Raw genomic sequence first — 115,343 nt, 5'->3', positions numbered from 1 at the left:
ATCCTGTCGAAGACGAAATTGCGCTACCTGATTCTCCAGTAGAAGCGATTGTACAAGAGTCGTCACAGCCAGAAACAGTCACAGCCAGCAAAGAGAACAAAGTCGATGATAATGTCGAGATTGCTATCAAGCCGGTGACTGAGAAGAATGAGTATCAAGATAGCGCGTGGATCATCCAATTAATGGCATTGAAAAATGCAGACAACGCTAAGAACGTTGTGAAGGATCTGCAAAAGCGTGGTTATCAAGCTCATACCAAGCAAGAAAAAACATTTACGCGAGTAATAATTGGCCCAGATATCTCTAAATCCAAACTTGAGCGTCAAATTAAGGAATTAGAAAAAATTACTGGTTCAAAAGGCCAATTGCTCAAATTTAAACCGTTAAATCCATAAGAAAACGTTTGCGTCGGCATTTTTTCTGTTAAAATGCGCGCCAACTTAAGATGAAGAATTCATGAATTGGTTAGATTTTGTCATTTTAGGGGTGATCGGCTTTTCAGCTTTGATCAGTTTAGTTCGTGGTTTTGCTAAGGAAGCATTGTCACTCGTTATTTGGTTTGGTGCGTTTTTTATCGCCAGCCAGTATTACGCCAAATTGGCGGTTTACTTTACAAATATCGAAGATGACATGTTTCGAAATGGCGCCGCGATAGCAGCACTGTTTGTTTCGACTCTGGTTGTCGGCGCGTTAATCAATTACGTGATTGGACAGCTAGTACAGAAAACAGGCTTGTCTGGTACAGATAGAATCCTGGGTATCGTCTTTGGCGGTTTACGTGGTGTTCTGATTGTGTCAGCTGTGCTGTTTTTTATGGATGCGTTTACTGCATTCCCAAGTTCTGAGTGGTGGAAGAACTCGCAGTTGGTTCCTGAATTCAGTCGAATCATTGCACCGTTCTTCGAGCATTTACAAGCAACATCAAGTTTCTTATCTGGCGCGCTTTAGCGCCAGTTAATGTCGAAAATCGAGGATTAGGACATGTGTGGTATTGTTGGAATCGTGGGTTCAACACCTGTAAACCAGTCAATTTATGACGCTTTAACGGTATTGCAGCATCGTGGCCAAGATGCCGCTGGTATTTGTACCATAGAAAGCAATCGTTTTCGTCTGCGTAAGGCGAACGGTTTAGTTAAAGATGTTTTCGAAGCTAAACACATGCAACGCCTCCAAGGTGATGTTGGTATCGGTCACGTTCGTTACCCAACAGCAGGTAGCTCTAGCGCTTCTGAAGCTCAACCTTTCTACGTAAACTCGCCATTTGGCATTACCCTAGCTCACAACGGCAACCTAACGAACGCAAACGAAGTTCGTGAGAAGCTGTTTGAAAAAGACCGTCGTCACGTAAACACAACATCAGATTCTGAAGTACTGCTAAATGTACTGGCTCACGAGATCGATACTGTGAAAGGTAACGTAACGTCTGATGATGTGTTCCGCGCAGTGGCTAATGTACACCGCACCATTCGTGGCGCTTACGCAGTAACAGCAATGATCATCGGCCACGGTATGATTGCTTTCCGCGATCCAAACGGTATCCGCCCACTGTGTCTTGGTAAGCGTGAAGTTAATGGTCGTACTGAGTACATGGTTGCTTCTGAGTCGGTAGCGCTTGATGCGGTTGGTTTCGATTTTGTGCGCGACGTTGCACCGGGCGAGGCTATCTACGCTACGTTTGAAGGTGAGCTGTTTACCAAGCAGTGTGCTGACAATCCAAAACTGAACCCTTGTATTTTCGAATTCGTTTACTTTGCACGCCCAGATTCTTTCATCGACAAGATCTCGGTCTACAGCGCACGTGTTGAGATGGGTGAAGCACTAGGCCGTCGTATCAAAGACGAGTACTCAGACCTTGATATCGACGTGGTTATCCCAATCCCTGAAACATCGAATGACATTGCTCTACGCATTGCTCAGGCGATCGATAAGCCATACCGCCAAGGCTTCGTGAAGAACCGTTACGTTGGTCGTACTTTCATCATGCCGGGTCAACAACAACGTAAGAAGTCTGTTCGTCGTAAACTTAATGCGATTCGCTCTGAGTTCAAAGGCAAGAACGTACTTCTAGTAGATGACTCTATTGTTCGTGGTACAACATCTGAACAGATCATTGAGATGGCTCGAGATTCAGGTGCTAATAAAGTTTACATGGTTTCAGCTGCACCAGAAGTACGTTTCCCGAATGTTTACGGCATCGATATGCCAAGTGCAAACGAGTTGATTGCGCACGGTCGTGACAATCAAACTATCTGTGACCAAATCGGTGCAGACGCGCTTATCTTCCAAAAACTGGATGATTTGATTGAAGCGGTAGGTCAAGGCAACCAAGACATTACTCAGTTTGATACTTCAGTATTCAACGGTGAGTACGTTACAGGTGACATCGACCAGAAGTACCTAGATTTCCTAGATGCATTGCGTAACGATGATTCAAAGATTCAGCGTGAGATTCAGCAGGATTTAGCAAACCTCGAACTACACAACGAAGGTGCGTAAGCTTTATTCACAGTTGTGTAGGTGAATTTATCGCTTTCTCAGCAAAACAAATACTAAAAACCAGAGCATCGGCTCTGGTTTTTTTATGGGGTAAGCAGAATGTCGTGCTTAGTGAATGTGGTACGCGATCACAAAATCGATAAATAGGCGCACTTTTTCTGGTAGGTGATCTTTGTGGTTATAGAGCATATAAATGTCTCTCGGGTTAGCACTCCAATCATCTAACACTCGTACTAAACTGCCATCTTCAATGTACTCACGGATCATAACATCTGGCATTAGAGTGATGCCTAAGCCTTCTGAACATGCCTGTCTTACCACGTTTAACGCGTTAGCATTAAAGCGGCCTTTCTCAGTGTTCACAACGCTCTCATCGTTAGAGTTGCTTAGCTGCCATTTAATTAAAGGGTAGCCTTTGAGAAGTGAGTGGTTAGCCAACTCTTCCGCGTGGGTAGGGGCTGGGTTTTTCGCTAAATAATCAGGACTTGCTACAAGTATGTCCTTAACTTCGCTGATCTTACGAGCAATAAGACTAGAGTCTCGCTGCGGGCCAACACGGAAAATAACGTCCCATTCGGTCGGGTCGAGTTGGTCAGCTTGGTTGTTCATCATCAGCTCAATGTTGATATCTGGGTATTGACTCATGAAGTCGCTGAACATCGGCATCATCATTCGCTTGGTCAGGTTTGATGGTGCAGAAATACGGATTTTACCTGATGCGCCCTTGCAGACATCAGTCAGTTCTTCGGCAGTCGATGCCAAACGTTGTAGTAATGGTGAGCACTCATTGAAAAAACGCTCGCCAGCCTCTGTCAATGAAAGTTTACGCGCATGTCTGTTGAGAAGCCTCAGGTTTAGAGAGTCTTCCAAAGCTTGAATACGTCGTGTGATCGTCGCAACCGGAATCATAGTCTTGCGTGATGTTGCGGTGTAGCTCCCATTTTCGACGACTAATCGAAACAGGTTTAAATCATCTAATTTCATAAATCCAGACACATTTGTTTACAAACTCACTTAATTTATACGTAACACTGAGAACAAAGTTTGCGTCACGTCAACTTGTTGCACTATTTACAAGTATTCCAATCCCTGATGGCAATTACCAGTAAAGTTGGTAAATTTGTGTATTCACCATTTTATTACTAAGTTTGATAAAGAGTTCTTAGAACAGATAACAATAATAAATCGACTTTGTTTTGTGAGGTTAATGAGTATGTATAAAACTCACAGTCAGCCCGTTACGACCTCGGCACAGGAAGCGCTCAACCAAAAATGCATTATGTTGGTTGATGATGACCCCATTTTTCGCCGCATAACTTCAGCATACTTGGATGCTGTCGGTTACCGTGTGGTTGAAGCTGAAAACGGCTTAGACGCACTTCAAAAATTACGCGACGCAGCACCCGATCTCATCGTGTGTGATCTCTCTATGCCGATACTCGATGGTATCGAGCTCGTAGAAGAGTTAAGTCTCGAATACCCATCACTGCCTATGATTGTGGTTTCCGCAACTGATGAAATGTCAGATGTTGCTAAAGCACTGCGCTTTGGTATTAAAGATTTCTTGCCCAAGCCGCTGGAAGATCCAAACCACTTGGGCAGTGCCATAGAAAATACCCTGAAAGACTCCTTTGATAATATGAATAATCAAAGGGATTTTTCGAGCCAATGGTTCAGTGTCGATGATGGCGGTGAGATACCCGAAGATCAAGAACTGCATTGGCACCTGAATTATTTACAGAATAACCCGAGCGCTGCGCGAGATTTGCTGCATGCGTTGTTACCGGATAAAGACACCAGCCAAGGCACTTGGCGCAGCAGCTATCGTCTGTTGCAGTCAACAGAGATGATGCCCTTGGTGTTTGATTATGCTTGGTTAATGAATGGGCAGTTTGCGTTTTATCTTGTGGATTCTTCATCGTCATCTGAGGGTGGGGCGGCCACCACTTTGTTAGTGAGAGCTCTGTTCCACGATTACGTTAGAAATCTGCAAAGTTTCAGTGCCGATCTAAAAGATATGGCGGAGATTTTGGAGAAGGGCATTCAATGTTCACAGTGTGCGACCCCGGTGAATGCACTGTTTGGTGTCGCTAACCTAGCTGAAGGCACGATTTCGATTTTGCCAGCAGGATTGGATGGGCAGTGGTCAAACGGCCTTATCAATCAACATATTGCCGCAGGGCAGAGGTTGGGCGACAACTGCAAGAAGAATTTCATTACCGATAGGTTGCCGATAGAGACAGGTTGTCAGCTCTCTTTGAGCCTTTTAGGTTCAGCCAGTTTTAGCCTCGATTTGCATCAAGGCGGTGGAGATTAACCCTACAGTTGCTTGGTATTTGTAGGTGTTTTATTAAGGTATAGTTGCAAAATTGTGTGGCTATACCTTTTTTGTTGAGTGTCATTTAGCAAAAATTATCTGGGTCTAGCGTTAATTTTGTAAGAAAGAAGTAATCATGGCAGATAATCAAGATTTTAAAGACCCGTTTAATGTATTCTACTTTTTAGGATTTTTATTAACGTTTGCAGCGATTCCGCTACTACCAGCAACCCTAACGCTTTACCGCGTTTTCAATGGTTACGCGACATTTTAAAGACTTCTGGAGGTCACAATTAGCATCAAAGTTCTTAGCCTGAACCTCGCTGGTGGCCTCTGCATCATCCTCGCTTTTCTAGGCATCGTTTTACCTCTACTGCCAACAACACCTTTTTTGCTGCTAGCAAGTGCTTGTTTTATGCGAAGTAGCCCGCGTCTACATCGTTGGATGCATCAACACCCAACACTTGGCCCTCTACTCACCAACTGGTATGAACATGGTGCGGTAACTAAACGCGTTAAAAGTCGTGGTGTGTTATTTATTCTTCTTAGCTTTTCACTCTCTATCTACTTTGCACCTATTGTATGGGTAAAAGTGTTCTTAATTGTTGTACTTGCTATTCTTCTCACATGGTTTATTCGCCTTCCGACCCATGAGTTAGTTGCTGACAGCAAAGAAAATCACTAACATTAAGCCAGTGTGCCTGCTGACTTATAGCGGGCGTTTATTTTTTCAGCATCAGAGTTATGACTCTGATTGCAATGAAAACCAACCAAGCCTTTCTCAAGCAAAATTAGTAACGACGATGGCGTTGATTGATGTTGGGAAAGCGGCCTAATGAAGTGCATCACTATTATGAACACAGAAAAAATCGCTCTGATCAAATCAAGCATCAAAAGCATTCCTGATTACCCAAAAGCGGGCATTCTATTTCGTGACGTAACCAGCCTTATGGAAGACCCGGCTGCGTACAAAGCGACGATCGAACTGCTAGTGGATACCTACAAAGATATGGGCTTCACTAAAGTAGTTGGTACGGAAGCACGCGGTTTCCTATTTGGTGCGCCTTTAGCGCTCGAGCTGGGTGTTGGTTTTGTTCCTGTTCGTAAGCCAGGCAAGCTACCACGCCAAACTGTGGCACAGTCGTATGAGCTTGAGTACGGTACAGATACGCTTGAGATCCACACTGACGCGATCTCTGAAGGCGATAAAGTGTTGATGGTCGATGACCTATTGGCAACAGGTGGTACTATTGAAGCAACAACTAAACTGATTCGTCAGCTTGGTGGTGTTGTAGACCACGCAGCCTTTGTTATTAATCTTCCTGAAATTGGCGGTGACAAGCGCTTAGAAGGTCTAGGCCTTGAAGTGTTCAGCATCTGCGAATTTGACGGTCATTAATCCTTTCGGAATTATTCATGAGCTATCTAGCGTTAGCGCGAAAATGGCGACCAACGAAGTTTAAAGAAGTCGTTGGTCAAGCCCATGTTTTAACAGCTTTAGAGAATGCACTTAGCCAAAACAGGTTGCACCATGCATATCTGTTTAGCGGTACTCGAGGTGTCGGTAAAACGACCATCGGCCGCTTGTTTGCTAAGGGGCTAAACTGTGAAACAGGCATTACCTCTACACCTTGTGGTGAGTGTGCAACCTGTAAAGAGATCGACGAAGGTCGCTTTGTTGATCTCCTAGAAATCGATGCGGCGTCTCGAACCAAAGTTGAAGACACACGTGAGCTATTGGACAACGTTCAATACAAGCCTGCTCGTGGTCGCTTTAAGGTTTACCTTATCGATGAAGTTCACATGCTTTCTAGGCACAGTTTTAATGCCCTTCTAAAAACCTTAGAAGAGCCGCCTGAGTACGTGAAATTCTTATTGGCAACAACGGATCCTCAGAAGCTGCCTGTGACAATTTTGTCTCGCTGCCTGCAGTTCCATTTGAAGCCTATCAGCGTTGATAACATCCACGAGCAGCTTGATCACATTCTTGAAGAAGAGAAGGTGACGACTGAGTCTCGCGCTCTGGGAATGATAGCGCACGCTGCTGATGGTAGTATGCGTGATGCGTTGAGCTTAACCGATCAGGCAATTGCATTGGGTAACGGCAATGTAGCAACTGACATTGTTTCCCATATGCTGGGTACGCTAGATACTGATCAAGCGATTCACCTGCTTGAGGCTATCAGCAGTAAGCAGCCACAAACTGCAATGGCGTGTATCCAAGCACTAGCTGAGAACGGTGTCGAATGGGATGGCCTATTGAATCAGTTGGCGACTCAACTGCATCGATTGGCTATGTATCAGGCTCTACCAGCTTCGTTAGATAAAGCTCAGCCAGATGCTGAAAAGATAGAACTCCTTGCACAAGCACTCAGCCCGCAAGACGTGCAGCTCTATTATCAGATCGTGCTTAAAGGGCGCGAAGACCTGCCTCTTTCACCAACGGCTCGAGTTGGTATTGAGATGGTTGTTCTGAGAATGTTGGCATTCCGCCCCGCTGCAGAGATATCGTCAAGCGCTATCTCGACTGAGCCTGCGGAGTCGAAAGCGACAAGTGCTTCCAAAGTAGCACCAACACAAGCTACGCAACCTGCTAACCCGGCGCAGCCTATGAATCAGGCTCAGCCAATGGCTACACCTCAACAACAGGCGCCAACAGGGCAGCCAATGCCAAGCTCTATGCCACCGCAAGGTTACGGCCAACCGAGCGCACCACAATACTCAGAGCCTCAAGGGTATCCTGACTCTGGTTATATGGGTGGCCCACAGGATATGCCTCCGGCGTATGATGATCATGGGCAGTATGGCGCTCCTGCTGCGCCAATGAGCCAGCAACCTGCAACACCTGCTCCAAGCCAACTTGTAGCACAAAGTCAGCTTGCGCCGGCTTCTGAGCGTCCTGCATCACCTGTTAGCGGGTTACGTCATCAGTTACGTTCTCAACGTAAAGGTGCAACACCAGACGCAAGAGGCAGTGCACCAAAAAAGGCTAAAGCGACACCAGCTAAAACTTCAGTTCTCGACCGAGTTGCTCAGCAACACGGTGGTTCTGAGCGGGTGTCGCCAACTTCTCTCCCTGCAGCATCGACACAAAATGTAACCGATGATAATGAACCTTATCGTTGGAAACCGTCTAAACCTGTAGTAAAAGAGGTCTCAAAAGAGCTAACACCTACTCAGATAAGACGCGCGTTAGAGCACGTTAAAACACCTGAGATGACTGAAAAGCTGTTGCATGAGTCGATCGCTCAAGATGAATGGTCGGCAACCATACAAAAGCTTGAAACGGCGAAACTTGTCGAGCAGTTGGCACTGAATTCCGTGTTCAGTAAAAACGGCACGTCAATTAGTCTGATGCTACGACCAACACAAGCACACTTGAATACCGACAAAGCGCAGAGTGAATTACTGCAATCACTGAATACTGTACTAGGTGAAGAGTGCCATTTAAGTGTTGAGATCGGCGAATCAGGCGAAACGCCACTAGAATTACGTGAGAGGCTGTATCAAGGTAAGTTGAAAGATGCTTTCACCAGCCTTGAGAATGATGCCAATGTCCAGTTCATTGAAAAGCGCTTTGCTGCTGAGCTGGACAGAGACAGTGTTCGTCCAATTTAGTCACCGCGAATGTGGTCATAGGCAATATGTCCTTCGTCACATTAACAGTATCGTAGGGTTGAATCAGAACGGTTCAACCCCCATTAAGTCAGTTATTGCTTAATGTATTTTATAACCAATTAGACCAGAGAGATTATCATGTTTGGTAAAGGTGGTATGGGCAACCTAATGAAGCAAGCCCAGCAAATGCAAGATCGCATGCAAAAGCTTCAAGAAGAAATCGCAAATATGGAAGTAACCGGTGAATCTGGTGCTGGCCTAGTAAAAGTAACGATCACTGGTAGCCACAGTGTGCGTCGCGTTGATATCGATGAAAGCCTAATGGAAGACGATAAAGAGATGCTTGAAGATCTTATCGCTGCGGCATTCAACGATGCAGCTCGTCGTGTTGAAGAGACTCAAAAAGAGAAAATGGCTGGCGTAACTGGTGGTATGCAACTTCCACCAGGTATGAAGATGCCTTTCTAATTCGTTTTTCTCAATGATGCGCTAAGTGCATCGTGAATTAAAAACTGAAATGGTTAAATAATGCGTACCAGTCATATGCTGGAGCATTTGATGGAGGCCTTACGTTGTCTACCTGGGGTTGGCCCCAAGTCGGCGCAGCGTATGGCCTTTCATTTGTTACAGCGCGATAGAAAAGGCGGCCTGCAATTGGCTGAGGCGCTTGGTCAAGCGATGACGGAAATTGGCCACTGTAGTGAGTGTCGTACTTTTACAGAAGAAGATGTTTGTCATATTTGTACCAACCCCAAACGTCAGGAAAATGGTCAAATATGTGTGGTTGAAAGCCCTGCAGACATCGCAGCAATTGAGGCGACAGGTCAGTACTCTGGCCGTTACTTCGTTTTGATGGGACACCTATCACCGCTTGATGGCATTGGCCCTAGCGATATCGGCCTCGATGTTTTGGATTACCGTTTACGCCGTGGCGATATTGCAGAAGTGATTCTTGCAACCAACCCAACGGTGGAAGGCGAAGCAACAGCTCACTATATTGCTGAGTTGTGTAGCGCTCATGAAGTGAACGCTAGCCGAATAGCTCATGGTGTTCCCGTTGGTGGCGAGCTAGAGCTGGTGGATGGCACCACGCTGTCTCACTCACTATTGGGTCGACACAAAATCTAATCTAAGCCGCTTACTCTCTTATCTAGAAAGTCAGCGGCTTTTTTGTTCATGAGCTAACAATTTTATTGAGACAGAGGCTATGTGATGGCTTCGAGTTCAGTGATATTGTCGAGCGCTTCTTGGTTTGTTTTGCCACAAATGATTGGACACGCTTTAAATTGGTGACACACTTTTGGGCGTTCCGGCTGTCCGAATAGTTTGCATAGATTCTGTTCATTGAGCTGAATACAGCGAACGCCAGCAGGCTTGCCATTTGGCATACCAGGAATAGCAGATGTAATACTTGGTGCAATACAGCAGGCACCACAACCTAGACGACATTCCATCAATTTATACTCAGTCAAAACAGGGGGCGCGATAGTAGCAAAAATTATCGCTTGTGGCAGCTTTTGTCTGTGATTAATCCCTGAACACTTTTTATCCTTGAACTTTTTGTGGGCTAGCGGTATAACACGCACCCCAGTAAAAGAGTAAGAAGTCCTATTATGACCAGTCCATTTTGGCAAGAAAAATCACTAGAACAGATGACCGAGCAAGAGTGGGAATCGCTTTGTGATGGTTGCGGCAAATGTTGCCTGCACAAATTAATGGATGAAGATAGCGACGAAGTGTACTACACCAACGTGGCATGTAGCTGGTTAAACAGTAAGACGTGTTCTTGTAAGGATTACCCAAATCGTTTTAGCTCAGGTGAAGAGTGTTTGAAGTTAACTCGTGACAAGATTGATGAGTTTCACTGGCTTCCTGACACATGCGCTTATCGACTATTGTCAGAAGAGAAGCCACTGCCAGAATGGCACCCACTGATCACTGGCTCTAAATCTGCAATGCACGCTGCGGGTGAAAGTGTACGCAATAAAGTAGTGTATGAGATTGATGTTGTTGATTGGGAAGACCACATCATCAACCACCCAAATCGCGCTTAGTGTCGATTAATCGCGAATAAAAGAATGAAAAAAAGGCTCACATCTCTGTGAGCCTTTTGCTTAGTTAGGAGGGTCCAAGCAAGTGGACATCGTCATGGCTAAGGTCAATTAAGTGGTAGTTCTGCAACCACTTGATTGAACGCACTACGAGCTTTCTGTGCCTGTTCGGACAACTCAAGTTTCTTCGCTTGTGCTGCGGTTAAGTTGCTTTCTGCAAGTTCCAATGCTTGCTGCAACTCTTCCGGTAATTCATGCGTTTCCATCTGAGAGCCTTGTTCAAGAACATATGCTCGAATCTCTTTCTTCACATCTGCCAGCGCTTTGTAAGCAGAGCGTTCTAGCTCGGCCGCGTCTTGAGCAGCATCTTTTACTTTCTCAAACTGAGCCAGTGCCATACCTTCAGCGGACCATGGGTCCATGTCTGGCAGTTCTTCGATGTTGATTGTTGGCTCGATGTAGTCATCTTGATGGCGTAGGTCGAGACTGGTCGCACGAACAGCAGAAACCATCAACATAACCGAAATTCCTAGTAGCGGTAGGCCACCCACGATAGCTGCAGTTTGAAGTGTGCTTAAACCGCCCAAGAACATCAAAATCGTTGGCAGAAATGACAGTGTAAATGCCCAGAACATGCGGTTCCAACGCATAGGCTCTTCTGTCACGTTGTTTTGTACTACCGACGCCAAGATGTATGAGATAGAGTCAAAAGTCGTTGCCGTGAAGATAATACACAACAGCGTAAATACCGCGATAACCAGTGTGCTCATTGGTAGTTGGTCAAGCATCGAGAAGATCGCTTTGGTTGCGCCATGCTCGTTGAGTACAGCCACTACATCTAAGTCTCCAGACAGTTGCAATGACAGGCCGTAGTTACCCAAAATCATGAAGAATAGGAAACAACCCAAAGATCCAAAGAAGATCGAACCTGTCACCATCTGTTTAATTGTGCGACCACGGGAGATACGTGCAACGAACAAACCCATACTCGGTGCGAATACTAGCCACCATGCCCAGTAGAAGATGGTCCAATCTTGCGGGAAATGAGTATTTTCAAATGTACCGTAGCCCCCAAAAGGTTCAGCCCAAGTTGCCATTACAAAGAAATTAGAGAGTAAGCGACCAATTGAATCTAGGCCGGTTTCCAACATAAAGATGGTTGGACCTGCAACAAGCACAAATGCAAGTAGACCCATCGCACCCCAGAAGTTGATGTTGCTGAGGATCTTGATGCCTTTCTCTAGGCCCGCGTAGGAGGAGTAGGCAAAAATCGCGGTACAGATCAGCAATACGCCCGCTTGAGTTAGGGTGTTCTTTGGCAAACCGAATAGGTGATTTAAACCTTCGGTGATAAGAGGAGCCGCTAGACCAAGCGTGGTTGCCGCGCCGCCTAAGAGGCCAAAGATAAATAGAACATCAACGATTTTACCTGGTGTGCCTTTACTGCGGTGTTCGCCAAGAACCGGCATCAATGCACTTGAGATCTTTAGAACCGGCTGTTTACGCACATAGAAGAAGTAAGCGATCGGCAAAGCTGGGATCAAATAGATAGACCATGCGATTGGTCCCCAGTGGAATAGCCCATAGGTCGCCGCCCAGCGAACTGCTTCTTCGCTGCCAGGCTCAAGTTGGAATGGTGGTGATTGGTAGTAGTAGGCCCATTCGATACAGCCCCAGTAAAGAATACTGGCACCGATGCCGCCACAAAATAGCATGGCAGCCCAAGAAGCAGTGGCAAACTCTGGCTCTTCATCGGCTTCACCCAGCTTGATCTGGCCCATGTCACTGAATACGACATAAACCATGAAAGCACAGGCCGCTAAGCCAAGTGTTAGATAGAGGAAACCGAGTTTGTCGGTCATGAAGGTTTTCGCGATCGCAATCCATTCTGCCCCTTGCGCAGGGAACATGATCAGCGGAAACACAATCGTGAGTAGCAGTGCAATGGCACCGAAAAAGGTGGGCTTATCAATAAGCGCAAAGGAGTTTTTCACGAGCTTTATTCCATAATAATGAGACCAGAATTATGGTGTGAAGTCGTTTTTTAGAACAAATCAGGAATGTTGTCGTAACGATAAATCTGTAAAGTGATGCCAGTAAAGAGTGGTTCGGTGACTCGCTAGACTAAGGCAAGCAGTATGCCGCCAATGGTTACCGCTGCGGACAGATATTGCCCCGCCGAGTATGAGCCATCTTCCTCTTCTTCAATTTTGTCTGGATGATCCATTCCGAGTGCGCCATGGGCAAAAGATTCAACCTTATCACCAACGGTTTCGTTTTCAGCTTCGATTTTCTTGGCTTCTTTATCTATCTGTTGCAGGGCGACTAGTAGCGCTTTTCCTTCATCAGACAGCTTAACGGTATTTTTCTCAACCTTAAGTGGCGCAGGCTCTGAAGGTACAGGCGCACCTTTTGTCGGCTGAATCTTCGCCGGGCTATAAGTTTGAGTCGCATTGTTGGTAACAGGCGTCATAACACTCTCCGTAGTTGCACCTTAAATAGAGTATCGGCCGAGCAGTGAAAAACTTGTGTAATTAATCACCGAGGTGATGTTTTGCTACTCTATTTAGGCTTGCCTAATTAATAAGCAATAGTTGTGCCGATACTCAATCAGGTTGAACTACGTGGTTGTGTTATTCGTGGGCTATTTGCACTCTAAGCCTTTGCCTCGATGCGACAGTTTCTTGTACGCTTTCATACGATTTTCTTGTTTAACGTAGCGTGTTGGTGGAGACAGAACTTGCAGTTGGTAGTCTTCGCTAGAATCACTCAATGATTCGACAGGAGTGATGACCACTACATTCAGATCGGCATTGCGACGTAAAATAGAGGCGGCAGTTCCTAAGCCTTGTTCTGTATGAAATTTGCCCGCGACGTGAATGACTTGTTTATCTGGATTTTCATCTAGGTATTTCACAATCGAATCTGCCATGGTTTCATCCCAGGTCACTTGAGCGGCAAATTGTTTTTCTGTTTGTTCAGGTGTGCCGTGGTGCATGGAAGCCATGAATTTTTCTTTATAAGGGCTGTCACTAGTATTGACGTCGTCTGCTATCCATTGGCGCTCTTCAGGAGTCAATTTTTCTAGGTAATCAATTCCGTTACGGCCGATACACTGCACAACTGGCTTTGGTGCATTGGCGGCGATGATGTCGATACCTTGTGACTTCGCAAGCTCCACGAGTGGGCGGTAGTCACTTTGATAATTTGGCCATGCAGCCGCGTCTGACATAAGAACTTGTTCGCCGACCTCTCCCGCAAGATAGTCGTCGATAACACTCTGGTGCTGCCGTGTGAACTGTTCCATGGATAGGGCAACGTCTTTGCTGTCAGCTAAACGTGCCTTAAGAAAGTCGGTCTGGAATCTATGTACAGCAGAGTGTGTATGCCATTCACCAATGAGAACCACATCGGCATCAATCAATGCACTCGGGAGTTGGTTAAGCGCAATCGGCTCCCCTTTGGCAGAAGCGAATTGGTAGTCGTAATAGGTAGTAACTGGGGATAAAACGGCTTTGTTGTCGCCTTGAGCCTGCTGAGAAGGCTGATTTGCACAAGCAGTGAGAAGGGCGGTTAGGCCAATAAGAAAAATACGTTGCATTGAATAACTCCTTGAAGAGTAAGCATACTAAATGAGGCTCACAGAGAATTCAATGCAAACGATAATTAATATCAACTAGCTCTGTTTACGATAAACTCTTAGCATGAAATCTGCCTCGCACTGGTAGCTATCGCTTTGCATCAACTCTTGCTTAAATGATTCTGTTGCCTTCCAAGCGAAAGGGGTCATTTGAAGCAGGTCAAAGGCATCCGAACCTGAAAGCTCCATCATGTAGTTTAGGTGCTGTTGGCTCTCTAGGGTAAATCCTTCGATGGTTTCTGGTGTTTCGTCATGCAGTCGCACGCCATTATAGATCGCATCACGCAGTTGATACAGGTGGCGGCCAGCAGGCGTCACTGTAATTACCACACCTTGTTCTTTCAATGTTCGTTGTAACTCTTCTGCCTTACAAGGCGCATAGATGCGTAGAACGGAGTCTAAGCTGTTGTTAGCGAAAGGTAGTCTATGGCTCGATGCCACTGAAAAGTTAACCGCTGGGTAGCGTTTAGCCGCATAACGGATAGCAACCTTAGAGATGTCTAAGCCGTAAATGCTCGGCTCACGCTGCGCGAGCTTAAGAGCGATTTCATTGGTGTAGTAGCCTTCACCACAGCCAATATCCAATAGATTCGGCTTTTCCACTGGTAATACATTTTCACACAGAGCAACCACAGCTTGGCGCATTGGGTTGTAGTGGTCACCTTCTAAGAATCGGCGACGAGCTTGCATCATCTCTTTATTGTCACCTGGATCTTTTGAGCGCTTGTGGTGGGCTGGCATCAAGTTGACGTAACCCTCTTTGGCAAGATCAAATTGGTGGTTGTTCTCACACTTGAAAGTTCGATCAAATTGAGTGAGAGATTGGTGACATAAAGGGCACTGGTAGTTCATGACGCTCTCGTGCAGCTAGTAAAGTGGGCAGCGAGTTTATCAAAAATGTCGCACTAGGCGAAATAAAAAGAGCCACGCAATGCGGCTCTTGATGGGGTTAATGGAAGAAGTCGACCTGTTGTTTTAGGTCTTGAGCTTGCTGTTGGAGCGCGGTAGCACTTTGCGATGTTTGTGCGCTGGTTTGGCGACTCTCTCTGTTTAGTTCGCTGATTGAGTGCGCATTAGCTGCTATCTCTTGGGTAACGTGTGCTTGCTCTTCAGAAGTCGCAGCAATGGCATCAGCTTGAGAAGCGATGGAATGGATCTGGTCAGCAATCGACTCCAAGGCCGTACCCGCTTCCTGCGCTTTGTCTAAGACAGAGTTAGCACTTGTTTGGCTCTCATTCATCATGCGTACAGCGTTGTCCGTTGAACTCTTAAGAACCGTAATAATGTCTACAACGTCTTTAACTGACGTTTGTGTACGATGTGCTAGCGTTCTCACTTCATCAGCAACCACAGCAAAACCTCGACCTTGCTCGCCAGCACGCGCAGCTTCAATTGCAGCGTTAAGTGCTAGTAGGTTCGTTTGCTCGGCGATCTCATCAATCATCTTAGTGACGGTTTGAATGCTTTCGCTGTCTGTATTTACTTTTTCAATTGCCGCCGCTGATTGGTCAAGTTGATCGTTAAGCTGAGCAACATCAATGCAGACGTTCTCAACAATTTCTAAGCCTGATTGACCATCGGTATTCGCAGAACGTACGTTTTCAGCGATGTTTTCGACTTGCTGAGCAACAGATTGCGCCGATGATGCCATCTCTTCAATAGCTGTCACAACTTGCTCAACTTGTTCTTGTTGGCGCTCAGACTGAGTGAGGTTGAGTGACGCATCACTCGCCACACTGCTAGAGTTACTCTCAACTTTATCGCTCGCACCACGGATCTCACCGACTAGATTGTTGAGCTGGTGAGCCATGTTAGATAGCCCATTACTCAGGTTAACTATCTCGTTATTGGTATTTCCAGCTGTGCGTGGGATATCAATACTTACTTCACCTTTAGCAAGGCGATTCATGTATTGATTCAAGGTCGTCAGTGGGTTGAGTGTGCGGCTCAAAAACACAGTTAGAATCAAGAAGGTGATAGAACCAACAATCAAGGATACGATAGCGATCAGTTTAAGCAGTTCTTGACTGCCTTTGGTTACTTCGCTGATGAAAGTGCCTCCAAGCAGCTTCCAGTTCCAGCCAGCGACCTCCGTGTAAACAAGATACTTTTCACCTATGTTGCCTTGGTACTCAAATGGGTACTTGATGAGGCCACTCGGTTGTTCAAATAGCTGGTAAAACGGTTTGTTACCTTCATAATCCTTCACATCAATAATCGAAGGATCACTTTCAGTATGCTTCGGATGTAATAGGTAGTGGCCTAAATGATCTGGGTTGTTATCAAGCACGATGGTATAGCCAGTATCACCCCAGTTCACGGTTTTCAAAGCGGCAAACAAATCTTGAGTTGCACGCTCTACGGCAAGACCGATGAAAGAGATGCCCATCACTTCACCTTGAGCACCCTTGATTGGTGCGTAATAGGTAATGTAGCGCTGACCATAGAGCTTGATCTGTGCATAGTAAGGCTGACCACTAATCAGTTTTTGATAACCTGGGTGGCTCTGGTCAAGTGTTGTGCCGATCACACGCTCACCTTGCGGATTTTTCAGCGAGGTCGCAACACGAATGAACTTATCACCAAGTGGCGCAAATAGCGTGGCAACGGCTCCTGTGTCACGAGTAAAGCTATCAACGAGTTTGGTGTCGCCGATTAAGCTTTCGCTGTACTGTGTAATGTTTGGTACCTGATGACCTTGGAAGTCGACCGTATAGTTTTCTATGTATACGCCTGCTAGGTAGCCGTTACGAAAAGTAGATTCTAGAACCTCGGCTGTGTGAAGGTAAGCATTGAATTGGCCTTCGATGGTCTTAGCCATAGATTCAATTTTAGATTGGTGCTCTTTGAGAGTACTTTCTAACAGCACATTTGAGGCATTTTGATAAACCAGTGCAGCAATACTGGAAAACGCGATGACTAGACACAGTGTTGTGACTAGCTTTAATTGAAGCCCAACACTTTGATTCTTGTATTTATTCCACATGACGTGCCTTTATTGTTCATTTTGTAAATATATATTTCGCATGCTAGCTATTTATAAAGCCAATTAATTTGATATTTATTAATTTAACTATCAAAAAAATAAACAAAGCGAGCGAGTTGCTCATGATTTGACCGGGTGTGTGAGGAATAAATTACAAAAAAAGGCCAGAGATTCCGGCCTTGAATAGATTGTTGAATCGAGCGGCTTATTGGACAGAGATACCCTGTCAGCTCAAATACTTAACTGGTGAGTTATTTTGCTGCGATAGTTGTGATCAGCTGGTGGCTTTCGCCTGGTTGCAGCTCTTTACCTTGTTCGATGCTTGGAGCGTGAAGGGTTGATTCAACACATAACATGGTTAGGTAGCCATCATCTTGCATGTCACCCATACCTGCAGCGCCTTCTGCCCATGGATTCCATAGAACTGCACTGTTGTGGCCTTGGTTTTCAACAGTCAGTGTGCGCGCAAGTTTCGTATCAGCGACTGAAATAACGGCTTCTGGCTGCGTGTAAACACGGTCGATAGTATCAGTGAGTACAAGCTCATCACCGCCTTGGCACACTTTGCCATCTTGTAGGCTATCAATGTACTCAGGGCCCATGCCTGTCGTTTTAGCTTGGTGAATATCGCCCACATTAAGGTATGTGTGCAGTGCACCAGAACACTTCCAAGGTTGAGAGTCAGTATTTGTCACCTCTAGCGTTACTTTCAACTCATCACCGATTTCGACGTTAAGACGAGCGTCAAAGCGGTGCGGCCATACTGCAAGCGTGTTGTCATTAGTGCTTAAACCTAGGCTTACGATAACACCGACTTCACTTTCACGGTGCTCAATGAGTTGCCACTCGCTGTTGCGCGCGAAACCGTGTGCAGGTGCAGCAATACGGCCAAACCATGGCCAACATACTGGGATGCCGCCACGTAGGGCTGTTATACCGTCAAACTTTGCTTGTTGGCTCATCCAAATTAGGTCTTGTTGGCCCTTTGGTTGGTAAGAAACCACGTGTGCACCAAACAGAGAGATCGCAGCGTTCGCTTTCTCGTGAATAACACGAACCAGTTTTATGTCTTCGTGTTCAACAATCGTTACGTTGTCTGAAAGCACGGCTACAGCAGGGAGAGTTGATAAATCCATTACATAATCCTTCTTAAGGGAAATTGAATTCAAATTCGAGGTGAGCGGACTCGGGGAACGAGTAGGGGAGCTCTCGTATTTGAATTGAATCTCATACCTAACAAATATGCCGCTTGTTAAACATCATCTCTGACAAGGGCTTTGGTGATTCATAAATCGCAGGTACAAAAAAGGCGACTCTAGAGCCGCCTTTTCTTTTCAGTCTTTTCTCAAAGACAGTCTAGCTAAACGCTATCTAAGTAGTAATTACTTAGAGATGTGTGCGATTAGGTCTAGAACTTTGTTTGAGTAACCGATTTCGTTGTCGTACCAAGATACAACTTTAACGAATTTGTCAGTTAGAGCAACACCAGCTTTAGCATCGAATACTGAAGTGTTAACTTCGCCGATGAAGTCTTGAGAAACAACTTGGTCTTCAGTGTAACCTAGAACGCCAGCCATTTCGCCTTCAGAAGCTTCTTTCATTGCAGCACAGATTGCTTCGTAAGATGCAGCTTCTTTTAGGTTAACAGTTAGGTCAACTACAGAAACGTTAGCAGTTGGTACACGGAAAGCCATACCAGTTAGAAGGCCGTTTAGTTCTGGAAGAACAACGCCTACAGCTTTAGCAGCACCAGTTGAAGATGGGATGATGTTTTGAGAAGCACCACGACCACCGCGCCAGTCTTTAGCAGAAGGACCATCTACAGTTTTTTGAGTTGCTGTAGTAGCGTGAACTGTAGTCATTAGACCAGACTCGATGCCCCATTTGTCGTTAAGAACTTTAGCGATTGGAGCAAGACAGTTAGTAGTACAAGAAGCGTTAGAAACGATGTCTTGACCAGCGTAAGTGTCTTGGTTAACGCCCATAACGAACATTGGAGTTGCGTCTTTAGAAGGACCAGTTAGAACAACTTTCTTCGCACCAGCAGTGATGTGCTGACGAGCAGTTTCGTCAGTTAGGAAGATACCAGTTGCTTCAGCTACAACGTCAACACCGATTTCGTCCCACTTAAGGTCAGTTGGGTTACGCTCAGCAGTTACGCGAACTGTTTTACCGTTAACGATTAGGTTACCGTCTTTAACTTCAACAGTACCGTTGAAACGACCGTGAGTTGAATCGTACTTAAGCATGTATGCCATGTACTCTACGTCGATAAGGTCGTTAATACCTACTACTTCGATGTCAGCGCGCTCAACAGATGCACGAAATACGAAACGACCGATACGGCCAAAACCGTTAATACCTACTTTGATAGTCATTGTAGTTGCTCCACAACTTAATTTCTGATTAAAGATAACTGGTAGTAAAATTACAGAATCCAGTTTAAATCTGCAATAGATAATCCGACTTAACTTGTTTAATGTCAAAAAAAAGCGACGCTTTTCTTAACAATTGGGTGTAAGTGGTTGAAATTTGACCATTGCTAGTGGTTCTGTACCCCTCCAGTTGGGTAAAATACCTCTAAATGACGATTCACTTATGAGTGTATATGTACAATGTATCTCGGTGAGAAAGTATGTGCTACAAATCCCGCTAGATGCAAGTATTTATGGAAAAAAGTAAATATAATAAAAGAGAATGTGGAGAGATATTAACGTGAATCAAAGGGGAGAAAATATGACGAAGCCCGATGAATACTGGCGTGAGCGCCTGACTGATGAAGAATATCAGGTGTGTCGTCTACGTGGAACAGAGCCTCCTTTTACCGGCAAGCTGTTACACAATCATAAGACAGGGGTTTACAGCTGTACCTGTTGTGAAGCCCCACTGTTTGTGTCTGAGAATAAATACGACTCCGGCTGTGGTTGGCCAAGTTTCGATGCCCCTATAAATGATAAGGCAATCCGTTATTTAGAAGATCTAAGTCACGGTATGAAACGTATAGAGATCCGTTGTGCGGCCTGTGATAGCCACCTAGGTCACGTTTTTCCGGATGGTCCTAAAACCACTGGGGAGCGTTTTTGTGTAAATTCTGTGTCGTTAATTTTCAACAAAAATGACAAAACTACAGAATAAGTGACATCTATTGTCAAAACCTTTCATATGACGTGGTGTCGTTACAAAGTAAGTTGACGAATTGCGAGTCGCTTCTCTCAAAGGCATAAAAAAACAGCTACCGAAAAGGGTAGCTGTTTTTTTTGTGCGTCTGGTTTGCGTTGTTGAACTGTGTAGTTATCGTTTAGATACAAGCGATGGTTGGTACCTTCCATCTTCAATGGCTTCAACGATGTAGTCAGCGTCATCCTCTAGCTTGTCATAAACATCACTTGGGAAGTGGTACAGCACTTTCAGTTCAGGCTCCGATGCAATCGGCACATTAAACTCTTTGGCGACCATCGCCCACAGATAAGCCTTTTCCATGTTACCTAGGCTGTGATTAATACTCGCTAGGGATTTGAAGATCTCGGTATTGACGGTTGAGCCGTTTGAAAGCATGAGTGCATTATTGAGTAGCTTAACGGTTTTCTTGTGATCACGCGTGGTATAGAAGGTAGCTAATGCGTATTGCATTTCCGCTGTGTTGAGTGCATCACTGCCTTCTAGCTGTAAGAAGCTACGACGCGCATCAATATTGCCGGTTTGCGACCATAAAAAGTAGAGGGTTTCTGGCTTATTGGAACCCAAAAGCTCTTTTACGATTCGTTCTTCTTCTTCGATGCTGTGCATCAGTGCTGAGAAGCGGCGCTGCTTGAGTAAGGTCTGATCGATGGTTTCTATTTGAGAAGCCAGCTCAAGACACTTCTTGTACTCGGCGATTAAGCCATATTCTACGATCTTGTTGTGCTCGGTAGGCTGCTTCAATACGTCGAAGCGGTGCCAGATGAGATCGGTACGTGCAACTCGGCATTGGCCATCATTCATATTGAGGTCAGCACAACGCAGTTCTGAGTGAGCTTCACAGAGCTGTTCTGTATTTTTGTTTCCCTCAAAGCACCCAGTTAGGGCCAAAGGGGCAGCGGCGAGTAGCCATTTAAAAATTCTCATATACCTTCACTTGTGATCGAATACACTTATTTCCAGTGCTCCGCTTGACTCCATTCCACGACAGGTTATTTTCTGGTGAAAATTGTTAATACTAAGGCTTTATCATGGATGCAGAACAACTTCTTAACGCAATGACCCCAGAGGTCTATGAGCGCCTAACGTATGCAGTAGAGACGGGAAAATGGCCCGAGGGTACTGCATTGACGCAAGAGCAGCGTGACTCTTGTATGCAAGCTGTCATGCTTTACCAGTCAAAGCATAATGTTGAAGCACAGCATATGACAGTTGCCGCGGGTGGTGACATTAGCTTTAAGTCGAAAGCTGAACTTAAGAAACAATTTACTTCAGATCAAGAAGATATTGTTAGAGTAAATCCTAATCACTAAGTCATACTTGTGACAATATCACATAGTTTAAGATTTAAAGTGAAAAGGGGTGGCATTGAGCCGCCCCTTTTTATTGCCTTCGCTTTGATTTTCAGCGTGTTGTCTATCCGAGTATATCTTCGGTTATAGACTCATTTCACCACGCAATACTTGCTGCATTTTTTCTTTTACTTGTTCGTAGCTTAGGTCTTGGCTAAGTAAAAAGTGCAGTTTTGCCAGTGCCGCTTCAGGGGTCATATCGTAACCACTCACTACACCGGCATCGGCAAGAGCACAGCCTGTCGCGTAACCGCCCATGTTCACTTTACCAGCAAGACATTGAGTCAGGTTAACCACGATGACGCCACGCTCTGAGGCATCTTTTAGATGTTGCAGCAGTTCTGGGTTTTGTGGCGCATTGCCCACACCAAATGTCAGCAAGATCATCGCATTTACTGGCTGAAGCAGGGTGTTTCGAATCACTTCGTGAGAAATACCTGGGTACATTGTGATCACACCAATTGGTTGAGGTGTAATGTTGTGTACCTTGAATTCGCCCTCAGGCTTCTGATCAACCACTACATTGTTGCTTAGTTGGATATTGATACCCGCTTCAAGTAGTGGATTTAGGTTTGGTGAGGTAAATGCGTTGAAACCATCAGCGTGTGATTTGGTACTACGGTTACCACGCATCAATTTGTTATTGAAGAACAGTGTGACTTCGTTGATCGGGTAGTTGGCCGCAATGTGCAGCGCATTCAGCAGGTTTGCTTGACCATCTGAGCGCAGCTCTGCAAGAGGGATCTGTGAGCCTGTCACAATCACTGGTTTGCCAAGGTTCTCTAGCATGAAAGAGAGTGCCGAGGCCGTGTAAGCCATGGTGTCTGTGCCGTGCAAAATAACAAAGCCGTCGTACTTATCGTAGTTAGCGCGGATGTCATCAGCAATGGTCTGCCAATCTAGCGGCGTCATGTCTGAAGAGTCCATCAGCGGAGAGTATTCATGAATCGTATACTCAGGCATCTCTGGGCGGTGGAACTCAGGCATGCTTGCTAGCTGCTTGTCCATAAAACCCGCCACTGGAACATAGCCGTGGTCATGCGATTTCTGCATACCGATGGTGCCGCCAGTGTACGCAATGTAGATATGTTTTCTTTCCATAGCGATTGTTACTTTTTGTTTATAGGGAACAGGGACGCGATTATAGCGGATAATCTGCCAATAAAAAGAGGCACCCCACACAGAGGTACCTCTTAATAGAAGAGCGAGGAGAGGCGCTTATTGCACTTGGCAATTCAAGCAGAATGCGTAGCGGCCTTGAGGGTCATTAAAGTTACTTAAAAGTTGGCTATCTTGCGCCAATTGTTGAGTAACTGGCTGTAAACCACTTGGGATAAGACTCTGAATATCAAGTCCTAAAGACACCTGAACTTGGTTCATGAATTCTTGAATAAATTGCTCGGTTGCTGAAAGCGGCTCTTCAACCCAGTAAACGTTGTACTCTTCAAGCTCTGCCAGCGTTGCAGCAGCAGCGATAGCGTCGTCAAAGTCACCGATTTCATCAATCAGTCCGTACTGTAGAGCATCTTGCCCTGTCCATACTCGACCTTGAGCTACTTTATCGACACTCTCTACATCCATACCGCGACTAGAGCCAACCAGACCGATAAAGCGTTTGTAGCCGTGCTCGATACCCATTTGGAATGCATCTTTAGCGCCGTCGGTTAGGCCTGTTGTTACGCCCAAGCCAGAAAACGGCGATGTACCGACACCATCAGTGTAAACACCAATGTCATTCAAGCCTTTTTCAAAGGTCGTGATCACGCTAAAGATACCGATAGAACCGGTAAGAGTCGTTGGCTGTGCCATGATCTTATCTGCACTCATCGAGATCCAGTAACCACCAGAAGCCGCTAGGCTAGACATCGATACCACAACCGGCTTGCCTACTTCTTTCAGAGCAACGATTTCATTGCGAATTACTTCAGACGCGAATGCACTGCCGCCCGGGCTGTCGACACGTAGAACGACAGCTTTAACTTGGTCGTCATTACGAGCTTGGCGAAGTAGAGCTGCGGTAGTGTCACCACCGACCGTACCGCGAGGTTGCTTACCATCCATGATCGCACCGCTTGCAATCACAACAGCAATATCATCCGTTGAAGTTGGCAGATCTGGTAGCATGGTTGCTCGGTAGTCGTAGTAACTCAGCGCGTTGTAGCTGTCTTTGCCATCGCTACCAAAGGTGTCAGCAAGTTCTAAACGAACCTCTTGTCGTGTCGATAGTTGGTCAACTAGGCCGAGCTTCTTAGCAAGCTGAGCGATGTCACCGTCTACAGATTCAAGCTCAGATAGGAAGGTTTCCATGCTTGGGTTTAGGGTTGCAGACTCGATCTGACGATTATTTGAAACATCATCAACATAAGCTCCCCAGAGCTGACCTAACCAACGAGACGCCGATTGTTTCGCTTCTTGCGACATGTCGTTGCGTATAAATGGCTCGATCGCTGACTTATACGTACCTACGCGGAATACATGCGTGTTTACGTCTAGCTTTTCTAGCAGTGTTTTGTAGTAAAGCGAGTAAGCGCTGTAGCCTTTGAGGAGAACGCCGCCATCTGGAGACATGAAGATCTTATTGGCGTAACTAGCCAGGTAGTATTGGCTTTGGTTGTAAAAATCGCCAATGGCGTAGATTGGCTTGCCCGTTGCCTTGAACTCGTTCAGCGCTTTTGCAATATAGCGAAGCTTAGTGAGATTGGTTTCTGGTAATTCCCCCAGTGCTAACACGATGCCGGTGATGTTCTCGTCATCTTTCGCGTAACGAATGGTATCAACGATATCAAAAAGCACGTTTTCCTTTGGTAAGTCCTTACCTAACAACGAGCCGGTGACTGAATCCATTGGATTGATGTAACGGCTCTGCTCGACAATTGGGCCTGATAGGTTAAGCACTAATGCCGATTGCTGTGGAACCGTAGGCTGTGTGTTGTCCGTTTGGAAATACACAAAGTAGATGAGGGCAATACTCAATAAAAAGAACAGATTGATCACTGCAACACGCACGAAGGTGATCAGTTTCCATATCCCTTTAAAGATCATACCGATAAATTTGGCTATTTTTTTCATTATTTCTCCACGGCGAGAACACCACACTTAAACAAGCAGTAGTACTATTTATCTCAATAATATTAACTGTTTAGTATCCTACGTTAATTCAAAGTTCCAAACTAGATGAACTATTTGTTAATCGATAGATATTCTCATTAAGTGTAGTCAGCTTATGCTCTTTTGAACGATTAATGCGCCCTGCATTATGATCGGTGTTACAAAAATGTAAACGGTTGTTTGAAATTTTGGTTTGTGCACTATACTGTGGTCAGACCACAAGGATAAATAACAGAAGTGATGTCTGCCATGTACCCACATTTATTAGAACCTCTAGATCTTGGATTTACTCAGTTACGAAATCGTGTATTGATGGGATCAATGCATACAGGCCTTGAAGAAAATAAAGAAGGGCTGCACAAGTTGGCTGCGTTTTACGAAGAGCGAGCGCGAGGCGGCGTCGGTCTTATTGTAACGGGCGGCTTTTCTCCAAACTTGCGTGGCAGACTGCATCCCTTCAGTGCTGAATTCAGCAAAGTAAAACATGCGAAGGCACACCAAGTCGTCACGCAAGCCGTACACAAACACGGCGGTAAAATTGCACTGCAACTTTTGCATGCCGGCCGTTACGCAATGCACCCATTCGCTCAAAGTGCTTCTGGAATCAAGGCGCCTATTGCTAAGTTTGCACCGAGTGAAATGAGCCCTCGTCAAATCAAGAAGACGATTAATGCCTTTGCTAACAGCGCTGAGCTCGCTCAAGTAGCGGGCTACGATGGCATTGAAATCATGGGCTCTGAAGGCTACTTGATTAACCAATTTATCTGTAAGCGCACTAATATGCGTTATGACGAATGGGGTGGCTCTTACGAAAAACGTATGCGTTTCCCGCTTGAAGTTGTGAAATCGATTCGTGAAGCCGTTGGTAAAGATTTCATTATTATCTTCCGTCTATCGATGCTGGACTTAGTTGAGCAGGGCAGTACCTTTGAAGACGTCGTACTTTTAGCTCAAAAGCTTGAAGAAGCGGGCGTAACCATCATTAACACTGGTATCGGCTGGCACGAAGCTCGTGTTCCAACAATCGCAACTCAAGTACCTCGAGGCGCTTTCTCTTGGGTAACGGAAAAAGTGAAGCCTTATGTCTCTATCCCAGTAGTGACATGTAACCGCATCAACACGCCTGAAGAAGCTGAACGTATTTTAAGTTCTGGGCAAGCGGATATGGTGTCGATGGCGCGACCATTCTTGGCGGACCCAGATTTTGTAAATAAAGCCGCTCAAGACCAAGCGCAGTTCATTAATACCTGTATCGGCTGTAACCAAGCGTGTTTGGACAATGTGTTTAAGGGCAAACGAGCAAGTTGCTTGGTGAATCCAAGAGCCTGTTACGAGACAGAAATTGTCGTTCAACCAGCAGAAGCGAGTAAATCTATTGCCGTTGTAGGTGCTGGCCCGGCTGGTTTGGCGTGTGCGACGACATTAGCACAGCGCGGTCACAAAGTTGACTTGATAGAGAAGAATGACCGTATCGGTGGTCAATTCAGGTTAGCGATGCAGATCCCAGGCAAAGAAGAGTTCAGAGAGACGATTCGTTACTTTGCCAACCAAGTTGATGCGTCTGGCGTGAACCTTAAACTCGATACTGAAGCGACTTTTGAGATGCTCCTTAAGTACGATGAAGTCGTCATGGCGGCAGGTGTTGAGCCGAGAAAGCTGAACTTAGAAGGTATTGACCAAGAGAAAGTGATCGACTACCAAACCTTGATTCGCGATAAGACACCAGTAGGCGAAAAGGTCGCGATCGTTGGTGCTGGTGGTATTGGTGTCGATGTCGCCACTATGCTGACTGAACCTGCCTCACATAGCTTGGATGACTGGCTGCACGAGTGGGGCATTGATAAGAACATGGAGCACCCTGGTGGCTTGTTCCCATACCCAGATGCAATGAGTGATAAAACCGTTTGGGTTATGCAGCGTAAAGCGGGCAGAGTGGGTAAAGGTCCGGGTAAGACCACCGGTTGGATTCATAAGCGTACCCTTGAGAAGCGTGGTGTAAACCTAATGGGTGGCGTAAGTTACGAGAAAATTGACGACCAAGGTCTGCATATTACTGTTAACAAAGAGCCGAAAGTGTTGGATGCGGACTCAGTCGTGATCTGTGCGGGCCAAGTGTCTGTGAGACCGTTTGAAGATATGTGGCAAGAGTTTGGCGGTAAGCTACACGTAATCGGTGGTGCAGACTACGCGGGTGAGCTGGATGCAGTTCGAGCGATTCGTCAGGGGGTAGAGCTAGCTACCAAGCTTTAAAGCTATATCCGAGCACAAATAGTGTGAAAACTCACCTAAGCCCTTAGAGAATCTCTGAGGGCTTTTTTGTTACAGATGTTGCGACTTATTATCGTTTGTAATCTATGCTACAGTTCAAAGATACAAATAAGAAAATAGTAAGGACTTCAAATGGATGCTTTGGATCTATTGCTCAATAGACGCTCTATCGCCAAGCTATCTGAGCCAGCCCCTGAAGGTGTTGCCCTAGAGAACATTATTAAAGCAGGATTGCGTGCCCCTGACCATGCTGCTTTAACCCCTTGGCGCTTTGTGATCGCACAAGGTGAAGGGCTACAGAAACTCTCTGATATTCTGGCTCGTGCAGCAGAAGCGGATAACAGTGAAGATGCTGTTGTAGAGAAGGTGAAAAAAGCGCCTTTTCGTGCACCTATGGTGATTACCGTTATCGCAAAAGTGACTGAGCACGAAAAAGTACCGGCGTTAGAGCAGCACCTGTCTGCAGGTTGTGCCGCTCAAGCAATGCAAATGGCCGCTGTCGCGCAGGGTTTCCAAGGCTTCTGGCGTTCAGGTAAATGGATGTTCCACCCTGAGGTACATCAAGCATTTGGGCTTGAAGGCGAAGATGAAATTGTCGGCTTCTTGTACCTAGGGACACCAGGCTGTACGCCAATGAAAGTGCCAGAGCGCAACCTATCTCAGTTTGTTGAGTTCCTATAACCACTCACTTACTGTATAAACAAACAGTTTATCTTGATTTATTAGAGCCACATTAGATAATGTGGCTCTAATTGTTTGTCGTCTCTGGAAAATCATGTCTCGCTTAATCATTGCTGAAAAACCTAGCTTAGGTCGTGCTATTGCCGCTGCTTTGCCTAACCCACAAAAAAAAGGGGAAGGCTTCATCCAGTGCGGAAATGGCGATGTGGTGACGTGGTGTATTGGCCACCTTTTAGAGCAGGTTGAGCCTGATGCTTATGAAGAGCGATATAAGAAATGGAACTTAGTCGACCTACCTATCGTGCCTGAACAGTGGCAACTCAGGCCAAGAAAGAGCTCCAGCAAACAGCTAACTGTAATCCGTAAACTACTCAAGGATGCCAAGCAGATCGTGCATGCAGGAGACCCTGATAGAGAAGGGCAACTGTTAGTGGATGAGGTTATCGACTACTGTAAAGTTTCCAAAACTCGCAAAGAGTCGATTCAGCGACTACTAATCAGCGACCTAAACTTACCGGCGGTAAAGCGTGCGCTAGGACAGATGCGCAGCAACAAAGAGTTTATCCCTCTGTCTGTGTCTGCTTTGGCGCGCTCAAGAGCTGACTGGCTCTATGGTATGAATATGACTCGTGCCTATACCTTGCTCGGACAAAAGGCGGGATACCAAGGCGTGTTGTCGGTCGGACGAGTACAGACACCGGTGCTTGGATTGGTCGTGAGACGCGATGAAGAGATTGAAAACTTTATCCCCAAAGACTATTTCACACTGCATGCTTTGATTCCTTATCAAAGTGGTAGTGATAGCTTCGATATTCGGGCTCGCTGGAAGCCGAGCGAAGCGTGCAAACCTTGGCAGGACGAAGAAGGGCGAGTTCTTAATCGCAAACTGGTGGAGAACGTCGCCAGTCGCATTCAGAATCAACCCGCTAAAGTGGTGGAGTCAGAGCAGAAGCAGACCAAACAAGCGGCTCCGCTTCCATACTCGCTCTCTGCGTTACAAATCGATGCTGCGAAACGTTTTGGCATGAGCGCACAACAAGTGTTGGATACCTGTCAGTCTCTGTATGAAAAACATAAGCTAATCACGTATCCGCGTTCAGATAGCCGTTACTTGCCAAAAGATCACTACTCACAAAGGCAGTCTGTTGTTGATGCTATCGCCAATAATGCCAAAGAGCTTGAGCAAGGTGCTCAGGGGGCTGATTTGTCACTGCGTTCTAAAGCTTGGAATGACAGTAAGGTTGATGCGCACCACGCGATTATTCCAACCCCAAAAAAGTCTTCAGTGAACGGCCTTTCTGGTAATGAAATGAAGATCTACCAGCAGATTGCTCGACAATATTTAATGCAGTTCTACCCACACGCCGTCTATGCAGAGGCTAAGCTGGTATTTGATATCGCTGGAGGCGTATTTATTGCTAAAGGCCGACAGCTGCTGTCCCCAGGCTGGAAAGTTCTGATGGGCAAAACGGACTCGGCTGATAAGAGTGATGGTGCTGATACGGTACCGCCTTTGCCTGAAGGAACCGTATTGACTTGTCGCGAGGGCGTGATTGGGGATAAGAAAACAGAGCCACCAAAACACTTTACTGAAGCAACGCTTCTACAGGCGATGACAGGTATTGCACGTTTTGTTGCTAATAAAGAACTGAAATCGATTTTGAAAGAGACCGATGGATTAGGTACCGAAGCAACCCGCGCAGGCATCCTTGATACGCTATTCAAAAGGCAATTGTTGACGCGTCAGGGTAAGAGCATTCATAGCAGTCCTGCTGGCCGAGGCTTGATTCACGCTCTACCTGAAGATTCGACCTTCCCTGATATGACCGCACACTGGGAACACCAACTGCAAGGGATGGCGGAACGAAATCAAGCTTACCAGCCTTTCATGTCTGATCTTGAAAATAAAATATCTGGGCTTATGCATCAGGTGAAAACATCTGAAGTACCAGAATCACTGCGTCATCTGCCGAAAGTTGAAAGGCCGGCTTATAAAAAACGTAAGGCTGGTGGGCGTAAGAAGTTTACCAAGAAGCGAGCATCGAGCTAGCGTCCGACTTTGCGGCCACAGCGCTCAAAAAGGGCTTTCCAATAGTCTACGTGCTCACGGATGGAGACTCTGAATGCTTGATGAGTTTCTGCTAACGGAAAAGTGTAAGAGTGCAACTGCGGTTGCGCCTCGAACAATGAAAGGTGTGGGGTTAGTTGTTGGTAGTAACCATCTAACTGGGCCATATAGGGCTGAACCAGTCCAATAAACTGTTGCTCGAAGACATTATTGAGGTGGCGAAATTTGGTGGTATCGCGCTGCTTTCCACAGATGATTTTGTGATCGTACGTTTTGAGTTGTTGGGTTATCTGATTTAACTCGAACGTAGCAGCACTCAAAGAGTAGTGAAGATCGCCAAGTACGGCTTGTTTTTCAAGTGTCTCTTGTACTTCGGTTACCGACCCTAAGGTGAGTCTTGTATTGAAGGATTGGTCAAGATAGCCCAAAGCGTCACTGACACGTTGAACTTTTAGGCCAACATCTTCGCTAAGCCATTGGCTACCACGCAATTGAGATTGCATTGCGTCACTGGCGTAGAGAAGGTTCCATCGGTGCTGTGCGAGTTGGTCACGCTTTTGTTGATCAATGTTGAGAAGTTGCTGATGAACGTCAGACGAGATACCTTGATGATTCAAGCACTCGGAAAGTCCGTTGAGAAACGCAACTTGGTAGTCAAAGTTGCGAAACTGGTCCGCGACTTTACCAAGTACAGAATTACGCTCCGCAATCAAATTGAACAGCCCGCACTCTCTCAGTTGATAGCTATCTAAAAGCCCCATCGAAATCGGCTCAATGTTGATATTCAGCTCGCGTTTTCTTGGCAGTGCTTCAAACTCCCACTCTTGTGATATTCGATCTTCATCTTGAACCCGAGCGACGCGACTGTGGTACTCATCAAATAAGTCGCCTTGTGTATCCCAACACCCACTGAGAAGCAGGCATACAGCGGCTAGAAGAGCTGATTTATAGTGGGTTGAAGGGATTCTCATCTTAGCACCTAGGACTATCTACCAAGCGATAGCGGAGCCATCGTAGTTAAGGAAGTGACCACTTGAATCAAGACCGCTTTTCTCGATAACCTGAATGAGTCCTTTTGCCGAAGTATCGGTATCGATAAGCGCATTTGGTCCGCCCATCTCAGTTTGTACCCAACCTGGGTGCAACGCTAATACAGTAAAGCCTTGAGAGGTCAGATCGTTGCTTAAGCTTTTCACAACTGAGTTAAGAGCCGCTTTGGAAGAGCGATAAATGTAGCCACCTCCGGAGGTGTTCTCTGTCATACTGCCCACTCTGGAAGAGAGACAAGCGATTTTCTTGACTGCACTTTGCGAAAGATTTGGCAGCATGGCTTCAACGAGTTTGAGAGGGGCTATGCTGTTAATCTCAAAAACGCGACGCCATTCGTCAACATCGGTATTGCCCAAACCGTAGCCTTTAGGTCCATAGTAACCAGCATTGTTAATCAAGATATCGATATGGCTGATTTGGTCTGCAAGTGTTGATACAGCTGGGTAGTCTGTTACATCAAGTCGGAGGCAGGTGAGTTGTGGGTATTGCTCATTCATAGCAATCAATGATGCCGCTGTTTTTTGATCGCGATAGGTCGCGTAAACCGTGTGTCCTAACTCTAAATATTGTTTCGTTAGGCTGAGTCCGATACCGCGATTTGCGCCAGTAATGAAGATGGTGCTCATGAGAAGTCCTTGTAGAGAGATTAAACTAAGTTTGATGGCTTCCCAGCAGAAAATCAACGACCCACCAACTAGTTAGCAACATAGTCACGAATATCATTACTGCAACCAGAGAGCCGCAGATCACTCCACTGAATAACATTAAGTTTTTCAAAATGGTGCCTCTATTTAAATAAATGATAACTATTATCATTTATTGCGGTTGTCGCCAAGACTCAGGCTGTTATGATCTTGAGACTCCGTCAAAATGAAGCGTTTTATGATCCCGTTAATCTATCATCCCATATACTCGCAGCTCCCTTTACCAGAAGGGCACCGTTATCCAATTAACAAATATCGACTTCTCTATCAGGCTGTCGAGGCCAAACGAGCAGAATCCTCTAATTGGCATCAAGCGTTTGAGTTGTTTGAACCGCACCCCGTATCAATAGAGCAGGTGAAACACGTTCATAGTGCAGAGTATGTTGATTTGCTCACCAGCGGTCAGCTAGCTGCACCTAAGATGCGTCGTATAGGTTTTCCTTGGAGTGAGCAGCTTATTGAGCGGACGCTTTGCTCTGCTGGTGGAACGGCTCTAGCTGCTGAAATGGCGATTGAACATGGTATCGCCATTCATTTGAGTGGTGGTTACCATCACGCTCACCATGATTTTGGCAGTGGCTTTTGTCTGTTTAACGATCTGGTCGTGGCGGCGAAGCATGCGCTGACTTTTGAACACATAGAAACAGTTTTAATTGTCGACAGCGATGTCCATCATGGCGATGGTACTGCAACTTTATGTCAGAATGAGCCAGATATTGCGACGCTCTCTTTTCATTGCGACAAGAACTTCCCAGCGCGCAAGCCGTCATCTGATTTTGATGTCCCTCTATCTCGAGAAACCGAAGACGCAGAATTTTTAGCAAGCTTCGAGCAAGTGACACAAATGGCTTTGATGCACTATCAGCCAGATTTGATTATCTACGATGCGGGTGTTGATATTCATGTAGATGACGAGCTTGGGTACCTTAACGTATCGACTGACGGGATCTATCAACGCGATTGCTTGATGTTTGAAATGGCGAAAAGTAATGATATTCCTATCGCGTGTGTTGTCGGGGGCGGATATCGTTCACAGCATCAAGATTTAGTGCCGATTCACATGCAGCTGTTGAACGCGGCATATAAGGTCATGAGTTAAGTTTGACGACGACAGAAATGAAAAAAGCCGCTGATTTCTCAGCGGCTTTTTCGAATGTGGTGGAGGGATAGGGATTTGAACCCTAGAACCGCTATTAACGGTTGCCGGTTTTCAAGACCGGTGCTTTCGACCACTCAGCCATCCCTCCGATGGCGTGCATAATATAAAGCATGCTGATGCTTGTAAACCCCTACAAAGAGCGTTTGCTTTCTTTATGACCGCTTTAACTGTTTTTTTTATTTGAGTGCTGAAAACTTGATCAAATGAGTACGTTGGTTTGAAGATTTGCGAGTGAATATTTTTACCGCGAGCTTATTGAGTCTCGAAGTTTAGGGAGAGGGTCGTAAATATGAGTGAAGATAACTTTAGAGTTCAGAAACGAAAAAAGCCGCTGATTTCTCAGCGGCTTTTAGAATGTGGTGGAGAGATAGGGATTTGAACCCTAGAACCGCTATTAACGGTTGCCGGTTTTCAAGACCGGTGCTTTCGACCACTCAGCCATCTCTCCAGTGCGGTGAATAATATAAGGCATCCTTGGGCTTGTAAACCCTTAATTTTCATTATTTTGTTTGAATGCTCGTTTTATAAACATTAATGATAATAAAAAAGGAAGCTCACGCTTCCTTTTTTGGTTAAATCTATATTTCACTGAGTTTTAGTCGTTCTTAGTATAGAAACGTTGCAGCTCAGTCAGACCTTGCATCAACACAGGTAAGCGCGGACTCACGTCTTTCAAACGCTTGTAATCTTTGTCGTAAAGCTTGTAGTTACCAAACTTGTCGATAACCGTTGTCTGTTGTGTTGTAACCAGCGCAAGTTCACGAGAATCACCGGCTAAGATCCACTTGCGCTTGCTCTCGTCGAATAGGTTACGGCCACTGCTGAAATCGTTCGGGTTAGAAGAAACGCCCAATAAATCTTGAAGCAAAGTGACAGATAGATCTAAATGACTAGAGCGGTGAGTGTACTCTGACGCCGTTTTACCTGGCCAATGCATAAACATAGGCACTTGCAGTTGGTAACGACTGTAGTTTGAGTTTGCACCCCAGCTGTTTGTTTTGGTCTCGTTAAACTCAGTACCGTGGTTTGAAGTGATGATCACAACGGTATTCTCAGTCAGTGACAGCTCTTCAAGTGTTTGGTAAATCGTTTGTAGTTCAGTATCTGCCGCCATCGCTGATTTTTGATAGTCGGCAGTGAAGCGCTCAAAAGCACTGCGAGTTTCATTGCTGTCATTTTGGTAGTTGGTGAAATTATCCAGCGTTGTAAGCTCGATAAAGCTAAACCAAGGTGCGCCAGCCTCTGGAGATTGTACCCATTCAGACCAAGCATTAATGGCACTCTGGTCATCGTAAGTCGCTGCACTCTCTTCTACATTTCTGCCTCGGAAGATAATTTCAGAGAACATTGCATCTTCGAAGTGATCGCCACTGAAGGCAGCGATGCTGTAGTTGTGGTGTTCTAGAACATCGAGTAATACCGCGTTCGAACCTTGTGATTTAATGCTGCTTGAGTAGCTGCTTGGCAGCCCATAGAACAGACCGAAAATGCCATACATATCATTACTAGAGCTGTAATGATTGGTGAAGTTAATTCCTTCTTTGGCATACGCAAAGCTGTTTGGCATTACGTCGCTGTTCAGAGCGTCAGCGCGCAGGTTATTCACGCTAACTAGAAGAATGTTAAGGTCAGCACTGCGGCGGTTATATTGAATCTCTTCCAGCGGGTAGCTAACAAGATCAACGTTGTCAGCATTTGCTTCGCGTCGCTCTAAGTACTCTTCACGGTCAAGTAAGCCGTGTTTCTCCATGAAGCTTTTCGCTGTCATAGGGTAAGAGAGCGGGAAGTTCGCCTTTTGGCTGGTAATTGGGTTATAGAAGTACGCATCTGCCCAGATGTAGGTGAGATGGCTACTAATAAAACTTAAGAAAAACACAGCGGCGATAGGTCGGCCGACATGTTTGTGTGAAAGTTTGCGCTGTTTGCGCCATACCCACTCAGAAAGACCGAGCTGGAGCATGAAGATCAGCGGCATAACGATGAATAGGTGCTGCAAGTCTGAACTGAACGCAGTCTCTTCTTCGCTAAATAGTACCTCCCAAACGACAGGCGTCAGGTGGAGGTTAATGCTTTGATAGGTTTGAGTATCTATCAATAGAACAGTTAATCCGATTGTTGCGAAGCAAACGGCAACAAGTCGGAGTAACTTTCTTGACGGTAATATAAAGGTGAGTGGGAACAACACCAATAGGTAGAGAGCAAATACTAAAAAGCCAAAGTGGCCAACCCAAGAAACGGCCAGATAGAACTGTCCTAATAGAGTTTCGGGCCAAGCTGATTGAGTGATATAACGAGTACCGATCAACATCGCAGCAATGATGTTGAAAAATGCAAACCAGTGACCCCAACCAACTAGTCGAGATACACGATCGCTATATGAGTTTGCGCTGTCTACCATTTATTATTCTTTTATCCGTCAGTCTATCTTAGTGAGACTTCTTTTCGTCAAGCGAAGAGATTAATGCCTCGGCAAATTTTTCAGCAATTCCTTTGCGTTGTGAAGCAGCAACGTTCTGATTTAAGACATTGGTTGCGATATTTCCGGCGATCATCAGTGAAAGTTCTGGTGAAGCTTTGTGCTTAGACAGTACAGCACCTACTTCAGCTAGGATGTTTTCAACTTGTTCATCTGTGTATTTAGATATAATCGGCATAAGGACTCTAATAATGATAGTAAAAGCGGCTTATGATAACCTACAATTCACGACAACTGAAACCTGAACGATAATATTTTCACTATGAGCCTTCATCTTTCCAACGTAATTTTACACCAGCTGAGCAAGAACGATCAGGATGAACTGATTGTTAACTTCCGTGCTGAGTCTCTCGACAACGATGCTTCATCTGAAAGCTTAGTGGCTGAACTGCATCGCGTTTTTAACTCAAAACCTGGCAAAGGGTTTGGTGCATTTAAGTCCGACAGCGAATTTCAACAGTGGTTGCATGAACTTCGTAAAGGCGAGACAAATTTCTACGATTTCTCACAAAAAAGTGCTCAACGTCTGAAAGAAGAGCTTTCAAAATACCCATTTGCTGATGAAGGTACGTTGGTTTTAGCAGAATATCAGTCGCTGGCGACAGATTACCTATTCATCGGTCTGCTGCCATCAAACCAAAGCCTTAAAGTTACTGAAGGCCTTGATATCAGCGCAACAGACTACCTAGATATCTCGAAAATGGACATTGCGGCTCGTCTTGACCTATCGACATACGAAACGGATAAAGAGTCGAATCGCTACCTTGCATACATTAAAGGTCGTGTTGGGCGTAAAGTAGCAGACTTCTTCCTAGACTTTTTGCAAGCTGAAGTAGGTTTGGATGCAAAGCAACAAAACCAAGTACTGATGCAAGCAGTAGAAGACTTTGTTTCCGACTCTAAGCTCGAGAAGGAAGAAGCGATCAACTACAAGAAGCAGGTAGCCGATTACTGCAACGAACAGTTGAAAGCGGGTGATGAAGTTCAGGTTCGTGAGCTTTCTGGAGAGCTTCCTCCAAGCACAGACGGTACCAGCTTTTTAGATTACACCAGCGAACAGGGTTATGAGCTTGAAGAAAGTTTCCCTGCTGATCGCGCGACAATGCGTAAACTGACTAAGTTTGTTGGCGCGGGTGGCGGCTTGAACGTGAGTTTTGACAGCCTACTGCTTGGCGAGCGTATTTTTTACGATCCGGAAACAGACACACTGACGATCAAAGGTACGCCACCAAACTTACGTGATCAGTTGACTAGAAATAAGTCATAGAGTTAAGTTAACAATGAGTGGCAGCAGGACGCTGCTACTCATACTTGTTTGGGGTGATGTTGCCCTAATCGGTATCTGTCTCGTCGAATCATTGGATCACAACAAGGAATGTCGATGGAATTATCTGTGACCCCACAACCCACGATTAAGCGTTCAACGAAAATCATCGCTTTGGTTTTGATTATCTGGCTTATTCCTACCTTGATGCTACTCAACCTAAGCCGTGCCTATAACCAGTCATTAGAACAGATTGAAGAACTCGGCATTCGTGTTACTGAACTTAGGCAGTCACTCTACTTTTCAGAGCCGCTTCGTGTCTCAAGGATTAACGATATGGCACTCGATGCCCAACTCGTTTATTCGCTAAGACTGCAAGTTGAATCCGATTACAAAAATGCTTGGATTCGCCCAGACGTGAATCAACTGCTCTATGTCGTTGACCAGTTTCTAGAGAAATTTAACGAATTTACTCCGATAGAGAGCCAAGTTCAGTATCTGGTCGATGATATAAAGGCGTTGCGCGGCGATCCAAATACGTCAGAGCAAATGCTGCCACTGCTGAACCAATTTGGTACCGTGGTTTTCCAAGCTATGTACTCTGAAAACCATACTTCTTCATCGATTTATCGCGCTTTCGATGCGATTTTAGAACAGTCCTATCAGTTAGAGGAAGATGAACAAGATGCGCTGCAACAACTGCTCGCGGATGCATCGTCATTGCTAGGAAATTATGCTCAGCTCAATTATTTGGTTGATAGAATCAAGAAGAACTCAGTCAACGAGCAGATCATCGCTCTAGAAAACCAATACCACTCTGGCCAGTTTTACATGCTGACGGCGTTGGCCGTTTTGAGTGCGCTTGCTTTTTGTTGTCTGGCTTTTGCGCGGCTTAAATCGCACGCAACAGTAGTAAATGATCATGAACAACCTCTGCGTCCAGGCAGCCAGTCGGAAGATAACCAATCCCCAGATACTTCAGAATCACTAGAATCCAAAGATCATTTAGAAAGTAACTCGATCTCCGTTGAGAATCAGAACACGCCAGCGACTGAAAAACCTATTTTTGAAGCTCCGTCGAGTAGTATGAACTCTGGTGACTTGGATGCGTCAACTTCCAATAACTCGCCATCTTCTTTGGTTGCGGATTCAGCCGTTGTAGATATGGATAACGTGGTTCCACTGCAACAGAAAGAAGAGAGCACGGCATCCGTTGATTTGGACGACAAGCCCGTGATTGATATTGATGAGATGCTTGAAACTCTAGATGGCGATCATGAGTCGGTGGCTTTGCTACTGAACGTGTTTGTAGAAGATCATGCCAATGACTTCAATAAGTTCATGGAGCTTAAAACTGACGATGAAGTGACGGCTGCTCGCGTTGTACACAGCTTAAAAGGTGTCGCAGGGAGTATTAAAGCATCAAGGCTTGCTGCCATTTCGACTAGTGTTGAAGCTAAGATGAAGCAGTCCAAGCCAATAGAAGATAGCGATCTACAAGAACTGGAATTAGCTATCGGCGCGACTGTCGAAGCAGCGAGAGACCATTTAGCAAAACACGGATAAACCAACCTCTATAAAAAAGAGCAACGACACTAGGTGTGGTTGCTCTTTTTTCTATTTGAGTACTATAGAGAGTTAAGCTTGCTGCTTGTTTAACTCTAGCGCTTCTTCAGCTTCAACTGCAGGTGCTGTAGGTTCACATTTATCAACGAACCAACCCATGTAAGAGGTTACGATGGTTACGATGATACAGATGAAGCTCAGCCACATGAATGGGGCATAAGACAGGGTCGCAACGCCAAGAATACTCGCCATGTAGATTCCGTTATCACTCCAAGGAACCATACCTGAGGTAAGAGTGCCGCCAAACTCCGCATTACGAGATAAGTTTTTACGTTTGTAATCTAGACGGTCGTAGTTCTTAGCACAGATTTTAGGCGTTAGGATAAGAGATACGTACATTGCTGAGCCAAATACGTTACCCATGAAAGCCGTACCAATCGTGCTGGTGGCTAGTGAGCCTGCGCTGTTTACGCGGCGCTCAAACACTTTTGCGATTGTCTCAAGTACGCCCACTTTATCAAGCAAACCACCAAAGCCTAAACCAAACACAATGACGGCTACTGAACCAAGCATTGAAGACATGCCACCGCGGTTCAAGATTGAATCAATAAATTCAACACCAGAAGAGATAGAGAACGGAGCCCAAGCCGTGTTAAACGCCGTTAGGAAATCGATCTCTTGAATCATCACTGCCCAGATAATACCAAGCAGAGAACCAAAGCTGATCACCGGGAATGAAGGCATGCGGAACGCAAGCAGGCCTAATACGATTAAAACAGGAACGAAAGAGTAAGGGGTAATGTAAAACTGTACTTCCATCGCTTTGATAACAGATTCAACCTGGCTCATGTCTACGTTACCTGCGTAGTGGAAGCCAAACGCTGTAAACATAATACCGGTGATGATGTAACTGATCAGAGCAACTGGCAGCATACCTTTAATATGCTCGACCACTTCTACGTTAGACATTGAAGAAGCAAGGATTACTGAATCAGACAGTGGAGACATCTTGTCACCAAAGTAACAGCCTGAAAGCACTGCACCTGCTGTAATTGGAGCAGGAACACCTAGACCTTGACCAATACCCATCATCGCAATACCTGCAGTACCCGCAGCGCCCCACGAAGTGCCAGTTGCGAGTGCAGTTAATGAACAGATGATCATTGTTGCTAGCAGGAAGATCGATGGGTGAATCGCTTTCAAACCGTAGTAGATAATGGTCGGAACAATACCGCCAGAGATCCATGTACCAACTAAAGCACCTACCGCTAAAAGTATTAAAACAGCACCTAAGCCATTGGAGATCCCATTGAGCGCTGCTTTTTCTAAGTCTTTGTATTGATGGCCTAGTCGAATACCTAAAACCATGATGATAAACCAACCGATGTACAGCGCGAGTTGGATAGGAAGATCAAGCTTCGCTGTAAAAGAAAACGCGAGGGACAAAAATAGCCCTAACGAAATGAAAACCTGCATCAAGTTCGGTAGGCGAGTTTTACTCTGCTGCATAAAAGCCTCTTATTATTTCGAGCATTATAGTGCTTCGTTATAGTGTGGGGTACGAATTGGACACTACATTAATTGGATGATTATATCGAAAAATAAGGTAATAGTTGTGATATTTAACTATTTATAGTCTTATTTTTGGTATCAAAACCTAAATATTTGTTAAATTAATGATTTGATAATGTTGATTTTTGTTGCACATTGTTTTCGCCTTGTGAATGATTATTTTGTTTATTGGCGATGTTGTAGTTATAAGTGCTGATTGCAATTTGTTCGCATCGGTTTTAATTTGAGCTGAATGGCGGTTTGAAAGCCTTCAAAAGGAGATTTGGCGTGTATTTTCTGTACTTTAGTTAGGTTAAGCCAAGAACAGATAACTCGCAGATTTATCCCGTTCACTGAAAAGAAACGAAAAAGTTACACTTTTTGACAAAAAGCGCTTGAGTTCTGTTACTGAAAAACTTATAGATGGAGGAAAGCAATTTAATTTTTATACATGGAGAGTTCGAGATGAGAGTAGGTCTAGTTGGTTGGCGTGGTATGGTCGGTTCTGTACTAATGCAACGTATGGTTGAAGAGCGTGACTTCGACCTGATTGAACCTGTTTATTACAGTACATCTCAAATCGGTATCCCAGCCCCTATTCTTGGTGGTAAAGATGCGGGTTTACTGCAAGACGCATTTGACATTGATAGCTTAAAACAGCTTGATGCTGTGATCACATGTCAAGGCGGCGACTACACATCAAAAGTTTACCCAGCACTGCGTCAAGCAGGTTGGAAAGGTTACTGGATTGATGCAGCTTCAACTCTACGTATGGATGCTGACTCTATCATTACTCTTGACCCTGTTAACTTGGCGCAAATCCAACAAGGCATTCACGGCGGCACTAACACGTTTGTTGGCGGTAACTGTACTGTGAGCCTGATGCTTATGGCACTGGGTGGTCTTTACGAAAAAGGCATGGTTGAGTGGATGAGCGCAATGACGTACCAAGCCGCTTCTGGTGCAGGTGCAAAGAACATGCGTGAGCTTATCTCACAAATGGGTGTAATCAACGACAGTGTAAGCTCTGAACTTGCTAACCCAGCGAGCTCTATTCTTGATATCGACAAGAAAGTAGCGGACACAATTCGTTCAGAATCTTTCCCTACAGACCAATTCGGTGCGCCTCTTGCTGGCTCGCTAATCCCATGGATCGATGTGAAGCGTGAAAACGGTCAGAGCAAAGAAGAGTGGAAAGCGGGCGTTGAAGCGAACAAGATCTTAGGCCTAGATGGTCAACCGATTCCAATCGACGGTACTTGTGTACGTATCGGTGCAATGCGTTGTCACGCTCAAGCGCTGACTATTAAGCTTAAGCAAGACGTTCCAATGGACGAAATCGAAGAGATCATCGCAACGCACAATGATTGGGTTAAAGTGATCCCTAACGACCGTGATATCACAGCTCAAGAGCTAACGCCGGCGAAAGTAACAGGTACTATGTCTGTGCCAGTAGGTCGTCTACGTAAGATGTCTATGGGTAACGACTTCCTAAATGCATTCACAGTAGGTGACCAACTACTATGGGGTGCAGCAGAACCTCTACGTCGTACTCTACGCATCATCCTTGCTGAGAAGGCGTAAAAAAAAGAGTTCTCTGTTTTGAGGTGAGAGGGGCGTTGTCCTTTTTAAACTCGTCGCTTGATGAGAGTCTAAAGCCGATGTTTATACATCGGCTTTTTTGAACGCTGGAGGTCAGTTTATCTATGACTCAATCTGTTTAGATATTAAAACTTGCCCTTCACACTAAAAGAACAAAGATCCCCAACTCGTTCGTTCCTCACTCTTGAGGATGACGGGAGATTACCTCCAAACCAACGTCATTCCCGATAGCGACGAAGGAGCGTAGTCGGGAATCTCGTTACTCGGATCTCGAAACTGCGTTTAAATCCCTTCGCATCTCGCCACTCGAATCTGCTCTTAGTTATCCTCAACCACAACTCGCTTATCAGGATCAGCCAACTCGCTACCACAATGTTTACAGTGGAGTGCATCTGAATCGTGGCCTGAGCGATTGCAGTTTGGACACTTCACTAGCTCTTTATGCGCATTCATTTCATTGCTCAGTTCAGCGGTAATAATGCCTGTTGGTACTGCCAGAATTGAGTAACCCAATAGCATGGTTAGTGACGCAATAGCTTTGCCGAGTACCGTCTGTGGAACGATATCGCCGTATCCTACAGTTGTGATGGTTACAATTGCCCAGTAGATGCTTTGTGGAATGCTGGTGAAGCCATTATCCGGCCCTTCGATAACAAAGATCAGAGAGCCAAAAATGGTTACCAAGATACCCACCGTACTAAAGAAGATCAGAATTTTACGCCTTGCATGTAATAGCGAACGCAAAAGGATGTTGGAGTCTTGAAGATAGCGCACCAACTTTAGGATGCGGAAAATGCGCATCACGCGTAACAACCTGATCACGCCCATGAACGATGCTCCCGGGAAGAGTATCGCTAGGTAGGTTGGTAAAATTGCAAGCAGGTCGACCACACCATAGAAGCTGGTGGCATAGGACTTCGGTTTTGGTGAGCAATACAGCCTTAATAGATACTCAATCGTAAACAGTGCCGTAAAGGTGTATTCAATATAGCGCAGCTCTTGTGACCAAGCCGTCATAACATTCGGTAGTGACTCGAGAATCAAAACCACTAAAGACGCAATAATGGCAACAATCAGCGAGATATCAAAGATACGTCCCGCTCGGGTATGTGTACCAAAAATGATGACATAGAGATGATGCTTAAGAGAGTGTCGAGGCATGGTTGTAAAAATGTGCTTATTGTAATGACTTGGTAAACATCATACTCGGTTGAAATAAATGAGGCGAGTGAAAGCCTATGCTTTACTCGCCTCGATAGCGTTTTTAGTGTCGGTTAAACGTTTTCTTTATTACGCCAAACCTGGGAATAGGTTACGAAGACCGTTGGCTATGAACTCGATACCTAGTGCACCAAGAATTAGACCCATGATACGGGTGATCACGTTGATGCCTGTTTGGCCTAGGAAGCGCACAATCACGGGTGCAGAACGGAACAGTAACCATGAACAGGTTGCAAAAGCGACGATGCTAATGCCAATACCCACAGTATCAATGGCCGCTGGGTAGCGAGAGCCGTAAACAATGGTTGAACTGATCGCACCTGGACCTGCCATGAGCGGCATCGCAAGAGGTACTACACCGATTTGCTCTCTGCTTACGTATTCTGACTTCTCTTGTTTGTTCTGTTTATCTTCACCTAATTTACCGCTCATCATTGAAAACGCGATGCTAAGAAGCAGTAAACCACCGGCTACTCGGAACGAGTCCAAAGAGATGCTGAACATGTCTAATAGCATTTGTCCTGCGACTAACGACACAATCAATATAACCGCTACAGCGACGTTAGCCTGTAATGCAGTTCGATTCCTCTCTTCAGGCGGCATATGGGCCGTGAGAGAAACGAAAACAGGCATGATACCAATAGGGTTTACAGCAGCGACAAGCCCAAGGAAGAATTGCAGAAAGATTGCGAGTTCTAAACCTTGCATGAGAGCGATCTCCAGTTAGCGTTAATAGTAAAGTGACTTTGATCTGACCTATATCAGAGTGCGTAATGTAAGGGACAAATTCAAAGAGCGCGAATGAAAAAAACTAACCTGAAAAGGGGGCTGTTTTTTAGAAAAACTAATTGAGTGATAGATGTGTAATTTGAATGTTGCGGGATTTTGTTTGGTGTTTCATGTTGTAACCTGATTTGATCTAAATGTTATCTCGCGCACGCTTTTAATAAAAATTATGACAGTTTCTCGCCCGTTGCAACGGGATGGATATACTCTCAGTAGCACAATTTTTGCCGTGTACATGTAAGTGAGCTGATTAAAAATGAAACTTTTTTACAGAATATGACATTAATTAGAAAAAAATTATCCGTTTGCCTGTTTTTTGTACGAATGTGAATTGTGATTTTAGTCTATATAAATCATGAGTTTATGGATATTTTTGCGATTGCCTTACCACTTATTGGTTAATTCCTTTTGGGTAACTGATCTGGGTCAATTTTTTTCACACACTGAAATAATATACTCAGTTCCGAAAGCAATTTACTAAGAACGCTGTTGGCAACCGAGTGATGACACAGTGAAATTAATAAAAAGTTTTTAATATTTATTATTTTAGGAGATCCACCATGCCTGTAACTAACTTAGCTGAGCTAGATGCTCTAGTAGCACGCGTTAAAGCAGCACAAGAAGAGTTCGCAACTTTCTCTCAAGAAAAAGTAGATGCAATCTTCCGCGCAGCTTCTCTTGCAGCTAACCATGCTCGTATCCCGCTAGCTCAACAAGCGGTAGCAGAATCTGGAATGGGTATTGTTGAAGATAAGGTAATCAAAAACCACTTCGCGTCAGAATTCATCTACAACAAATACAAAGACGAAAAAACTTGTGGCATCTTAGAAGAAGATGACAACCTAGGTACAATGACTATCGCAGAACCTGTAGGTATCATCTGTGGTATCGTACCAACAACTAACCCAACTTCTACTGCGATCTTTAAGTCTCTTATCTCACTTAAAACTCGCAACGGCATCATCTTTTCTCCACACCCACGTGCGAAGAACTCTACAAACGATGCAGCGAAACTTGTACTAGACGCAGCAGTAGCAGCGGGTGCTCCAAAAGACATCATCGGTTGGATCGACCAACCATCTGTTGAGCTTTCAAACGCTCTTATGAAGCACGACGGTATCGCACTTATCCTTGCAACTGGTGGTCCAGGCATGGTTAAAGCAGCATACTCTTCTGGTAAGCCAGCAATCGGTGTAGGTGCAGGTAACGTTCCTGTAGTTATCGATGAAACAGCTGACATCAAACGTGCTGTAGCTTCTATTCTTATGTCTAAGACTTTCGATAACGGCGTAGTATGTGCTTCTGAGCAAGCAGCTATCGTAGTTAGCGAAGTATACGATGAAGTAAAAGAGCGTTTCGCTTCTCACAAAGCTCACGTTCTATCTAAAGCTGACGCTGACAAAGTACGTAAAGTACTTCTAATCGACGGTAACCTAAACGCGAAAATCGTAGGCCAACCTGCTCCAGCAATCGCTGAAATGGCTGGTGTTAAAGTTCCTGCAGACACTAAAGTGCTTGTTGGTGAAGGTCTAGGTAAAGTTTCTTACGATGACGAATTCGCTCACGAGAAACTATCTCCAACTCTAGGTCTATTCCGTGCTGACAACTTCGAAGACGCAGTTGCTCAAGCGGTAACTATGGTTGAAATCGGTGGTATCGGTCACACATCTGGTCTTTACACTAACCAAGACGTTAACGCAGACCGCATCCGTTACTTCGGTGACAAGATGAAGACTGCACGTATCCTTGTAAACATCCCAACTACTCACGGTGGTATCGGTGACCTTTACAACTTTAACGTAGCACCGTCTCTAACTCTTGGTTGTGGTTCTTGGGGTGGTAACTCTATCTCTGAGAACGTAGGTCCTAAGCACCTTATCAACAAGAAAACTGTAGCTAAGCGAGCTGAAAACATGTTGTGGCACAAACTACCTAAGTCTATCTACTTCCGTCGTGGTAGCCTTCCAATCGCAATGAGCGACCTAGAAGGTAAGAAACGCGCATTCCTAGTAACTGACCGTTTCCTATTCAACAACGGTTACGCTGATGAAGTAGTTAAACTGCTTAAAGAGCAAGGCATCGAAGTTCAAACATTCTTCGACGTAGAAGCGGATCCAACACTATCTGTTGTTGAGAAAGGTGCAGAAGCAATGAAGAGCTTCCAACCTGACGTAATCCTAGCTCTAGGTGGTGGTTCACCGATGGATGCTGCGAAGATCATGTGGGTTATGTACGAGCACCCAGAAACTCACTTCGAAGAACTAGCAATGCGCTTTATGGATATCCGTAAACGTATCTACAAGTTCCCTAAAATGGGTAAGAAAGCTGAGCTTGTATGTATCACTACAACTTCAGGTACTGGTTCAGAAGTTACTCCATTCGCGGTTGTTACTGACGACAAGACTGGTGCTAAGTACCCACTAGCTGACTACGAAATCACGCCAAACATGGCTATCGTTGATGCTAACCTAGTAATGAACATGCCTAAGTCTCTAACAGCATTCGGCGGTTACGATGCAGTAACTCACGCTCTAGAAGCTTACGTATCTGTTCTTGCTAACGAATACTCTGATGGTCAAGCTCTACAAGCACTTAAGATGCTTAAAGAGTACCTACCATCAAGCTACGCGAACGGTGCAAACGACCCAATCGCTCGTGAGAAAGTACACAACGCAGCAACTATCGCTGGTGTAGCATTCGCGAACGCATTCCTAGGTGTTTGTCACTCTATGGCGCACAAGATTGGTGCTGAGTTCCACCTACCACACGGTCTGGCGAACGCACTACTAATCTCTAACGTGGTACGTTACAACGCGAACGATAACCCAACTAAGCAGACTGCATTCTCTCAGTACGACCGTCCACAAGCACGTCGTCGTTACGCTGAAGTTGCTGACCACCTAGGCCTAAGCCAAGCTGGTGACCGTACTGCTCAGAAGATTGAACGTCTACTAGCATGGCTAGACGAGCTGAAAGGCGACCTAGACATTCCTAAGTCAATCAAAGAAGCGGGTGTTTCTGAAGCTGACTTCGTAGCTAAGCTTGATGAGCTAGCGGTAGAAGCGTTCGATGACCAATGTACTGGTGCGAACCCACGTTACCCACTAATCACTGAGCTTAAAGATGTACTACTAGCGTCTTACCACGGCCAAGCTTACGTTGAAGGTGAAACTTTCGAAGGTACTACTGTAATCCTTAAGAAAGCTGACCAAAAACCAGCAGAAGCTAAAGCGCCAAAAGCTAAAAAAGAAAAAGCTGACGCTTAATTAGATTCAGTTTTGAGATAGATTTTCGCTAGCACGTTAATCTACAATCGGGAAAAGAACAAAGCCCCAGTCGAGAGACTGGGGCTTTTTTTGATCTTTGATTATGCCAATACCGATTGGAGAGAAGATTAAACCTCGGCCGCGACTACTCGTCCGCTAAAGTAGTCGTTGGATATGATGTATTCCGCGGTTCGGGTCAGTTCATCTTGAAGCTGAGCCCAGTGACATTTATTGAGTTTGCCATCGGCATTATGGATAGCTGGAATCACACCGCCAACACGAATGTTGAAAGGGGTCAGTTCTTTGGCCCAACTATGGGTGAAGCCGGTGATCATTGAATTAGCACTCTCTAAGCCTGACATGTCTTTAAAGTCATCGTGGGATATTACATTAACAATCACCCCTTGTTTGTTGGCTTGACGTAGTCTATCGACACTTGCTTGTCCGAACGAGAAAAGGGTTGAGGCCATCGCTGACAGATTATCTATAAAGCAACTAACGGGCTGTGTACCGGTGAGCGTTGGCATAGGGGTACTGACCCAGTTATTGACCAGTACGTCAGGAGTTGTGCCAAACGTGAGCTGAATGAAGTCAAAAACCTTGAGAATGGTTTGACTGTCATAGCGCTCTATCGGGTAGCTGTAAACCGACGTCGAATAGCGAGAACAAAGCTGGTAGGTATCATCTAGGCTAGCTCTGTCAATATCGCAAAGAATCACGGTCGCACCCAGATTCACAAAGTGGTTTGCGATGGTTCCGCCGAGTTGTGACCCTGCAGATGTCACCAATATGATAGAGCTCTTAATTTCCATTCCTAGACCTAAATGAGTAGTAGTGGTTAGGTAAGGATGGGTTAAAAAATGTACGATCGGTGTGAATTAGTTCAAAGTAAGCGGCGAAAATACAGAACTTTATATGAACTTAGTGTCAGCTCACACTTTGGGGGTACTGGTGTGAAATCTATCACGCTTATTTATGGATTGTAGGGTTAAACCTGTGCCTGAATATGGAATTGACGCTGAGCGGTGGTTAGCTCGTTGTACAAAGTTGCATGTGGCAGTTCGGCTGGTGGTTGCTTGGCAAGTTTGCGGCGCTCATGTGTAGAAAGGTTGTGGTAAACCTCTTCAGGGAAGTCATGTGTTCCTTCGGGCATGAAAGCCAATGCTTCTGGGGTTAGGTAATGATTCAGCTTGGCGCTAGGGAGTCCGGCTTGGTGAAAACCTTGCGACTGTTTTGCTGAGATCTCATATGAAGATTGGCTCGAGCGTAAAGGCTGCGGCTCTGCTACACCAAATTGTTGGCGCAATTTACTTTCTGTTGTCTCTTCGACTGACAAAGTATCCAAAGGCGTGTTATCGCGAACGTCATCAGAAAACATAGACAGCAGCAACGCGAAATCGGCACGGCGACCTTGTTCAACCGCTTTGTTGATTCCAGTCCCGAACTTGAGTTCGTTAATAATGACGTTGCCGTCGAGTGTGTTTACTTGCATGGTGCCTCTCTTTGGATACACCTATAACGGCAAGCTTGGTTCAAACTTTAGTGTTTAAATCGATTAAGTAATTGATTGGTTTTATTTTAATCAGGAGGAGAGGAGAAGTGTCAAAAACAAAAAAGCCCACGCATGCGTGAGCTTTTATCAGAATCAGCTAAGTGCTAATTATTTAGCTAGGTTCGCTGCAACGAATTCCCAGTTAACTAGAGCCCAGAAAGCGTTCATGTAGTCTGGACGTACGTTACGGAAATCGATGTAGTAAGCGTGTTCCCATAGGTCAACAGTTAGAAGTGGAGTAACACCTTCTTCTGTTAGAGGAGTCGCTGCGTTAGATGTGTTAACGATCTCTAGAGAACCGTCAGCATTCTTAACAAGCCAAGTCCAAGAAGAACCGAAGTTGTTGATTGCTGAATCAGTGAATTTTGCTTTGAACTCTTCGAAAGAGCCAAATGAAGCGTTGATTGCGTCTGCAACTGCACCTGTTGGTTCGCCGCCAGCTTTAGGAGCTAGACAGTGCCAGTAGAAAGTGTGGTTCCAGATTTGAGCTGCGTTGTTGAATACGCCACCAGTAGAAGTCTTGATGATCTCTTCTAGTGTTTTACCTTCGAACTCAGTACCAGGGATAAGACCGTTTAGCTTAACAACGTAAGTGTTGTGGTGCTTACCGTGGTGGAAATCTAGAGTCTCTGCAGAGATGTGTGGTTCTAGTGCGTCTTTCGCGTAAGGTAGAGCTGGTAGTTCAAATGCCATTGCTCAATTCTCCATTGATATGAAAGAGTTACCTCTTTCGATTGCTTCCAGTGTTATTTATTATTCATAGCTTACTTTTTGCAGGCTACGGTCAATTTGCTGACTTGCGATATAGTTTAGCAAGTTTTTACTTTATTAAAAGCACATTTGTGTGATTTTCTATTAAATCTTACTCTAACTCTTTAACCATTTTTTTTATATGGTTTTTATTCTTGGGGTTTGGGGTAGAATAAACGCAATATAGCCGTAATCCATTAACGAGGAAGCAATGGAAACTATCGATAAAATCAAACAGCAAATTGAAGAAAATGCCATTCTACTTTACATGAAAGGTTCTCCTAAACTACCAAGCTGTGGTTTTTCTTCTCAAGCATCTCAAGCGCTAATGGCATGTGGTGAAAAGTTTGCTTACGTGGACATTCTACAAAACCCTGACATTCGTGCTGAGCTACCAGCTTACGCACAGTGGCCAACATTCCCACAACTTTGGGTTGAAGGTGAGCTGATCGGTGGCTGTGACATCATTCTTGAGATGTTCCAAAAAGGCGAACTTCAGCCTCTTATCAAAGAAGCTGCAGCGAAAGTTGCTGGCGACGAAGCATAAGAGCTGAGCTTTTAGCGACACTCAATGAGAAAAGGGGCCGTTGGGCTCCTTTTTTATTGGTATAAGGGAAATGCAATGAATGTAAAACTTCACTATGTCCACGATCCAATGTGCAGTTGGTGTTGGGGATACAAGCCGACATTAAAACTTCTTAAGCAGCAGTTGCCTGCAAGCATCGAGTTTAACTACGTGGTTGGTGGCCTTGCGCCTGATTCTGATGAGCCTATGTCAGATGAGATGAAGCAAAAGCTGCAAGCGATTTGGAAACAGATTGAAGCAAAACTTGGTACTGAGTTTAACCACGAATTTTGGACTGAGTGCAAACCAGTACGCAGTACTTACCCTGCTTGCCGTGCTGTTATTGCTGCTGGATTCCAGGACCACTATGAAGAGATGTTAGAAGCGATTCAACATGCTTATTATCTACGCGCGATGTTGCCACATAGTGTTGAAACTCATCTCCAGTTAGCCAAAGAGCTTGGAATGAATGTGCAGCAATTTGAAAATGATCTGTCTGGTAAGCTTTTGGAAGGCGAGTTAGACGACCAGCTGAGTTTCAAAGAGGCGATGGGTGTTTACTCATACCCAACGTTAATGCTTGAAGTTGATGGCATTTTCACAGAAGTCGAGTTGGACTACCTTTCTACTGAAGCGACGCTTAAGTCGATTAGAGAAATCATCCTAAAGAACACGCCCGCCTAGTTTTGTGAGAGTTTGCAGATAGCGCAGTTCAATACAAAGTGTTTGGCGAACGTGTTTAGTAGCTCGATAAAGGTTTACTCATATGAGTAAACCTTTGATTGTGGCTCCCTTGAGAGGGTATGACGTATCTGATTCAGCTCCTGTTGGAATTGCGTAGAAACGGCTTCAACCTCCTGCAGATAAACGCTCATTTTCGATTCTGCAGAAGATACCTCTAACGTTTGCAAAGCCAGTTCACTAGCGAGAGATTCAATGTCAGCAAGTGGCGTTGCGAGAGCGTCACAAGCGACCATTTTAGCTGCACCTTTCACTCGATGAGCGGTTGTTTTAAGAGACTTAAATCTCTGCTCTTCCCACAATTGAGTGATCGCCCGCCAATCTTCAATAAAGGTAGTTTCAAACTCTTCGAGTAGTGACATTGCCACATCGGCTTCTCCAAATAGTTCATTCAATGCCTTAAAGTCTATGACGCTGCTAGTGTTGTCATCTGTGTTGTCAGCGCCTGAAATATCTTCATTTATTGGTGGCCTTGATGTTTCGAAACCATCCTCGATATCTTGAAACAATGCAGAAAAGTTATCGGCATCTTGTGATGAAGACGCTGTTTGCTCTGGGTGCTCTTTCGACTCCTCGTTTGAAATATCATTAAGTGAAGGCAGCCATCTCTCTAAAGTCAGTATCATCTGTTTGATAGAAACAGGTTTGACTAAGAAGTCGTCCATGCCATGCGCGTAGCAGTTCTCATCCTCCCCCTGAACGGCATTGGCAGTCAGTGCGACGATAGGGAGTCGATAGTCAGCCAATGTGTTGAGCTGATGAGAATCATCAACGTTAATGTTGTTTAAGCGGTGCGCAGTAAAGCTCTCTCCCACGCTGTGTAACGTCGAAACGTCTTGTTCATTTAACTCGGATCCCGGCATTTTTTTGAGTAGCTCGCGATGCATTTCATCAGATTGGGCTTCAAGTTGGCGAATGCTGGCTGAGAGGGTATAGCCATCCATTTCTGGCATGTGACAGTCGGTTAAAAGCAGCCCATAACGCTTCTCTTTAAGTGCATTCAGGGCGAGTAAGCCGTTGTCTACGATATCGGCATGAACTCCGATGTTTGCTAGTTGTTTGGCGATCACTTGTTGGTTGATTGGGTGATCCTCTGCGACCAGTATTAATCGCCCGTTTCTTTCTGCTTGTTCACGGCTCTCTTGCATGAAGCGTGAAGTCGCCTCGTTAGTTTTTTGCAATGGCATGTAGTCGTGGCTAACAGGTTTGGTGAGTACGTGTACTAAGTTATCGGGTAGAAGTGGATTGACAGATAGGCACCATGAACTGCCGAGTGGCTCTGGAGAGAGCATTGGACTTTGATTGATGATGGTAAAGCTTGTGGTCTCGGCGTGTTCCTTTATCCATGCATCGGTAATGGCGAGTTGTTGCCAGACTGACATGGCGACAAAGATGTGTTTTGGCTTGTTCTGAACTACCGACTCTTGGAGTAAATCTTTCTGGTTGATGTGCAGAACTTTCGGCTTTAAATCAAGATGCTTGAGATAACGACACAGCTCTTCTTGCTGCAAGAAGAAGCCGACAATATAAACCTCGGAAGAGGAGCTGGCGATAAGGCTTGGGTTCTGTTGTTGCTCATTGAGAAAAGCGGGCAGTGCCAATGGATATCTCGCTTCATCACCTGATGGACTACTGATGGGTAGAGATATTGTCACGGTGAAATCACTCCCTCTCCCCTCATCGCTATCTAATGTCAGTATTCCCTCCATCTGCTCGATTAACTTAGTGGCGATGGAAAGCCCAAGGCCAGTGCCCCCGAATCGACGGCTGGTGGTTTTATCAACCTGCTCAAATGGTTGGAAAAGGGCATCTTGTTTATCCTTGGGAATGCCAATACCAGTATCTGATACAGTTAAGCTGATCTTTTGTTGATGTTGAGTGCTTTCTATAACATTAACATGCAGTGAGATCGTGCCGTGTTCGGTGAATTTAATTGCATTATTGAGGAAGTTATTCAGAATTTGATGCAGCCTTATATCATCAGCATAGAGCCATTGTGCGAGCGCAGGATCTTGCCAATAGTGGAACGCTAATCCTTTCTGCTGAGCGTGAATGGATTGTGGTTGAACAATGCGTGCTAAAACTTTCCCCAACTCAATGTCGGTTGGATTGAGCTCCAGTTTTCCAGCTTCAATCTTCGAATAGTCGAGCACATCATTGACGATGTGCAGAAGGTTGCGAGCGGATTGAGTCAATCCACCATGCAAGCTCTGCAGCTCTTCATTCAATTGATGCTCTTGCATTAGCTCTAATAGACCTAAAATGCCGCTGATTGGCGTACGAACTTCATGGCTGATGGTGGCGAGGAATTGGGATTTGGCCGCGGTTGCACTTTCCGCTTTCTGCCGCGCGTTATCCAATGCTTGTTGTTGTTTTTTGAGGAGGGTGATATCGGTAATCACCGTATTCCACTGCATGGCGCTTTGCTGGTTACTTCGATTCTTGTTCGGCGCTTCCACATCATTTGGTTCGGACGATTTGGAGCTGGTTGTATCCGAGCTATGGGATACTTGGCTGCTGAACTTAACCCACTTAGTTTCGCCAGACGGGAGCTTCACTTGTTGCTCGCTCTCCCAATGCCCCGTAGGCAAGGCCTGGACAATAATGGTCTCTAACTCGCGTATTCCTTGAGCAGAAAACAGTTGAAATAGCCTCTGTGGCGTGTCTTGAACGGTTTGTGCTGTTAGACCAAACATGTCGTTCACACCGGCACTGACGAAGCTAAATTGAACGCTTAAGGGTTGGTTTATGTCGACTTGAGTGTGCTTTAACACCACACCATCAATGTTATCGGCCAAGGTTTGCAAGTGGGTTTCGGCGGCTCTAGCGCGCTCTTCTGCAATCTTTCTTTGTTTGATTTCAGCCGCCATCTTTCGGTTCCAAAAGACGATCGCTAAGATGATCAAACCTATGGTTAAGCCAATGATGGCTGACCATTTAGCGACTTCGCGAGGCGATAAACCTTCTTGATATTCATACGTTAACCATTTGCTTTCCAGACGCTCGAGCTCCTTTGGAGGCAGAGCGTTAATCGTTTTGTTGAGGATGCTGAGTAGCATAGGGTGGCGGAAGTTAACGGCCATTGCCAACTGAGCATTGTTTTGTTCGGTAATGGTTCCTGTGATTTTAAACTGCCCTAAGTAGTCTTGATGGAGAAGGGGGGCGGCATGATGCAAAGAAGCCAATACATATTCAATTTCTTCTTTTTGTAACGCTTGAAAAGCACTGATATGATTGATATAGGTTTGTCCCTGACAGGCTAGGCAGAGCGAAGGGAGTACGGTTGCTCCACCACTATTCTCAATGATTCCGATACTCTCGGAACGGCTTGGTGTGAAGCTACCAAAGCGATCCGCTCGACTGAGTATTACCCAAGGCTCGTAACTGTAGGCCTGAGTAAAATCCATATATCTCGCCTTTTCCGAGGTTGGCGTCATGTTGGTCAATAACATGGTTTCACCACGATTAAATGCAACTTCTGCCGCTTCAGTGGTGATGTAGGTCTTAGTCTCAAATGAGACGCCCAGGACGTTACCAATCAGCTTAAGTACATCAGCAGATAGACCATCGTGTTGCTTCTGATCATTGATGAAGTCATAAGGGTACCAATGTCCGTGAACGCCAACAGGAATTGTCGGGTTTCTTTCCAACCACTCTTGCTCTTCCAAAGTAAGGTTGAGCGTCCCATAATTTAAAAGCATTGAGTGTTGAGAAGGCGCAAGCCATTGATTGTATATGGAAGTAAGTGAATCTTGCTTGATGTCTTCTAAGGCGAAATTAATTCGACTCAATAGCCTATGTTTGCCTTTCTTCACGGCAAAATGGAGATGGTCCGCGGGTAAATCGGGCAATAATGAAAGCATCAGCGACTCTTGGGGCTGCTCTCTCAACAGGGCTGATAGAGCGAGCGCATCACCGATATAAGCATCAACTTGGTTTTCTTTGATGGCGAGGAATGCATCTTGAGTACTTGTTAATTTAGTTATCCGACTGTCAGGTAGCAAACTAGGGAGCAAGTCATTCAATGCAAATCCTTCTTCAAGCGCAAGGTTGGCTGTAGCGAGATCACTCAGTTGGTTAATGCTTTGTTGTTGGGTGATTACCGCTCGACGAATTGAAAACATCGGTTCACTGAACGTCATATAATCTTGGCGCTCTTTGGTCGCTGAAACCCCAACCAACAAATCGAGTTCACCTTGTCTAAAGGCGTCTAGTACTGCACTGAAAGTAGGATAGAGCGTGAGATCATATTCAAAGCCAGCCTTAATCGACGTTTGATCTAGCATGGTTATCAATAACCCTTCGGTAACGCTGCTACCGCTAGGAGTCTTATGTTGATAGCTATACGGCACCATGTCGTAAGAGGGGAGGCCAACTCTTAGAACAGGCTTGTTCGATGAGCTTATAGTGCTTGAACTCAATGCGTGGTTTGACTGTGCTTGAACTTGAACCTCGGCATGGACATAGAGCGGCTGCGCCACTAAACATAGCCAGATAAAGGGCAGTAAGAAGCGTTTAACTAGGTTTTGAACACAATCGTCATGCATAAAGACATCCTGTCATTAGCGGTTTATTTGTAAAGGAACTAACAGTTAGCTGCGGCTGGCACAGCTTTAACAAGTGGTGGTAGAGCAAAGTTGTCTGCTTGTTGTAATGCCATTTGTTGTAAATGCGCCAAACCACTGCTGTCTGATTGAAGTAGGCTATCTAAATGGCGCTTGAGTTGTTCAACTTTGTCATGTGCTCCTAATGCTTGATAACACACCGCCAGTAAGAAAAATGCCTCGATATCATTTTCAGAAAACTCATTGGTGGATGTGTTTTCGATATGTTGCAGTGCCGAGTCGGGTTGATTGAGTTGGATAAGCTGTATGGTGCGACACAACTTGAGTAGTGGTTTGCTGAGTGCATAGCTCTTTTCTGCATGAGAAAGTCTCTGCCATGCCGCTTCCGGTCGCCACAATTGCAGCTCCTTCTCTGTCAGTTTTGAAGAGTCAAACCATAAGATCAGAGCTCGTTTTCCTGATGAATCCCAGATCGAGTGAGGTAGAAGCTGCGCTAAAGACTTTAAATGTTGAGTAGCCTTATCAAAATCGCGGTTGAGAAGTTGCAGCCACACCATGGTATTGGTGAGTTCGATATTGCTGCTATTCACCGATAACACATGATCAATCATGCTGTCAGCCATCTCGAGCTTATTGGTGTTTAAGCACACTTTTACTTTAAGCTGTTGCAATTTGAGACTGCGCGGGTTGGCCGTGATCAAGGCATCGAGTTGAGTTAGCGCGTCATGATATTGTTGCTTAGCTATCAGGATTTCAACGAGCTTTGTCTTGGCTGGAAGGTAATCGTGCAGCTGTAACAAGCCGTTGAGCATGGCTTGCGCTTCGTCGAGTTTTTGGTTTTTGATAAGGACTTTCGCCATATAGACAATGGCATCTTTCAAAGCTGAAGGATCCGGTGCTTTGGCGAAGAGAGGCTTCACGGCATTGAGACCACTTTTAACGTAAGTTTGCTCGAGTGTTGAAAAGTAGTGTTGTCTGGAGAGTCCTGACGTGACACGTTTGATGATATCGTCTGCACGTATCGGTTTGATTAAATATCCATCGGGTTCGAAGTTTGCGTAACCAAAGAAGATATCTTGACTGTCATTACCGGTCACAATGAAAACCAGAGTTTGTGGCTTGATCAGCTCTTTTTGCTGTAAGTACTCCAATAGTTGTAAGCCATTACTGCCAGCACCAAGGTCGTGGTCGACCAATAGAATATCAAAACGGTGTGCTCGACACGCCTCAATAGCATTTTGAGCATTGGACGCACTGATAACGTTGTTGTTAGGTACACCAAGCTTGATAAGAAGCGCTCTGGTCGCACTCTGAATTACGCTACTGTCATCAATGATCAGGTAGCGTGATTGGGCAAGTATATCCATATATTAGCCTTATGACGTTTGAGCCTTTACCGTACATATCTATCTGTATATCGAATTATTTATCTAGGATTGCACAGCTTATTTATTAGACACTTAAGTGTAGAAGGGCATGTTATAAAATGCCACCTGGTGCATAAAAACAGAGTGCTTTTAGAAAGGGCATCACGTACGTAATAAGGGGGAGGGTATGTAAAAGGTAATAAAAAGCCGCCTAATGATAGGCGGCTTTTAAACGGTATGCGTTTCGCTCTTAGCTTCTTAGCTTCTTAGCTTCTTAGCTTCTTAGCTTCTTAGCTATGGGCTAAAGAACCATTGCAGCAATCCAACCGAATGCAATCAGTGGAAGGTTGTAGTGTAGGAAAGTTGGTACTACCGTTTCCCATACGTGCTCGTGTTGACCATCTGCGTTAAGGCCAGATGTTGGACCCAACGTAGAGTCAGACGCTGGAGAACCTGCGTCACCCAATGCTGCAGCAGTACCCACTAGTGCGATAGTCGCCATTGGAGAGAAACCAAATGCTGCCGCTAGCGGAACGTAAATCGTCGCAAGAATTGGAATCGTAGAGAACGAAGAACCGATACCCATGGTTACCAGTAGGCCTACAACCAGCATTAGGAGTGCAGCAAGAGGCTTGTTGTCGCCGATTGATGTTGATAGCGCTTCAACCAGAGACTCAACGCCACCAGTTTGTTTCATCACCGCTGCAAAACCTGCTGCTGCGATCATGATGAAGCCGATCATCGCCATCATGTGAACGCCTTTCGTGAACACATCTTGTGTCTCTTTCCATGCAATCACGCCACCAAACGTAAACACCATGAAGCCAGCCAAAGCACCAATGATCATAGAGCCAGTAGAAAGTTGTACAGTCAGTGCTGCTACAATACCCACTGCTGCAACAATGATGTGTTTCTTGTTGATTTGCTTAGTCTCTGTAGAAACCGTTGTAAGTTCAGTTTCTTTGTATTGACGAGGTTTGCGGTAAGTAAAGAACACTGCAGTCAGTAGACCAAAGATCATACCTGCTGCTGGTAGTAGCATCGCGACAGGAACTTGGCTCGCAACAACATTTTCTAGGCCGTTGTCATGAAGGTTCTTTAGCAGGATGTTGTTTAGGAAGATACCACCGAAACCGATTGGAAGAACCATATAAGGTGTGATCAGACCGAAAGTCAGAACACACGCGATCAAACGACGATCGAGGTTCATTTTTGCAAACACGCCTAGTAGAGGTGGAATCAAAATTGGGATGAAGGCGATATGCACAGGGATAACGTTTTGAGAAGACATCGTTACAAGAATAAGTGATGCAAGAATGCCGTATTTCAAACCAGTCGAAGCTGTGCTGTTCTCTTTGCCGTGAATGCGCTTGATAACGCTTTGAGCAAGCAGGTCAGTAATACCTGAGCGTGAGATAGCAACAGCAAATGTCCCTAACATTGCGTAGCTTAGAGCGATAGTCGCGCCGCCACCTAAGCCACTTTCAAAAGCAGCAACGGCATCGTTAAGAGTCATGCCCGACACAACGCCACCGATGATCGCACTGAACGTGAGAGCAACGACAACGTTAACACGCATCAAGGCTAGAACTAGCATGATGCAAACTGATATAACAACAGGGTTCATAATTTTCTCGGAGTGTTGTGTTTAACTATTTTTAATTAATGACATTACGAAAAGACGTGTGTCGATTTTATTTTTATTCTGGTTCAACAAGTGGCCAGCCGCCAAGCGCTTTCCATTTGTTGACAATACCGCAAAACAGTTCAGCTGTTTTCTGGGTATCATACAAAGCAGAGTGTGCTTCTTTGTTGTCGAATTCCATCCCTGCAGTACGGCAAGCTTTAGCCAGAACGGTTTGGCCGTAGGCAAGTCCACTTAAGGCAGCAGTGTCAAAAGTTGCAAAAGGATGGAAAGGGACGCGTTTAAGCTTACAACGCTCACTAGCAGCATTGACGAAGTTTAAGTCGAATGTTGCGTTGTGTGCCACCATAATGGCGCGGCTGCAGTTGGAAGCTTTTTGTTCTTTTCTCACAAGTTTGTAGATCTCTTTGAGGGCTTCTTGCTCAGAGACCGCACCACGTAATGGACTGAAAGGGTCTTTGATGCCGTTGAAATCTAAGGCTTCTTGCTCGATGTTGGCACCTTCAAAGGGCTCGATATGAAAATGAAGCGTCGATGCTGGATGGAGATCTCCGTTTTCATCCATTTTTAGGGTAATGGCACAGATTTCTAATAATGCATCGGTTTTCGCGTTGAACCCTGCGGTTTCCACGTCAATGACTACTGGAAAATAGCCACGGAAACGTTTTTTTAGGGTCAGAGCTTCGTTTTCTACAGTCATGTTAGCCCAAATAAGTGTGATTGAGGCTGCATTATTGCAGATAATAGCAGTGATAAAAACTCCAGAAAGTGATTAATTCATAAATTAGCCACCCACACTCGGCGCGATATTTGCATTAATCTGTTCAGAGAGAATATGCGGCAATTGGCTGCATTGTTAAACGAATTGCTTAAGAGATATTCCCCCTTATGAATAAACGACTAATTACAGGTTCAATTCTGTTTTCGTTACTGATGTCGTCGACGGCGCTTGCGCAAGAGAAGCGATATGGGGCATCTCCTCAACAGTCGACTTGGGAAATGGTGGCAAATACCCCATTGGAATGTCGATTGGTTCACCCAATTCCAAACTTTGGTGATGCGGAGTTTTCATCCCGTGCCAGCAAAAAGATCATATTAGACTTTGAACTGAAAATGCGCCGTCCAATGGGGGCAACACGCAATGTCAGTTTGATCTCTATGCCGCCTCCGTGGCGTCCAGGTGAGAGTGCTGATCGAATGACAACGATTAAGTTTTTCCAACAATTTGACGGCTATGTTGGTGGTCAAACTGCTTGGGGTATCTTGAGTGAGTTAGAGAAAGGGCGTTACCCAACGTTTAGCTACCAAGAGTGGCAAAGCCGAGACCAACGAATTGAAGTGGCACTCTCTTCGGTATTGTTCCAACAGAAATATAATGTGTTCAGTGACTGTATTTCGAATCTACTGCCTTACAGCTTTGAAGATATCTCATTTACGATTCTGCACTACGATCGAAACAGTGACCAGTTGAGTAAGGCATCGCAAAAGCGCTTGAGTCAGATTGCCGAATACATTCGTTATAACCAAGATATTGACCTTGTGCTGGTGGCGACCTATACCGATTCGGCGGACAGCAAAGGTGTTAGCCAAAACTTATCGGAGCGTCGAGCAGAGTCTTTACGTGAGTACTTTAAATCGCTTGGTCTTTCCGAAGAGCGAATTCAGGTGCAGGGTTATGGTAAGCGCCGCCCAATTGCTGATAATGCGTCTCCAATTGGCAAAGATAAGAACCGACGCGTGGTGATTTCGCTTGGACGAACTCAGGTCTAGATTTTACGGTTCTTGCCGCTTTAATAAGTTAACCGATAAAAAATGCCAGTCTGTTGAGACTGGCATTTTTTGTTTCCGGGCAGGAACTAATTCAGACGGAACTTAGCAATGATTTCACAATTGGTTGCGGTATCGATCTTTTCAACCATGGACGCTATCTGTGGGTTCGGGTGACGTTTCATGAAGTCAATCAATGCCTTTTTGCAGCAGCCAATAGAATCGATGAAGCTTGAGCATTGCGTGTTAGGGCACTGAGGAATAAGGGTTAACACTTTTTCAGAAGCCAGTTGAAGATACTTCAATTCATAATCAGTATCGCCCGCCCAACGCCAAAATTGCGCTAAGTTGTGGCAAGAGATAACTGAAATTAATAGTCGCTCGTCAGCTTCAATATCAGTGCGTTCAGTGATCTTTTCACTGAGAGTCAGAGCTTGCTGATAATGAAGGATGCTTCGAATAGGATCGTCGAGTTGCAGTGCAGTATCGGCAAGTAATGTGTGTTTTTCCCATTCGTTTATCATGATGATAGCTCCCTAATTAAAACTGGCATCAATCTAAACGATAATCATTATCATGTAAAGTCTAATGATTGAGAATTCGGCAAGATATAGTGTTTTCTGAGACGCGCTGCTACAAAATAGAGGCAAATAAAAAGCGAGCACCATGCTCGCTTTATGTCTTACAGAATCTTGCTATTCAGTGAAGTTTAGATAAGGAATTAACCTTCTAGACCTGCACTTGCTTGTTTGTTTTGAATCAGCTCAATCATGTAGCCGTCAGGGTCTTTAACGAATGCAATGTGAGTTGAACCGCCTTTCACAGGGCCTGGTTCACGAGTAACGTTGCCGCCTGCCGCTTTGATAGCGTCACAAGTGCTGTAGATGTCGTCAACGCCAATCGCTACGTGACCAAATGCGTTACCAAGGTCGTACTCAGACGTACCCCAGTTGTAAGTCAGCTCGATTACAGAGCCCTGTGACTCATCGCCATAGCCCACGAATACTAATGTGTATTCGTACTCTTTGTTTTCGTTACGACGAAGTACATTCATACCCATAACGTTTGTGTAGAACTCGATTGAACGGTCAAGATCACCAACGCGCAGCATGGTGTGTAAAATACGGCCATTTGACATAGTGTTTTGCTCCTAGCTTAGATGTTTTTATAGAAAACCGATAATTGGTTAGACTTCGGTCTTCTCTTTGAATTCGCATAAGTCTTCAATAATGCAGCTACCACAGCGTGGCTTGCGCGCCACACAAGTATAGCGGCCGTGCAGAATCAGCCAGTGGTGTACATCTAGCTTGAACTCCTTTGGTACGACTTTAAGCAGTTTTTGCTCAACGTCATCAACAGTTTTACCCATTGCGAACTTACTACGATTCGATACGCGATAAATGTGAGTATCGACGGCAATGGTTGGCCAGCCAAATGCAGTGTTGAGCACCACATTTGCTGTTTTTCGGCCAACACCAGGTAAGGCTTCAAGAGCGGCACGGTCTTCAGGAACTTCGCCGTTGTGCAGGTCGAGCAACATGCGACAGGTCTTGATAGTGTTCTCGGCTTTAGAGTTAAACAGGCCGATCGTCTTGATGTACTCTTTTAGCCCCTCGACACCTAGGTCGTAGATGGCTTGAGGTGTGTTGGCGACAGGATAAAGCTTGTCGGTTGCCTTGTTCACACTGACATCAGTCGCTTGGGCTGATAGTAAAACAGCGATTAACAGCTCAAACGGCGAACTCCAGTTAAGTTCGGTTTGAGGATTCGGGTTGTTCTCCCTTAAACGCTCTAAGATCTGAACGCGTTTGACATTATTCATAGTGACATTACTTTCCAGTTTTAAAGCTTGGAGTCGCTTAAGCGTCAAGCTTGCTCATATTTGCACTCTTATGAGTGTCTCTATTTATATTTGCAAAAGGGGCTAAATTAGCCCCTTTGAATAGTTTGAACTACGCGTTAGTAACACGAGCACGTTCGATGGTTGGTTTTTCTTGTTTAGGCTGTCTTGCTTTCGCTTGATGGTCGATGAGGTTTTTCAATGCAATCAAGAAGCCAACGCCAATAAACGCGCCCGGCGGTAGCAGTGCCAGTAGGAAGCTATTATCGAATTGGAATATTTCAATTCGTAGTGCGGCTGCCCAATCGCCAAGTAACAGATCCGCACCGTCAAACAGAGTGCCATTACCAATGACCTCGCGCATAGCGCCCAGTACAACAAGAACGGCAGTCATGCCCATACCCATCCAGAAGCCGTCTTGTGCTGCTGGTAGTACGGTGTTTTTAGAAGCGAATGCCTCTGCGCGACCAATAATAATACAGTTGGTTACGATAAGCGGAATAAAGATACCTAGAGACAGATATAGGCCGTAAGCGTAAGCATTCATCAATAGTTGAACGCAAGTTACTAACGACGCGATGATCATGACAAATACGGGAATACGTACTTCTTTTGGAACATGGTTACGAACCAGAGATACGCAAACATTCGAGCCAACTAGAACTAACAGTGTTGCAATGCCCAAGCCTAGCGCGTTAGTCACAGTCGACGACACCGCTAGTAATGGACAAAGGCCAAGCAGTTGTACAAGGGCAGGGTTGTTTGCCCACATACCATTTTTGATTAGTGTTTTATGTTCACTCATTACGCTCCTCCGCAGTTTTTAGGCTGAGATAACAGTGTTTGTTGGTTTTCATTAACGAAAACGACGGCATTTTTGACCGCTTTGACAACAGCTCTTGGTGTGATAGTCGCACCAGTAAATTGGTCAAAGTCACCACCATCTTTACGCACTTTCCATTTATCTTGGTTCGCTTCAGTGACTTGCTTGCCAGTAAATGAAGTGATCCAGTCGGTGACGCGTAGGTCGATCTTATCCCCAAGCCCAGGTGTCTCTTGGTGTGAAAGCACACGAGTACCCAATACAGTACCGTTGATATCAAGACCAACGATCACCTTAATCGCGCCGTTGTAGCCATCAGGTGCAATCGCTTCAATCGCAATTGCGCTCGGTTCATCATTGATGGTTGCTATGTACGCTGGCATGGCTTGTTTACTGCCAAGTGCTTCAGATTCAACCAAGGTACAGGATGAAAAAAGCTCATTATCGTGCTTCTCGTGAGGAATCACTTGATTCAAAACCGACAGCAGCTGAGCTTGTTCTTGTAGCTTGATCTGATCTTTGGTCAGGTAGTGAGTCACAGCAACTAAACCAGTCGATGCACAGGCAAAAATCGCAAGGGTTAGACCATTTTTTCTAATCGCATTTAGCATTGTCTGTCGTTTCCTTAATGGCCGTATGTACGAGGTTTGGTGTAGTAGTCGATCAACGGAACGCACATGTTTGCTAACAATACTGCAAATGCAACGCCATCAGGGAAACCACCCCAGCTACGAATAATGAAGACTAAGCCACCGATCATCGCACCGAACACGAGTCGACCTTTAACCGTAGTAGAGGCTGAAACCGGATCTGTTGCAATGAAAAATGCACCTAGCATAGTCGCACCAGAAAGTAGGTGAACCATAGGCGATGCTGTTTCACCCGGAGTAAGCACACTGAACACCAGACTAAACAACGTCAGACTCGCTAAGAAAGAAACAGGGATATACCACTGAATCACGCGCTGTTTGATAAGTATTAAACCGCCCAGAAGGTAAGCGATGTTTACCCACTCCCAACCGATGCCTGCAAGCCAGCTAAACTGTGGCTGTGAAAGTGCTTCAGAAGCTGTGTTACCTGCAGCTAATGCTGTCTTAAAGGCATCCAGTGGCGTTGCCATTGTCGTGCCATCGATACCGATACGGGCTTGCTGCAATGATAGGCCTTCATTGTTGAAGCCAGTGAAGATCATCAAGAACGAATCAACAAAACTTGCAGGCTCTGCACTCAAACTGATTGGCGCATTCCAGCTGGTCATTTGTACTGGGAATGAAATCAGCAATACCACGTACGCGACCATGGCTGGGTTAAATGGGTTTTGTCCTAATCCACCATAGAGGTGCTTAGCAATAACAATGGCAAAGAATAAGCCGATAACCATCAACCACCACGGAGAGTGTGGCGGGATTGCAACACTAAGCAACCAAGCTGTCACGACTGCACTGTAGTCACGCAGAGCCATGATAGGTGGGCGCTTACGAAGCAACATAACACCAGCTTCAAAAGCAACGGCGAGCAATATAGCCAAAACAAGTTGGATAATTGTGCCCCAACCAAAGAAGTAGGTTTGCGCCAATAATCCAGGTAATGCCGCAATCGCTACCCATTTCATTAGATCTGGCGTGCTTCTGCGGCTATGCGCGTGCGGTGAGCTGGCAATAAAAAAGGCCACTACTCTTTCTCCTCAATGTTCTTTTTATTCTGTTCTTGCTGAGCTTTTCTCGCTTTAGCGCGTGCAATAGCGGCAGCAACTGCAGCTTTTTTCGGATCAACCGCTTCGTCTTCTGATTCCGTATCTACTTCTTCCACTTGTGGTTGAGCTTGCTGTGCCTTTTTCGCTTTAGCGCGCGCAATGGCAGCGGCAACTGCAGCTTTCTTCGGATCAACCGATTCGTCTGCTGATTCCGCATCTACTTTTTCCACTTGTGGCTGAGCTTGTTGTGCCTTTTTCGCTTTAGCGCGTGCAATGGCAGCGGCAACCGCAGCTTTCTTCGGGTCAACCGCTTCGTCTGCTGACTCCGTTTCTACTTGTTCATCTTGTGGCTGAGCTTGCTGTGCCTTTTTCGCTTTAGCGCGTGCAATGGCAGCAGCAACCGCAGCTTTCTTCGGGTCAACCGCTTCGTCCGCTGATTCCGCTTCTACTTCTTCCACTTGTGGTTGAGCTTGCTGTGCCTTTTTGGCTTTGGCACGAGCAATGGCAGCAGCAACCGCAGCTTTCTTCGGGTCAATCGCTTCGTCCGCTGATTCCGCTTCTACTTCTTCCACTTGTGGTTGAGCTTGCTGTGCCTTTTTCGCTTTGGCGCGTGCAATGGCAGCAGCAACTGCGGCTTTTTTCGGATCAACCGCTTCGTCTACTGATTCGGTATCTACTTGTTCATCTTGTGGCTGAGCTTGCTGTGCCTTTTTCGCTTTGGCACGAGCAATAGCAGCGGCAACTGCTGCTTTCTTCGGATCAGCCGTTTGGTCTGTTGATTCGGTATCTACTTGTTCAGCTTGTGGCTGAGCTTGTTGTGCCTTTTTCGCTTTAGCACGCGCAATAGCTGCAGCTACGGCGTCTTTTTTGCTGTCCGAACTCGCATCAGAGTTTGTTTCTGATTGTTGAGCTTTCTTGGCTTTAGCTCGAGCTATTGCGGCAGCTACGGCATCTTTCTTGTTGTTACTGCTTGCGTCTGAGCTTGTTTCTGCCTGTTGGGCTTTTTTCGCTTTAGCGCGTGCAATGGCAGCAGCTACGGCATCTTTTTTGTCTTCGCCTGACGTTTGGTTTTCTGCATTAGCTTGTTGAGCTTTACGCTCTCTTGCTAGCTTCTTACGCTCCTCTCGCAGCTTGGACATTTCAGAGTTATCTGGTTCTGCACTGTTGCTTTGTTGAGCCGCAGCTTGTTTCGCTTTTGCTTTCGCAATGGCTGCGGCAACTGCTGGTTTCACAGCAGGCTCTGTACTTGTAGTGTCCGCAGCCGCTTTTTGCGCTTTCACTCGTGCGATAGCTGCAGCAATAGCATCATCCCCGTCAGATGTTTTCATCTCTTTACGACGGTTATCTGCTGCTTTCTTAAAGCGGTTTTCGCGTTCTGCTTTATCGCGTTCCATACGAGCATTTTTCTCTTCAAAACGCTGTTTGGCTCTCTCGGCTGCAGCAGCTTCATCGCGGCGAGTTTTGATTTCGGCTTTCGCTTGGCGGTAGTACTGAACTAATGGGATCTCACTCGGACAGACAAACGCACAAGCTCCACATTCGATACAATCTTTAATGTTCAGTTCTTCACACTTATCGAGCTCATTCGCCTTAGCGTGCCATTGCAGTTGCTGTGGTAATAGAGAAGCTGGGCAAGCCTCTGCACATTGACTACAACGGATACACTCCATTTCATAGCTATTTGGAGAAATCTCGCGACGTGTCGGCGCTAGAATACAGTTCGACGTCTTAGTGATTGGCACATTTTCATGCGGCAGGGTAAAGCCCATCATTGGGCCACCTAGAATGAGTCGCGGCAGCTTTTTATCGGCTTTGTAACCAAACTCTGCAAGCAGTGCGCTAACTGGAGTACCAAGCAGCGCCCACACATTACGTGGTTGCTTAAAGGTTTTACCGGTAAGTGTGACCACGCGATTCACAACAGGCTCGCCATCAATGACGGCGCGCTTGATTGAGTAGAGTGAGCCTACGTTTTGGACCAAGACACCGATATCGGCAGGAATGCCGCCGGCAGGGACTTCCTTGTTGGTCAGGATCTTAATCAGCTGTTTTTCACCACCCGATGGGTATTTGGTAGGGATAACGCGGATGACAATATCTTTCTCTTTCGCGGCAAGTTCGAGAGCTTTGATCGCCTCGGGCTTGTTGTCTTCGATACCAATGACAGTCAGCTTTGGCTGCAGCAGGTGCTCGACAACTTCGATGCCTTTGAGCACTTCGTCTGCGTGCTCTTGCAGTAACTTGTCGTCAGAGGTGATGTAAGGTTCACACTCTGCCGCGTTAACGATCAGAATCTCTGTGCGACCTAATCCTGATTGCAGTTTTTTCGCAGTCGGGAAGCCAGCACCACCCATACCGGAAATACCAGCCTGACGAATGATATCAAGTAGCTCATCTGATGTTTTTTCGGTGTAATCTTCAGTACCTTGGCGCTCGATCCATTGATCATTGCCATCTGGTTTGATCACAATACTAAGTTCAGATAGGCCAGAAGGGTGCGCTGTCGTTCTTGGTTCGATTGCGACAACGGTACCTGATGTAGGAGCATGAACAGGAAGTGTGAAGCCTGTATCGAGAGCTGTCAGCTGTTGGCCTTTCAATACATTATCGCCAATGGCGACCAGAAGGTTACCCGCCTTACCAATGTGCTGTTTTACAGGCAGTACGATTTCTTGTGGGATCGCAGCGTGAGCAATAGCTAAACTGTTAGATTGCTTTTTGTTTTCAGCAGGGTGAACACCGCCTGGAAATGTCCAAACAGAGCCGGTACGAATTTGTTCAATTAATGAGTTCATACTAACCCTACGCTTGTTTTTCTGCGTCTGCAGCTTGGTTAGTAATATCAGTAACCGGAATCATGTTCATCTGCCATTTCCAATTTTCAGTTGTTGTTGCTACTGGAATCATCTCTATACAGTCTGTAGGGCATGGAGCCACACAAAGATCACATCCAGTACATTCATCTTTGATAACCGTGTGTAAGGCTTTGGTCCCGCCAACAATCGCATCCACCGGACAGGCTTGAATACATTTCGTACAGCCGATACACATATCTTCATGAATGAAGGCAACGGTCTTAACTTTGTTGTCGAGGTCGTGTGCTGAATCTTCAACTTCTACACCCATCAAATCGGCAAGCTTTTCGATTGTTGCCTGACCGCCAGGAGGACATTTATTAATGTTATCTCCGTTGGCAATAGCTTCCGCATACGGTCTACAGCCAGGGTAACCACATTGACCGCATTGTGTTTGAGGCAAAATAGTGTCGATTTGATCGACGATCGGATCAGCCTCAACTTTAAATCGGATAGATGCAAAACCAAGAATGGCGCCAAATACAGCGGCCAATACAGCTAAGGCAATGATTGCAATTAAAATGGTACTCATGGTTACTTCACCAACCCTGTAAAGCCCATGAATGCAAGAGACATCAGTCCTGCAGTAATCATCGCAATAGATGCGCCTTTGAATGGCATTGGTACATCAGCCACGGTAATGCGCTCACGCATAGCGGCAAATAGGATCAGTACCAAAGAGAAACCAATCGATGCACCGAAACCGTAAATGATCGATTGAATAAAGTTGTGGTTCTCATTGATGTTAAGAAGTGCCACACCTAATACTGCACAGTTGGTTGTGATTAACGGCAGGAAGATGCCCAGAAGTCGGTATAGAGTTGGACTGGTTTTGTGTACAACCATCTCAGTAAACTGAACCACAACAGCAATCACCAAGATGAAGCTCATGGTTCTCAGATACTCGATGCCCAATGGCGCGAGGATGTAGTTTTCTACAAGGTACGAGCAAACCGACGCCAGTGTTAACACAAACGTCGTCGCAAGGCCCATACCGATCGCCGTCTCCAGTTTTTTGGAAACGCCCATGAAAGGACACAGCCCTAAAAATTTAACTAGCACAAAGTTGTTGACCAGCACAGTGCCAACCAACAACAAAAGGTATTCGGTCATAATGGATTAATTCTTGAAATTCCGATCCCAATATTATCCTGCTTTGCTCACCTAATAACAACCGAGGATCGTTAGGGATTTAGGCAGTTGATGAAAAAATCTACGCCTAATCGTTTGATTCACTTGGTTGTAGCAAGTATAGACGCTCTCAATCCCAAGGATCATTGCAAAATGTAAGACTAAGAATGCAGATATTGCGAGTAGAGTGATACGAAGTTTCGAGGATTTCAGGTCAAAAAAAACGCAAAAAGCCGCTTCAAGTGATGCGGCTTCTTTAAATTTGGCTCCCCTTGTCGGGACTCGAACGTGGCCGACTAGGGAGGTCCGACGTTTCGGCTTAGACATTGGTTTGGTACAAACCAGTCGCTTTAAAACGCAAAAAGCCGCATCGAGTGATGCGGCTTCTCTAAATCTGGCTCCCCCTGTCGGGACTAGAACGCGGGCGGCGAGTACGGTCCCACGCTTCGGCTGAGACATTAACTTGGAACAAGTTAGTCGCAGTTAAAAACGAAAAAAGCTCAATCTTTCGATTGAGCTTTTTTCTAGAAATTGGACTTCCCATGTCGGTACTAGAACGCGGGCGGCTAGCTCTGAGACATTGGTTTGGTACAAACCAGTCGCTTAAAACGCAAAAGCCGCATCAAGTGATGCGGCTTCTTTAAATTTGGCTCCCCCTGCGGGACTCGAACCTGCGACATACGGATTAACAGTCCGCCGTTCTACCAACTGAACTAAGGGGGAATTGCTTCTTAGCGACGCGAATATTAATAACACCATCGAGTTCTGTCAACAGAAAATAGCGACAAAAAAATAGATAAATTACTTTACTTTTCTGTATCCCTTGTAGAATTTGGCTTTGCTTTAGTTATCCACCAAAATTGTGGATAAGTGTGTGGGCGAAACTTTGACAACGCAAATTAGGAGTTTTCTAAAGAATAGGTAGTTTGTTGTAAGTGCTTGGCTAGTATGACTTTATTTAGGATATTTGTGCGTGTATAACTTTTGGTGGTTATTACGTAAACAGCATAAAACGTGGTTATTTTAGATATTTTGGGGAAAAGTCGTGGATGAAAATATTCGAGATTAAGCGGAGAAGCTTGGGTAGGGCGACGGATAATATCAATTAATCTGAATAAAAGCTATAACTTAACAACAATAATATGAGGTGATTATCTCGATAAAGGTTGCATCTATAGCCAACCTAAGGAGACAATACCCTGATTAAATAAACAGTATGGGAATGACAACCTATGAGTAAGCTCTTTGACTTGGTTTCTGACTATAAACCTTCAGGTGACCAACCTACCGCTATTGCAAAGCTGTTAGATGGTTTAGATTCTGGGCTAGCGCACCAGACGCTCTTAGGGGTTACAGGTTCGGGTAAGACCTTTACCTTGGCTAATGTCATTTCCGAGGCACAGCGTCCAGCTATTTTACTCGCACCAAATAAAACCCTAGCGGCTCAATTGTACGGTGAGATGAAAGCCTTCTTCCCGAACAACGCAGTTGAGTATTTCGTTTCTTACTATGACTACTACCAGCCGGAAGCTTACGTACCAACCACTGATACCTTCATTGAGAAAGACGCGTCGGTTAACGCACACATCGAACAAATGCGCCTCTCCGCAACCAAGGCCCTGCTTGAACGTAAAGATGCCATTATCGTAGCGTCAGTATCTGCGATATACGGTCTGGGTGATCCCAAGTCTTACCTTAAAATGATGCTTCATGTCTGCCGCGGGGACGTGATTGATCAGCGAGATATTCTGCGTCGCCTTGCTGAACTGCAATATTCAAGGAACGACGTTGCCTTTGAACGCGGTCAGTTCCGTGTACGTGGGGAGGTTATCGATATTTTCCCTGCTGAATCTGATCAAGATGCCGTTCGAATTGAGATGTTTGATGACGAAGTTGACTGTATTAGTATCTTCGATCCGCTTACTGGTGTGGTGAAGCAGCGCGATTTACCACGTTTTACTGTCTACCCGAAAACACACTATGTAACGCCGCGAGAAACCATATTAGATGCGATTGAGAACATCAAAGAGGAACTGCGTGAGCGAGCACAATACTTAAAAGACAATAATAAACTGTTGGAAGAACAGCGTATTTCTCAACGTACACAGTTTGATATTGAGATGATGACTGAGCTTGGCTTTTGTTCGGGCATCGAGAACTACTCTCGTTATTTAAGCGGTCGTGCGGAAGGTGAAGCGCCACCGACTTTATTCGATTACCTGCCTGCTGATGGGCTTTTGGTTATCGATGAGTCACACGTAACGGTGCCGCAAATTGGTGCTATGTATAAAGGTGACCGCTCGCGTAAAGAGACGTTGGTGGAGTTTGGTTTCCGTCTTCCTTCAGCACTAGATAACCGACCAATGAAGTTTGATGAGTTTGAGGCGATTGCTCCCCAGACTATTTTTGTATCGGCAACACCGGGTAACTATGAGCTTGAGAAGTCTGATGGTGATATTGCGGACCAAGTGGTTCGCCCAACAGGCCTTCTAGACCCTGAGATTGAAGTTCGTCCAGTGGCTACTCAAGTCGATGATCTCCTGTCTGAGATTCGTATCCGTTCCCAAAAAGAGGAACGAGTACTGGTAACAACGTTGACCAAGCGCATGGCAGAAGATCTCACTGAATACCTTACAGAACATGGTGTGAAGGTTCGTTACTTACACTCAGATATTGATACGGTGGAACGTGTTGAAATCATCCGAGATTTAAGGCTGGGTGAGTTTGATGTCTTAGTGGGTATCAACTTGTTGCGAGAGGGTTTGGATATGCCTGAGGTCTCGCTGGTGGCGATCCTCGATGCAGATAAAGAGGGTTTCTTACGCTCAGAGCGTTCCTTGATTCAGACAATTGGTCGTGCAGCACGTAACCTACATGGTAAGGCGATTCTTTACGGTGACTCGATCACCAGGTCGATGAAAAAGGCGATTGATGAGACTGAGCGTCGTCGAATCAAACAGATGCAATACAATGAAGAACAAGGTATCACTCCACAAGCATTGAAGCGCAATGTTAAAGATATCATGGAGCTTGGAGATATCACCAAGTCGAAGAAACAGCGCCAATCTAAGCAAGTACCACTGTCTAAAGTGGCTGAAGAGGCGGCTAACTACGCTACATTGAGCCCGCAAGAACTCGATAAAGCAATTAGCAAGCTAGAAGCAGAAATGTATCAGCACGCCCAAAACCTAGAGTTCGAGCTTGCCGCGCAGAAGCGCGATGAGATTGAACAGATGAGACAGCAATTCATTACCAACAGCTAATCAATTCCGACAATTTGCCCTTTATCTAAAAAAAAGCCAGTAGTAACTCATCTACTGGCTCACATTTGTGGAAATGTCATCCACTAACAACGTCAGTTGGCTAGGTGACCCGAAGGTCAATTATTTGACTGCATCCTTCGTGCCAGATGTTTAACTGTATGATTATTGGTCTTAATAGAAAATGATGCGATAAAAACAGCTGAGTAATTTGCATAATGCAAAGCGGAATGCGATTATTACAATAAATGCAAAATAATATCGGCTAGGATATGCAATCAAAAACATTTGATAACAAATCGAAGTATTTGTTAATGGTAGAGGATACGGCGTCTGTTGCGGCGTTGTATCGATCTTACCTGACCCCGTTAGAGATAGATATCAATATTGTGGGGACAGGCAAAGAGGCTATTGAGAGCCTTAACCATAGAATCCCAGACCTCATTCTACTTGATCTTCGTCTTCCTGATATGACGGGGATGGACGTCCTATTTGCGGTTAAACAGAATTTCCCTGAAGTCCCTGTCATTTTCATGACGGCACACGGTTCAATCGACACTGCCGTCGAAGCGATGCGTCACGGCTCTCAAGATTTCCTGATCAAGCCGTGCGAGGCTGACCGCTTACGTATCACGGTTAACAATGCGATTCGTAAAGCAACTAAGCTGAAGAACAGTGCTGAACATCCGGGTAGTCAGAACTACCAAGGTTTTATTGGCAGTAGCCAAACCATGCAGCAGGTCTATCGCACTATCGACTCAGCGGCATCAAGTAAAGCCAGTATCTTTATCACCGGTGAAAGTGGTACAGGTAAAGAGGTGTGTGCTGAAGCGGTTCATGCTGCGAGTAAACGTGGTGATAAGCCGTTTATTGCCATCAACTGTGCCGCTATTCCTAAAGACTTGATTGAGAGTGAACTGTTTGGTCACGTTAAAGGTGCGTTCACGGGAGCGGCTACCGATCGACAAGGCGCTGCCGAATTAGCCGATGGAGGAACCTTGTTCCTCGATGAGCTTTGTGAAATGGATCTGGAGCTTCAAACAAAACTTCTTCGCTTTATCCAAACGGGTACTTTCCAAAAAGTAGGTTCTTCAAAAATGAAGAGTGTGGATGTGCGCTTTGTTTGTGCGACTAACCGTGACCCATGGAAAGAAGTGCAAGAAGGGCGTTTCCGCGAAGATTTATATTACCGCCTGTACGTTATTCCATTGCATCTTCCGCCATTGCGCGAGCGTGGTGAAGACGTCATTGAAATTGCTTACTCATTGCTAGGCTATATGTCAGTCGAAGAAGGTAAGGCGTTTGTGCGTTTTTCCCAAGAAGTGATTGACCGGTTCAACCAGTACGAATGGCCAGGTAACGTACGTCAACTACAGAATGTTTTGCGCAATGTTGTGGTGCTTAACAATGGTAAAGAGATCAACTTAAATATGTTGCCACCACCACTCAACCAACCGCTGGAAAACAGTCTACGATTGAAAGAGAAACAGAGCGAAGATATATCCGTTAAAGATATTTTTCCATTGTGGCTCACTGAAAAAACAGCGATAGAACAGGCAATTAAGGCATGTGATGGTAACATTCCTAGAGCGGCGGGTTTCTTAGATGTCAGCCCATCGACCATTTATCGCAAATTACAAGCATGGAACGCAAAACAATCATCCTCAGAATAATTAGTGCATAAGAATAACGATGAAAATACTAAACCAAGAAAAAGTTGATGAACTTGCTAGTGAAATTGGCCAAGAGAATGTCCCGGTTTTACTAGAGATATTTTTAGGGGAGCTCAAGGGGTATCACGAGCATTTAGAACAAAGTAATGCGGTAGATTCTGCCAAGTATTTGGCTGATATTAGCCACGCACTTAAGAGCAGTGCAGCAAGCTTTGGGGCAGATTCATTGTGTAACTTTGCGATTGGTTTGGATGCTAAGGTAAAACAAGCTAAATCCATCACAGACGAAGACTATCAAGATATGAAGGTCCTTTTGGTTACAACGTACACTGAGTACCAACAGTTGATGAATTAACAAAAAAGGAGCGTAATGCTCCTTTTTTGTATGACTTAGATAAGTAAACTGTTTAAGCCAATTGAGCTTCAATAGCTTGCTGAAGCTTGATCCTGTCGTGGCGCCAGTCTCGGTTAGGTGAGGCGAGGTCAGTCGTAACGCAATGCCAAAGACCATCGAGTTCCGGGTGAGCTGTATCACCGATAATCACGTCAATTTTGCGCGCTTTGCATGCGCGTTCACACCATTCGATTTTCTCTCTGAGTGTCATCATCCCTGCTGGGCCCGCTTCAGGCGAAAGGTTCTCGACTAAAATCACCTTAGCCTTGGTATTGTCAGCAATCGCCTTACCAATTTCTGGTAATAGCAATGGAGGCATAATGCTGGTTAAGAAACTACCTGGCCCTAACACGATACAATCAGCTTCTGCGATTGCTTGTACCGCTTCTTTGGTTGCCGGTACCTCTGGAGAAAGATCAAGGCGGCGCAGACGCTCGTCCATGTCATCGACATTGGTTTCACCTGTAACCCAGCGACCTTCCATCGAAAGTGCTGTTAGGTCAGAAGGGTGCTCGGTCATTGGAACAATGTTGACATCGACTTTGAGCATACTGCGGATAAGATTAATTGCTTCTAATGGTCGAACAGAGAGGTTATCCAAAGCAGTGAGCATTAGGTTACCGAGATTGTGGCCATCCAGTTCACCTTGACCTCGGAAACGATACTCAAACATCATCGAACTGATGGAAGGTTCGGTAATCAACTGGTTGATACAGTTTCGAGTGTCACCCCATGCTATACCACCTTGGCAGTCTCGAATTCGGCCTGTTGAGCCGCCATTATCAGTAGTGGCGACAATTCCCGTCGCATTACTGCCAAACTGTTTAAGTGCCGCTAACATGCGACCTAAGCCGTGGCCGCCGCCGACTGCGACGACTTTCTTTGAAGAGTACAAATTCATTTTTTAGTTCTTATTAGATTATTACCAACTATAATTTAGGGTAAATGCTTATAGGCAGATACTCAACAAGAGTTATTTTGAGGGTCTGGTGCGGTTTTTTTGCTGTTAAGGTTCGTTTTTTTGGCAACAGAACTAGATTCACACACAATTATTAAGTATTTTATACGCAGCTGCTACGCGTGCCCCGGTGTACCGTAGTTGCCATAACTCCGAGCTCTTAAATGCTAAGTCGCACAGTGGTATTTTGCTGTATTGATAAGCGTTGAGAGCCAGTGACATGTTGTCACAAGGGCTTAATTGGAAATGATTATGCCTCCCGTGTTTGGAAAGGTGTTCCGTGGCGCAACAATTCGAAGATAGATTCCATCGCAAGTTTTATTACTTGCGCTTGTCAGTTACAGACGTATGTAACTTTAAATGTACGTATTGCTTACCTGATGGCTACAAGCCTTCGGGGCAAAAAAACTCGTCTTTTCTCAGTGTTCCCGAGATCAAACGTATCGTAAGAGCGTTTGCTGATTGTGGTACCTCCAAGATTCGTATTACTGGTGGCGAGCCAAGTCTACGTAAAGATTTCACTGAAATTATTGATACAGTAGCCAGCACTCCGGGTATCCAAAAAGTGGCAACCACCACCAACGGTTATCGTATGGAGAAACAGGTAGCGCAGTGGCGTGAAGCTGGTCTAACGAACATTAACGTCAGCGTTGATAGTTTAGATTCGCGCATGTTTCACCAAATCACAGGTGAGAATAAGTTCACCGAGGTGATGCGTGGTATCGATAAAGCGTTCGAAGTCGGTTATGAGCAGATCAAAGTCAACGTAGTGTTGATGAAAGATCTTAATAGCCAAGAGCTGCCTTCATTCCTTAATTGGATTAAAGACAAACCTATCCAACTGCGGTTTATTGAGCTGATGCAAACCGGCGAAATGGACGATCTGTTTGATAAACACCATGTATCAGGCGTTGCCATTAGAAACCATCTGATCGCCAACGGTTGGCTTTTGAAAGTCAAAGCCGTGAATGACGGACCTGCACAGGTATTTGTCCACCCAGATTACAAGGGTGAGATTGGTTTGATCATGCCTTATGAGAAAGACTTCTGCGAAAGCTGTAACCGCTTGCGCGTGTCTGCGACCGGCAAGCTTCACCTGTGTCTCTTTGGAGACCATGGTGTTGAGTTGCGTGATCTTCTCCAAGAGGATGAACAAGAAGACGCGCTCATCGCACGCATTCAGGCCGAGCTACAGACCAAGTCAGTGAGTCACTTTCTCCATGATGGCAACAGCGGCATGACACCGCATCTTGCCTCCATTGGCGGCTAAGCTCCCACATCAACAACATTTAATCACCTAGCTTAGATAAGCTGGGTGAGTCAGTATAATCATTGAAATAGATAGAATAGGTGAACAAATGGGTCACGCAGAGAGTAAATTCCAACCTGCAAATATCGCAGTACTAACCGTTTCAGACACTCGTACAGAAGAGAACGATACATCAGGTCGTTACTTGGCGGAAAACGCTCAAGAAGCGGGTCATAACGTTGTCGACAAGCAGATCGTGATTGATGACATGTACAAGATCCGTGCAATCGTTTCTAAGTGGATTGCCGATGAAACAGTACAAGCAATCATGATCACCGGTGGTACTGGATTTACTTCTCGCGATAGTACTCCAGAAGCACTGAAACCGCTTTTCGATAAAGAAGTAGAAGGTTTTGGTGAGCTATTCCGTCAGGTTTCTTACGAAGAGATCGGCACATCGACGATTCAATCACGTGCGATTGCGGGTTTTGCTAATCACACAGTGATCTTTGCAATGCCTGGTTCAACAGGTGCATGTCGCACAGGCTGGACAAAAATCATCAAACAACAACTTGATGCTAGCCACCGCCCATGTAACTTCATGCCACACCTTTCTGTATAAGGCAGGTGATCATGAGTCAATTTACTCACATTAACGCTTCGGGCGAAGCAAACATGGTCGATGTGTCGGCAAAAGCAGAAACAGTGCGTGAAGCACGTGCAGAAGCTTTTGTTCATATGGCGCCTGAGACGCTTGAGTTGATTATGTCGGGCAGCCACCATAAAGGTGATGTGTTTGCGACAGCGCGTATTGCTGGTATTCAAGCAGCAAAGAAAACTTGGGACTTGATTCCACTTTGTCATCCGTTGCTACTATCAAAGGTTGAAGTTCAACTTGAACCAGTTGTTGAAGAAAACAAGGTACGCATCGAGTCTGTTTGTAAACTGGCGGGTAAAACCGGCGTTGAGATGGAAGCACTGACTGCAGCTTCTGTAGCGGCTTTAACCATTTACGACATGTGTAAAGCGGTACAAAAAGACATGGTGATCGATCAGGTACGCTTGCTAGAAAAAACGGGTGGCAAATCAGGCCACTTTAAGGTGGAATGATGATTACAGTTCTTTTCTTTGCACAAACTCGCGAATTGGTGGGTGTAGATAGCATAGAGGTTGACGCAAGCTTTAACACTATCGAAGCGATTCGCAGCCACCTTGTTCAGCAAGAGGGGAAGTGGGACATCGCTTTGGAAGAGGGCAAGCTTTTGGCGGCTCTGAACCAATCGATTGTTCCTCTAAGTACTGAAGTGAAAGATGGTGACGAAGTAGCATTCTTCCCGCCAGTAACCGGAGGCTAGCGATGGACTCAAGAGTATTAGTGACAGCTGAAGACTTTTCAGTTGCTGACGAATACGACTTTCTGGCTCAAGGCACCTCAGCGGGGGCAGTGGTAACTTTCGTGGGTAAGGTTCGTGACATGAACTTAGGGGATAACGTTATTGGCTTATCTCTAGAGCATTACCCAGGTATGACTGAAAAGTCTTTAAGCGAGATTTGTGATCAAGCAGAAGCCCGTTGGCCAATTCAAAAAATGCGCGTTATCCACCGAGTGGGTGACCTCGATATTGGCGATCAGATTGTATATGTTGGTGTGTCTAGCGCTCACAGAGGAGCCGCGTTTGAAGCGTGCGAGTTTGTCATGGATTACCTGAAAACTAAGGCACCGTTCTGGAAAAAAGAGCGTACAACCGAGGCAACCCGTTGGGTAGAATCTCGTGATTCAGACGCGAAAGCCGCTGAACGTTGGCAGAAATAAACACCTATTTTGATGTTCGAAAACCGACTCTTTGAGTTGGTTTTTTTTTGCCTGAAGAATAATTGACCAAAAGGTGCAGTAGGTTTGTGTGAATAAATACGCATATAAACTGATTAAAACAATTTGTTACACCAATATAATTCACTAAGCAGCTATTTGTTCTGCTTTTTAGAGAGTGATAATCCTCACAATTAACGTAAGCAACTTAGGGGATATGTGATGCCCGATTAGCTTTCATGTGGCAATAATGTTAATTTGTCAGGGTTGTTCTAGCATAAGATGCTAAAAATAAGTATCAAAACAGATATATCAACATTTACGGCTGACTTTTAATAATACATCGTATTTAAATAGCTATAAATTACGTTTTTATTAGAGTTTATCGCTAAATCATTGAGTATTTCGGAGAATTATCCGATTTTTTGCTAGTTCTTTATGGCAAATTAATTCAATGATTGATAGTGTGTGCCGCAATCTTTGTAAGGTTTTAGGTTTTTATGCTCAAAAATTGAGCTAAATAAATCTAAATCACTAACCGTTCAGTGAACCAAGCAAAGAAGTCATGGATGCAATACAAAAACTTGGAGTTTATGCATGTACAAGAATAAAATCACTCAGGCCCTTCTTCTAGGTGCTGGTCTGGCAGTGGCTGCCACTTCTACTACATCAATCGCTGCGGACGTTCCAGCGGGTACAAAATTGGCAAAGGTTCAGGAACTCGTTCGTGGTAACGGTACTGAAGTTGCAACAATCGACCCACACAAATCTCAAGGTGTACCAGAGTCTCACGTAATTCGTGACCTACTAGAAGGTCTAGTGAATCAAGACGCGGACGGCAACACTATTCCTGGCGTAGCAAAAAGCTGGGAAACATCTGACAACAAAACTTTCACTTTCCACCTACGCGACGACGCAAAATGGTCTAACGGCGACCCAGTAACTGCTGGCGATTTCGTTTACAGCTTCCAGCGTGCGGTAGATCCAGCAACAGCATCACCATACTCTTGGTACATGGAGTACACGAAGATGGTGAACGCGAAAGACATCATTGCTGGTAAGAAAGACAAGAGCGAACTAGGCGTTAAAGCACTAGACGATAAGACTCTTGTTGTTGAGCTAGAAACAGCAGTACCATACTTCGTAATGATGACTGGCCACACAACAATGAAGCCAGTACACCAAGCAACGGTTGAGAAGTTTGGTGATCAATGGACTAAACCAGAAAACTTCGTTGGTAACGGCGCGTTCAAAGTAAACAACTGGGTTGTGAACGAGCGTCTAGAAATGGTTCGTAACACAAACTACTGGGACAACGACAAAACTGTCCTAAACAAAGTTACTTTCCTACCGATCGAAAACCAAGTAGCGGAAATGAACCGTTTCCTATCTGGTGAGATCCACTTCACTTCAACGCTGCCAACTGAGCACTTTAAGCGTCTGAAGAAAGAACATGCAGATTCTGTATCTGTTGAAGGTAGCCTGTGTACTTACTACTACTCTTTCAACACGAAGAAAGAACCATTCAACGACGTACGTGTTCGTAAAGCGATCTCTTACGCTATCGACCGTGACATCGTATCGGGTGCTATCCTTGGCCAAGGCCAAAAACCAGCTTACTTCCTAACACCTGAAATCACAGCTAACTTCGATCCAGAAATGGCTGCTTACGGTGAGCTATCTCAGAAAGAGCGTAACGCAGAAGCTGCACGTCTTCTTGAAGAAGCAGGCTACGGCAAGAGCAACCCTCTAGAGTTCACTCTTCTATACAACACTAACGAAAACCACAAGAAGATTGCAGTAGCACTTGGTTCTATGTGGAAGAAGACTCTAGGTCTTAAAGTAACTCTTGAGAACCAAGAGTGGAAAACATACCTAGATTCTAAAGATCAAGGTGACTTCGAAGTTGCGCGTGCTGGTTGGTGTGGTGACTACAACGAAGCATCTTCATTCCTAACTCTAATGGTAAGTGCGAACACAACAGGTGGTCAGCACTGGGGCAACGCAGAATACGATGCTCTTATCGACAAAGCACTGAAATCTACTTCTGAAGAAGAGCGTAAAGCTATCTACCTAGAAGCAGAGAAGATGATGGCTGACGATATGCCAATCGCACCGATTTACCAATACGTGCGTTCACGTCTACTTTCTCCGCAAGTTGGTGGTTTCCCAGCTGAAAACGCGGAAGAGAAAATCTTCTCTAAAGACCTCTACATCAAAGCTCAGTAATCTGCGCTTCGATTCTAGAAAGTTAATATAAAAATATAACGATACAGACACTACATGCGCAGGGCGCGCATGTAGCGTCTTTCTAATTTTAATTGTCACAGACTGAAAGAGTGAGTTTATGCTTAAATTCATTATGAAAAGGATATTTGAAGCGATCCCAACAATGTTGGTGTTGATCACTATATCTTTCTTTCTTATGCGTTTCGCACCGGGTAACCCGTTTTCAAGCGAGCGTCCATTACCGCCAGAAGTTATGGCGAACATCGAAGCTAAATACGGTTTAGATAAACCAGTATTTGAGCAATACACAACATACTTAACGAACATTCTGCAAGGCGACTTCGGTCCTTCGTTTAAGTACCAAGATTACACAGTAAATGAGCTGATCGCAGTAGCACTACCTGTTTCTGCCAAGGTTGGTTTCGTTGCCTTCATCTTTACGCTGATTATGGGGGTATCGGTCGGAACCATAGCCGCCTTGAAGCATAATACCTGGATCGACTACACCATAATGTCGACCGCCATGCTCGGGGTTGTAATGCCATCCTTTGTATTGGCACCCGCTCTGATTTACCTATTCTCGCTTCACTGGAACATCTTCCCAGCAGGTGGCTGGCATGGTGGTACCTTTATTTACCTCGTTCTGCCTGTAATCGCAATGTCGCTTCTATACGTTGCAACGTTCGCTCGTATTACTCGTGGTAGCATGATCGAAACTCTTAACAGTAACTTTATCCGTACAGCTCGTGCTAAGGGTCTAAGTTACCGTTACATCATTCTTAAACATGCGCTTAAGCCAGCGATGCTGCCTGTTGTTTCGTACATGGGCCCGGCATTCGTAGGTATCATCACAGGTTCGGTGGTTGTTGAAACCATCTTCGGCCTACCAGGTATCGGTAAGCTGTTCGTGAACGCTGCGTTTAACCGTGACTACTCGTTAGTAATGGGTGTAACCATCTTGATTGGTTTCCTATTCATCTTATTCAACGCAATTGTTGATATTTTGCTAGCGGTTATTGACCCGAAAATTCGCTACTAACAGGGACGCATGGTTATGTTGAAGAAAAAAGAAAATTTAGAAGCGATCGAAAAGTTCTCTGAGAACTTAGAAATTGAAGGTCGTAGTTTGTGGCAAGATGCGCGAATTCGTTTTATGCGTAACAAAGCTGCGATGGTGAGTCTGTTTATTCTGACACTGATGGTATTGGCGGTTATCTTCCTACCAATGCTGGCTCAATACACTTATGACGATACTGACTGGTATGCAATGCACGTTGGTCCAAACGCTGACCACTGGTTTGGTACTGATAGCTTAGGTCGTGACCTTTACGTACGTACTCTCATTGGCGGCCGTATCTCGTTGATGGTTGGTGTGATGGGTGCCTTCGTAGCGGTATTGATTGGTACGCTTTACGGTGCAGCTTCAGGCTTCATTGGCGGTCGTACTGACCGAGTGATGATGCGTATCCTTGAGATCTTGTACGCGGTTCCATTTATGTTCCTAGTTATCGTACTAGTAACCTTCTTTGGCCGTAATATTGTACTTATCTTCGTTGCGATCGGTGCGATTGCTTGGCTTGATATGGCGCGTATTGTACGTGGCCAAACGTTGAGCCTACGTAGTAAAGAGTTCATTGAAGCTGCTCACGTATGTGGTGTAAGCAAATGGAAGATCATTACACGTCACATCGTTCCAAACGTACTGGGTATCGTAGCGGTTTACTCAACTCTACTTATCCCAAGCATGATCCTGACGGAATCATTCCTATCTTTCCTTGGTCTTGGTGTTCAAGAGCCTATGACAAGCTGGGGCGCACTGCTTCAAGAAGGTTCGCAGACGATGGAAGTTGCTATCTGGCAACTGGCATTCCCTGCAGCATTCATGGTAGTTACGCTGTTCTGCTTTAACTATGTAGGTGATGGCCTGCGCGACGCGCTTGATCCAAAAGACAGATAAACTAAATAGCAAATAAAAATATAAAAGCTATAAAAGATTAAGGAAGCAATGATGAGCTTATTAGATGTCAAAGACCTGCGCGTCGAATTTACCACTCAAGATGGTATCGTAACCGCAGTAAATGACTTGAACTTCTCACTTAACCAAGGCGAAACGCTAGGTATCGTAGGTGAGTCAGGTTCAGGTAAATCACAGACTGTATTCTCTATCATGGGGTTGCTGGCAAAAAACGGCATCATCTCTGGTAGTGCAAAATTTGAAGGTAAAGAGATTCTTAACCTTCCAGAAAAAGAACTAAACAAAGTTCGTGCTGAACAGATCGCGATGATCTTCCAAGATCCAATGACTTCGCTTAACCCTTATATGAAGGTAAGCGATCAGTTGATGGAAGTGCTGATGCTGCATAAAGGCATGGGCAAAGCAGAAGCATTCGAAGAATCTGTACGTATGCTTGAAGCCGTTAAGATTCCAGAAGCGCGTAAGCGTATTACCATGTACCCACACGAATTCTCTGGCGGTATGCGTCAGCGTGTAATGATTGCAATGGCGCTACTTTGTCGTCCTAAGCTGCTTATCGCCGATGAGCCGACAACAGCACTGGACGTAACCATTCAAGCACAAATCATGGAGCTGCTGAACGAACTGAAAGATGAGTTCAATACAGCAATCATCATGATTACCCACGATTTGGGTGTTGTTGCGGGTTCTTGTGACAAAGTACTTGTTATGTACGCAGGTCGTACCATGGAATACGGCACAGTAGATGAAATCTTCTACAACCCAAGCCACCCATATGCGGAGGGTCTGTTGAAAGCGATCCCTCGTCTAGATACTGAAGGTGAGATTCTTCCAACTATCCCAGGCAACCCGCCAAACTTACTTCGTCTACCACCAGGCTGTCCTTACCAAGACCGCTGTCATCGTGTAATGGACCGTTGTAAGCAAGAAGCACCGATTCTGACGCCATTCGGAAATGACCGTCAACGTGCATGTTTTTCTGATTGGGAGGCTTGGAAAAAATGAGTGTAGATAAGCAATTACTATTAGACATTAAAGACCTTAAGGTTCACTTTAGCATCGCTGCTAAATCGGCATGGCCTTGGGCTAAGCCTTCTAACCTTAAAGCGGTTGATGGCGTTGATATCCACCTTTACGAAGGCGAGACGCTGGGCGTAGTAGGTGAGTCAGGTTGTGGTAAGTCAACATTTGCTCGTGCAATCATCGGTTTGGTTGAAGCAACAGACGGTGAAGTAATGTGGTTAGGTCAAGACCTAACAAAAATGGAAGAGATTCAACGTCGTGAAACTCGTAAAGAGATTCAGATGATTTTCCAAGACCCACTTGCATCGCTTAACCCGCGTATGTCAGTAGGTGACATTATTGCTGAGCCGCTAGAGACATTCTACCCAGAGCTTTCTAAGCAGGAAGTAAAGGACCGCGTTAAAGAGATGATGGCGAAGGTAGGTCTACTACCAAACGTCATTAACCGTTACCCGCATGAATTCTCTGGTGGTCAGTGTCAGCGTATCGGTATCGCACGTGCGCTTATCTTGAAGCCTAAGATGATCATCTGTGACGAACCAGTATCAGCACTGGACGTATCTATCCAAGCGCAAGTTGTTAACCTTCTGAAAGAACTACAAAAAGAGCTAGGTCTCTCGCTGGTATTCATCGCGCACGATTTGTCAGTTGTTAAGCACATCTCTGACCGTGTATTGGTAATGTACCTAGGTAATGCGGTTGAGCTAGGTGAATCAGATGCTCTGTTCTCTGATCCTAAGCACCCATACACCAAGGCACTGATGTCTGCAGTTCCAATCCCGGATCCTCGTATTGAGCGCAGCAAGACAATTCAGATGTTGGAAGGTGATCTACCATCACCAATCAACCCACCATCAGGTTGTGTATTCCGTACTCGTTGTCCTCAAGCGACAGAAGCGTGTGCTGAGACAAAACCTAGAATTCAAGGTAACGACGTTCACGCGGTATCTTGTCTTCATGTACAGGTTTAATCGAACGTAATTCAGCCTGTGACAGGCTTAAGCGTGACTGGTCAAACGGTCACGCTTTTTTTATCTGTAGCTCTTATTCAAATAATTCGAACAACTAAGCCAACTTCTTCTAGTTTTGAAAAAGTTGGCTTTTTTTATACTGGTTGTGTTTGGTATAAAAAGTTCGGATATGAAGGGGTTCAAGATGGGTAAGTTAATACAAGGTGAGTGGCATGATGTCTGGTACGACACTAAGGCAAGCAATGGAAAGTTCGTTCGTGAAGATGCAGGCTTTCGTAGCTGGGTAGAGAACCGCGCAGACGCGCAGTTTCAACCCGAAAGTGGACGTTACCATCTGTATGTTTCTCTGGCTTGTCCTTGGGCACATAGAACACTTATTTTCCGCGAGCTTAAAGGCCTAACTGAACATATCGATGTCACCGTTGTATGCCCTGACATGATGAGTGAAGGCTGGCAGATGGGGTTGCCTGAACCATTGTTTGGTCATACCCGCCTACACCAAATCTACACGCAAGCTAAGCCGGATTATACTGGGCGCGTTACGGTGCCAGTTCTGTGGGATAAGAAAACCAACACTATCGTGAGCAATGAGTCATCAGAGATCATTCGCATGTTCAACTCTGCGTTTAACGGCCTAACGGGTAATGACGATGATTACTACCCACCTGCACTTCGCCACGCGATCGATGAATGGAATGATTTTATTTATCCGAATATCAACAATGGTGTTTACCGTTGTGGCTTTGCGACTACCCAAGAGGCTTACGAAGAAGCATATGAAGGATTATTTGCTGCTCTGGATAAAGTCGATGCACACCTAGCAAAAAGTCGTTACTTAGCTGGAAATACAATTACCGAAGCGGATTGGCGTTTGTTCACGACTCTGATTCGTTTTGATGCTGTGTATGTAGGCCACTTCAAATGTAATAAAAAACGTATTGCTGACTACCCACACCTGAATGGCTACATGAAAGAGCTGTATCAAGTGAAGGGTATTAAAGAGACGACGGATTTCTACCATATCAAACGTCACTATTACTACAGCCATACAGGTATCAACCCAACACAAGTGGTACCGAAGGGCCCAGAGCTCGACCTAGAATCCGCTCACGGGCGTGATATTTAGGCTAGGCAAATTGTGTTTCTGCCGGATTTTTTGGCTCTATAAAGTGCTTTATCTGTCTTTTGTAGAGCCAAATCTAGCTGTTCACTCATGCATTTAGTTGGCAGAGCGATGAGGCCACCGCTAATTGTAATATGAATCTCAGATTCACGACTCTTGATTACTTGTTCTTCAATACTCATTCTAACTTTTTCGCTCGTTTTCTTGGCTTGTTCTAAGTGTTCCGCACAGAAGATAACGCAAAACTCTTCACCACCAATCCTATAAATTTTGCTTTTTGGAAGTAGTATTTGAACTTGCTTAACCAGGCTCTTTAGCACTGCGTCTCCGGCACTATGCCCATAAGTGTCGTTAACCTGTTTAAACCAATCGACATCAAAATGCAGCAGGTGGCTAATGGCACAACAATGGATCTTAGAGGCGGTATCTTGCTGAAGAGCTAAACGGTTTAGCGCACCAGTGAGAGTATCAGTTCTTGCTAGCTCTTCTAGTCGTTTTTGAACACCAATCCTCACTGTTTCATGGTTATAGGCGATAACCCATATCATGGTATAGGGGATGGCAAAGTTTACAAAAGCAAAAGGGTAGACGTCTTCGTTAAAAAGGTTAGGGAAGTAAATTAGTGAAGTTGCTGTAAACATGGCAAAGGTTGCAATGGAGCCGATGACTCGATTGAATAACAACTGATAGAGTGGAGGGAGCACATATACCCACATCACAATCGCTGAGTTAGGTTTCGTGTGGTAAAAGCCGTAAAGCAGACCAGCTGTTATAAGAGATGCGACTAACACAGGTTGCCATGTGAGGTTGTTATAGCCTCTAACTTTGTAGTAGATCTGAAAGAAAGTCAGTGAGATTAATACCTCTATCGCGCCTAATACGTGATTGTGAGTCAGAAATAGGTTGGTTGATGCCACTACAAGTACAAACAGCCCAAGAAGGATGCTGACATTCTTCAAAACATTATCTCGAATAACAGATACTTTGGTGAATTCTATAGTCACTTCTCTCAGCCTTGGCGTAGTGTTTCAATTATTTGGTATTTCATGTTGTATTTTGACATAAAAAAAGCCCATGCATCAACATGGGCTTATAGATAGTTGTATTTATATAGCTGAGTTAAATTAGTTAACTGCTTTTTCTTCAGCTTGAGCTGCTTGGTCAGCTTGGATAGCTGTTAGAGCTACTGTGTATACGATGTCGTCAACTAGAGCGCCGCGAGACAGGTCGTTTACTGGCTTACGCATACCTTGAAGCATTGGACCGATAGATACTAGGTCTGCTGAACGCTGTACCGCTTTGTAAGTCGTGTTACCCGTGTTTAGGTCTGGGAATACGAATACAGTCGCTTTACCTGCTACTGGAGAGTTCGGAGCTTTAGAAGCTGCAACGTTTTCCATGATAGCTGCGTCGTACTGTAGAGGGCCGTCGATAACTAGATCTGGACGCTTCTCTTGAGCAAGTTTCGTCGCCTCACGTACTTTATCTACGTCTGCACCCTTACCAGATTCACCAGTAGAGTAAGAGATCATAGCAACGCGTGGTTCGATACCAAATGCCGCTGCAGAATCAGCAGATTGGATAGCGATTTCAGCAAGCTGTTCTGCTGTTGGATCTGGGTTGATCGCACAGTCACCGTAAACCAGTACTTGGTCAGGTAGCAGCATGAAGAATACAGAAGATACGATAGACGCATCAGGTGCAGTCTTGATGATTTGGAACGGAGGAACGATAGTGTTCGCAGTTGTGTGAACAGCACCAGAAACTAGGCCATCAACTTCGTCGTTCTCAAGCATCATTGTGCCTAGGAATACTGAATCTTGTAGCTTCTCACGAGCAACAACTTCAGTCATACCTTTCGCGCCACGTAGTTCAACTAGACGAGCAACGTAGTTTTCACGTACTTCGTCAGAGTTGATGATCTTAACGCCAGCACCTAGCTCAACGCCTTGCTGTGCAGCAACACGTTTGATCTCTTCAGGGTTACCTAGAAGCACACATTCCGCAATACCGCGCTCAGCACAGATAGCCGCAGCTTTAACTGTACGTGGCTCGTCACCTTCAGGAAGAACGATACGCTTAGCTGCTTTACGAGCGAATTCAGTTAGCTGGTAACGGAATGCTGGTGGGCTTAGACGACGAGACTTCTGAGTACCTTCAGTCATAGACTCGATCCAGTTGCCGTCGATGTGGCCTGCAACGTGTTCGTTGATGAACTCGATACGCTCTTTATCGTCAGCTGGAACTTCTAGGCTGAAGCTCTGTAGGTTCAGAGAAGTCTGCCAAGTGTTACCTTGCGCTTTGAAGATTGGTAGACCGCTTTCTAGAGCTGGCTTGATTAGCTCTTCGATTTCTGCAGGGATATCGTAGCCACCAGTTAAAAGAACTGCACCGATCTCAACGCCGTTCATTGCTGCAAGTGCTGCTGCAACGATAACGTCCGGACGGTCAGCCGAAGTTACTAGTAGTGAACCTGGCTTGAAGTGCTCAATCATGTGAGGCAGTGAACGCGCACAGAACGTGATGCTCTTGATACGACGAGTGTTCAGTTCACCTTCGTTGATGATTTCAGCGTTTAGGTGAGAAGCCATGTCTGCAGCACGAGTCGCGATTAGCTCGATGCTCCAAGGCACACAACCAAGTACACGGATTGGAGACGTGTTGAAGATCTCCATCACTTTTAGTTCGCTTTGCTGAGCGCTGTCTGAATCGTCAAAGATTTCAGATAGGTCAGGGCGAGTACGGCCTGCTTCATCAACTGGAGCGTTAAGCTTGTTGATGATAACACCAGAGATGTTTTTGTTCTTAGTGCCGCCGAAGTTAGAACATGCTACTTCGATGCGCTCTTTAAGTTGAGCTGGGTTGTCTGTACCCGGAGTTGCAACAAGTACAATCTCAGCACCTAGAGTCGCAGCAATTTCTGCGTTCACTTGGTTAGCGAATGGGTGCTTACGAGTTGGTACTAGACCTTCGATAAGTGTTACGTCAGCATCTTTGTTGATCTGGTTGTAACGCTCAACAACAGTTTCTAGTAGCTCGTCCATGTTGTCGTTACCGATTAGGCTTTCAGCAACAGACATCGCTAGAGGTTGACCGATCTTAACATCGCTGTTTACGCCAACGATAGTTGAAGTTAGATCAGGTTGATCACCACCAGAGCGTGGTTGAGAGATTGGTTTGTAGAAAGAAACCTTAACGCCTTTGCGCTCCATTGCGCGAAGAACACCCATGCTTGCGCTAGTTAGACCAACACCAGCACTTGTAGGGATAAGCATAATAGTACGAGACATTCGTATAAGTACCTTTAGCTATTGGATTAAAAAAGCTCAACTTCATATTCCTATTGGAGGGTAGGAATAGGAATAGAAGCTGAGCCCCATTTTTGTATCAAAATACCGCTAGCCCGGATGAGCTAGCGGTATAAATCTTGATTAAAGACCTGCTAGACGTGCAGTGTCTTCAGCGATTACTAGCTCTTCGTTAGTAGAGATAACCATCGCAGGGATGCGGCTGTCAGCAGTAGTGATAACACCTTCACCACCGAAGCGAGCTTTCAGGTTAGCTTCGCCGTCAACTTCGATACCGAAGATGCCTAGGCGGTTAAGTACTAGTTCACGGATTGGAGCACCGTTCTCACCGATACCACCAGTGAATACGATAGCGTCTAGACGACCGTCAAGAGTTGCAGTGTAGCCAGCGATGTATTTCGCTAGGCGGTGGCACATTACGTCCATCGCGCGAGTTGCTGCTTCTTCTTTACCGTAGTTGTCTTCAACGAAACGACAGTCTGGAGAAACTGCAGTTAGACCAGCTAGGCCAGACTCTTTAGTTAGCATGTTGTTGATTTCTTCAACAGAGTAACCTAGAGAATCGTGTAGGTGGAAGATGATCGCAGGATCGATGTCACCACAACGAGTACCCATTACTAGACCTTCAAGAGGAGTAAGACCCATAGAAGTGTCTACAGATTTACCGTTCTTGATTGCACAAACAGATGCACCGTTACCTAGGTGACAGTTGATGATGTTTACTTCATCAGCTGGCTTGCCTAGTTGCTCAGCTACTTCGCGAGCGATGAACAGGTGAGAAGTACCGTGCATGCCGTAACGACGGATGCCGTGCTCTTCGTATAGGTTGTACGGTAGAGCGTATAGGTAAGACTCTTGAGGCATTGTTTGGTGGAATGCAGTATCAAATACAGCAGACATTGGTAGGCCAGGGAATGACTTTTGAGCCGCCTTGATACCGATGATCGCAGCTGGGTTGTGAAGTGGTGCTAGAGCAGCACAGTCTTCGATACCTTTTAGTACGTCGTCAGTGATTAGTGCAGACTGAGTGAACTTCTCGCCGCCGTGTACAACACGGTGACCAACTGCTGCTAGGTTTTCAGCAAGTTCTGGCTTAGAAGCAAGAATAGTTTCTACCATGAACGCTAGCGCTTCTTCGTGAGCCGCGCCATTACCTAGCTGAGCTTCGTGTTTGCCGTCAAGTTTCCACTTGATGCGAGCTTCAGGAAGGTGCAGACACTCTGCAAGACCTGTTAGATGCTCGTCACCGTTTTCTGCGTCAACAACAGCGAATTTAAGAGAAGAACTACCGCAGTTTAAAACTAAAACTAGCTTAGACATGAATGACTACCTGTAAATTTGTCTGATAAAATCAGTTAAGGGTGAAAATCAATCACAAGAATAGACGAAGCACACAAGCTTGCGTACTAATCTTGGTCAAAAAAACATTAATTTCCGTATAAGTGAATGTCGCCTTTCGTCATAAAAGGGACAGGTGCAATCCTTGCAGAGGTCGTCACAAAGTTGCTTAAATTGTAAATAAGGGCAACAATGAGATTGAGGTCTGCAAATAATAGCGATATTGTGCAAATATAACAAAAAAATTTGAAAGAATATTATTTTTCGTCAATTTTTTGCGTTTTTAGTTGATGATTTCAACTTTTTTTTAACGGGAGACTCATATGAGCAATAGAGTTGGGTTAGCCAGTAGTTTAAAAGATGGCCAAAAGTACATGGATCTCTGGCCTGTCAGAAAAGAGTTAAATGCGATCTTTCCCGAGCAACGCATTATTAAGGCTACTCGCTTTGGTATTAAGGTTATGCCAGCGATCGCCGCGATCAGCATTTTAACGCAGATGGTATTCAACAATTATCAAGCGATGCCGCAAGCTGTGGTTATGGCCTTGTTTGCGATTAGCTTACCACTGCAAGGTATGTGGTGGTTGGGCAACCGCTCCAATACGCAACTGCCACCAGCATTGGTATCTTGGTATCGTGAACTGCATGAAAAGATTACTGAAACGGGCTTTGCTTTAGAGCCAATGAAGTCTCGCCCACGCTATAAAGAGCTGGCGATCATTTTGAATCGAGCCTTCCGACAACTTGATAAGTCATCAATGGAGCGTTGGTTCTAAGTTAAACCAAGATTCAAACAACACCATAAATCACTGCGCCCTTGAGATTCCTTTGGGGCGTTTTTGATCTCTCCTGCTCCTGCTTTTCTTTTGTGCGCTTAGTCGCCTTTTCAATTTTCCATTTCAGACCTTTCACTCTAACTTTTGAAGCTAGCTCATAAATTCGACACTTGTTGCACTTTTGTTATTTTTAGCTTTCGTTACTTTACTGTTACTGGTAATACTGTCAGTAATGTAATGATACGCCATTCCATTTATGCAACAGTGGTTATATGGAAGCAGGCAGGAGAGTGCATCACAGGGAGTGCTGATGAAAATAAGGTTGAATTGGTCGAGTGCCATGTTGATGAGTGTGGTGGCGCTCTTTTATTCTGGTGTCTCTCTAGCAAGCAGTGTAAAAGTTTCTATCTCTCAGATTATCGATCATCCCGACTTAAACGCAGCTCACAAAGGGCTGATTGATGGCTTAAAATCTCGTGGCTATGAAAATGGTAAGAATTTAGAGCTGACATCACAAGTCGCAGACGGTAAGCCTGCCCAAGCTGCTAGAATTGCCAGAGAGTTGGTGAGCAAAAACCCGCACGTATTGGTCGGAATAGCGACTCCATCTTCTCAGGCGTTAGTTTCAGCAACGCGCACCATTCCTATTGTGTTTACAGCAGTGACGGACCCTGTTGGTGCGCGTCTGGTAAGACGTTTGGAAAAGCCGGGTCGAAATGTAACGGGGTTGTCTGATCTCTCACCAGTGCATCAACACGTCGAGCTTATTAAACAGTTGATGCCCGATGTAGATTCTATCGGTGTTGTCTATAACCCAGGGGAGTCGAATGCGGTCGCTCTAACGTCAATGTTGAAAGACACAGCGAAACAATACGATTTAACATTGCATATCGAGCCAGTGTTCACTGTTGATGAGGTGGAAGAGAAAACTCGTCTAGTGGCCGCCAAATCTGATGTGGTTTATGCGATGACCGATAATACAGTGGCAAGTGCCATCGATGATCTGATTCAAGCCGCCGATAGCCAGAACACACCTGTCGTTGCGGGGACCACCGCGTATGTCAAAAATGGTGCGGTTATTGGAGCTGGTCTTGATTACTACCAAATTGGCTTAGAAACGGCAGAGTATGTGGCTGCGATTTTAGAGGGTGAAAAGCCGGGGAAGCTAAATGTAAGAACGCCTAAAAGCTCAACCCTCAAGATAAATCTTGAGGCACTAAAGAAGTTTCGAATCACATTGCCAACTTCCATTTTAGATCAAGCGACAAGCGTGCAGTAAACGATAGCCCTACAAAACACTAACCAGTGAACTTTATTTGAACAATGTAGGGCTACAAAGCGTGATCCACTTTAATTGTTGATAGTTTTCACATTGTTACGAATAGGATTTTTCATATCTTTAGCGAATCAATCAACGTTCGAGATTCGTTATGCGTCCATATCTATTCCATGCTCAAACCTGCGATTATGTTCAACTTGAGCAAAGAGTTCTTACTTTAAAGCTCCATACAGATCGTGATGACTGGACTAAGGTGCAAATTCGCCATGAACCAGACAATGAAGAGTATCTGGTGGACATGTCTTTGGTCGGAAAACAAGGGCGACTTTTTGTCTGGGAAGCGCAGATTCCACTTAACTCTGATCAATCCATTACTCACTATACCTTTAAGCTATTGAATAACACTGGCCAATTCTGGTTGGACTCACAAGGCGTTCACTTGCGCATGCCAAGCCGTGCGCATCACTTTAAGTACAATGCTGATCATCAACCGCCAAGTTGGGTTGCCGAACAAGTGTTTTACCAAATATTCCCAGAACGTTTTTGTAATGGGAACCCCGAGATTAGTGTTCAGCCTGGCGAGTACCGATTAAAAGAGGGCACTCTTGATGTCGTGGTAAAAGAGTGGGGGACTGAGGTTGAAGGCCATAATGGTACTGGTGCTGCGGAGTTCTTTGGTGGAGACTTAGCGGGCATACATAGCAAACTCAATTACTTGCAAGATTTGGGTATTACGGCGCTGTACTTGAACCCAATATTCGAATCGCCAAGCAACCATAAATACGACACCACCGACTATTACAATGTCGATCCTCACTTTGGTACCAATCAGGAGTTTGCTGCGCTGTCAGCTGATTTGCATTCAAGAGGTATGAAAGTGGTGTTAGATGCGGTGTTTAACCACACGTCGGTTGAGCATCCATGGTTTGATAAGTTAGGCAAAAGTGGCTTTGGGGCTTTTGGTCAGCCTGACTCTGAGTACCATGACTACTACTTTTTCAATGACAATGACCCGAAAAGTTACGTAGGTTGGAAAGGCATCAACTCTCTGCCCGTATTGAACTTCTCTAATGACTCAGTTCGAGACTACATCTATCAATCAGAAGATTCGGTGATCAAACACTGGCTAAAAGCGCCCTATGGGATTGATGGATGGCGTTTTGATGTGATCCATATGCTTGGTGAAGGCGAGGGTGCTTATAACAACGCCCACTACGTGAGAGAGTTTCGTAACGCGGCTAAAAGCCAAAATCCAGATGCCTACATACTCGGAGAGCACTTCTTTGAAGCAACTTCGTGGCTGCAGGGAGACCAAGAAGATGGTTCGATGAACTACTACGGCTTTGCTCATCCCGTTCGCGCTCTTTTGGCTAAGCAAGACATCGCTTATGAGCCAATTGATATCAGTATGCGAGATTTCTCTGACTGGCTAGCTGAAGCTCGTGCAAAAGTGCCTTGGCAGAATCAACTGTCTCAATTGAATCAACTGGACAGCCATGATACTGCGCGTTTTATCTCATTGCTTGACGGTGATGCACAGAAACAGGCTGTTGCTCTGACGTTACTGATGACCTACGTCGGAACGCCTTGCCTTTACTACGGTACTGAAGTGGGACTAGAAGGTGGTCAAGACCCAGATAACCGACGTTGTTTCCCGTGGGGAGAAGAACAGACGTCGAGCTGGTATGTCTTTACTCAGAGACTCATTCAGTTGAGGCATGAGCGTCAAAGTTTGCAAACAGGCGCTTACCAAGAGCTTTACTGTGAGGACAACGTGTTGGTTTATGCTCGAAGCTTGGACCAAGAACACACGTTAGTTGCCATAAACCTTGGTTCATCAGTCTCTGACGTTACGCTTCCAGTTTGGAAGCTAGGGTTTGAATCTGGTGAACTTAGCTCGCTATTCGATGAAAACTCTGTGTTGAGCGTTGAAGATGGCCAGCTGCAATTGTCACTAAAACCGGTCTCTTCGCTAGTGCTTGTTGACTAACCCCTATTGCTCACTTACTAGTTACCATTAAAGTAGCCCCTTGTTCGACTCATCAGCGACAAGGGGCTAAGTTTTCGAGTCATATCTATTTGTGAAATAACAAATTACATAATTTTATCGGGTTGAATGTCGTTACTGATGTAATAATATTAATGGGAAATAGATAAGCAGAAGAGCATACAGTTTATGAAAGTTAATAGGCACTTTAGCCTAACCTTTGTTTTTGGCTTTCCCGCCATTATTATCAGCATGTTGCTTGCGCTTATCGCTAAAAATCACCTCGATGCGGTAGAGAAAGAAGTTACGTACGAATATCAAAGAATCATTGATGCGTTTGAACGAACGACGACGGTTGTTACTGCTCTCGACTACAGCTTCTCTAATTACTACAAATCCAGTAACCCTCTATTCTTAGACCACAATAAGACCGTGGTAGATGGCGTGTGCCGCATATGGCCGATTGATGGCTTGTTGCTTGCCGACGGTAAAACCGCAGATATCCCTTCCGTTGATATTAACTATATGTTGGTTGGTAATGAGTCCTTGTGCTCTGAATTGAGTGATGCCTATCGAAGTGCCAGTGAGAAAGTGGCGCTCGCCCCCATTCTCTCTTTCTTAGCGCAATTAGATGATTACTACTTTGGCGTTCACTTTATTGATGCTAAGGGGTATGTGATCTCTTCACCTGAGGATTTCGCCAAAGGCTTAGGGAAAGAGCTCTTGTCGACAATTAAGAGCCGCCCATATTGGCAGAGAACAGCCAACAATCCAGATCTGTTAACCCTAGCAGGCCCTACTTATCGAACTGATACGTTGGATAGAGTGATTAGCATGACGATACCGGTATTTTACAAAGGCAGCCATCAAGGCATGCTCTCTGTGGATATCGACTCAGGTAAGCTACTGACGTCACAGAGCCATCTACTCGCTGGCCAGATAAATATAGTCGACCTTACTCATGCACTGCCGCCTGATGACGCAGTGTGGATACAGTCTTTGGAGCTAAATGGTGTCGCTGCACACCATATGATCTTTTATCAACTTGACGTGATGAAAGAGCTGAAAGCTTTTGTTAAGACGGAAACGGACAGTGTCTTTGTCGCGCTCACTGTGTATCTGTTCATGGTAATGATCTTTTTCTACATCAACAGCACAATTGAAAAGGGCTACTTTAAAGAACTTGCGGCCAAAGACCCGATGACAGGTTTGCTCAACCGACGTGGACTAGAGGCTTTCTGGCGTAATGTTCAACATGACGAGCTGTTCGTGCTGGTGGTATTTGATATCGATAATTTCAAGAGCATTAACGATACCTTCGGTCACGATAAAGGCGATGAGGTGATTCGCTATATGGCGCGCCAGATCCACAATGGGATTCGTAGTAGTGATGTTGGCGCTCGGTTTGGTGGAGAGGAGTTCGTTGTCTACCTGAGGGGAGAGGAGCGCCAGACGTTGAAGAATATCCTCCACCGTGTGAAGACTGCGATTTGTGAACAGTCGACCCATGTTATCGAAGGAGGCTTCACGGTTTCCGGTGGTGCTTGCATTGTTGAGTCTGAAAGCACTCACTTGAACTTTGACGAAGTGTTTAAGTGTGCGGATGAGAAGCTGTATCTTGCGAAAACGACAGGTAAGAACAAGATTGTATTCTAATGTTCAGAGCGACGTTGAATGTCGCTCTGACGACGAATGCATTGTTTTGAGGGGCTAGGCTATCGGAGCGGCTAATAGTTTATCTTGATAGCGCTGAATGTGTTCTACGATTGGTGCCGCCTTTTTAAAGGTACGGATTTCACGGAAGATCTCTTCCGCTTCTGGGTACTCTTTACGCAGATAAACAAACCACTGTTTGACGCGGTTAGGGTAGTAAAGCCCTTTGTCGCCCTCAATCTCAAACTCAGAATAGCGCAACAGCAATGCTAACACCTCTTTCCAAGGCATAGGTTGGTGATTGTGTTTTACAACGTTACCTAAATTTGGAACATTAAACGCGCCACGGCACACCATTAGGGAGTCTATACCTGTCGCTTTAATACAGTTCTGACCATCTTGGTAGTTCCAAATCTCACCATTGGCAATGAGTGGTATTGTCGTCTTCTGACGGATCTGGTTGATGTAATCCCACTTAATCTCAGAGGCTTTGTAACCTCCTATTTTAGTGCGGGCGTGGACTGTTAACTCATCAGCTTTAGCTTGCTCGATGGCATCGACAATCTCAAAACACTCTTCAGGATCTTCCCAACCAAGGCGAATTTTAGCTGAAACAGGGATATGTTCAGGCACTGCCTCGCGACATGCTTTCACGACCTTGTAGATAAGGTCGGGCTCTTTGAGTAGAGAAGCGCCACCATTACTCTTATTAACCGCCTTAGCCGGGCAACCGAAGTTAAGATCAATGCCTTTCGCACCAAGGTTTGCTGCCTGAATGGCATTTTGTGCCATCCATTCAGGGTGCTGACCAAGCAGTTGTACGTGAACAGGGACACCAGCCATAGTCTGAGAGCCTTGGTGCAGCTCTGGACATAGACGATGAAAGACGTGCGGTGGTAGCAGCTGATCGGTGACGCGAACGAATTCCGTCACGCAAAGATCGTAGTCGTTGATCTCTGTGAGGATCTCTCGCATTAGGTGGTCTAACACACCCTCCATCGGGCCTAGTATTACTCGCATATAGAACTACCGAAACATCTCTGTCCTGAAAATAAAGAGGCGTGATTGTACGGTGTCCCTTGCTGATTGTCACTATTGGCGCGTTTTCAGGAAATTTACCTCATCTCGGTAAATTCAGCCAAAGGTAAACTGTGCAGATGGACGATAACGAGTATACTTAGCGCAAATCTCATATGAACGATGAAGTATTAATGACATATCAACTATTAAAACAAGATGGCTTGCCGCAAGAGTGTACGCCTCAGTTTGTTGAAGGTGCAATCTTGGCATCTAACCTTGCTACTAAGCCACTAGACCCGAAAGAGTGGCTGGCTGTGATCTCGCCAGAAGCAGAAGAGAGCTTCATCGGTTTGGTTACTGAACAGATTAACCGTCAACATAATCTAATTCAGCGCAGTGAATACTTACTGACAGAGGTTCTTACTGAAGGTGATTTCAATGAGCAATTTGCGGATTTCGCTGAAGGTTTTATGATGGTTTGGCCGACTGTGGAAGAGCAGTGGCAACAAGCGAATATGGCTGACGGTACACTGAGAATGCTTCAAGCCCTTCTGACGACACTGATGTTAGCAATCGATGAAGAACAGACTCAGCAGCAAATGGTAGCCGCAGGACTGGAAAATCCACCTGCGTTTGCAGATTTAGTTGGTCAAGTTGATTTAATGGTTAACGAAGTAGCATTGGCTGCAGATGAAGCTATGTTAGGTAACAAAGCTCAAAGCGTAAACCCGTTTAAAAATATTGGCCGAAATGATCCTTGCCCATGTGAAAGCGGCAAGAAGTTTAAGCAGTGCTGCGGTCGAGCGCAAGCTTAGTTTTAAACTAACGGCTCGCTAAACAGAAAAACAAAAAAGTCGACCTTCATCGGTCGACTTTTTTATTGGTATTTCAAATTTCGCCTATTTCGATTTAGCGAACTGAGAGATCACGATGAGACCCAGTGCAATCAGGTTACCTGCGAAAATCACCACCAACCATTGTGGCATTGATAAACCAACAAACTGCCATACAACTTTAGCGCAGTCGCCGTAAGCCTCAAACATCCAAGGTGCCCATTCATTCAATGGTGCCCAGCTTGGGAAAGTCACGAATAGATCACAGGTTGCGAAAGGAGATGGGTTGAACTGATAGTCGACGTGCTCGAGCGATAACATTAAACCTTTGTAGGCTCCGAATCCCCATCCAGCCAAGCCCAGCCAACATACTATAGGGTTGTTAGGTGCGATAGCGCCAATCATTGCAGCAACACCAATGGCGAGCATAGCAATTCGCTCATAGATGCACATTACGCATGGGCCAAGCATCATAACGTGTTGGAAGAACAACGCACATGCTTCAAAGAAGATTACGAAGCCAAGTAACAATAGCCAAGAAAGTCGGCCTTTAGAGAAATCTTTGAGCATTACAAGAAAGTTCACGAATTTAGTCCTTCAATAAAATTAAAAAAGCCCTGATTACTCAGAGCTTTTTATCTTGGATAAGTTTCCTAATCAATGATTATTTTTCATTACTTAGATTCACTTATTAGCTTTACGACACGTTATGGTGATTAGTGACCGTTTGAAATCACTGAGGTCACTTCACCAGTGTGTTGCACAATCCAACCTGCATCGTAGAACCAAGCTGTCATTGGCTCAACAAAGAACACAATACCTGCAAGACCAACTAGAGCCAGTACGATAGTGTAAGGCAATGCCATGATTACCATACGGCCGTAAGAAAGGCGGATAAGTGGTGCTAGAGCAGAAGTCAGCAGGAATAGGAAGGCTGCTTGACCATTTGGCGTTGCAACTGAAGGTAGGTTAGTACCTGTGTTGATCGCTACTGCAAGTAGGTCAAATTGGTCGCGACTGATGATGCCTTCAACTAGCGCCGTTTTCACTTCGTTGATGTAAACCGTACCAACGAATACGTTATCCGATACCATAGATAAGATACCATTCGCTACATAGAACAGGGCAAGCTGTGCACCTTTGTCTTCTACGTGAAGTACCGAATCGATAACAGGCTTAAATAGACCTTGGTCGATGATTACAGCAACGATTGAGAAGAATACAGCAAGTAGAGCGGTAAATGGCAGTGCCTCTTCAAACGCTTTCCCCATAGAGTGCTCTTCGATTACACCTGTGAACGCAGTTGCTAGGATGATAACAGATAGACCAATCAGGCCTACTTCAGCTACGTGTAGAGCAAGACCTACGATTAGCCATACTGCAATTGCGCCTTGAACCCAAAGCTTCGCGATGTCTTGTTTAGTGCGGCTTGCTTTCTGCGTGTTATCAAACTCAACAAGGATTTGACGAACGTTAGCAGGCAGTTTTGCACCGTAGCCAAAGATTTTTAGCTTCTCAACAAGTGCACACGTGATGATGCCGCAGATGAATACCGGCAGTGTTACCGGCAACATACGGATGATGAATTCCCCGAATTCCCAACCCGCTTGTTTAGCGATAACCAAGTTTTGAGGTTCGCCTACCATGGTCATTACACCACCTAAGGCTGTACCAACACCTGCATGCATAAGCAGTGAACGAAGGAATGCACGGTAGTCTTCAAGGTCTTCACGAGTCAGTTCTGAAATCTCTTCATCATGAGTGTGGTCGTGTGCTGAGTTAGAGCCTTTGCCTGAAGCCACTTTGTGGTAAATAGAGTAGAAGCCTACAGCCACACTGATTACTACTGCGATAACCGTTAGTGCATCTAGGAACGCTGATAGGAATGCAGCTGCAATACAGAATGCAACAGAAAGTAGAATCTTAGAGCGGATGCCAAGCAGTATCTTTGTGAAGATAAAGAGCAAGAGCTCTTTCATGAAGTAGATACCGGCAACCATGAAGACGAGTAAGAGTAATACTGGTAGGTTGGCTTGGATTTCGTGGTAAACCATTTCAGGTTTGGTCATACCAATTGCGATAGCTTGAATAGCTAGCAGACCACCTGGTTGAAGAGGGTAACATTTGAGCGCCATTGCCAGTGTAAAAATAAATTCTACGACTAATAGCCAACCCGCAACAAATGGATCAACGAGGAAAAAAACAAATGGGTTGATGATTAAAAACGAAATGATGGCAACTTTATACCAATCAGGAGCCTTACCAAGAAAGTTCTTGATGAAAGCGTTTCCGAGAGACATCGGCATGTTAATACTCTTTTATGTTGATTATGAATTGACAAGCAATACAACATTCGAGCTTCGAGCTATAGAAATTTGTTAAAAACTATAACTAACAGTGACTTAGAAAAACTACATTCCATGTAATGTTCTGTGGCCTTGCCAAGTCACTCCCTTAGAAACTCGTGCACTGCTCATTTTTGAGCGCAACTCTACTCTTAGATAACATTTAGTCAACAGGAAATGCTCTGTTGGCCTAAAAATACCTCTTTTTTGTTGAAAAACGCGATCAAAGTAGCGCAAGCATAACACTAAAATTGTGAGAAAAACCGACTAGAATCAATATTTGCGTGAAATGATTGAAATTTACATAATAATCTCACCTTATGTTCGATTATTACAACTTAATATTGCATTTTAATAGATTTAAAAACATGAGCTATATCTCTGATTTAATTGATAAAATGTTGTGTTAAATTTTTGTTTAATTTGATGTTATACCTTGCAGCGATATTAGACTAAAGGTGCAAACGTGTGCTGCAATTTAGAGTTTTAGCTCTATTGTCGGTTTGGTGTCAGTAAACTTTTCGAGGTGTTTCCGCGAGGCGCTAACTAGTGGTATGATGAGTCAATTAAAGCAAAATAATTAAATTGGATTGAAGTGTAGATGGTCATTAAGGCGAAGAGCCCGGCAGGATTTGCAGAGAAGTATATTATTGAAAGTATTTGGAATGGCCGTTTTCCCCCTGGCTCAATCCTACCAGCTGAGCGTGAGCTGTCTGAATTAATCGGTGTTACCCGTACCACACTACGTGAAGTATTGCAGCGTCTAGCCCGTGACGGTTGGTTGACGATTCAACATGGTAAGCCAACTAAGGTGAACCAGTTCATGGAAACGTCGGGTCTGCATATTCTAGACACGCTAATGACGCTAGACGTTGATAATGCGACTAACATCGTAGAAGACTTGCTTGCAGCACGTACAAATATCAGCCCTATCTTTATGCGCTATGCATTTAAAGCGAATAAAGAAAACTCTGAGCGCACAATCATCAACGTGATTGAATCATGTGAAGCACTGCTTGCGTCTAAAACGTGGGATGAGTTTGTAGAGTCTTCTCCTTACGCAGAAAAGATTAAGCATGCAGTAAAAGAAGACAACGAAAAAGACGAAGAGAAACGTCAAGCTATTCTTATTGCTAAAACGTTCAACTTTTACGATTACATGTTGTTCCAACGCCTTGCGTTTCATTCAGGCAACCAAATCTATGGTTTGATCTTCAATGGCGTTCGTAAGCTTTATGATCGTATCGGTAGCTACTACTTCTCTAACCCAGAAGCGCGTCGCCTAGCGATGGATTTCTATAAAGAGCTACTAGTAATCTGTGAGAGCGGTGAACGTGAAAACTTGCCTCTAGTGATTCGTAACTACGGTGTTGCAAGTGGACAGATTTGGAACGAAATGAAAACGACGCTGCCAACGAACTTTACTGAAGACGACAGCTAACAAATACAGTCAATAGTCTGATTTCAGCGAATAAACAAAAACGGCGAGCTATCTGATAGCTCGCCGTTTTTTATTCTCGTTTACCGTTGTGCTAACAGAGGTAGGCTTACCCAGCAAACTCTTCGGAGTCTGGGCGTTGAGAAAACTGAACACCGCTTAAGAAGTCGCACAATAGTTGGTCTTCACACGTCTTGTAGTTCTTGTTGTTCGGCTTGCGGAAGTAGGCACCGATTTCGTACTTACTTAGGCTAATTCCCATCACTTCTAATGCATCGAGTACATCTTCAGCCTTCATGTTTAACGCAATACGTAGTTTCATGAAAATCATATTGTTAGTCAGTGATACTTCTGGTTTCGGCTGCTCACCTTCCTTCTTACCGCGCTTAAGATTGATGAAACCATTTAGGAAGATTGCCAGCTCTTTATCTTTCATTTTTGAGAATGACTTTTCACCTTCAGCTTTTAGCCAGTTGTTTACTTGGTCATGCGCAACGGTAGCGTCCGCTTGCTCAAATGCTTTGATGATTTGGGCGTTCTTCAGGTTTAGCGCGTGTTGGATACGGCGCAAGATTTCATTGTTAGTCACAGGAGTCCTAATTCGGCAGTGAGTCGAGAATCGCGAGTATTGTTTCGTATATTAAGCGTATTTTCGACTGAAAAGTTGAAGGTGGAATGTATCAGAGAAAGTCGGATATCAACAGAAATAAAAAATCCCCATGCATTGCTGCGATGGGGATTTTTAATTCAGCGGTTGGCGTTACATTACACGCATACCTGGCTGTGCACCTTCGTGCGGCTCAAGGATCCATAGGTCGCTGCCACCAGGGCCGGCTGCTAGGATCATGCCTTCAGACATACCAAACTTCATCTTACGAGGTTTAAGGTTTGCCACCATTACAGTTAGCTTGCCTTCTAGCTCTTCAGGTTTGTACGCTGACTTAATGCCAGAGAATACCTGACGAGTTTCACCGCCGATGTCTAGTTGGAACTTAAGCAGTTTGTTTGCTTTTGGCACTTCTTCACATGAGATGATGCGAGCGATACGCATATCTACTGCTGCGAATGCATCAAATTCAATCTCTTCTGCGATTGGATCTTTGTCTAGCTCAGTTTGGCTCGCCTTGTTCTTTTCCGCTTCTGCTTTCTCTTTCGCTGCAACTTCTGCTGCTGCGTCTTCTTTAGAAGCTTCAATCATCGCTTCAACCTTCTTAGGGTCGATACGGCTGAACAGTGCTTTGAACTTAGTGATCTCGTGACCTGTCAGTGGTGCAGCCATGCCTTCCCAAGTCAGTTCTTGGTTCAGGAATGCTTCAGTACGTGCTGCTAGCTCAGGCATTACCGGTTTCAGGTACGTGATCAGAACGCGGAATAGGTTAATACCAACAGAACAGATGTCTTGCAGTTCTTGGTCTTTACCTTCTTCTTTCGCGACAACCCACGGTGCTTTTTCGTCAACGTATTGGTTTGCTTTGTCTGCTAGTGCCGTGATTTCGCGGATTGCACGACCAAATTCGCGAGTTTCGTAAAGCTCAGCAATACGATCAGCAGCTGCAACAAATTCGTTGTACAGTTCTGGCTCTGCGAAGTTGTCAGATAGCTTGCCTTCAAAACGCTTAGTGATGAAACCTGCGTTACGCGATGCAAGGTTAACAATCTTGTTTACTACGTCAGCGTTTACACGTTGAGTGAAGTCTTCAAGGTTTAGATCTAGGTCATCAATGCGGCTGTTTAGCTTAGCTGCGTAGTAGTAGCGTAGACATTCTGGATCTAGGTGATCTAGGTAAGTCGCTGCTTTGATGAACGTACCTTTAGACTTAGACATCTTAGCGCCGTTTACCGTTACGTAGCCGTGTACGAATACGTTATTTGGCTTACGGAAACCAGAACCTTCTAGCATTGCAGGCCAGAATAGAGAGTGGAAGTACACGATGTCTTTACCGATGAAGTGGTAAAGTTCAGTTGTGCTGTCTTTCTTCCAGTATTCGTCGAAGTCTAGACCTTCAGTCTTGTTACATAGGTTCTTGAATGAAGCCATGTAGCCAACAGGTGCGTCTAGCCATACGTAGAAGAATTTGTCTTTCTCGCCTGGGATTTCGAAGCCGAAGTATGGCGCGTCACGTGAGATATCCCACTGTTGTAGACCAGACTCAAACCACTCTTGCATCTTGTTCGCAGTTTCAGCTTGAAGTGAACCAGAGCGAGTCCACTCTTGTAGCATGCTTTCGAACTGAGGTAGGTCGAAGAAGAAGTGCTCAGAGTCTTTCATCACTGGTGTTGCGCCAGATACTGCAGACTTAGGATCGATCAGCTCTGTTGGGCTGTAAGTTTCGCCACAGTTATCACAGTTGTCGCCGTATTGATCTTCTGACTTACATTTAGGACATGTACCTTTTACGAAACGATCCGGTAGGAACATCTCTTTCTCAGGGTCGAATAGCTGAGAGATAGTGCGGCTAGAGATAAAGCCGTTCTTTTTAAGCTCTAGGTAGATGTGTGAAGCCAGCTCACGGTTCTCTTCTGAGTGTGTGCTGTGGTAGTTATCAAAGCTAATATCGAAGCCAGCGAAGTCTTTCTGGTGCTCTTCACTTACAGCAGCGATCATCTCTTCTGGTGTAATACCCATCTGTTGTGCTTTTAGCATGATTGGCGTGCCGTGAGCATCGTCAGCACAGATGAAGTTTACAGTGTTGCCGCGTAGGCGTTGGTAGCGCACCCAAATGTCAGCTTGAATGTGCTCAAGCATGTGACCTAGGTGAATCGAACCATTAGCATACGGAAGGGCACAAGTGACCAGTAGTTTCCTTGAATCAAGAGTTCTTGGATCGTTTGCCATACTTAAATTTCGCTTCTTTTTGATGGGTATAAATTTGATGTGTAATACTACTTTATAACAGGTGTCACGCCAAGGTATCAAATTGACGAATCCCTTAGTTTTTTAAGGGTTCAGTCTTTCGTCAGCGGGTGATAGCATAAATCAAAAAAAGGAGCCCCAATGCGTAACTTCACATCAAAGCAAGATTTTTGTTCTTGGCTGAATGAGTTTGAATCTGTACTTCTAATCCCTGAATGGGCATCGCAACCGAATATGGTGACGGTAGACCCAAAGGGTTCATTCATCATTACGCTTCCATTTGCGGCCAATAGCTTAGTAGAAGAGCTATCACACTGGATATCACATCAAATCGCAGAGCAGAAAGTCGCTGGGTTCGACTTTGAAGTTCGAATTAAGCCTGCTGCACTTGAAACAACCGTATCAAGCCCTGTGAAAGGCGTGAAAAATATCATTGCGGTGACGTCTGCTAAAGGAGGCGTTGGTAAATCAACAACCTCAGTGAACTTAGCGTTAGCACTCTCAAAGTCAGGCGCTAAAGTTGGTCTATTGGATGCAGATATTTACGGTCCTTCTGTACCTATGATGCTCGGCCAGATGCAAGCGAAACCAGAAGTGCGTGACAATAAATGGATGATTCCTATTGAAGCTCATGGGATCTTCACTCACTCAATTGGTTACTTGGTATCAAAAGACGATGCCGCTATCTGGCGTGGTCCAATGGCTGCGAAAGCTCTTGGCCAGATCATGAATGAAACGGTATGGCCGGATCTGGATTATCTGGTGATCGATATGCCGCCGGGTACAGGTGACATTCAACTGACTCTGTCTCAGCAAATTCCAGTTACAGGGGCGATTGTTGTGACTACACCGCAAGACCTTGCTTTAGCGGATGCTCGTAAAGGTGTAGCGATGTTTGACAAAGTAGGCGTGCCGGTAGCGGGCCTTGTAGAGAATATGAGCTACCATATCTGCAGCCACTGTGGTGAAAAAGAGCATATCTTTGGTTCTGGTGGCGCTGAAGCTATGGCCGTTGAGTTTAGCCTTGATATTCTTGCTCAGATCCCTCTGCACATCGATGTCCGTGAAGATATTGATGCGGGAATGCCAACCGTAGTGCGTCGACCAGACAGCGAGCATACGCGCCATTACCTCGATTTGGCCGAAAATGTAGCCTGTAAGATGTACTGGACGGGCAAAGTGAAACCAGAAGCGATTAACTTCTCAATGGTTGAGTAGTTTATAATTTATACAGAGTGTGCAAGCGGTTGATGGGCACTGGTCATTAAGCAAACGTTTATTTTGATTTAATCCATTTAGATCATCAATTTGACGGTATTTTGCTGAAATGGCGACTAGAATCTATAGAGCTTAGCCCCTATAATCAGGCGGTTTATCTATTCCCATCACCAAAACCATATCGGGTGCAAAATAATGTCTGATAATAATCAATGTGTCATCGTAGGTATCGCTGGCGCTTCAGCTTCAGGAAAAAGTCTGATTGCTAGTACTATTTATAATGAGTTGCGCGAAAAAGTAGGCGACCATCAAATTGGTGTTATCACGGAAGATTGCTACTACAGCGACCAAAGCCACTTGAGTATGGAAGAGCGTGTTAAAACAAACTACGACCACCCAAATGCATTAGATCACGATCTACTGTGTGAGCATCTTAAAGAGCTAATGAACGGCAACGCGGTTGAAGTTCCAGAATACAGCTACTCTGAACACACACGTACTTCTGAAACGACTACACTTACTCCAAAGAAAGTGATCATTTTAGAAGGTATCCTACTGCTAACAGACCCACGTCTACGTGAACTGATGCACGCGAGTGTTTTCATGGATACACCACTAGACATCTGTCTACTGCGTCGTGTTAAGCGTGATGTTGAAGAGCGTGGTCGTACGATGGACTCTGTACTGAAGCAATATCAAGAGACAGTACGTCCTATGTTTATGCAGTTCATTGAGCCATCAAAGCAGCATGCCGACATTATCGTCCCTCGTGGTGGTAAAAACCGTATCGCAATCGACGTTTTGAAAGCTCATATTGCTAAGCTATTAAAGGCGTAGTCGGTACCATCTGACAAAAGTAAGAATTTAGTTATAAGTTCTTAACTTAGCTTTATTTTTTATCGAATAAGTGGCACTTTTATAGTGCCACTTTCTTTTGGAATCTAAGCAAGGAATATGCGGATGAAGAAACTACTCATTTTCATAGCTATCCCAGTTGTTGTCGTTATCGCGGCGATTCTGGCGCTAGTGCTGTTAGTGAATCCCAACCAATTTAAACCACTGATTGTCGAGCAAGCCCAAAAACACACCGGTTTAGAGCTTGTGATTGAAGGTGACATCAGCTGGCAATTTTTCCCATCGATTGGTTTTGAACTAGGAAAGACAGAACTGCGTAATCCGCAGGGCTTTACTCAACCTAACTTATTCAAAGTTGATACCGTCGGCGTTGATATCTCTGTTACACCTCTCTTTAGCAATCAACTTGAGATCGGTAACGTTACGCTGGATGGCGCAGAATTCTATTTAGAAACTCTAAAAGATGGCAGTAAGAATATTGACGCGCTAACACAGGCTCAAACCGCTGCTACTCCTGCAGAAGAGACAACAACTCAACCAGAAGAAGCGCCCACTGCGCCACAAGAAAGTGCAGCCTCAAACTGGACGATTAACCTCGCCGGTGTGACTGTATCGAATGCATTGTTCGAGATGGATGACAAACAAGCTGGTTCATTTATCAAGCTATATGATGTGGCGTTTAACCTATCTGAATTCGCGGCTGATACGTGGACTACAGCGACTTTCTCTGCATCTGGTGAGAACAATCAGCAGAAGTTCTCAGCGCAAGGCAGTGCAGACTTGAAGCTGGCAAAAGGCTTCGCGAGCTATGCGCTGCGTAATATAGACTTGAATGCGACCTTTAGCGATCCAAGTACTCAAATTGAGTCGGCTAAGATTGGTCTTGATACGTTCGAGTTCGACAAAGTGAATAACTTAACATACAGCGTTGTGGGTAACGCTGCGGATATGGAACTGGATCTGAAAGGCGCTGGTGAACTAATGGTTGATAGCGCGATTTCAAAAGTTGTGCTTAACAAGCTAACTTTACACTCTACGTTTAAAGGTGATGCACTTCCTCAATCACCAATGAAAGTCGATATGCTATCTGATCTGAGTTTTGATCTAACTAAGAGTCACTTGAGCTTTGTATTAGAGAAGCTTCAAGCGAACAGCATCGCACTTGACGGTAAAGCAGATGTGACGCTATCTGAGATTCCTAAGGTAGGCTTCTCTCTTCATAGTCCGAATATTGATTTGGACGAGTTCTTAGGTTTGGGTAGCGCTTCTGATTCGTCAGCCGCTTCACAGCCAGCTAAAGAAGCTGAGTCTTCAGCGCCCGCGAAAGAGGTTGAACCTGACCTGACTGCTCTGAAAACGCTTGATGTTAAAGGCGATATTACAATAGATAAGTTCAAAGCTAATAACGCTCATATGCAGAATGTAAAAGCGGCATTCTCGGTTAACCGTGGTTTGGCAAAACTAGAGTCATTCACGTCTAACCTTTATGAAGGCTCAATTTCTGCGACAGCGACTCTGGATGCTCGTAAATCACCAGCGTCATACACGGCTAAGAAAGCGATTAAGGGTGTTAAGGTTCAGCCATTGCTGGTGGATGTTGCGAATAACGATATGCTCGAAGGTACTGGTAACATTGACGTGAATGTTTCTGGTAAGAGCCTAACTCCAACAGGTATCAAGCAGAATCTAGTGGGTACTATTGCTATCAATTTTGCCGATGGTGCTGTAAATGGTATCAACGTAGCACAGCTGATTCGTGAGAACTATGCGAAGATCACGGGCGAGAAGTACGACGAGAGCGAAGGTGTTCAAAAGACTGACTTCAGTGCGATGAAAGCGACCCTAAAAGTCGACAAAGGTTGGGTATCAACTAACGACCTTTCAGCGCAATCACCTCTGCTGCGTGTTACTGGTTCAGGTAAGGCTAACTTCATCAAGGAGACTGTTGATTTCCTAGTGCGCACTTCTATTGTGGGCTCACTGGAAGGTCAGGGGGGCAAGAGCATTGATGACCTTAAAGATGTGACGATTCCAATTAAGGTTACAGGTGCTTGGACAGATCCTAAGTTTAGCTTGGTATTCGACGACGTACTGAAACAGAAAGCGCAGAAAGAGATCGACCGTGGTGTGGAGAAACTCACGGATAAGATCAAAGATGAGAAAACTAAGGAAGCGGTAGATGGACTCCTAAAAGGTCTGTTTAACTAATCCGTTTTTAGTCTGATATAAACGAAGCGCCACTCTTTAATTATGAGTGGCGCTTTTTATTTGAACGTCTAAAACAGAGATTTTCTAAGACGTTCGCCCTTTGTTATAGGAGGTAACACGGTCAAAGCCGTCATTTACCTGAGTCAAGGATCCCTGTTCGAAGGTTATTACCAGTCAACGCCTTGCAGAGCCTTAACTCCTGATTCGAAGGCATGTTTGACATTACGTACCTCTGAAACCGTATCTGCCATTTCAGTCAGTGTGCGGTGGGCGCCACGACCTGTAATGATCACTGATTGCATCTTTGGTCGGTTGTTTAGTGCTTCAACAACCTCATCAAGTTCAATGTAACCGTAACTAACCATGTACGTTAGCTCATCAAACAGAATCACATCCAATGACTCGTCAGCAAGCATACGCTTACACTCAGTCCAAACACGCTGTGCAGCTTCGATATCTTTGGCTTTGTTTTGTGTTTCCCAAGTGAAGCCAGTGCCCATCACCTGAAATTCAACATCGAGTTTCTCAAGTACGTTCTTTTCACCGTTGTCCCAGGTTCCTTTAACGAATTGAGCAACAGCACATTTCTTACCGTGACCAACAGCACGAGTAATGGTACCAAAGCCTGAAGTTGACTTGCCTTTACCATTACCTGTAATAACAAGCAGCAGGCCTTTAACTTCCTGAGCAGCGGCAACACGAGCATCAACTTGTTCTTTAACTTTCTGTTGGCGGGCCTTATGGCGCTGTTCTTTGTTGTCTTCAGTCGACATAACTCTTCCTTATAATTTGTGATTAGCACTATCATAGCTTAAGTTAACACTATCAAAAACCATCGAAAGAACAGGTGATTAGGGATGAAAAAGATACTGGTAGTCTGTATGGGGAATATCTGTCGCTCACCAACAGGCGAAGCGATATTGCGTGCTAAAGCCAAGTCTATGGGGATCGAGGTTGAGGTAGACTCCGCTGGTACAATCGGTTTCCACCAAGGAAACCCACCAGATCCACGTTCTAAAGCGGCTGGTGAGGCTAGGGGTTATAGCTTTAAAGGAATTCGCTCTCGCAAAGTAGTGGCACAAGATTTTGATACGTTCGACCTAATTTTAGCTGCAGATAGAGCAAACTTAGCTGACTTAGAATCTCAATGTCCGGCTCACTTACAGTATAAATTGGCTCTGTTTCTAAGCTATGGTGAATCGAGTTATGAGGAAATTCCTGATCCTTATTATGGAGAGGGGGATGGTTTTGAGCTGGTTCTCGATTTAATTGAAGAGTCGAGTGAAGCGATACTGAAATCCCTTTAGCAAGAGCGTATTCCGGTTTAGTAAGCTGATACAAAAATGCCGACGTTTATCGTCGGCATTTTTTATTCTTATCTATGTAAAGTCATCAGCTATTACTTAGACATAACCTTGTAGATTGGGTCTTCTGCAACGTTTGCTTCAACCAAGCTACCTGCTTTGTGCAGCATAGCAACACAGTCTTGGCTTAGGTGACGTAGGTGCAGTGTTTTACCCTGTGCTGCGTAACGCTCAGCAATAGTATCGATCGCTTCGATTGCTGAATGGTCAGTTACACGAGAGTTTGCGAAGTCTACGATAACGTCTTGAGGATCTTCTTGAGCGTTAAATAGCTCTAGGAAGTTCGCTGTAGAACCGAAGAAGATCGGGCCATTCACTTTGTACTCTTTTGAGCCTTCTTCGTTGATGCAAGTATCTGCGTAGATGTGCTTAGCGTGCTGCCAAGCGAACATTAGGGCAGAAGCGATAACACCAACAAATACAGCAACTGCAAGGTCAGTCATTACAGTAACAACCGTTACTAGAACAATAACAAAGAAGTCTTGTTTTGGTACGCGGCGCGCAAGCTTGAACGTTGCCCATTCGAATGTACCGATAACAACCATGAACATTACGCCCACAAGTGCTGCTAGAGGAATCATTTCAATTAGCGACGATGCGAATAGGATGAACATCAGTAGTGCAACTGCAGCAACGATACCTGATAGACGACCACGACCACCAGAGTTTACGTTGATCATCGATTGACCAATCATCGCACAACCACCCATCGCGCCAAATACTGAACACGTTACGTTAGCCATGCCTTGACCAACACACTCACGGTTTGATTGGCCACGAGTGTTTGTCATTTCATCAAGCACTGTCAGAGTCAGCAGTGATTCAATCAAACCAATTGCCGCCAGAATTACTGCGTAAGGCAAGATGATGTAAATCGTTTCTAGGTTAAATGGTACTGCTGGAATCGAGAATGTTGGTAGAGAGCCCGCAAGCGTTGCAGCATCGTCACCAGACATAGTACGTAGGAAGTCAACTACTGTACGTGTTTCTAGATCTAAACCAACCACTAGCGCCGTCACAGTCACGATAGCAACCAGTGAAGAAGGCACTGCAGTCGTAAACTTAGGTAGGAAGTGGATGATAGCCATAGTCAGTGCAACTAGACCAAGCATAAGTGTCATTTGATCTGTTGGAAGCCAAGTTAGCGCGCCAGTGATGTCTGGTGCTTTAAACTGGCCAAGTTGAGCAAGGAAGATAACAATCGCCAAACCGTTCACAAAACCGATCATTACTGGGTGTGGAACGATACGAATAAATTTACCGAGCTTGAATAGACCCGCAGCTATCTGTAGAAGACCCGCTAGCATGATAGCGGCAAAGAGGTATTGAACACCGTGAGTCGCAACTAGGCTAACCATTACAACGGCCATTGCGCCTGTTGCACCAGAGATCATGCCAGGACGACCGCCGAAGATAGAAGTGATAAGACCGACGATGAATGCTGCGTATAGACCAACCATTGGGTCAACACCAGCAACAAAGGCGAATGCAACGGCTTCAGGTACTAGAGCAAGTGCTACAGTAAGACCTGAAAGAACGTCATTCTTTACAGAGTGCTTTGAAAATTGTGGGAATTCGAACATGTGTGCTCAGCTATGCTTTAAATGGATTTACCGACACGAACATATTGCGGAGCTAAACAGGTGTATAAAAGAGCGGCAATAGCTAAGTGTCGAAAAAGATAAGTGCGCGAATCCTACCCAAAAATGTGATTAAGTTCAAGGTTGAACCTAACTTTGAGTAATATATCTATTAATCGTTATTCCGATAACGCATGTGAAAAAGGCTGCTTATAATAAGCAGCCTTTGATTCTATTTACTTAAGAATTTACAACAGTAAATGCTTAGTAGTTTGGCTTAGTCATACCAGAACCCGCTTGGTTCGAAGCAACCTGACTGCCAGCACCCTTCGATACGTAACGTTCGCTACGGAATGGTGCTGCAACAACTTCAATCTCTTTGATCTCTTGTGGACCAGGAGCTTTCGTCATTGGCGAGCTAGCTTGTTTCTTCGCCTCTACTGAAGGTTTCTCTTCAGTCACAGGTGCTGCTTCAACTGGTTTAGCCTCAGTGATTGGTGCCTCAACAACTGGAGCTTCAGCTACAGTCTCTTCAGCTTTTGCTTCAACCGTTTCTTCAGCTTTAACTGATTCTTCAACAACAGGTGCGTCTACTACTGGAGCCTCTTCAACAACTGGTGCTGCTACAGGCGCTTCAGCTACAGGTGTCTCAACAACAGGTGCTTCAACTGCAGGCTGTGCTACCACTTCTTCAGCTTTCGCTTCAACAACAGGCTCTTCACGGCGGATAATAACTTTACCCATTGCCATTTCAGGACATGCAAAACCACCAGCAATCACAACATTGTTTTGAACAGCTTCTAGTTCAGTTGATTGTTGTACTTGCGCTTCTGCTTTAGCAGCTTCAGGTTTTGCTTGTTTGTGGTGCGGTTTAGGCACGAAACGAGGCATCACTTTACCCATCGCCATCTCAGGAGAGGCTACACCACCTTTACGTAGGCGGAATGGGTTAGGGCGACGGTCACGACCGCGACGACGACGTTGACCACTTGCACGTAGGTGACGTGGAGAACGACGGTTACGACGTTGCTTCGGCTCTTCCTGTTCTGTTTGTTCAGCGTTCGCTTGGTTAGCTTCTACTTGTTCCGCTACCTTTTGCTCTTGAGCAACAGACTTATCTTTAGCTGCAACCTGCTCTTTCGCAGAGTTGTTTTCTGCTTGAGCTTGCTGGTCTTTAACGCGGATCTGCTTGTTCAGTTTACGACGTTGACGACGCTCTTTAACTTTTGCAGCTTTCGCTTCAGACTTCTGTTTTTGACCTTCAGGTTTAGACGCTTGAGCATCAGCTGCTAGCTGTTGACCTTGTTCTGCAACCTTAGATGGTACTTGCTCTTCGCGTTGTTGCTTCTGCTCGTCACGCTGTTTATTGCGGCGGTCTTGCTTCGGCTTACGGTTTTGACGAGGTTGCTGAGTTGCATTTTCTTTTTGCTCTTCAGGCTTCTCATCGCGAGCTGGCTTACGACGGCGCTTGTTGTCGCGGTTCTCGTTACGATCACCACGCTGGTTGCGACGACGATTGTCATTGCGATCGCGACGTTGACGGTTGCCATTGTTGCGATTGCTCTTAGGTTTCTCTTCTTGCTTCTCTTCTTGTTTCTCTTCTTGAGATGAAGAGCCACCGAATAGGAAGCTGCCAATAGCTTTGAAGAAGCGGCTGATTAGGCCTGATTCTTGTGCCTTAGGCTCTTCTTTCTTCTCTTCTACTTTTGCAGCTGCTGCTTTTGGCGCTGGAGCTGGCGCAGATTGAGCAGGAGCAGCAAAACCTTTCAGTGCAGGTTCTTCGATCTTCTTAGGACGAATCGTCTGTTCTGCTGGCTCTTTGCTTTCTGCTTCTTTCAGAGCGTCTAGCTTCTTAGGAAGTAGGTAAGAAAGTAGATCGAACTCTTCACCTTCACGAACACGGATAACTTCGAAGTGCGGAGTTTCCATATCAGAGTTAGGTACAACAGTGATCTTAACTTCTTGAGTACGCTCAATGTGGTTTACAGAGCGACGCTTCTCGTTCAATAGGTAAGAAGCGATTGGCACAGGTACAACTGCAAGCACTTGTGCTGTGTTGTCTTTTAGCGCTTCCTCTTCGATTAGACGAAGAACTGAAAGTGCTAGAGATTCATTGTCACGTACAACACCAGTACCTGTACAGCGAGGACAGATGTGGTGGCTTGCTTCTGCTAGAGAAGGGCTTAGACGCTGACGAGACATTTCAAGAAGACCGAATCGAGAAATACGACCGATTTGAACACGTGCACGATCTAGACGAACTGCATCACGCAGACGGCTTTCTACTTCGCGTTGATGACGAACAGGCGTCATATCGATGAAGTCGATAACTACTAGACCACCTAGGTCACGTAGACGAAGTTGACGAGCAATTTCATCTGCGGCTTCTAGGTTTGTGTTCAGAGCTGTTTCTTCAATATCACCGCCTTTCGTTGCACGAGCAGAGTTGATATCGATAGAAGTTAGAGCTTCTGTTGGGTCGATAACGATTGAACCACCCGACGGAAGGCGAACTTCACGTTGGAAAGCAGATTCAATTTGGCTTTCGATCTGGTAGTGGCTAAATAGAGGAACTTCACCGTCGTACTTCTTAACGCGACTGATAAAGTCTGGGCGCACTAGTTGAATGTGCGCTTGTGCACGCTCAAAAATAGTGTTGCTATCGATAAGAATTTCACCAATATCACGACGCAAGTAGTCGCGAATTGCACGAACAATTACGTTACTTTCTTGGTGGATAAGGAAAGGTGCTGCGTTTGAATCCGAAGCCTGCTTGATAGCAGCCCAGTGATTAAGTAGTACGTTTAAGTCCCACTCAAGCTCTTCTGCGCTTTTGCCAACGCCAGCAGTACGAACGATTAAACCCATGCCTTGAGGAAGCTCAAGCGTGCTTAAAGCTGCTTTTAGTTGAGTACGCTCGTCACCTTCGATACGGCGAGAGATACCGCCTGCACGAGGGTTGTTTGGCATAAGAACTAAGTAGCTACCCGCCAAAGAGATGAAAGTAGTCAGTGCAGCACCTTTGCTACCACGTTCTTCTTTCTCAACTTGTACGATAACTTCCTGGCCTTCCTTTAGCACTTCTTTGATGCTTGGACGACCTTGGTATGTGTAACCTTCAGGGAAGTATTCGCGGGCAATTTCTTTAAGAGGGAGGAAACCGTGACGTTCTGCGCCGTAGTCAACAAATGCCGCTTCTAGGCTTGGTTCAATACGAGTGATACGTCCTTTGTAGATATTCGCTTTTTTTGATTCGTGACCTGGACTTTCGATATCAAGATCGAAAAGTCGCTGGCCATCAACCAAAGCGACACGCAACTCTTCTTTTTGAGTTGCGTTAATTAACATTCTTTTCATTTAGAAATACTCATTGTCTTTTCTTATTTTCATCATTGTTCTTGTCGCTTGATTTCGTTTCTCATGGTGCCTGATCCCATGGCTTTATCGGTGCAGCCTCCCGGCTGGAAGGGATGCTCTTGGGGCACGTCAGTCATCATAGATAGTGAACTATGATCCGCGATGTGGCGGTGAATACTCAACATGAGCGTACGTGAGTAGAGCGACAAGGAACTCAGTTAACGGTGTCTTACGCCAATGCAGCACGGTTTTGACTGAGTTATCTACTCATTTACTTGCTTGTGAATGGTTGGCTGTTTAAATAGTAGTCAAACCATAGATAGCAGCTGTGAACTATAGCAGTGGTCGCTAATCACAGCAATCTGCTTTATCAGAATGCGCGAAAAAAAACGGTTTTTGTTTGGGTTTTGATAGCTCTAACTCACTGTCTATCAATAATTTATCAAATGATATTTAATTTTGCGGCAGTCTTGATTGTTTTTTGTTCGAAGAATCAAACAAATATAGAAGTTTCACGCCTCCTTTTGGGTATAATCGCGCCGAAAAATGCAATTAACTCTCAATTATCAAATTTGACAGTGATACACTAACCGCATGAGCGAAATTAGAACCAAAGTCCAATTTGTCGACATCGATGAAGATATGGCTGGTCAACGTATTGATAACTTCTTACGTAACCAATTAAAAAATATCCCGAAAAGTATGATTTATCGAATCGTACGTAAGGGCGAAGTGCGTGTTAACAAAAAGCGCATCAAAGCAGAATACAAACTGAAAGCCGGCGATCTTGTTCGTATTCCACCAGTGACTGTGGAAGAGAAAGTCGAAGAGAACGTGCCAAGCACTAAGCTTAATAAGGTGTCCGAGCTAGAGCATTGCATCATTTATGAAGATGACCACATGCTTGTCTTGAATAAACCTTCAGGTACAGCGGTACACGGTGGTAGTGGTCTTAAGTTCGGAGCGATTGAAGCTCTACGCGCATTGCGACCAGAAGCCCGCTTCCTTGAATTGGTGCATCGAATTGACAGAGATACTTCGGGCATCCTCTTGGTGGCGAAAAAGCGTTCGGCGCTGCGCCATCTGCAAGCTCAGTTCCGTGAAAAGACGGTCCAGAAGTACTACTATGCATTAGTCATGGGCGAGTGGAAGAACAGTTGTAAGGTAGTGAATGCACCGCTTCTTAAAAATGAAGTCAACAGCATTGTTCGTGTAAACCCGAATGGTAAAGCTTCTGAAACCCGCTTTAAGGTGTTAGAAAAGTTCAAAGATGCGACCTTGATTCAAGCAAGCCCGATTACAGGTCGTACCCACCAAATTCGTGTACACACTCAATACACGGGTCACCCGATTGCGTGGGATGACCGTTATGGTGATCGCCGCTTTGATGCTTATACAGGTAAAGTCGGTTTGGACCGCTTATTCCTGCACGCAGCAAACATTAAATTTACGCATCCAGGCAGTGAAGAGAAGATGGATATCTCGGCTCCAATGGAAGCTAAGTTAGAGAAGGCAATCGCAGGTCTGCGTAAGCTTTAATTCTTTAAGATACGAGATACGAGAT

The 115,343-nt window shown here is 45.1% G+C and carries 96 protein-coding genes, 3 tRNA genes and 1 riboswitch (1 of these 100 running past the window's edge); of the genes, 49 read left to right on the top strand and 50 right to left on the bottom strand.

What is annotated here, in order from left to right; genetic code table 11:
- The 3 genes from KI743_RS17710 to purF all read left to right on the top strand — a co-directional run.
- A protein-coding gene (locus tag KI743_RS17710; RefSeq protein ID WP_150893853.1) for an SPOR domain-containing protein crosses the window boundary here: on the top strand, window positions 1-395 show its 3' portion. The gene continues 172 nt to the left of window position 1, outside the view; only the last 395 of its 567 coding nucleotides appear in the window; the start codon falls outside the window, past its left edge; it ends in the stop codon at window positions 393-395.
- 61 nt (window positions 396-456) lie between these two features.
- Window positions 457-948 (top strand): CvpA family protein, encoded by a 492-nt coding sequence (locus KI743_RS17705; RefSeq protein ID WP_032551906.1) that lies wholly within the window; start codon window positions 457-459, stop codon window positions 946-948.
- 33 nt (window positions 949-981) lie between these two features.
- On the top strand, window positions 982-2,496 hold the full coding sequence (gene purF / locus KI743_RS17700; RefSeq protein ID WP_032551907.1) for an amidophosphoribosyltransferase: 1,515 nt from the start codon (window positions 982-984) through the stop codon (window positions 2,494-2,496).
- 108 nt (window positions 2,497-2,604) lie between these two features.
- Here the strand turns inward: purF and KI743_RS17695 are convergent, their stop codons facing one another.
- The gene (locus KI743_RS17695) at window positions 2,605-3,480 is read right to left on the bottom strand and encodes a LysR family transcriptional regulator (RefSeq protein WP_150893855.1); all 876 of its coding nucleotides are present in this window, start codon (window positions 3,478-3,480) and stop codon (window positions 2,605-2,607) included.
- Between the two features lie 229 nt (window positions 3,481-3,709).
- On the opposite strand from KI743_RS17695, the gene KI743_RS17690 reads away from it, so the two are divergent.
- The 7 genes from KI743_RS17690 to recR all read left to right on the top strand — a co-directional run bounded on the left by KI743_RS17690 (window position 3,710) and on the right by recR (window position 9,559).
- The gene (locus KI743_RS17690; RefSeq protein ID WP_032551909.1) at window positions 3,710-4,813 is read left to right on the top strand and encodes a response regulator; all 1,104 of its coding nucleotides are present in this window, start codon (window positions 3,710-3,712) and stop codon (window positions 4,811-4,813) included.
- Window positions 4,814-4,949: 136 nt separating this feature from the next.
- The gene (locus KI743_RS17685) at window positions 4,950-5,087 is read left to right on the top strand and encodes a hypothetical protein (protein ID WP_032551910.1); all 138 of its coding nucleotides are present in this window, start codon (window positions 4,950-4,952) and stop codon (window positions 5,085-5,087) included.
- Between the two features lie 6 nt (window positions 5,088-5,093).
- On the top strand, window positions 5,094-5,498 hold the full coding sequence (locus tag KI743_RS17680; protein ID WP_050487439.1) for a YbaN family protein: 405 nt from the start codon (window positions 5,094-5,096) through the stop codon (window positions 5,496-5,498).
- A gap of 168 nt (window positions 5,499-5,666) precedes the next feature.
- Window positions 5,667-6,212 (top strand): adenine phosphoribosyltransferase, encoded by a 546-nt coding sequence (apt, locus tag KI743_RS17675; protein WP_032552216.1) that lies wholly within the window; start codon window positions 5,667-5,669, stop codon window positions 6,210-6,212.
- Window positions 6,213-6,229: 17 nt separating this feature from the next.
- Window positions 6,230-8,431 (top strand): DNA polymerase III subunit gamma/tau, encoded by a 2,202-nt coding sequence (gene dnaX / locus KI743_RS17670; RefSeq protein WP_285467487.1) that lies wholly within the window; start codon window positions 6,230-6,232, stop codon window positions 8,429-8,431.
- A gap of 138 nt (window positions 8,432-8,569) precedes the next feature.
- Complete coding sequence (locus KI743_RS17665) at window positions 8,570-8,899, top strand: YbaB/EbfC family nucleoid-associated protein (protein WP_004748326.1); 330 nt, start codon at window positions 8,570-8,572, stop codon at window positions 8,897-8,899.
- A 60-nt stretch (window positions 8,900-8,959) separates the two neighbouring features.
- Window positions 8,960-9,559, top strand: coding sequence for a recombination mediator RecR (gene recR / locus KI743_RS17660; protein WP_032551914.1), 600 nt, complete (start codon window positions 8,960-8,962; stop codon window positions 9,557-9,559).
- Between the two features lie 77 nt (window positions 9,560-9,636).
- Here recR and KI743_RS17655 read toward each other — a convergent pair whose 3' ends face one another.
- Window positions 9,637-9,885 (bottom strand): YkgJ family cysteine cluster protein, encoded by a 249-nt coding sequence (locus tag KI743_RS17655; RefSeq protein WP_032551915.1) that lies wholly within the window; start codon window positions 9,883-9,885, stop codon window positions 9,637-9,639.
- 159 nt (window positions 9,886-10,044) lie between these two features.
- On the opposite strand from KI743_RS17655, the gene KI743_RS17650 reads away from it, so the two are divergent.
- A complete protein-coding gene (locus KI743_RS17650; RefSeq protein ID WP_150869028.1) occupies window positions 10,045-10,485 on the top strand; it encodes a YcgN family cysteine cluster protein in 441 nt (146 codons plus the stop codon).
- A 104-nt stretch (window positions 10,486-10,589) separates the two neighbouring features.
- Here KI743_RS17650 and KI743_RS17645 read toward each other — a convergent pair whose 3' ends face one another.
- The 7 genes from KI743_RS17645 to gap all read right to left on the bottom strand — a co-directional run bounded on the left by KI743_RS17645 (window position 10,590) and on the right by gap (window position 19,486).
- Window positions 10,590-12,476, bottom strand: a complete 1,887-nt coding sequence (locus tag KI743_RS17645; protein ID WP_152469076.1) for a BCCT family transporter — start codon at window positions 12,474-12,476, stop codon at window positions 10,590-10,592.
- A 125-nt stretch (window positions 12,477-12,601) separates the two neighbouring features.
- Window positions 12,602-12,955 (bottom strand): hypothetical protein, encoded by a 354-nt coding sequence (locus tag KI743_RS17640; RefSeq protein ID WP_285467484.1) that lies wholly within the window; start codon window positions 12,953-12,955, stop codon window positions 12,602-12,604.
- A gap of 171 nt (window positions 12,956-13,126) precedes the next feature.
- Window positions 13,127-14,083: a ChaN family lipoprotein gene (locus KI743_RS17635; RefSeq protein WP_285467483.1), complete on the bottom strand. Its 957-nt coding sequence runs from the start codon at window positions 14,081-14,083 to the stop codon at window positions 13,127-13,129.
- Between the two features lie 75 nt (window positions 14,084-14,158).
- A complete protein-coding gene (rlmA, locus tag KI743_RS17630; RefSeq protein ID WP_285467482.1) occupies window positions 14,159-14,974 on the bottom strand; it encodes a 23S rRNA (guanine(745)-N(1))-methyltransferase in 816 nt (271 codons plus the stop codon).
- A 97-nt stretch (window positions 14,975-15,071) separates the two neighbouring features.
- Window positions 15,072-17,108 carry a methyl-accepting chemotaxis protein gene (locus tag KI743_RS17625; RefSeq protein WP_285467481.1) on the bottom strand — a complete coding sequence of 679 codons (2,037 nt, stop codon included), beginning with the start codon at window positions 17,106-17,108 and terminating at the stop codon, window positions 15,072-15,074.
- A gap of 251 nt (window positions 17,109-17,359) precedes the next feature.
- Window positions 17,360-18,244 carry a D-hexose-6-phosphate mutarotase gene (locus tag KI743_RS17620; RefSeq protein WP_285467480.1) on the bottom strand — a complete coding sequence of 295 codons (885 nt, stop codon included), beginning with the start codon at window positions 18,242-18,244 and terminating at the stop codon, window positions 17,360-17,362.
- 246 nt (window positions 18,245-18,490) lie between these two features.
- Window positions 18,491-19,486, bottom strand: coding sequence for a type I glyceraldehyde-3-phosphate dehydrogenase (gap, locus tag KI743_RS17615; protein WP_004740660.1), 996 nt, complete (start codon window positions 19,484-19,486; stop codon window positions 18,491-18,493).
- Window positions 19,487-19,844: 358 nt separating this feature from the next.
- On the opposite strand from gap, the gene msrB reads away from it, so the two are divergent.
- Window positions 19,845-20,243, top strand: a complete 399-nt coding sequence (msrB, locus tag KI743_RS17610) for a peptide-methionine (R)-S-oxide reductase MsrB (protein WP_032551960.1) — start codon at window positions 19,845-19,847, stop codon at window positions 20,241-20,243.
- A gap of 156 nt (window positions 20,244-20,399) precedes the next feature.
- Here the strand turns inward: msrB and KI743_RS17605 are convergent, their stop codons facing one another.
- Entirely contained in the window at window positions 20,400-21,212 is an 813-nt protein-coding gene (locus tag KI743_RS17605) for a DUF2989 domain-containing protein (RefSeq protein WP_285467478.1), read from the bottom strand.
- Window positions 21,213-21,316: 104 nt separating this feature from the next.
- On the opposite strand from KI743_RS17605, the gene KI743_RS17600 reads away from it, so the two are divergent.
- Window positions 21,317-21,598: a YeaC family protein gene (locus tag KI743_RS17600; RefSeq protein WP_032551962.1), complete on the top strand. Its 282-nt coding sequence runs from the start codon at window positions 21,317-21,319 to the stop codon at window positions 21,596-21,598.
- A 123-nt stretch (window positions 21,599-21,721) separates the two neighbouring features.
- Here the strand turns inward: KI743_RS17600 and ansA are convergent, their stop codons facing one another.
- Both ansA and sppA read right to left on the bottom strand, forming a co-directional pair.
- Window positions 21,722-22,738 carry an asparaginase gene (gene ansA / locus KI743_RS17595; RefSeq protein ID WP_032551963.1) on the bottom strand — a complete coding sequence of 339 codons (1,017 nt, stop codon included), beginning with the start codon at window positions 22,736-22,738 and terminating at the stop codon, window positions 21,722-21,724.
- Window positions 22,739-22,855: 117 nt separating this feature from the next.
- A complete protein-coding gene (gene sppA / locus KI743_RS17590) occupies window positions 22,856-24,706 on the bottom strand; it encodes a signal peptide peptidase SppA (protein ID WP_285467477.1) in 1,851 nt (616 codons plus the stop codon).
- A gap of 279 nt (window positions 24,707-24,985) precedes the next feature.
- On the opposite strand from sppA, the gene KI743_RS17585 reads away from it, so the two are divergent.
- The 3 genes from KI743_RS17585 (at window position 24,986) to KI743_RS17575 (ending at window position 29,744) form a co-directional block, all read left to right on the top strand.
- Window positions 24,986-26,995, top strand: a complete 2,010-nt coding sequence (locus KI743_RS17585; RefSeq protein ID WP_285467476.1) for an NADPH-dependent 2,4-dienoyl-CoA reductase — start codon at window positions 24,986-24,988, stop codon at window positions 26,993-26,995.
- A gap of 150 nt (window positions 26,996-27,145) precedes the next feature.
- Window positions 27,146-27,694, top strand: a complete 549-nt coding sequence (locus KI743_RS17580) for an NAD(P)H nitroreductase (protein WP_285467475.1) — start codon at window positions 27,146-27,148, stop codon at window positions 27,692-27,694.
- Between the two features lie 94 nt (window positions 27,695-27,788).
- Window positions 27,789-29,744, top strand: coding sequence for a DNA topoisomerase III (locus KI743_RS17575; RefSeq protein ID WP_285467474.1), 1,956 nt, complete (start codon window positions 27,789-27,791; stop codon window positions 29,742-29,744).
- Here KI743_RS17575 and KI743_RS17570 read toward each other — a convergent pair.
- Window positions 29,741-30,733: a DUF3080 domain-containing protein gene (locus tag KI743_RS17570; protein WP_285467473.1), complete on the bottom strand. Its 993-nt coding sequence runs from the start codon at window positions 30,731-30,733 to the stop codon at window positions 29,741-29,743. The genes KI743_RS17575 and KI743_RS17570 overlap by 4 nt on opposite strands.
- A gap of 18 nt (window positions 30,734-30,751) precedes the next feature.
- Window positions 30,752-31,438, bottom strand: coding sequence for an SDR family oxidoreductase (locus KI743_RS17565; protein WP_285467472.1), 687 nt, complete (start codon window positions 31,436-31,438; stop codon window positions 30,752-30,754).
- Between the two features lie 256 nt (window positions 31,439-31,694).
- Between KI743_RS17565 and KI743_RS17560 the strand changes: the two genes are divergently transcribed.
- On the top strand, window positions 31,695-32,615 hold the full coding sequence (locus KI743_RS17560) for a histone deacetylase (RefSeq protein WP_285467471.1): 921 nt from the start codon (window positions 31,695-31,697) through the stop codon (window positions 32,613-32,615).
- A 57-nt stretch (window positions 32,616-32,672) separates the two neighbouring features.
- Here KI743_RS17560 and KI743_RS17555 read toward each other — a convergent pair.
- The 4 genes from KI743_RS17555 to KI743_RS17540 all read right to left on the bottom strand — a co-directional run bounded on the left by KI743_RS17555 (window position 32,673) and on the right by KI743_RS17540 (window position 35,329).
- Window positions 32,673-32,763, bottom strand: a tRNA-Ser gene (locus tag KI743_RS17555).
- A gap of 269 nt (window positions 32,764-33,032) precedes the next feature.
- Window positions 33,033-33,123 (bottom strand) — tRNA-Ser (locus tag KI743_RS17550).
- A 147-nt stretch (window positions 33,124-33,270) separates the two neighbouring features.
- Window positions 33,271-35,073 carry a DUF3413 domain-containing protein gene (locus KI743_RS17545; RefSeq protein ID WP_285467470.1) on the bottom strand — a complete coding sequence of 601 codons (1,803 nt, stop codon included), beginning with the start codon at window positions 35,071-35,073 and terminating at the stop codon, window positions 33,271-33,273.
- A gap of 28 nt (window positions 35,074-35,101) precedes the next feature.
- On the bottom strand, window positions 35,102-35,329 hold the full coding sequence (locus KI743_RS17540; protein WP_032551972.1) for a YejL family protein: 228 nt from the start codon (window positions 35,327-35,329) through the stop codon (window positions 35,102-35,104).
- An 84-nt stretch (window positions 35,330-35,413) separates the two neighbouring features.
- Here KI743_RS17540 and yejK point away from each other — a divergent pair, with 84 nt between their 5' ends.
- The gene (yejK, locus tag KI743_RS17535; protein ID WP_285467468.1) at window positions 35,414-36,418 is read left to right on the top strand and encodes a nucleoid-associated protein YejK; all 1,005 of its coding nucleotides are present in this window, start codon (window positions 35,414-35,416) and stop codon (window positions 36,416-36,418) included.
- 114 nt (window positions 36,419-36,532) lie between these two features.
- On the top strand, window positions 36,533-37,981 hold the full coding sequence (locus tag KI743_RS17530) for an Hpt domain-containing protein (RefSeq protein WP_285467466.1): 1,449 nt from the start codon (window positions 36,533-36,535) through the stop codon (window positions 37,979-37,981).
- Between the two features lie 72 nt (window positions 37,982-38,053).
- On the opposite strand, the gene nhaC is transcribed toward KI743_RS17530, so the two are convergent.
- On the bottom strand, window positions 38,054-39,490 hold the full coding sequence (gene nhaC, locus KI743_RS17525; RefSeq protein ID WP_285467465.1) for a Na+/H+ antiporter NhaC: 1,437 nt from the start codon (window positions 39,488-39,490) through the stop codon (window positions 38,054-38,056).
- Window positions 39,491-39,997: 507 nt separating this feature from the next.
- Between nhaC and asd the strand changes: the two genes are divergently transcribed.
- A complete protein-coding gene (asd, locus tag KI743_RS17520) occupies window positions 39,998-41,116 on the top strand; it encodes an aspartate-semialdehyde dehydrogenase (protein WP_285467464.1) in 1,119 nt (372 codons plus the stop codon).
- Window positions 41,117-41,452: 336 nt separating this feature from the next.
- Here asd and KI743_RS17515 read toward each other — a convergent pair whose 3' ends face one another.
- Together KI743_RS17515 and KI743_RS17510 are read right to left on the bottom strand one after the other, a co-directional pair.
- Entirely contained in the window at window positions 41,453-42,295 is an 843-nt protein-coding gene (locus KI743_RS17515) for an ion transporter (protein WP_150869011.1), read from the bottom strand.
- A 129-nt stretch (window positions 42,296-42,424) separates the two neighbouring features.
- Complete coding sequence (locus KI743_RS17510) at window positions 42,425-43,063, bottom strand: YchE family NAAT transporter (RefSeq protein ID WP_032551978.1); 639 nt, start codon at window positions 43,061-43,063, stop codon at window positions 42,425-42,427.
- Between the two features lie 638 nt (window positions 43,064-43,701).
- Between KI743_RS17510 and adhE the strand changes: the two genes are divergently transcribed.
- The gene (adhE, locus tag KI743_RS17505; protein WP_032551979.1) at window positions 43,702-46,407 is read left to right on the top strand and encodes a bifunctional acetaldehyde-CoA/alcohol dehydrogenase; all 2,706 of its coding nucleotides are present in this window, start codon (window positions 43,702-43,704) and stop codon (window positions 46,405-46,407) included.
- Window positions 46,408-46,535: 128 nt separating this feature from the next.
- Here the strand turns inward: adhE and KI743_RS17500 are convergent, their stop codons facing one another.
- The 3 genes from KI743_RS17500 to sodB form a co-directional block, all read right to left on the bottom strand.
- A complete protein-coding gene (locus tag KI743_RS17500; RefSeq protein ID WP_152469061.1) occupies window positions 46,536-47,219 on the bottom strand; it encodes an SDR family oxidoreductase in 684 nt (227 codons plus the stop codon).
- Between the two features lie 176 nt (window positions 47,220-47,395).
- Window positions 47,396-47,899, bottom strand: a complete 504-nt coding sequence (locus tag KI743_RS17495) for a VC2046/SO_2500 family protein (RefSeq protein ID WP_285467461.1) — start codon at window positions 47,897-47,899, stop codon at window positions 47,396-47,398.
- 168 nt (window positions 47,900-48,067) lie between these two features.
- Window positions 48,068-48,652: a superoxide dismutase [Fe] gene (sodB, locus tag KI743_RS17490; RefSeq protein WP_032551982.1), complete on the bottom strand. Its 585-nt coding sequence runs from the start codon at window positions 48,650-48,652 to the stop codon at window positions 48,068-48,070.
- A 268-nt stretch (window positions 48,653-48,920) separates the two neighbouring features.
- Between sodB and KI743_RS17485 the strand changes: the two genes are divergently transcribed.
- Both KI743_RS17485 and KI743_RS17480 read left to right on the top strand, forming a co-directional pair.
- Window positions 48,921-49,256, top strand: coding sequence for a Grx4 family monothiol glutaredoxin (locus tag KI743_RS17485; RefSeq protein WP_032551983.1), 336 nt, complete (start codon window positions 48,921-48,923; stop codon window positions 49,254-49,256).
- A 75-nt stretch (window positions 49,257-49,331) separates the two neighbouring features.
- Window positions 49,332-49,958 carry a DsbA family protein gene (locus KI743_RS17480; RefSeq protein ID WP_152469059.1) on the top strand — a complete coding sequence of 209 codons (627 nt, stop codon included), beginning with the start codon at window positions 49,332-49,334 and terminating at the stop codon, window positions 49,956-49,958.
- Window positions 49,959-50,032: 74 nt separating this feature from the next.
- On the opposite strand, the gene KI743_RS17475 is transcribed toward KI743_RS17480, so the two are convergent.
- The 4 genes from KI743_RS17475 to rnt all read right to left on the bottom strand — a co-directional run bounded on the left by KI743_RS17475 (window position 50,033) and on the right by rnt (window position 58,292).
- Window positions 50,033-54,562, bottom strand: coding sequence for a transporter substrate-binding domain-containing protein (locus KI743_RS17475; RefSeq protein ID WP_285467458.1), 4,530 nt, complete (start codon window positions 54,560-54,562; stop codon window positions 50,033-50,035).
- 38 nt (window positions 54,563-54,600) lie between these two features.
- Window positions 54,601-55,947 (bottom strand): response regulator, encoded by a 1,347-nt coding sequence (locus tag KI743_RS17470; protein ID WP_285467456.1) that lies wholly within the window; start codon window positions 55,945-55,947, stop codon window positions 54,601-54,603.
- Window positions 55,948-56,248: 301 nt separating this feature from the next.
- Window positions 56,249-57,574 (bottom strand): Na+/H+ antiporter family protein, encoded by a 1,326-nt coding sequence (locus KI743_RS17465; RefSeq protein WP_032551986.1) that lies wholly within the window; start codon window positions 57,572-57,574, stop codon window positions 56,249-56,251.
- Between the two features lie 73 nt (window positions 57,575-57,647).
- Complete coding sequence (rnt, locus tag KI743_RS17460; protein WP_032551987.1) at window positions 57,648-58,292, bottom strand: ribonuclease T; 645 nt, start codon at window positions 58,290-58,292, stop codon at window positions 57,648-57,650.
- 188 nt (window positions 58,293-58,480) lie between these two features.
- Between rnt and KI743_RS17455 the strand changes: the two genes are divergently transcribed.
- On the top strand, window positions 58,481-59,362 hold the full coding sequence (locus KI743_RS17455; RefSeq protein WP_032551988.1) for an OmpA family protein: 882 nt from the start codon (window positions 58,481-58,483) through the stop codon (window positions 59,360-59,362).
- 86 nt (window positions 59,363-59,448) lie between these two features.
- Here the strand turns inward: KI743_RS17455 and KI743_RS17450 are convergent, their stop codons facing one another.
- The 10 genes from KI743_RS17450 to KI743_RS17405 form a co-directional block, all read right to left on the bottom strand.
- Window positions 59,449-59,883, bottom strand: coding sequence for a DUF2753 domain-containing protein (locus KI743_RS17450; protein ID WP_150893929.1), 435 nt, complete (start codon window positions 59,881-59,883; stop codon window positions 59,449-59,451).
- A gap of 197 nt (window positions 59,884-60,080) precedes the next feature.
- Entirely contained in the window at window positions 60,081-60,497 is a 417-nt protein-coding gene (gloA, locus tag KI743_RS17445; protein WP_150893931.1) for a lactoylglutathione lyase, read from the bottom strand.
- Window positions 60,498-60,545: 48 nt separating this feature from the next.
- Window positions 60,546-61,181: an endonuclease III gene (gene nth, locus KI743_RS17440; RefSeq protein WP_032551991.1), complete on the bottom strand. Its 636-nt coding sequence runs from the start codon at window positions 61,179-61,181 to the stop codon at window positions 60,546-60,548.
- A 130-nt stretch (window positions 61,182-61,311) separates the two neighbouring features.
- Window positions 61,312-62,004 carry an electron transport complex subunit E gene (locus KI743_RS17435; protein WP_150869004.1) on the bottom strand — a complete coding sequence of 231 codons (693 nt, stop codon included), beginning with the start codon at window positions 62,002-62,004 and terminating at the stop codon, window positions 61,312-61,314.
- On the bottom strand, window positions 62,004-62,633 hold the full coding sequence (gene rsxG, locus KI743_RS17430) for an electron transport complex subunit RsxG (protein WP_285467450.1): 630 nt from the start codon (window positions 62,631-62,633) through the stop codon (window positions 62,004-62,006). The genes KI743_RS17435 and rsxG overlap by 1 nt, the downstream gene beginning before the upstream one ends.
- A gap of 14 nt (window positions 62,634-62,647) precedes the next feature.
- Window positions 62,648-63,694, bottom strand: a complete 1,047-nt coding sequence (gene rsxD, locus KI743_RS17425) for an electron transport complex subunit RsxD (protein ID WP_285467448.1) — start codon at window positions 63,692-63,694, stop codon at window positions 62,648-62,650.
- Entirely contained in the window at window positions 63,694-66,510 is a 2,817-nt protein-coding gene (gene rsxC / locus KI743_RS17420; RefSeq protein ID WP_285467447.1) for an electron transport complex subunit RsxC, read from the bottom strand. The genes rsxD and rsxC overlap by 1 nt, the downstream gene beginning before the upstream one ends.
- A 7-nt stretch (window positions 66,511-66,517) precedes the next feature.
- Window positions 66,518-67,102, bottom strand: a complete 585-nt coding sequence (rsxB, locus tag KI743_RS17415) for an electron transport complex subunit RsxB (RefSeq protein ID WP_152469052.1) — start codon at window positions 67,100-67,102, stop codon at window positions 66,518-66,520.
- 2 nt (window positions 67,103-67,104) lie between these two features.
- Window positions 67,105-67,683, bottom strand: coding sequence for an electron transport complex subunit RsxA (gene rsxA, locus KI743_RS17410; protein WP_150868999.1), 579 nt, complete (start codon window positions 67,681-67,683; stop codon window positions 67,105-67,107).
- A 665-nt stretch (window positions 67,684-68,348) separates the two neighbouring features.
- Window positions 68,349-68,424 (bottom strand) — tRNA-Asn (locus tag KI743_RS17405).
- 509 nt (window positions 68,425-68,933) lie between these two features.
- Here KI743_RS17405 and uvrB point away from each other — a divergent pair.
- The 3 genes from uvrB (at window position 68,934) to luxU (ending at window position 72,989) form a co-directional block, all read left to right on the top strand.
- The gene (gene uvrB / locus KI743_RS17400; RefSeq protein ID WP_285467444.1) at window positions 68,934-70,964 is read left to right on the top strand and encodes an excinuclease ABC subunit UvrB; all 2,031 of its coding nucleotides are present in this window, start codon (window positions 68,934-68,936) and stop codon (window positions 70,962-70,964) included.
- A gap of 269 nt (window positions 70,965-71,233) precedes the next feature.
- Window positions 71,234-72,634, top strand: coding sequence for a quorum-sensing sigma-54 dependent transcriptional regulator LuxO (gene luxO / locus KI743_RS17395; RefSeq protein WP_032551999.1), 1,401 nt, complete (start codon window positions 71,234-71,236; stop codon window positions 72,632-72,634).
- A 19-nt stretch (window positions 72,635-72,653) separates the two neighbouring features.
- Window positions 72,654-72,989, top strand: coding sequence for a quorum-sensing phosphorelay protein LuxU (luxU, locus tag KI743_RS17390; protein WP_032552000.1), 336 nt, complete (start codon window positions 72,654-72,656; stop codon window positions 72,987-72,989).
- 52 nt (window positions 72,990-73,041) lie between these two features.
- On the opposite strand, the gene KI743_RS17385 is transcribed toward luxU, so the two are convergent.
- On the bottom strand, window positions 73,042-73,929 hold the full coding sequence (locus tag KI743_RS17385; RefSeq protein ID WP_285467443.1) for a YvcK family protein: 888 nt from the start codon (window positions 73,927-73,929) through the stop codon (window positions 73,042-73,044).
- Between the two features lie 195 nt (window positions 73,930-74,124).
- Window positions 74,125-74,278: riboswitch (molybdenum cofactor riboswitch) on the top strand.
- Here KI743_RS17385 and moaA point away from each other — a divergent pair.
- The 11 genes from moaA to KI743_RS17330 all read left to right on the top strand — a co-directional run bounded on the left by moaA (window position 74,267) and on the right by KI743_RS17330 (window position 84,369).
- Window positions 74,267-75,256 carry a GTP 3',8-cyclase MoaA gene (moaA, locus tag KI743_RS17380; protein ID WP_032552002.1) on the top strand — a complete coding sequence of 330 codons (990 nt, stop codon included), beginning with the start codon at window positions 74,267-74,269 and terminating at the stop codon, window positions 75,254-75,256. Its footprint overlaps the riboswitch before it by 12 nt.
- Before the next feature lie 88 nt (window positions 75,257-75,344).
- A complete protein-coding gene (gene moaB, locus KI743_RS17375; RefSeq protein ID WP_150868996.1) occupies window positions 75,345-75,857 on the top strand; it encodes a molybdenum cofactor biosynthesis protein B in 513 nt (170 codons plus the stop codon).
- Window positions 75,858-75,868: 11 nt separating this feature from the next.
- Entirely contained in the window at window positions 75,869-76,345 is a 477-nt protein-coding gene (moaC, locus tag KI743_RS17370; RefSeq protein ID WP_285467440.1) for a cyclic pyranopterin monophosphate synthase MoaC, read from the top strand.
- A complete protein-coding gene (moaD, locus tag KI743_RS17365; RefSeq protein WP_150868995.1) occupies window positions 76,345-76,590 on the top strand; it encodes a molybdopterin synthase sulfur carrier subunit in 246 nt (81 codons plus the stop codon). Before moaC ends, moaD begins: the two co-directional genes overlap by 1 nt.
- A gap of 2 nt (window positions 76,591-76,592) precedes the next feature.
- Window positions 76,593-77,048, top strand: a complete 456-nt coding sequence (moaE, locus tag KI743_RS17360) for a molybdopterin synthase catalytic subunit MoaE (protein WP_032552006.1) — start codon at window positions 76,593-76,595, stop codon at window positions 77,046-77,048.
- A 594-nt stretch (window positions 77,049-77,642) separates the two neighbouring features.
- Window positions 77,643-79,274, top strand: a complete 1,632-nt coding sequence (locus KI743_RS17355) for an ABC transporter substrate-binding protein (protein ID WP_032552007.1) — start codon at window positions 77,643-77,645, stop codon at window positions 79,272-79,274.
- Window positions 79,275-79,392: 118 nt separating this feature from the next.
- Window positions 79,393-80,313, top strand: coding sequence for an oligopeptide ABC transporter permease OppB (gene oppB / locus KI743_RS17350; RefSeq protein ID WP_032552008.1), 921 nt, complete (start codon window positions 79,393-79,395; stop codon window positions 80,311-80,313).
- 15 nt (window positions 80,314-80,328) lie between these two features.
- Window positions 80,329-81,231, top strand: coding sequence for an oligopeptide ABC transporter permease OppC (oppC, locus tag KI743_RS17345; RefSeq protein ID WP_032552009.1), 903 nt, complete (start codon window positions 80,329-80,331; stop codon window positions 81,229-81,231).
- 51 nt (window positions 81,232-81,282) lie between these two features.
- Window positions 81,283-82,254, top strand: coding sequence for an ABC transporter ATP-binding protein (locus KI743_RS17340; RefSeq protein WP_032552010.1), 972 nt, complete (start codon window positions 81,283-81,285; stop codon window positions 82,252-82,254).
- Window positions 82,251-83,243: a murein tripeptide/oligopeptide ABC transporter ATP binding protein OppF gene (gene oppF / locus KI743_RS17335; protein ID WP_285467439.1), complete on the top strand. Its 993-nt coding sequence runs from the start codon at window positions 82,251-82,253 to the stop codon at window positions 83,241-83,243. Before KI743_RS17340 ends, oppF begins: the two co-directional genes overlap by 4 nt.
- A gap of 184 nt (window positions 83,244-83,427) precedes the next feature.
- Entirely contained in the window at window positions 83,428-84,369 is a 942-nt protein-coding gene (locus KI743_RS17330; protein ID WP_285467438.1) for a glutathione S-transferase family protein, read from the top strand.
- On the opposite strand, the gene KI743_RS24660 is transcribed toward KI743_RS17330, so the two are convergent.
- From KI743_RS24660 to KI743_RS17315, 3 genes are all read right to left on the bottom strand, one after another.
- Complete coding sequence (locus KI743_RS24660; protein ID WP_285467437.1) at window positions 84,366-85,370, bottom strand: GGDEF domain-containing protein; 1,005 nt, start codon at window positions 85,368-85,370, stop codon at window positions 84,366-84,368. The genes KI743_RS17330 and KI743_RS24660 overlap by 4 nt on opposite strands.
- A 120-nt stretch (window positions 85,371-85,490) precedes the next feature.
- Window positions 85,491-87,656, bottom strand: a complete 2,166-nt coding sequence (gene pta, locus KI743_RS17320) for a phosphate acetyltransferase (RefSeq protein WP_285467436.1) — start codon at window positions 87,654-87,656, stop codon at window positions 85,491-85,493.
- A gap of 141 nt (window positions 87,657-87,797) precedes the next feature.
- Window positions 87,798-88,994: an acetate kinase gene (locus KI743_RS17315; RefSeq protein ID WP_032552014.1), complete on the bottom strand. Its 1,197-nt coding sequence runs from the start codon at window positions 88,992-88,994 to the stop codon at window positions 87,798-87,800.
- Window positions 88,995-89,335: 341 nt separating this feature from the next.
- Here KI743_RS17315 and yfbV point away from each other — a divergent pair, with 341 nt between their 5' ends.
- The 4 genes from yfbV (at window position 89,336) to KI743_RS17295 (ending at window position 94,710) form a co-directional block, all read left to right on the top strand.
- Window positions 89,336-89,788, top strand: coding sequence for a terminus macrodomain insulation protein YfbV (gene yfbV / locus KI743_RS17310; protein WP_032552015.1), 453 nt, complete (start codon window positions 89,336-89,338; stop codon window positions 89,786-89,788).
- Window positions 89,789-90,098: 310 nt separating this feature from the next.
- A complete protein-coding gene (locus KI743_RS17305) occupies window positions 90,099-91,067 on the top strand; it encodes an ABC transporter substrate-binding protein (RefSeq protein WP_285467435.1) in 969 nt (322 codons plus the stop codon).
- A gap of 151 nt (window positions 91,068-91,218) precedes the next feature.
- Window positions 91,219-93,057, top strand: coding sequence for a maltodextrin glucosidase (malZ, locus tag KI743_RS17300; RefSeq protein ID WP_285467434.1), 1,839 nt, complete (start codon window positions 91,219-91,221; stop codon window positions 93,055-93,057).
- Window positions 93,058-93,243: 186 nt separating this feature from the next.
- A complete protein-coding gene (locus KI743_RS17295; RefSeq protein WP_285467433.1) occupies window positions 93,244-94,710 on the top strand; it encodes a diguanylate cyclase in 1,467 nt (488 codons plus the stop codon).
- A 54-nt stretch (window positions 94,711-94,764) separates the two neighbouring features.
- Here KI743_RS17295 and dusC read toward each other — a convergent pair whose 3' ends face one another.
- Window positions 94,765-95,727 carry a tRNA dihydrouridine(16) synthase DusC gene (gene dusC / locus KI743_RS17290; protein ID WP_285467432.1) on the bottom strand — a complete coding sequence of 321 codons (963 nt, stop codon included), beginning with the start codon at window positions 95,725-95,727 and terminating at the stop codon, window positions 94,765-94,767.
- Window positions 95,728-95,918: 191 nt separating this feature from the next.
- Here dusC and KI743_RS17285 point away from each other — a divergent pair, with 191 nt between their 5' ends.
- Entirely contained in the window at window positions 95,919-96,542 is a 624-nt protein-coding gene (locus KI743_RS17285) for an SEC-C metal-binding domain-containing protein (protein WP_285467431.1), read from the top strand.
- A gap of 84 nt (window positions 96,543-96,626) precedes the next feature.
- Here KI743_RS17285 and dsbB read toward each other — a convergent pair whose 3' ends face one another.
- Entirely contained in the window at window positions 96,627-97,130 is a 504-nt protein-coding gene (dsbB, locus tag KI743_RS17280; RefSeq protein WP_285467494.1) for a disulfide bond formation protein DsbB, read from the bottom strand.
- 146 nt (window positions 97,131-97,276) lie between these two features.
- A complete protein-coding gene (nhaB, locus tag KI743_RS17275; RefSeq protein WP_285467430.1) occupies window positions 97,277-98,866 on the bottom strand; it encodes a Na(+)/H(+) antiporter NhaB in 1,590 nt (529 codons plus the stop codon).
- Window positions 98,867-99,506: 640 nt separating this feature from the next.
- On the opposite strand from nhaB, the gene fadR reads away from it, so the two are divergent.
- Complete coding sequence (gene fadR / locus KI743_RS17270) at window positions 99,507-100,346, top strand: fatty acid metabolism transcriptional regulator FadR (RefSeq protein ID WP_032552021.1); 840 nt, start codon at window positions 99,507-99,509, stop codon at window positions 100,344-100,346.
- 106 nt (window positions 100,347-100,452) lie between these two features.
- Here the strand turns inward: fadR and KI743_RS17265 are convergent, their stop codons facing one another.
- Together KI743_RS17265 and metG are read right to left on the bottom strand one after the other, a co-directional pair.
- A complete protein-coding gene (locus KI743_RS17265) occupies window positions 100,453-100,932 on the bottom strand; it encodes a DUF1456 family protein (RefSeq protein ID WP_285467429.1) in 480 nt (159 codons plus the stop codon).
- A 171-nt stretch (window positions 100,933-101,103) separates the two neighbouring features.
- Window positions 101,104-103,179 carry a methionine--tRNA ligase gene (gene metG / locus KI743_RS17260; RefSeq protein ID WP_150893960.1) on the bottom strand — a complete coding sequence of 692 codons (2,076 nt, stop codon included), beginning with the start codon at window positions 103,177-103,179 and terminating at the stop codon, window positions 101,104-101,106.
- 159 nt (window positions 103,180-103,338) lie between these two features.
- Between metG and apbC the strand changes: the two genes are divergently transcribed.
- From apbC to KI743_RS17245, 3 genes are all read left to right on the top strand, one after another.
- On the top strand, window positions 103,339-104,415 hold the full coding sequence (apbC, locus tag KI743_RS17255; RefSeq protein ID WP_032552024.1) for an iron-sulfur cluster carrier protein ApbC: 1,077 nt from the start codon (window positions 103,339-103,341) through the stop codon (window positions 104,413-104,415).
- 195 nt (window positions 104,416-104,610) lie between these two features.
- The gene (udk, locus tag KI743_RS17250) at window positions 104,611-105,252 is read left to right on the top strand and encodes a uridine kinase (RefSeq protein WP_032552025.1); all 642 of its coding nucleotides are present in this window, start codon (window positions 104,611-104,613) and stop codon (window positions 105,250-105,252) included.
- Window positions 105,253-105,375: 123 nt separating this feature from the next.
- Window positions 105,376-107,478 carry an AsmA family protein gene (locus KI743_RS17245; RefSeq protein ID WP_285467428.1) on the top strand — a complete coding sequence of 701 codons (2,103 nt, stop codon included), beginning with the start codon at window positions 105,376-105,378 and terminating at the stop codon, window positions 107,476-107,478.
- A 167-nt stretch (window positions 107,479-107,645) separates the two neighbouring features.
- Here KI743_RS17245 and cobO read toward each other — a convergent pair whose 3' ends face one another.
- A complete protein-coding gene (gene cobO / locus KI743_RS17240) occupies window positions 107,646-108,251 on the bottom strand; it encodes a cob(I)yrinic acid a,c-diamide adenosyltransferase (RefSeq protein WP_032552027.1) in 606 nt (201 codons plus the stop codon).
- Between the two features lie 84 nt (window positions 108,252-108,335).
- On the opposite strand from cobO, the gene KI743_RS17235 reads away from it, so the two are divergent.
- Window positions 108,336-108,785, top strand: coding sequence for a low molecular weight protein-tyrosine-phosphatase (locus KI743_RS17235; RefSeq protein ID WP_255230362.1), 450 nt, complete (start codon window positions 108,336-108,338; stop codon window positions 108,783-108,785).
- Between the two features lie 92 nt (window positions 108,786-108,877).
- Here KI743_RS17235 and KI743_RS17230 read toward each other — a convergent pair whose 3' ends face one another.
- Window positions 108,878-110,425, bottom strand: a complete 1,548-nt coding sequence (locus tag KI743_RS17230) for a SulP family inorganic anion transporter (RefSeq protein ID WP_032552029.1) — start codon at window positions 110,423-110,425, stop codon at window positions 108,878-108,880.
- Between the two features lie 261 nt (window positions 110,426-110,686).
- Window positions 110,687-113,779 (bottom strand): ribonuclease E, encoded by a 3,093-nt coding sequence (gene rne, locus KI743_RS17225; RefSeq protein WP_285467427.1) that lies wholly within the window; start codon window positions 113,777-113,779, stop codon window positions 110,687-110,689.
- Between the two features lie 594 nt (window positions 113,780-114,373).
- Between rne and rluC the strand changes: the two genes are divergently transcribed.
- Window positions 114,374-115,318, top strand: coding sequence for a 23S rRNA pseudouridine(955/2504/2580) synthase RluC (gene rluC / locus KI743_RS17220; RefSeq protein ID WP_285467426.1), 945 nt, complete (start codon window positions 114,374-114,376; stop codon window positions 115,316-115,318).
- Window positions 115,319-115,343: the final 25 nt, after the last annotated feature.

Source organism: Vibrio sp. D420a (genome assembly GCF_030248625.1).
GTDB lineage: Bacteria > Pseudomonadota > Gammaproteobacteria > Enterobacterales > Vibrionaceae > Vibrio > Vibrio fortis_A.
Note: the sequence above shows the minus strand (reverse complement) of the source record. Positions and strands in the feature narration are given on the sequence as shown.

Bases quoted from the DNA above. Each gene is read 5' to 3' on its own strand.
- KI743_RS17705 (WP_032551906.1), top strand. From the start codon at position 457: ATGAATTGGTTAGATTTTGTCATTTTAGGGGTGATCGGCTTTTCAGCT.
- purF (WP_032551907.1), top strand. From the start codon at position 982: ATGTGTGGTATTGTTGGAATCGTGGGTTCAACACCTGTAAACCAGTCA.
- KI743_RS17695 (WP_150893855.1), bottom strand. From the start codon at position 3,480: ATGAAATTAGATGATTTAAACCTGTTTCGATTAGTCGTCGAAAATGGG.
- KI743_RS17690 (WP_032551909.1), top strand. From the start codon at position 3,710: ATGTATAAAACTCACAGTCAGCCCGTTACGACCTCGGCACAGGAAGCG.
- KI743_RS17685 (WP_032551910.1), top strand. From the start codon at position 4,950: ATGGCAGATAATCAAGATTTTAAAGACCCGTTTAATGTATTCTACTTT.
- apt (WP_032552216.1), top strand. From the start codon at position 5,667: ATGAACACAGAAAAAATCGCTCTGATCAAATCAAGCATCAAAAGCATT.
- dnaX (WP_285467487.1), top strand. From the start codon at position 6,230: ATGAGCTATCTAGCGTTAGCGCGAAAATGGCGACCAACGAAGTTTAAA.
- KI743_RS17665 (WP_004748326.1), top strand. From the start codon at position 8,570: ATGTTTGGTAAAGGTGGTATGGGCAACCTAATGAAGCAAGCCCAGCAA.
- recR (WP_032551914.1), top strand. From the start codon at position 8,960: ATGCGTACCAGTCATATGCTGGAGCATTTGATGGAGGCCTTACGTTGT.
- KI743_RS17655 (WP_032551915.1), bottom strand. From the start codon at position 9,885: ATGGAATGTCGTCTAGGTTGTGGTGCCTGCTGTATTGCACCAAGTATT.
- KI743_RS17650 (WP_150869028.1), top strand. From the start codon at position 10,045: ATGACCAGTCCATTTTGGCAAGAAAAATCACTAGAACAGATGACCGAG.
- KI743_RS17640 (WP_285467484.1), bottom strand. From the start codon at position 12,955: ATGACGCCTGTTACCAACAATGCGACTCAAACTTATAGCCCGGCGAAG.
- KI743_RS17635 (WP_285467483.1), bottom strand. From the start codon at position 14,083: ATGCAACGTATTTTTCTTATTGGCCTAACCGCCCTTCTCACTGCTTGT.
- rlmA (WP_285467482.1), bottom strand. From the start codon at position 14,974: ATGAACTACCAGTGCCCTTTATGTCACCAATCTCTCACTCAATTTGAT.
- KI743_RS17625 (WP_285467481.1), bottom strand. From the start codon at position 17,108: ATGTGGAATAAATACAAGAATCAAAGTGTTGGGCTTCAATTAAAGCTA.
- KI743_RS17620 (WP_285467480.1), bottom strand. From the start codon at position 18,244: ATGGATTTATCAACTCTCCCTGCTGTAGCCGTGCTTTCAGACAACGTA.
- gap (WP_004740660.1), bottom strand. From the start codon at position 19,486: ATGACTATCAAAGTAGGTATTAACGGTTTTGGCCGTATCGGTCGTTTC.
- msrB (WP_032551960.1), top strand. From the start codon at position 19,845: ATGACGAAGCCCGATGAATACTGGCGTGAGCGCCTGACTGATGAAGAA.
- KI743_RS17605 (WP_285467478.1), bottom strand. From the start codon at position 21,212: ATGAGAATTTTTAAATGGCTACTCGCCGCTGCCCCTTTGGCCCTAACT.
- KI743_RS17600 (WP_032551962.1), top strand. From the start codon at position 21,317: ATGGATGCAGAACAACTTCTTAACGCAATGACCCCAGAGGTCTATGAG.
- ansA (WP_032551963.1), bottom strand. From the start codon at position 22,738: ATGGAAAGAAAACATATCTACATTGCGTACACTGGCGGCACCATCGGT.
- sppA (WP_285467477.1), bottom strand. From the start codon at position 24,706: ATGAAAAAAATAGCCAAATTTATCGGTATGATCTTTAAAGGGATATGG.
- KI743_RS17585 (WP_285467476.1), top strand. From the start codon at position 24,986: ATGTCTGCCATGTACCCACATTTATTAGAACCTCTAGATCTTGGATTT.
- KI743_RS17580 (WP_285467475.1), top strand. From the start codon at position 27,146: ATGGATGCTTTGGATCTATTGCTCAATAGACGCTCTATCGCCAAGCTA.
- KI743_RS17575 (WP_285467474.1), top strand. From the start codon at position 27,789: ATGTCTCGCTTAATCATTGCTGAAAAACCTAGCTTAGGTCGTGCTATT.
- KI743_RS17570 (WP_285467473.1), bottom strand. From the start codon at position 30,733: ATGAGAATCCCTTCAACCCACTATAAATCAGCTCTTCTAGCCGCTGTA.
- KI743_RS17565 (WP_285467472.1), bottom strand. From the start codon at position 31,438: ATGAGCACCATCTTCATTACTGGCGCAAATCGCGGTATCGGACTCAGC.
- KI743_RS17560 (WP_285467471.1), top strand. From the start codon at position 31,695: ATGATCCCGTTAATCTATCATCCCATATACTCGCAGCTCCCTTTACCA.
- KI743_RS17545 (WP_285467470.1), bottom strand. From the start codon at position 35,073: ATGGTAGACAGCGCAAACTCATATAGCGATCGTGTATCTCGACTAGTT.
- KI743_RS17540 (WP_032551972.1), bottom strand. From the start codon at position 35,329: ATGCCGATTATATCTAAATACACAGATGAACAAGTTGAAAACATCCTA.
- yejK (WP_285467468.1), top strand. From the start codon at position 35,414: ATGAGCCTTCATCTTTCCAACGTAATTTTACACCAGCTGAGCAAGAAC.
- KI743_RS17530 (WP_285467466.1), top strand. From the start codon at position 36,533: ATGGAATTATCTGTGACCCCACAACCCACGATTAAGCGTTCAACGAAA.
- nhaC (WP_285467465.1), bottom strand. From the start codon at position 39,490: ATGCAGCAGAGTAAAACTCGCCTACCGAACTTGATGCAGGTTTTCATT.
- asd (WP_285467464.1), top strand. From the start codon at position 39,998: ATGAGAGTAGGTCTAGTTGGTTGGCGTGGTATGGTCGGTTCTGTACTA.
- KI743_RS17515 (WP_150869011.1), bottom strand. From the start codon at position 42,295: ATGCCTCGACACTCTCTTAAGCATCATCTCTATGTCATCATTTTTGGT.
- KI743_RS17510 (WP_032551978.1), bottom strand. From the start codon at position 43,063: ATGCAAGGTTTAGAACTCGCAATCTTTCTGCAATTCTTCCTTGGGCTT.
- adhE (WP_032551979.1), top strand. From the start codon at position 43,702: ATGCCTGTAACTAACTTAGCTGAGCTAGATGCTCTAGTAGCACGCGTT.
- KI743_RS17500 (WP_152469061.1), bottom strand. From the start codon at position 47,219: ATGGAAATTAAGAGCTCTATCATATTGGTGACATCTGCAGGGTCACAA.
- KI743_RS17495 (WP_285467461.1), bottom strand. From the start codon at position 47,899: ATGCAAGTAAACACACTCGACGGCAACGTCATTATTAACGAACTCAAG.
- sodB (WP_032551982.1), bottom strand. From the start codon at position 48,652: ATGGCATTTGAACTACCAGCTCTACCTTACGCGAAAGACGCACTAGAA.
- KI743_RS17485 (WP_032551983.1), top strand. From the start codon at position 48,921: ATGGAAACTATCGATAAAATCAAACAGCAAATTGAAGAAAATGCCATT.
- KI743_RS17480 (WP_152469059.1), top strand. From the start codon at position 49,332: ATGAATGTAAAACTTCACTATGTCCACGATCCAATGTGCAGTTGGTGT.
- KI743_RS17475 (WP_285467458.1), bottom strand. From the start codon at position 54,562: ATGCATGACGATTGTGTTCAAAACCTAGTTAAACGCTTCTTACTGCCC.
- KI743_RS17470 (WP_285467456.1), bottom strand. From the start codon at position 55,947: ATGGATATACTTGCCCAATCACGCTACCTGATCATTGATGACAGTAGC.
- KI743_RS17465 (WP_032551986.1), bottom strand. From the start codon at position 57,574: ATGAACCCTGTTGTTATATCAGTTTGCATCATGCTAGTTCTAGCCTTG.
- rnt (WP_032551987.1), bottom strand. From the start codon at position 58,292: ATGACTGTAGAAAACGAAGCTCTGACCCTAAAAAAACGTTTCCGTGGC.
- KI743_RS17455 (WP_032551988.1), top strand. From the start codon at position 58,481: ATGAATAAACGACTAATTACAGGTTCAATTCTGTTTTCGTTACTGATG.
- KI743_RS17450 (WP_150893929.1), bottom strand. From the start codon at position 59,883: ATGATAAACGAATGGGAAAAACACACATTACTTGCCGATACTGCACTG.
- gloA (WP_150893931.1), bottom strand. From the start codon at position 60,497: ATGTCAAATGGCCGTATTTTACACACCATGCTGCGCGTTGGTGATCTT.
- nth (WP_032551991.1), bottom strand. From the start codon at position 61,181: ATGAATAATGTCAAACGCGTTCAGATCTTAGAGCGTTTAAGGGAGAAC.
- KI743_RS17435 (WP_150869004.1), bottom strand. From the start codon at position 62,004: ATGAGTGAACATAAAACACTAATCAAAAATGGTATGTGGGCAAACAAC.
- rsxG (WP_285467450.1), bottom strand. From the start codon at position 62,633: ATGCTAAATGCGATTAGAAAAAATGGTCTAACCCTTGCGATTTTTGCC.
- rsxC (WP_285467447.1), bottom strand. From the start codon at position 66,510: ATGAACTCATTAATTGAACAAATTCGTACCGGCTCTGTTTGGACATTT.
- rsxB (WP_152469052.1), bottom strand. From the start codon at position 67,102: ATGAGTACCATTTTAATTGCAATCATTGCCTTAGCTGTATTGGCCGCT.
- rsxA (WP_150868999.1), bottom strand. From the start codon at position 67,683: ATGACCGAATACCTTTTGTTGTTGGTTGGCACTGTGCTGGTCAACAAC.
- uvrB (WP_285467444.1), top strand. From the start codon at position 68,934: ATGAGTAAGCTCTTTGACTTGGTTTCTGACTATAAACCTTCAGGTGAC.
- luxO (WP_032551999.1), top strand. From the start codon at position 71,234: ATGCAATCAAAAACATTTGATAACAAATCGAAGTATTTGTTAATGGTA.
- luxU (WP_032552000.1), top strand. From the start codon at position 72,654: ATGAAAATACTAAACCAAGAAAAAGTTGATGAACTTGCTAGTGAAATT.
- KI743_RS17385 (WP_285467443.1), bottom strand. From the start codon at position 73,929: ATGAATTTGTACTCTTCAAAGAAAGTCGTCGCAGTCGGCGGCGGCCAC.
- moaB (WP_150868996.1), top strand. From the start codon at position 75,345: ATGGGTCACGCAGAGAGTAAATTCCAACCTGCAAATATCGCAGTACTA.
- moaC (WP_285467440.1), top strand. From the start codon at position 75,869: ATGAGTCAATTTACTCACATTAACGCTTCGGGCGAAGCAAACATGGTC.
- moaD (WP_150868995.1), top strand. From the start codon at position 76,345: ATGATTACAGTTCTTTTCTTTGCACAAACTCGCGAATTGGTGGGTGTA.
- moaE (WP_032552006.1), top strand. From the start codon at position 76,593: ATGGACTCAAGAGTATTAGTGACAGCTGAAGACTTTTCAGTTGCTGAC.
- KI743_RS17355 (WP_032552007.1), top strand. From the start codon at position 77,643: ATGTACAAGAATAAAATCACTCAGGCCCTTCTTCTAGGTGCTGGTCTG.
- oppB (WP_032552008.1), top strand. From the start codon at position 79,393: ATGCTTAAATTCATTATGAAAAGGATATTTGAAGCGATCCCAACAATG.
- oppC (WP_032552009.1), top strand. From the start codon at position 80,329: ATGTTGAAGAAAAAAGAAAATTTAGAAGCGATCGAAAAGTTCTCTGAG.
- KI743_RS17340 (WP_032552010.1), top strand. From the start codon at position 81,283: ATGAGCTTATTAGATGTCAAAGACCTGCGCGTCGAATTTACCACTCAA.
- oppF (WP_285467439.1), top strand. From the start codon at position 82,251: ATGAGTGTAGATAAGCAATTACTATTAGACATTAAAGACCTTAAGGTT.
- KI743_RS17330 (WP_285467438.1), top strand. From the start codon at position 83,428: ATGGGTAAGTTAATACAAGGTGAGTGGCATGATGTCTGGTACGACACT.
- pta (WP_285467436.1), bottom strand. From the start codon at position 87,656: ATGTCTCGTACTATTATGCTTATCCCTACAAGTGCTGGTGTTGGTCTA.
- KI743_RS17315 (WP_032552014.1), bottom strand. From the start codon at position 88,994: ATGTCTAAGCTAGTTTTAGTTTTAAACTGCGGTAGTTCTTCTCTTAAA.
- yfbV (WP_032552015.1), top strand. From the start codon at position 89,336: ATGAGCAATAGAGTTGGGTTAGCCAGTAGTTTAAAAGATGGCCAAAAG.
- KI743_RS17305 (WP_285467435.1), top strand. From the start codon at position 90,099: ATGAAAATAAGGTTGAATTGGTCGAGTGCCATGTTGATGAGTGTGGTG.
- malZ (WP_285467434.1), top strand. From the start codon at position 91,219: ATGCGTCCATATCTATTCCATGCTCAAACCTGCGATTATGTTCAACTT.
- KI743_RS17295 (WP_285467433.1), top strand. From the start codon at position 93,244: ATGAAAGTTAATAGGCACTTTAGCCTAACCTTTGTTTTTGGCTTTCCC.
- dusC (WP_285467432.1), bottom strand. From the start codon at position 95,727: ATGCGAGTAATACTAGGCCCGATGGAGGGTGTGTTAGACCACCTAATG.
- KI743_RS17285 (WP_285467431.1), top strand. From the start codon at position 95,919: ATGACATATCAACTATTAAAACAAGATGGCTTGCCGCAAGAGTGTACG.
- dsbB (WP_285467494.1), bottom strand. From the start codon at position 97,130: ATGCTCAAAGATTTCTCTAAAGGCCGACTTTCTTGGCTATTGTTACTT.
- nhaB (WP_285467430.1), bottom strand. From the start codon at position 98,866: ATGCCGATGTCTCTCGGAAACGCTTTCATCAAGAACTTTCTTGGTAAG.
- fadR (WP_032552021.1), top strand. From the start codon at position 99,507: ATGGTCATTAAGGCGAAGAGCCCGGCAGGATTTGCAGAGAAGTATATT.
- metG (WP_150893960.1), bottom strand. From the start codon at position 103,179: ATGGCAAACGATCCAAGAACTCTTGATTCAAGGAAACTACTGGTCACT.
- apbC (WP_032552024.1), top strand. From the start codon at position 103,339: ATGCGTAACTTCACATCAAAGCAAGATTTTTGTTCTTGGCTGAATGAG.
- udk (WP_032552025.1), top strand. From the start codon at position 104,611: ATGTCTGATAATAATCAATGTGTCATCGTAGGTATCGCTGGCGCTTCA.
- KI743_RS17245 (WP_285467428.1), top strand. From the start codon at position 105,376: ATGAAGAAACTACTCATTTTCATAGCTATCCCAGTTGTTGTCGTTATC.
- cobO (WP_032552027.1), bottom strand. From the start codon at position 108,251: ATGTCGACTGAAGACAACAAAGAACAGCGCCATAAGGCCCGCCAACAG.
- KI743_RS17235 (WP_255230362.1), top strand. From the start codon at position 108,336: ATGAAAAAGATACTGGTAGTCTGTATGGGGAATATCTGTCGCTCACCA.
- KI743_RS17230 (WP_032552029.1), bottom strand. From the start codon at position 110,425: ATGTTCGAATTCCCACAATTTTCAAAGCACTCTGTAAAGAATGACGTT.
- rne (WP_285467427.1), bottom strand. From the start codon at position 113,779: ATGAAAAGAATGTTAATTAACGCAACTCAAAAAGAAGAGTTGCGTGTC.
- rluC (WP_285467426.1), top strand. From the start codon at position 114,374: ATGAGCGAAATTAGAACCAAAGTCCAATTTGTCGACATCGATGAAGAT.